117 protein-coding genes and 1 tRNA gene (1 of these 118 only partly in view) are annotated in these 110,044 nt (G+C 63.1%); 72 read left to right on the top strand and 46 right to left on the bottom strand.

Annotated elements, in window-relative coordinates:
- Nucleotides 1–368 carry the 5' portion of a YqaA family protein gene (locus tag SKA58_RS10255; protein WP_009822354.1) on the bottom strand. It extends 268 nt beyond the left edge of the window, so only the first 368 of its 636 coding nucleotides appear in the window; the start codon lies at nt 366–368; its stop codon lies off the left edge, out of view.
- 159 nt (nt 369–527) lie between these two features.
- Between SKA58_RS10255 and SKA58_RS10250 the strand changes: the two genes are divergently transcribed.
- Together SKA58_RS10250 and SKA58_RS10245 are read left to right on the top strand one after the other, a co-directional pair.
- Nucleotides 528–1,283, top strand: coding sequence for a hypothetical protein (locus SKA58_RS10250; RefSeq protein WP_009822353.1), 756 nt, complete (start codon nt 528–530; stop codon nt 1,281–1,283).
- A gap of 80 nt (nt 1,284–1,363) precedes the next feature.
- Nucleotides 1,364–1,957 carry a DJ-1/PfpI family protein gene (locus SKA58_RS10245; protein ID WP_009822352.1) on the top strand — a complete coding sequence of 198 codons (594 nt, stop codon included), beginning with the start codon at nt 1,364–1,366 and terminating at the stop codon, nt 1,955–1,957.
- 103 nt (nt 1,958–2,060) lie between these two features.
- Here SKA58_RS10245 and SKA58_RS10240 read toward each other — a convergent pair whose 3' ends face one another.
- Both SKA58_RS10240 and SKA58_RS10235 read right to left on the bottom strand, forming a co-directional pair.
- Complete coding sequence (locus SKA58_RS10240) at nt 2,061–3,227, bottom strand: pyridoxal phosphate-dependent aminotransferase (protein ID WP_009822351.1); 1,167 nt, start codon at nt 3,225–3,227, stop codon at nt 2,061–2,063.
- A 118-nt stretch (nt 3,228–3,345) separates the two neighbouring features.
- Complete coding sequence (locus SKA58_RS10235; protein ID WP_037542963.1) at nt 3,346–4,506, bottom strand: pyridoxal phosphate-dependent aminotransferase; 1,161 nt, start codon at nt 4,504–4,506, stop codon at nt 3,346–3,348.
- A 169-nt stretch (nt 4,507–4,675) separates the two neighbouring features.
- Here SKA58_RS10235 and ptsP point away from each other — a divergent pair, with 169 nt between their 5' ends.
- From ptsP to ftsH, 6 genes are all read left to right on the top strand, one after another.
- Nucleotides 4,676–6,952, top strand: coding sequence for a phosphoenolpyruvate--protein phosphotransferase (ptsP, locus tag SKA58_RS10230; RefSeq protein WP_009822349.1), 2,277 nt, complete (start codon nt 4,676–4,678; stop codon nt 6,950–6,952).
- Between the two features lie 73 nt (nt 6,953–7,025).
- Entirely contained in the window at nt 7,026–7,877 is an 852-nt protein-coding gene (locus tag SKA58_RS10225; protein ID WP_009822348.1) for a helix-turn-helix domain-containing protein, read from the top strand.
- Nucleotides 7,878–8,035: 158 nt separating this feature from the next.
- On the top strand, nt 8,036–8,968 hold the full coding sequence (locus SKA58_RS10220; protein ID WP_009822347.1) for a hypothetical protein: 933 nt from the start codon (nt 8,036–8,038) through the stop codon (nt 8,966–8,968).
- A complete protein-coding gene (gene tilS / locus SKA58_RS10215; protein ID WP_009822346.1) occupies nt 8,959–9,903 on the top strand; it encodes a tRNA lysidine(34) synthetase TilS in 945 nt (314 codons plus the stop codon). Before SKA58_RS10220 ends, tilS begins: the two co-directional genes overlap by 10 nt.
- Nucleotides 9,904–10,028: 125 nt before the next feature.
- The gene (locus SKA58_RS10210; protein ID WP_009822345.1) at nt 10,029–10,220 is read left to right on the top strand and encodes a hypothetical protein; all 192 of its coding nucleotides are present in this window, start codon (nt 10,029–10,031) and stop codon (nt 10,218–10,220) included.
- 100 nt (nt 10,221–10,320) lie between these two features.
- Entirely contained in the window at nt 10,321–12,270 is a 1,950-nt protein-coding gene (gene ftsH / locus SKA58_RS10205) for an ATP-dependent zinc metalloprotease FtsH (protein ID WP_037543366.1), read from the top strand.
- Between the two features lie 435 nt (nt 12,271–12,705).
- Here the strand turns inward: ftsH and grxD are convergent, their stop codons facing one another.
- From grxD to SKA58_RS10175, 6 genes are all read right to left on the bottom strand, one after another.
- Nucleotides 12,706–13,038, bottom strand: coding sequence for a Grx4 family monothiol glutaredoxin (grxD, locus tag SKA58_RS10200; RefSeq protein ID WP_009822343.1), 333 nt, complete (start codon nt 13,036–13,038; stop codon nt 12,706–12,708).
- A 55-nt stretch (nt 13,039–13,093) separates the two neighbouring features.
- Nucleotides 13,094–13,327: a BolA family protein gene (locus SKA58_RS10195; RefSeq protein WP_009822342.1), complete on the bottom strand. Its 234-nt coding sequence runs from the start codon at nt 13,325–13,327 to the stop codon at nt 13,094–13,096.
- A 14-nt stretch (nt 13,328–13,341) separates the two neighbouring features.
- Nucleotides 13,342–13,665 (bottom strand): DUF1476 domain-containing protein, encoded by a 324-nt coding sequence (locus tag SKA58_RS10190; RefSeq protein ID WP_009822341.1) that lies wholly within the window; start codon nt 13,663–13,665, stop codon nt 13,342–13,344.
- Between the two features lie 57 nt (nt 13,666–13,722).
- On the bottom strand, nt 13,723–14,328 hold the full coding sequence (leuD, locus tag SKA58_RS10185) for a 3-isopropylmalate dehydratase small subunit (protein ID WP_009822340.1): 606 nt from the start codon (nt 14,326–14,328) through the stop codon (nt 13,723–13,725).
- A gap of 109 nt (nt 14,329–14,437) precedes the next feature.
- Complete coding sequence (leuC, locus tag SKA58_RS10180) at nt 14,438–15,889, bottom strand: 3-isopropylmalate dehydratase large subunit (RefSeq protein ID WP_009822338.1); 1,452 nt, start codon at nt 15,887–15,889, stop codon at nt 14,438–14,440.
- A 99-nt stretch (nt 15,890–15,988) separates the two neighbouring features.
- Nucleotides 15,989–16,675, bottom strand: coding sequence for a glutathione S-transferase family protein (locus SKA58_RS10175; RefSeq protein ID WP_009822337.1), 687 nt, complete (start codon nt 16,673–16,675; stop codon nt 15,989–15,991).
- 203 nt (nt 16,676–16,878) lie between these two features.
- Between SKA58_RS10175 and SKA58_RS10170 the strand changes: the two genes are divergently transcribed.
- Nucleotides 16,879–18,693: a DUF885 domain-containing protein gene (locus tag SKA58_RS10170; RefSeq protein ID WP_009822336.1), complete on the top strand. Its 1,815-nt coding sequence runs from the start codon at nt 16,879–16,881 to the stop codon at nt 18,691–18,693.
- A gap of 105 nt (nt 18,694–18,798) precedes the next feature.
- Here the strand turns inward: SKA58_RS10170 and rnhA are convergent, their stop codons facing one another.
- From rnhA to ispH, 3 genes are read right to left on the bottom strand one after another with little or no spacing between them, the layout of a single operon-like run.
- A complete protein-coding gene (gene rnhA, locus SKA58_RS10165) occupies nt 18,799–19,245 on the bottom strand; it encodes a ribonuclease HI (RefSeq protein WP_009822335.1) in 447 nt (148 codons plus the stop codon).
- Complete coding sequence (gene thrB, locus SKA58_RS10160; protein WP_009822334.1) at nt 19,242–20,225, bottom strand: homoserine kinase; 984 nt, start codon at nt 20,223–20,225, stop codon at nt 19,242–19,244. Before thrB ends, rnhA begins: the two co-directional genes overlap by 4 nt.
- A 55-nt stretch (nt 20,226–20,280) precedes the next feature.
- Nucleotides 20,281–21,240 (bottom strand): 4-hydroxy-3-methylbut-2-enyl diphosphate reductase, encoded by a 960-nt coding sequence (gene ispH, locus SKA58_RS10155; RefSeq protein ID WP_009822333.1) that lies wholly within the window; start codon nt 21,238–21,240, stop codon nt 20,281–20,283.
- Between the two features lie 164 nt (nt 21,241–21,404).
- Between ispH and SKA58_RS10150 the strand changes: the two genes are divergently transcribed.
- The 4 genes from SKA58_RS10150 to nagZ all read left to right on the top strand — a co-directional run bounded on the left by SKA58_RS10150 (nt 21,405) and on the right by nagZ (nt 25,699).
- Nucleotides 21,405–22,013, top strand: coding sequence for a hypothetical protein (locus SKA58_RS10150; protein ID WP_009822331.1), 609 nt, complete (start codon nt 21,405–21,407; stop codon nt 22,011–22,013).
- Nucleotides 22,014–22,133: 120 nt separating this feature from the next.
- Nucleotides 22,134–23,861: an arginine--tRNA ligase gene (argS, locus tag SKA58_RS10145; protein ID WP_009822330.1), complete on the top strand. Its 1,728-nt coding sequence runs from the start codon at nt 22,134–22,136 to the stop codon at nt 23,859–23,861.
- A gap of 19 nt (nt 23,862–23,880) precedes the next feature.
- Complete coding sequence (locus tag SKA58_RS10140) at nt 23,881–24,594, top strand: SPOR domain-containing protein (protein ID WP_009822329.1); 714 nt, start codon at nt 23,881–23,883, stop codon at nt 24,592–24,594.
- A gap of 91 nt (nt 24,595–24,685) precedes the next feature.
- Nucleotides 24,686–25,699 (top strand): beta-N-acetylhexosaminidase, encoded by a 1,014-nt coding sequence (gene nagZ / locus SKA58_RS10135; RefSeq protein WP_009822328.1) that lies wholly within the window; start codon nt 24,686–24,688, stop codon nt 25,697–25,699.
- Nucleotides 25,700–25,789: 90 nt separating this feature from the next.
- Here the strand turns inward: nagZ and SKA58_RS10130 are convergent, their stop codons facing one another.
- From SKA58_RS10130 to SKA58_RS10120, 3 genes are all read right to left on the bottom strand, one after another.
- Entirely contained in the window at nt 25,790–26,332 is a 543-nt protein-coding gene (locus SKA58_RS10130; protein ID WP_009822327.1) for an AAA family ATPase, read from the bottom strand.
- A gap of 326 nt (nt 26,333–26,658) precedes the next feature.
- Entirely contained in the window at nt 26,659–28,272 is a 1,614-nt protein-coding gene (locus tag SKA58_RS10125) for a bifunctional GNAT family N-acetyltransferase/carbon-nitrogen hydrolase family protein (RefSeq protein WP_009822326.1), read from the bottom strand.
- A 97-nt stretch (nt 28,273–28,369) separates the two neighbouring features.
- Nucleotides 28,370–29,593 carry an NADP-dependent isocitrate dehydrogenase gene (locus tag SKA58_RS10120; protein ID WP_009822325.1) on the bottom strand — a complete coding sequence of 408 codons (1,224 nt, stop codon included), beginning with the start codon at nt 29,591–29,593 and terminating at the stop codon, nt 28,370–28,372.
- Nucleotides 29,594–29,748: 155 nt separating this feature from the next.
- Here SKA58_RS10120 and SKA58_RS10115 point away from each other — a divergent pair, with 155 nt between their 5' ends.
- Both SKA58_RS10115 and SKA58_RS10110 read left to right on the top strand, forming a co-directional pair.
- Nucleotides 29,749–30,483: a phosphatidylserine decarboxylase gene (locus SKA58_RS10115; protein WP_009822324.1), complete on the top strand. Its 735-nt coding sequence runs from the start codon at nt 29,749–29,751 to the stop codon at nt 30,481–30,483.
- 70 nt (nt 30,484–30,553) lie between these two features.
- Nucleotides 30,554–31,279 (top strand): CDP-alcohol phosphatidyltransferase family protein, encoded by a 726-nt coding sequence (locus tag SKA58_RS10110; protein ID WP_009822323.1) that lies wholly within the window; start codon nt 30,554–30,556, stop codon nt 31,277–31,279.
- 3 nt (nt 31,280–31,282) lie between these two features.
- Here SKA58_RS10110 and SKA58_RS10105 read toward each other — a convergent pair whose 3' ends face one another.
- Nucleotides 31,283–31,516, bottom strand: coding sequence for a hypothetical protein (locus tag SKA58_RS10105; RefSeq protein ID WP_037543365.1), 234 nt, complete (start codon nt 31,514–31,516; stop codon nt 31,283–31,285).
- Nucleotides 31,517–31,770: 254 nt separating this feature from the next.
- On the opposite strand from SKA58_RS10105, the gene rpsB reads away from it, so the two are divergent.
- A complete protein-coding gene (gene rpsB / locus SKA58_RS10100; protein ID WP_009822321.1) occupies nt 31,771–32,529 on the top strand; it encodes a 30S ribosomal protein S2 in 759 nt (252 codons plus the stop codon).
- 111 nt (nt 32,530–32,640) lie between these two features.
- Nucleotides 32,641–33,567, top strand: coding sequence for a translation elongation factor Ts (tsf, locus tag SKA58_RS10095; protein ID WP_009822320.1), 927 nt, complete (start codon nt 32,641–32,643; stop codon nt 33,565–33,567).
- A gap of 54 nt (nt 33,568–33,621) precedes the next feature.
- On the opposite strand, the gene SKA58_RS10090 is transcribed toward tsf, so the two are convergent.
- Together SKA58_RS10090 and SKA58_RS10085 are read right to left on the bottom strand one after the other, a co-directional pair.
- Nucleotides 33,622–35,157, bottom strand: a complete 1,536-nt coding sequence (locus SKA58_RS10090; RefSeq protein WP_232209410.1) for a class I SAM-dependent methyltransferase — start codon at nt 35,155–35,157, stop codon at nt 33,622–33,624.
- Between the two features lie 16 nt (nt 35,158–35,173).
- Complete coding sequence (locus tag SKA58_RS10085) at nt 35,174–35,338, bottom strand: hypothetical protein (RefSeq protein WP_156784190.1); 165 nt, start codon at nt 35,336–35,338, stop codon at nt 35,174–35,176.
- A 212-nt stretch (nt 35,339–35,550) separates the two neighbouring features.
- Here SKA58_RS10085 and pyrH point away from each other — a divergent pair, with 212 nt between their 5' ends.
- The 10 genes from pyrH (at nt 35,551) to rpmE (ending at nt 44,943) form a co-directional block, all read left to right on the top strand.
- Nucleotides 35,551–36,276 (top strand): UMP kinase, encoded by a 726-nt coding sequence (pyrH, locus tag SKA58_RS10080; RefSeq protein ID WP_037542958.1) that lies wholly within the window; start codon nt 35,551–35,553, stop codon nt 36,274–36,276.
- 6 nt (nt 36,277–36,282) lie between these two features.
- Nucleotides 36,283–36,840: a ribosome recycling factor gene (gene frr, locus SKA58_RS10075; protein ID WP_009822316.1), complete on the top strand. Its 558-nt coding sequence runs from the start codon at nt 36,283–36,285 to the stop codon at nt 36,838–36,840.
- Between the two features lie 44 nt (nt 36,841–36,884).
- Nucleotides 36,885–37,664: an isoprenyl transferase gene (locus SKA58_RS10070; protein ID WP_009822315.1), complete on the top strand. Its 780-nt coding sequence runs from the start codon at nt 36,885–36,887 to the stop codon at nt 37,662–37,664.
- Nucleotides 37,665–37,667: 3 nt separating this feature from the next.
- On the top strand, nt 37,668–38,447 hold the full coding sequence (locus SKA58_RS10065; protein WP_037543362.1) for a phosphatidate cytidylyltransferase: 780 nt from the start codon (nt 37,668–37,670) through the stop codon (nt 38,445–38,447).
- Between the two features lie 5 nt (nt 38,448–38,452).
- A complete protein-coding gene (locus SKA58_RS10060) occupies nt 38,453–39,610 on the top strand; it encodes a 1-deoxy-D-xylulose-5-phosphate reductoisomerase (protein ID WP_009822313.1) in 1,158 nt (385 codons plus the stop codon).
- On the top strand, nt 39,607–40,740 hold the full coding sequence (gene rseP / locus SKA58_RS10055) for an RIP metalloprotease RseP (RefSeq protein WP_009822312.1): 1,134 nt from the start codon (nt 39,607–39,609) through the stop codon (nt 40,738–40,740). The genes SKA58_RS10060 and rseP overlap by 4 nt, the downstream gene beginning before the upstream one ends.
- A gap of 86 nt (nt 40,741–40,826) precedes the next feature.
- Entirely contained in the window at nt 40,827–43,469 is a 2,643-nt protein-coding gene (gene bamA / locus SKA58_RS10050; protein WP_009822311.1) for an outer membrane protein assembly factor BamA, read from the top strand.
- The gene (locus SKA58_RS10045; RefSeq protein WP_009822310.1) at nt 43,469–44,122 is read left to right on the top strand and encodes an OmpH family outer membrane protein; all 654 of its coding nucleotides are present in this window, start codon (nt 43,469–43,471) and stop codon (nt 44,120–44,122) included. The genes bamA and SKA58_RS10045 overlap by 1 nt, the downstream gene beginning before the upstream one ends.
- Before the next feature lie 43 nt (nt 44,123–44,165).
- Nucleotides 44,166–44,606, top strand: coding sequence for a 3-hydroxyacyl-ACP dehydratase FabZ (gene fabZ, locus SKA58_RS10040; RefSeq protein WP_228225837.1), 441 nt, complete (start codon nt 44,166–44,168; stop codon nt 44,604–44,606).
- Between the two features lie 112 nt (nt 44,607–44,718).
- Complete coding sequence (gene rpmE / locus SKA58_RS10035) at nt 44,719–44,943, top strand: 50S ribosomal protein L31 (RefSeq protein ID WP_009822308.1); 225 nt, start codon at nt 44,719–44,721, stop codon at nt 44,941–44,943.
- Between the two features lie 71 nt (nt 44,944–45,014).
- Here the strand turns inward: rpmE and SKA58_RS10030 are convergent, their stop codons facing one another.
- Nucleotides 45,015–45,911 carry a diacylglycerol/lipid kinase family protein gene (locus SKA58_RS10030; protein ID WP_009822307.1) on the bottom strand — a complete coding sequence of 299 codons (897 nt, stop codon included), beginning with the start codon at nt 45,909–45,911 and terminating at the stop codon, nt 45,015–45,017.
- A gap of 70 nt (nt 45,912–45,981) precedes the next feature.
- Between SKA58_RS10030 and SKA58_RS10025 the strand changes: the two genes are divergently transcribed.
- Both SKA58_RS10025 and SKA58_RS10020 read left to right on the top strand, forming a co-directional pair.
- Nucleotides 45,982–46,872: a metallophosphoesterase family protein gene (locus tag SKA58_RS10025; RefSeq protein WP_009822306.1), complete on the top strand. Its 891-nt coding sequence runs from the start codon at nt 45,982–45,984 to the stop codon at nt 46,870–46,872.
- Nucleotides 46,873–46,909: 37 nt separating this feature from the next.
- Nucleotides 46,910–47,689, top strand: a complete 780-nt coding sequence (locus SKA58_RS10020) for an SDR family oxidoreductase (RefSeq protein WP_037542951.1) — start codon at nt 46,910–46,912, stop codon at nt 47,687–47,689.
- Nucleotides 47,690–47,692: 3 nt separating this feature from the next.
- Here SKA58_RS10020 and SKA58_RS10015 read toward each other — a convergent pair whose 3' ends face one another.
- The gene (locus tag SKA58_RS10015) at nt 47,693–48,544 is read right to left on the bottom strand and encodes a class I SAM-dependent methyltransferase (protein WP_037542949.1); all 852 of its coding nucleotides are present in this window, start codon (nt 48,542–48,544) and stop codon (nt 47,693–47,695) included.
- 41 nt (nt 48,545–48,585) lie between these two features.
- Between SKA58_RS10015 and SKA58_RS10010 the strand changes: the two genes are divergently transcribed.
- From SKA58_RS10010 to SKA58_RS09990, 5 genes are all read left to right on the top strand, one after another.
- Entirely contained in the window at nt 48,586–49,356 is a 771-nt protein-coding gene (locus SKA58_RS10010; RefSeq protein ID WP_009822303.1) for a ComF family protein, read from the top strand.
- A 48-nt stretch (nt 49,357–49,404) separates the two neighbouring features.
- Entirely contained in the window at nt 49,405–49,662 is a 258-nt protein-coding gene (gene grxC / locus SKA58_RS10005) for a glutaredoxin 3 (protein WP_009822302.1), read from the top strand.
- 5 nt (nt 49,663–49,667) lie between these two features.
- Nucleotides 49,668–50,498 carry a carbon-nitrogen hydrolase family protein gene (locus SKA58_RS10000; protein ID WP_037543356.1) on the top strand — a complete coding sequence of 277 codons (831 nt, stop codon included), beginning with the start codon at nt 49,668–49,670 and terminating at the stop codon, nt 50,496–50,498.
- Nucleotides 50,495–50,965, top strand: a complete 471-nt coding sequence (locus SKA58_RS09995; protein ID WP_009822300.1) for a DUF1178 family protein — start codon at nt 50,495–50,497, stop codon at nt 50,963–50,965. Before SKA58_RS10000 ends, SKA58_RS09995 begins: the two co-directional genes overlap by 4 nt.
- A gap of 34 nt (nt 50,966–50,999) precedes the next feature.
- Nucleotides 51,000–51,076: transfer RNA gene (locus tag SKA58_RS09990), tRNA-Arg, on the top strand.
- 31 nt (nt 51,077–51,107) lie between these two features.
- Here the strand turns inward: SKA58_RS09990 and SKA58_RS09985 are convergent.
- Genes SKA58_RS09985 through SKA58_RS09975 form a run of 3 tightly spaced genes read right to left on the bottom strand, consistent with a single transcriptional unit; the run spans nt 51,108 to nt 53,718 of the window.
- The gene (locus tag SKA58_RS09985; RefSeq protein ID WP_009822299.1) at nt 51,108–51,548 is read right to left on the bottom strand and encodes an HIT family protein; all 441 of its coding nucleotides are present in this window, start codon (nt 51,546–51,548) and stop codon (nt 51,108–51,110) included.
- Nucleotides 51,545–52,648: a CDP-alcohol phosphatidyltransferase family protein gene (locus tag SKA58_RS09980; RefSeq protein ID WP_009822298.1), complete on the bottom strand. Its 1,104-nt coding sequence runs from the start codon at nt 52,646–52,648 to the stop codon at nt 51,545–51,547. The genes SKA58_RS09985 and SKA58_RS09980 overlap by 4 nt, the downstream gene beginning before the upstream one ends.
- Complete coding sequence (locus SKA58_RS09975; protein WP_009822297.1) at nt 52,645–53,718, bottom strand: glycosyl transferase; 1,074 nt, start codon at nt 53,716–53,718, stop codon at nt 52,645–52,647. The genes SKA58_RS09980 and SKA58_RS09975 overlap by 4 nt, the downstream gene beginning before the upstream one ends.
- 219 nt (nt 53,719–53,937) lie before the next feature.
- On the opposite strand from SKA58_RS09975, the gene SKA58_RS09970 reads away from it, so the two are divergent.
- The 11 genes from SKA58_RS09970 (at nt 53,938) to SKA58_RS09920 (ending at nt 67,798) form a co-directional block, all read left to right on the top strand.
- Nucleotides 53,938–54,726: a succinate dehydrogenase iron-sulfur subunit gene (locus tag SKA58_RS09970; RefSeq protein WP_009822296.1), complete on the top strand. Its 789-nt coding sequence runs from the start codon at nt 53,938–53,940 to the stop codon at nt 54,724–54,726.
- Between the two features lies 1 nt (nt 54,727).
- Nucleotides 54,728–55,189 carry a PaaI family thioesterase gene (locus SKA58_RS09965; protein ID WP_037542947.1) on the top strand — a complete coding sequence of 154 codons (462 nt, stop codon included), beginning with the start codon at nt 54,728–54,730 and terminating at the stop codon, nt 55,187–55,189.
- Nucleotides 55,186–56,298, top strand: coding sequence for a cell division protein ZapE (gene zapE / locus SKA58_RS09960; RefSeq protein WP_009822294.1), 1,113 nt, complete (start codon nt 55,186–55,188; stop codon nt 56,296–56,298). The genes SKA58_RS09965 and zapE overlap by 4 nt, the downstream gene beginning before the upstream one ends.
- Before the next feature lie 316 nt (nt 56,299–56,614).
- Nucleotides 56,615–57,577, top strand: a complete 963-nt coding sequence (mdh, locus tag SKA58_RS09955; RefSeq protein WP_009822293.1) for a malate dehydrogenase — start codon at nt 56,615–56,617, stop codon at nt 57,575–57,577.
- 94 nt (nt 57,578–57,671) lie between these two features.
- Nucleotides 57,672–58,556 carry a succinate--CoA ligase subunit alpha gene (gene sucD / locus SKA58_RS09950; RefSeq protein WP_009822292.1) on the top strand — a complete coding sequence of 295 codons (885 nt, stop codon included), beginning with the start codon at nt 57,672–57,674 and terminating at the stop codon, nt 58,554–58,556.
- Between the two features lie 91 nt (nt 58,557–58,647).
- Entirely contained in the window at nt 58,648–61,443 is a 2,796-nt protein-coding gene (locus SKA58_RS09945; RefSeq protein ID WP_009822291.1) for a 2-oxoglutarate dehydrogenase E1 component, read from the top strand.
- 9 nt (nt 61,444–61,452) lie between these two features.
- Nucleotides 61,453–62,709, top strand: a complete 1,257-nt coding sequence (gene odhB / locus SKA58_RS09940; protein ID WP_009822290.1) for a 2-oxoglutarate dehydrogenase complex dihydrolipoyllysine-residue succinyltransferase — start codon at nt 61,453–61,455, stop codon at nt 62,707–62,709.
- Nucleotides 62,710–62,848: 139 nt separating this feature from the next.
- Nucleotides 62,849–64,249 carry a dihydrolipoyl dehydrogenase gene (gene lpdA / locus SKA58_RS09935; RefSeq protein WP_009822289.1) on the top strand — a complete coding sequence of 467 codons (1,401 nt, stop codon included), beginning with the start codon at nt 62,849–62,851 and terminating at the stop codon, nt 64,247–64,249.
- A gap of 199 nt (nt 64,250–64,448) precedes the next feature.
- Complete coding sequence (gene guaB, locus SKA58_RS09930; RefSeq protein ID WP_009822288.1) at nt 64,449–65,906, top strand: IMP dehydrogenase; 1,458 nt, start codon at nt 64,449–64,451, stop codon at nt 65,904–65,906.
- A gap of 105 nt (nt 65,907–66,011) precedes the next feature.
- Nucleotides 66,012–67,187: an RsmB/NOP family class I SAM-dependent RNA methyltransferase gene (locus tag SKA58_RS09925; protein WP_009822287.1), complete on the top strand. Its 1,176-nt coding sequence runs from the start codon at nt 66,012–66,014 to the stop codon at nt 67,185–67,187.
- A gap of 92 nt (nt 67,188–67,279) precedes the next feature.
- Nucleotides 67,280–67,798, top strand: coding sequence for a tetratricopeptide repeat protein (locus SKA58_RS09920; RefSeq protein ID WP_037543353.1), 519 nt, complete (start codon nt 67,280–67,282; stop codon nt 67,796–67,798).
- A gap of 7 nt (nt 67,799–67,805) precedes the next feature.
- Here the strand turns inward: SKA58_RS09920 and hemW are convergent, their stop codons facing one another.
- Nucleotides 67,806–68,987 carry a radical SAM family heme chaperone HemW gene (gene hemW / locus SKA58_RS09915; RefSeq protein ID WP_009822285.1) on the bottom strand — a complete coding sequence of 394 codons (1,182 nt, stop codon included), beginning with the start codon at nt 68,985–68,987 and terminating at the stop codon, nt 67,806–67,808.
- Here hemW and SKA58_RS20505 point away from each other — a divergent pair.
- Together SKA58_RS20505 and SKA58_RS09910 are read left to right on the top strand one after the other, a co-directional pair.
- Nucleotides 68,974–69,108, top strand: a complete 135-nt coding sequence (locus tag SKA58_RS20505) for a hypothetical protein (RefSeq protein WP_266100841.1) — start codon at nt 68,974–68,976, stop codon at nt 69,106–69,108. The two genes, hemW and SKA58_RS20505, sit on opposite strands and share 14 nt — an antisense overlap.
- Nucleotides 69,109–69,130: 22 nt before the next feature.
- Nucleotides 69,131–69,937: a hypothetical protein gene (locus SKA58_RS09910; RefSeq protein WP_009822284.1), complete on the top strand. Its 807-nt coding sequence runs from the start codon at nt 69,131–69,133 to the stop codon at nt 69,935–69,937.
- A gap of 4 nt (nt 69,938–69,941) precedes the next feature.
- Here SKA58_RS09910 and rdgB read toward each other — a convergent pair whose 3' ends face one another.
- The gene (gene rdgB / locus SKA58_RS09905) at nt 69,942–70,571 is read right to left on the bottom strand and encodes an RdgB/HAM1 family non-canonical purine NTP pyrophosphatase (protein WP_009822283.1); all 630 of its coding nucleotides are present in this window, start codon (nt 70,569–70,571) and stop codon (nt 69,942–69,944) included.
- A 91-nt stretch (nt 70,572–70,662) separates the two neighbouring features.
- On the bottom strand, nt 70,663–71,379 hold the full coding sequence (gene rph, locus SKA58_RS09900) for a ribonuclease PH (protein WP_009822282.1): 717 nt from the start codon (nt 71,377–71,379) through the stop codon (nt 70,663–70,665).
- Between the two features lie 146 nt (nt 71,380–71,525).
- Here rph and SKA58_RS09895 point away from each other — a divergent pair, with 146 nt between their 5' ends.
- Genes SKA58_RS09895 through grpE form a run of 3 tightly spaced genes read left to right on the top strand, consistent with a single transcriptional unit; the run spans nt 71,526 to nt 73,670 of the window.
- Nucleotides 71,526–72,035, top strand: a complete 510-nt coding sequence (locus SKA58_RS09895; protein WP_009822281.1) for a DUF6438 domain-containing protein — start codon at nt 71,526–71,528, stop codon at nt 72,033–72,035.
- Between the two features lie 40 nt (nt 72,036–72,075).
- Nucleotides 72,076–73,119: a heat-inducible transcriptional repressor HrcA gene (gene hrcA / locus SKA58_RS09890; protein WP_009822280.1), complete on the top strand. Its 1,044-nt coding sequence runs from the start codon at nt 72,076–72,078 to the stop codon at nt 73,117–73,119.
- Nucleotides 73,116–73,670: a nucleotide exchange factor GrpE gene (gene grpE, locus SKA58_RS09885; protein WP_009822279.1), complete on the top strand. Its 555-nt coding sequence runs from the start codon at nt 73,116–73,118 to the stop codon at nt 73,668–73,670. Before hrcA ends, grpE begins: the two co-directional genes overlap by 4 nt.
- A 51-nt stretch (nt 73,671–73,721) precedes the next feature.
- Here grpE and SKA58_RS09880 read toward each other — a convergent pair whose 3' ends face one another.
- The gene (locus tag SKA58_RS09880; protein WP_009822278.1) at nt 73,722–74,984 is read right to left on the bottom strand and encodes an HD-GYP domain-containing protein; all 1,263 of its coding nucleotides are present in this window, start codon (nt 74,982–74,984) and stop codon (nt 73,722–73,724) included.
- 128 nt (nt 74,985–75,112) lie between these two features.
- On the opposite strand from SKA58_RS09880, the gene SKA58_RS09875 reads away from it, so the two are divergent.
- Nucleotides 75,113–75,754: a PadR family transcriptional regulator gene (locus SKA58_RS09875; RefSeq protein ID WP_009822277.1), complete on the top strand. Its 642-nt coding sequence runs from the start codon at nt 75,113–75,115 to the stop codon at nt 75,752–75,754.
- 3 nt (nt 75,755–75,757) lie between these two features.
- A complete protein-coding gene (locus SKA58_RS09870) occupies nt 75,758–76,036 on the top strand; it encodes a DUF2218 domain-containing protein (protein WP_009822276.1) in 279 nt (92 codons plus the stop codon).
- 30 nt (nt 76,037–76,066) lie between these two features.
- Here the strand turns inward: SKA58_RS09870 and ruvC are convergent, their stop codons facing one another.
- From ruvC to SKA58_RS09850, 4 genes are all read right to left on the bottom strand, one after another.
- A complete protein-coding gene (ruvC, locus tag SKA58_RS09865; protein WP_009822275.1) occupies nt 76,067–76,558 on the bottom strand; it encodes a crossover junction endodeoxyribonuclease RuvC in 492 nt (163 codons plus the stop codon).
- A 40-nt stretch (nt 76,559–76,598) separates the two neighbouring features.
- The gene (locus tag SKA58_RS09860; RefSeq protein WP_009822274.1) at nt 76,599–77,342 is read right to left on the bottom strand and encodes a YebC/PmpR family DNA-binding transcriptional regulator; all 744 of its coding nucleotides are present in this window, start codon (nt 77,340–77,342) and stop codon (nt 76,599–76,601) included.
- A 111-nt stretch (nt 77,343–77,453) separates the two neighbouring features.
- Nucleotides 77,454–77,696, bottom strand: a complete 243-nt coding sequence (locus SKA58_RS09855) for a DUF2312 domain-containing protein (protein WP_009822273.1) — start codon at nt 77,694–77,696, stop codon at nt 77,454–77,456.
- A gap of 56 nt (nt 77,697–77,752) precedes the next feature.
- Nucleotides 77,753–78,052, bottom strand: a complete 300-nt coding sequence (locus SKA58_RS09850) for a DUF1244 domain-containing protein (protein WP_009822272.1) — start codon at nt 78,050–78,052, stop codon at nt 77,753–77,755.
- A 117-nt stretch (nt 78,053–78,169) separates the two neighbouring features.
- On the opposite strand from SKA58_RS09850, the gene pyk reads away from it, so the two are divergent.
- A complete protein-coding gene (pyk, locus tag SKA58_RS09845) occupies nt 78,170–79,636 on the top strand; it encodes a pyruvate kinase (protein WP_083784888.1) in 1,467 nt (488 codons plus the stop codon).
- A gap of 140 nt (nt 79,637–79,776) precedes the next feature.
- Here pyk and ykgO read toward each other — a convergent pair whose 3' ends face one another.
- A complete protein-coding gene (ykgO, locus tag SKA58_RS09840; RefSeq protein ID WP_004210176.1) occupies nt 79,777–79,902 on the bottom strand; it encodes a type B 50S ribosomal protein L36 in 126 nt (41 codons plus the stop codon).
- 201 nt (nt 79,903–80,103) lie between these two features.
- On the opposite strand from ykgO, the gene SKA58_RS09835 reads away from it, so the two are divergent.
- On the top strand, nt 80,104–80,697 hold the full coding sequence (locus SKA58_RS09835) for a hypothetical protein (protein WP_009822270.1): 594 nt from the start codon (nt 80,104–80,106) through the stop codon (nt 80,695–80,697).
- On the top strand, nt 80,694–81,824 hold the full coding sequence (locus tag SKA58_RS09830) for a M14 family metallopeptidase (protein WP_009822269.1): 1,131 nt from the start codon (nt 80,694–80,696) through the stop codon (nt 81,822–81,824). The genes SKA58_RS09835 and SKA58_RS09830 overlap by 4 nt, the downstream gene beginning before the upstream one ends.
- A gap of 18 nt (nt 81,825–81,842) precedes the next feature.
- On the opposite strand, the gene SKA58_RS09825 is transcribed toward SKA58_RS09830, so the two are convergent.
- Genes SKA58_RS09825 through SKA58_RS09815 form a run of 3 tightly spaced genes read right to left on the bottom strand, consistent with a single transcriptional unit; the run spans nt 81,843 to nt 84,952 of the window.
- Entirely contained in the window at nt 81,843–82,559 is a 717-nt protein-coding gene (locus tag SKA58_RS09825) for a dienelactone hydrolase family protein (protein WP_009822268.1), read from the bottom strand.
- Between the two features lie 17 nt (nt 82,560–82,576).
- Nucleotides 82,577–83,578, bottom strand: coding sequence for a 50S ribosomal protein L11 methyltransferase (locus SKA58_RS09820; RefSeq protein ID WP_009822267.1), 1,002 nt, complete (start codon nt 83,576–83,578; stop codon nt 82,577–82,579).
- A gap of 39 nt (nt 83,579–83,617) precedes the next feature.
- Complete coding sequence (locus tag SKA58_RS09815) at nt 83,618–84,952, bottom strand: methyl-accepting chemotaxis protein (RefSeq protein WP_009822266.1); 1,335 nt, start codon at nt 84,950–84,952, stop codon at nt 83,618–83,620.
- Between the two features lie 186 nt (nt 84,953–85,138).
- Between SKA58_RS09815 and sdhC the strand changes: the two genes are divergently transcribed.
- The 4 genes from sdhC (at nt 85,139) to SKA58_RS09790 (ending at nt 88,396) form a co-directional block, all read left to right on the top strand.
- Nucleotides 85,139–85,537: a succinate dehydrogenase, cytochrome b556 subunit gene (gene sdhC, locus SKA58_RS09805; RefSeq protein WP_037542946.1), complete on the top strand. Its 399-nt coding sequence runs from the start codon at nt 85,139–85,141 to the stop codon at nt 85,535–85,537.
- Entirely contained in the window at nt 85,537–85,926 is a 390-nt protein-coding gene (gene sdhD, locus SKA58_RS09800) for a succinate dehydrogenase, hydrophobic membrane anchor protein (protein ID WP_009822263.1), read from the top strand. Before sdhC ends, sdhD begins: the two co-directional genes overlap by 1 nt.
- A complete protein-coding gene (gene sdhA, locus SKA58_RS09795) occupies nt 85,926–87,728 on the top strand; it encodes a succinate dehydrogenase flavoprotein subunit (RefSeq protein ID WP_009822262.1) in 1,803 nt (600 codons plus the stop codon). Before sdhD ends, sdhA begins: the two co-directional genes overlap by 1 nt.
- Before the next feature lie 176 nt (nt 87,729–87,904).
- Entirely contained in the window at nt 87,905–88,396 is a 492-nt protein-coding gene (locus SKA58_RS09790) for a nucleoside deaminase (protein ID WP_037543344.1), read from the top strand.
- A gap of 440 nt (nt 88,397–88,836) precedes the next feature.
- Here the strand turns inward: SKA58_RS09790 and SKA58_RS20340 are convergent, their stop codons facing one another.
- From SKA58_RS20340 to SKA58_RS09775, 3 genes are all read right to left on the bottom strand, one after another.
- Complete coding sequence (locus SKA58_RS20340; RefSeq protein WP_232209409.1) at nt 88,837–89,253, bottom strand: hypothetical protein; 417 nt, start codon at nt 89,251–89,253, stop codon at nt 88,837–88,839.
- Nucleotides 89,254–89,487: 234 nt separating this feature from the next.
- Nucleotides 89,488–89,952, bottom strand: coding sequence for a hypothetical protein (locus tag SKA58_RS09780; RefSeq protein ID WP_009822259.1), 465 nt, complete (start codon nt 89,950–89,952; stop codon nt 89,488–89,490).
- On the bottom strand, nt 89,949–90,419 hold the full coding sequence (locus SKA58_RS09775) for a copper chaperone PCu(A)C (RefSeq protein WP_009822258.1): 471 nt from the start codon (nt 90,417–90,419) through the stop codon (nt 89,949–89,951). The genes SKA58_RS09780 and SKA58_RS09775 overlap by 4 nt, the downstream gene beginning before the upstream one ends.
- Before the next feature lie 176 nt (nt 90,420–90,595).
- Between SKA58_RS09775 and dnaK the strand changes: the two genes are divergently transcribed.
- Both dnaK and dnaJ read left to right on the top strand, forming a co-directional pair.
- Nucleotides 90,596–92,494 carry a molecular chaperone DnaK gene (gene dnaK, locus SKA58_RS09770; protein ID WP_009822257.1) on the top strand — a complete coding sequence of 633 codons (1,899 nt, stop codon included), beginning with the start codon at nt 90,596–90,598 and terminating at the stop codon, nt 92,492–92,494.
- A 60-nt stretch (nt 92,495–92,554) separates the two neighbouring features.
- Nucleotides 92,555–93,691 carry a molecular chaperone DnaJ gene (dnaJ, locus tag SKA58_RS09765; protein WP_009822255.1) on the top strand — a complete coding sequence of 379 codons (1,137 nt, stop codon included), beginning with the start codon at nt 92,555–92,557 and terminating at the stop codon, nt 93,689–93,691.
- A gap of 103 nt (nt 93,692–93,794) precedes the next feature.
- On the opposite strand, the gene SKA58_RS09760 is transcribed toward dnaJ, so the two are convergent.
- On the bottom strand, nt 93,795–94,898 hold the full coding sequence (locus tag SKA58_RS09760) for an amino acid permease (protein ID WP_009822254.1): 1,104 nt from the start codon (nt 94,896–94,898) through the stop codon (nt 93,795–93,797).
- Between the two features lie 24 nt (nt 94,899–94,922).
- Nucleotides 94,923–95,096: a hypothetical protein gene (locus SKA58_RS20560; RefSeq protein ID WP_371388955.1), complete on the bottom strand. Its 174-nt coding sequence runs from the start codon at nt 95,094–95,096 to the stop codon at nt 94,923–94,925.
- A gap of 107 nt (nt 95,097–95,203) precedes the next feature.
- On the opposite strand from SKA58_RS20560, the gene SKA58_RS09755 reads away from it, so the two are divergent.
- Nucleotides 95,204–95,635: a cupin domain-containing protein gene (locus tag SKA58_RS09755; RefSeq protein WP_156784224.1), complete on the top strand. Its 432-nt coding sequence runs from the start codon at nt 95,204–95,206 to the stop codon at nt 95,633–95,635.
- 59 nt (nt 95,636–95,694) lie between these two features.
- On the opposite strand, the gene ahpF is transcribed toward SKA58_RS09755, so the two are convergent.
- The 3 genes from ahpF to SKA58_RS09740 form a co-directional block, all read right to left on the bottom strand.
- Nucleotides 95,695–97,278 (bottom strand): alkyl hydroperoxide reductase subunit F, encoded by a 1,584-nt coding sequence (gene ahpF / locus SKA58_RS09750; protein WP_009822251.1) that lies wholly within the window; start codon nt 97,276–97,278, stop codon nt 95,695–95,697.
- A gap of 184 nt (nt 97,279–97,462) precedes the next feature.
- Nucleotides 97,463–98,026, bottom strand: a complete 564-nt coding sequence (ahpC, locus tag SKA58_RS09745) for an alkyl hydroperoxide reductase subunit C (RefSeq protein ID WP_009822250.1) — start codon at nt 98,024–98,026, stop codon at nt 97,463–97,465.
- Nucleotides 98,027–98,133: 107 nt separating this feature from the next.
- A complete protein-coding gene (locus SKA58_RS09740; protein WP_037542936.1) occupies nt 98,134–98,790 on the bottom strand; it encodes a TetR family transcriptional regulator C-terminal domain-containing protein in 657 nt (218 codons plus the stop codon).
- A gap of 119 nt (nt 98,791–98,909) precedes the next feature.
- Between SKA58_RS09740 and SKA58_RS09735 the strand changes: the two genes are divergently transcribed.
- The 4 genes from SKA58_RS09735 (at nt 98,910) to mltG (ending at nt 102,317) form a co-directional block, all read left to right on the top strand.
- Nucleotides 98,910–99,386 carry a hypothetical protein gene (locus SKA58_RS09735; RefSeq protein WP_156784188.1) on the top strand — a complete coding sequence of 159 codons (477 nt, stop codon included), beginning with the start codon at nt 98,910–98,912 and terminating at the stop codon, nt 99,384–99,386.
- Nucleotides 99,387–99,591: 205 nt separating this feature from the next.
- Nucleotides 99,592–99,825: an acyl carrier protein gene (locus SKA58_RS09730; protein ID WP_007689016.1), complete on the top strand. Its 234-nt coding sequence runs from the start codon at nt 99,592–99,594 to the stop codon at nt 99,823–99,825.
- A 177-nt stretch (nt 99,826–100,002) separates the two neighbouring features.
- Nucleotides 100,003–101,262: a beta-ketoacyl-ACP synthase II gene (gene fabF / locus SKA58_RS09725; RefSeq protein ID WP_037542930.1), complete on the top strand. Its 1,260-nt coding sequence runs from the start codon at nt 100,003–100,005 to the stop codon at nt 101,260–101,262.
- 56 nt (nt 101,263–101,318) lie between these two features.
- Nucleotides 101,319–102,317: an endolytic transglycosylase MltG gene (gene mltG / locus SKA58_RS09720; RefSeq protein WP_037542927.1), complete on the top strand. Its 999-nt coding sequence runs from the start codon at nt 101,319–101,321 to the stop codon at nt 102,315–102,317.
- 22 nt (nt 102,318–102,339) lie between these two features.
- Here the strand turns inward: mltG and SKA58_RS09715 are convergent, their stop codons facing one another.
- Nucleotides 102,340–102,762, bottom strand: coding sequence for a hypothetical protein (locus tag SKA58_RS09715; protein ID WP_037542924.1), 423 nt, complete (start codon nt 102,760–102,762; stop codon nt 102,340–102,342).
- A 110-nt stretch (nt 102,763–102,872) separates the two neighbouring features.
- On the opposite strand from SKA58_RS09715, the gene SKA58_RS09710 reads away from it, so the two are divergent.
- The 3 genes from SKA58_RS09710 (at nt 102,873) to SKA58_RS20060 (ending at nt 104,229) form a co-directional block, all read left to right on the top strand.
- Nucleotides 102,873–103,412: a peroxiredoxin gene (locus SKA58_RS09710; RefSeq protein WP_009822243.1), complete on the top strand. Its 540-nt coding sequence runs from the start codon at nt 102,873–102,875 to the stop codon at nt 103,410–103,412.
- Between the two features lie 8 nt (nt 103,413–103,420).
- On the top strand, nt 103,421–103,924 hold the full coding sequence (locus SKA58_RS09705; protein WP_232209408.1) for a 2'-5' RNA ligase family protein: 504 nt from the start codon (nt 103,421–103,423) through the stop codon (nt 103,922–103,924).
- Between the two features lie 155 nt (nt 103,925–104,079).
- Nucleotides 104,080–104,229, top strand: coding sequence for a hypothetical protein (locus SKA58_RS20060; RefSeq protein WP_009822241.1), 150 nt, complete (start codon nt 104,080–104,082; stop codon nt 104,227–104,229).
- 66 nt (nt 104,230–104,295) lie between these two features.
- On the opposite strand, the gene SKA58_RS09700 is transcribed toward SKA58_RS20060, so the two are convergent.
- Complete coding sequence (locus SKA58_RS09700; protein ID WP_009822240.1) at nt 104,296–106,098, bottom strand: acyl-CoA dehydrogenase C-terminal domain-containing protein; 1,803 nt, start codon at nt 106,096–106,098, stop codon at nt 104,296–104,298.
- Nucleotides 106,099–106,136: 38 nt separating this feature from the next.
- On the bottom strand, nt 106,137–106,547 hold the full coding sequence (locus tag SKA58_RS09695) for a MerR family transcriptional regulator (protein WP_009822239.1): 411 nt from the start codon (nt 106,545–106,547) through the stop codon (nt 106,137–106,139).
- A gap of 121 nt (nt 106,548–106,668) precedes the next feature.
- Here SKA58_RS09695 and SKA58_RS09690 point away from each other — a divergent pair, with 121 nt between their 5' ends.
- From SKA58_RS09690 to SKA58_RS09680, 3 genes are all read left to right on the top strand, one after another.
- A complete protein-coding gene (locus tag SKA58_RS09690; RefSeq protein ID WP_009822238.1) occupies nt 106,669–107,079 on the top strand; it encodes a DUF2946 family protein in 411 nt (136 codons plus the stop codon).
- Nucleotides 107,080–107,179: 100 nt separating this feature from the next.
- Entirely contained in the window at nt 107,180–109,219 is a 2,040-nt protein-coding gene (locus SKA58_RS09685) for a TonB-dependent receptor family protein (RefSeq protein WP_037543339.1), read from the top strand.
- A partial coding sequence (locus SKA58_RS09680; protein WP_009822236.1) for a PepSY-associated TM helix domain-containing protein occupies nt 109,219–110,044 on the top strand: 826 nt, incomplete at its 3' end. The genes SKA58_RS09685 and SKA58_RS09680, both read left to right, overlap by 1 nt.

The following is a 110,044-nucleotide window of genomic DNA, read 5'->3' as shown; positions in this document are numbered from 1 at the left end:
ATCAGCTTGAAGGGGATGGGCGTCGCGCCCTTGATCAGGATGATCTCCGCGCCATAGTCCCGCAAATAGCAGGCTGCGACCGGAAATTTTTCCGCCAGGCCCAGGGCGTTAAGAATCTGGGTGCCGATCGCTTCGTAGAGGAAATAGCCGATCGCATAGCCGAACAGCCCGCCCAGCACCGACGCGATGGTGCAGATCAGCCCGAACCGGATCGCGCGTTCCGGCCGGGCCAGGCACATGAGGCCGAGCAAAGGGTGCGGCGGGATAGGGAAAAAGCTGGATTCCATGAAGCTCACGGCGAAGAGCCAGCGTTCGGCATGGCGGTGCGCGGCTTTCGCCAGCGTCCATTGATAGAGCCTGTTGAGCATCGCGGGCCACCTAGCCGAGAAGCCGGCGCGCTGCCAGTGGTTTCGCCAGCTTCGTCATGTTGTGTAACCGACTGGTCGGCCGTGACGTCAGACGGCGTTGACGCCGCCGCGCCGTCTGGGCAAGACCGGCTTCCCTTGTCGTCTGTTTGGTCCGCACGCTTGAATATCTCTTCGATTCCCTGGGACAAGGTGCGGCAACGGGCGGGCGGCGTGACGTTCGCGCTGGTGCTCAATCTGCTGCTGTTGCTGGCGCTCTTCACCCTCTCGCCGTCTTTTCAGCCGCCCAAGATGGACCCGCGCCTGCCGGTCACTTTCGAAACGGAAGCAGGCCCAAAAGCTGCCAAGGAAGAAGCAAAAGCGGAAAAGGCGGAACGGAAGGAAAAAAGCAAGGCAGAGCCGCAGAAGGTGGAGGACCCCGTCGTTCGACCGCCGGTCAAGGTCGAAAAGCCGGCCGAGCAGCCACCATCCCCTTTTCCGTTCCTGACGCTCAATCGCGAGCAGATGGCGTCGGCCGACATTGGCAAGATGCCTTCGCGTGCGCCGGGCGAAGGCGCGGCAGGACAGGGAGACAGCGCGGCCGTCGCCGGGCCGGGCGAAGGTCCTGGCGGGGTTCAACTGTTCGAGGCGGAATGGTATCGGCGGCCGACCCATGCGGAATTGTCGCCCTATCTGCCCAATGATGCGCCGGCCAATGGCTGGGGGCTGGTGGCGTGCAAGACCATCGACCATTATCATGTGGAAAATTGCCAGGTGATGGGGGAATCTCCGATGGGGTCGGGCTTTGGTCGTGCCGTGCGGCTGGCCGCCTGGCAATTTCTTGTCCTGCCGCCGCGCGTCAACGGCAAGGTGATGGTGGGCAGCTGGGTGCGCATCCGCATCGACTATAGCCGGCGCACCGCGCCCTCCGGCGGCTAGGGGCCATTGCTGCCGGGGCGGCCCGCGCGCTCATATCGTCTCGGGGTCTAGACCCCCCGTCAAGAACGGGAGGCAAATTCATGCAAATAGCGATCCTGACTTTTGATGGGTTCAACGAACTGGACAGTTTCGTCGCGTTGTCGCTGTTGAACCGCGTGCATGGCTGGCGCGCGACCATCTGTGCGCCGAACGCCACGGTCACGTCGATGGGCGGCGTTACGGTGACGGCCGGAGCGAGGCTGAACGAACTGCCGGATATGGATGCCATCGTTGTAGGAAGCGGCGTGCGGACGCGCCAGATCGCGGCGGATATGGAGTTGATGGCGCGGCTGCAGCTTGACGCTGCCCGGCAATTGATCGGTGCGCAATGTTCCGGCGCGCTGCTTCTGGCGGCGCTTGGCCTGCTGGGCGATGGGCCGGTCTGCACTGACGTCACGACCCGTCCATGGATAGAGGCCGGTGGCGCGAGCGTGATAGATGCGCCCTTTCACGCCTCCGCCAATGTCGCCACGGCGGGTGGATGCATGGCGGCCTATTATCTTACCGCCTGGATGATCGCGCACGGGGCGGGGGAGGCGCAGGCGCGGTCGGTGATCGATTATGTGGCGCCGGTGGGCGAGAAAGAGGCGACGGTTGAGCGCGTGATGGGCGTGGTGTCGCCCTTCCTGGCTTGATTTGACGCCACTAGGAGATTGAAAGGGTCGCCTTGGGCGTCCCCGTCATCAAAAGGGCGTCCGGCAAGCCAGACGCCCTTCGCTTTGGGATCAGAATATCAGGTCAAGCGGTGTAGACCTTTTCCACAGCGGCGCGGAACTTCGCCATGTCTTCGGCCGAACCCACGGTGACGCGCGAGACGGTGGGCCAGATGGGCCAGTTGCGACCGATCTGCACCTTTTCGGGCGTGGCGAGCATCGCAGCCTGCATGTCCTTGGCGGGCTTTTTCCAGTCCATCATGAACATGTTGGCCTGGCTGCCCGTCTGCACATCAATGCCCTTCTTGGTCAGCCACGCGATGGTTTCTTCGCGGTTGGCGATCATTTCCTCGCGGCGGGCCTTGATCAGCGCGGCTTCGGGGTAGACCGCATTGCCGCACGCCATGGCGGTGATGGACAGGCCGCCCGCCGTCGGGCCGAACAGCATGATCCGCTTCTGCAATTCGGGATCAGCGAAGGTCAGGCCCAAGCGCACGCCCGCCATGCCGAATAGCTTGGAGAAGGTGCGCATGACGACCAAATCCTTGCGCCCCGCCACCAGCTTTGCCGCACTCGGCGCTTCGGAGAAATGGATATAGGCTTCGTCCACCAGCAGGACCGAATCCTTGGGCTTGTTGGCAAGCAGCCATTCGATGTCCGCGAGCGGCGTCACCGTGCCGGTCGGATTGTTGGGCGTGCAGATATAATAGAGGCCGGCATTGGGATTGGCAGCCAGCATCGCCTTGACGTCATGGCCCGCGCCCGGCGCTTGAGGCGCCTTCGCGATCGGTGCCTTGAGATAGTCGGCGGTGCGCCATGCCGATTCGAACGTGGGATCGGCAGTCACCAGCCCCTTGGTGGGCGAGCAGAAGGCGGCGACCGTGCTGACCAGCGGACCGCCCGAACCGGGCCAGAGCATCACATGGCTTTCGGGAATGCCCTCTACCGAGGCGACGGTCTTGACCAGGTCGCCGCGATAATTGTCGGGATCATACCAGTTGCCGAGCGCAGCGGCCTTCGCCGCGGCATCGACGCCCGAAGGGAAGGGGCCGGTCCAGCATTCGTTGGAGCCGATGCGCACGGCCCCGGCGACGCCACGCGCGGCCTGCTGCTGCGCCTGGGCCGCTCCGCCTAGCAGTGAACTGGCTGCGACGCCCGCTCCCACCAACGCGGCAACTTCCGCGATCTGGCGGCGCGAATAACCGCGTTCCATCAGGTCTTCCCTGGCATCCTTGTTCAGCATCATGGTCATATCGTCCGTCCCCGTTCTGCAAGAAGCACACACAGACGAAAGACGAAGCGGCGGCACATTTCCGCAATGTGCCGCCGCCTGATCATGATATTATTTTGCGCGTATGGGACGCCGCGTCTTACGCCGTCCAGACCTTGTCTACGGCCGCATTGAAAGCGTCCATTTCCTCCATCGATCCGACAGAGACGCGCGAGACATTGGGCCAGATCGGCCAGTTGCGTCCGATCTGAACCTTTTCGGCCAGGATGGCGGCCTGCATTTCCTTGGCCGGCTTGCCCCAATCGACCATGAACATGTTGGCTTGACTGCCCGGAATGACCTTGATCCCCTTGGATTTCAGGTGACTGACCGCCTTGTCACGGGCAGCGATCATTTCCGCCCGACGCGCCTTGATAAGGTCGGCCTGGGCTACGGAAACGGTGCCGGCGGCGACCGCTGTCATCGGCAGCATTGCCGTCACCTGCCCGCCATCATACCGCATCATCTTCTGCATCAATGCGGGGCTGGCGAAGGTCAGGCCGAGCCGCATGCCCGCCATCCCGAACAATTTGGAAAAGGTGCGCAAGACCAGTACGTCGTCCCGTGATGCCGCCAGCTTGGCGGCATTGGGTCCATCGAACCAGTGGATATAGGCTTCATCGACGACCAGGATCGAATCCTTGGGCTTGTTATTGGCCAGCCATTCGATGTCGGCCAGTGGCGTTACGGTGCCCGTGGGGTTGTTGGGCGAACAGATATAATAGACCCCGGCATTGGGATCGGCCGCCAGCATCGCCTTGACGTCATGGCGATAATCGCTGGTCAGCGGAACCTTCGTGACCTTGGCGCCCAGCCAGTCGCCGGTGCGCCAGATCGCTTCATAGGTCGGATCGGCCGTTACGATGCCGCGCGCGGGCGAGGCATAGGCGACTGCCACGCGGCTCAGCGGATCGGACGATCCGGGCCAGGCGGTGACATGGTCGACCGGAATACCTTCGACTGCGGACACCGCCGCGAACAATTTCTGATGCTCGCTGTCCGGTTCGTACCGATTGCCTTCATTGACCAGCTTGTACGCGGCTTCCGCCGCGACGGGGAAAGGGCCGGTCCAGCATTCATTGGCGCCAATGCGCACGGCGCCCTCGACCGGCTTGGCCGCCTGCTGTGCGGCCGCGCCGGTAACGCGCAGAGTTGCGGTCGCAGCGCCGAGCAGCGCCGCCGCCTTGGCCAGTTGGCGGCGCGAATAGCCGCGGTCGATGAGATCCTGTTCGAAATGAGTCATATCTGGTTGGGTCGCCATGGTCCTGTCTCCCTGCGGGCCGTGCGTGGAAAGGCCGTCCCTCCTTTGGACGAACCTATCGATTGTTTCCGCCATGTGAATGGCGGACTGTCTTGTTGAGACGATTTTTAGCCGTCCTTTGGATGCACGAATCTTGGCACTCTTCCGGTCAATCTGTTAGCGCTTGTCCATGCCAACGACGCCCGCCGCAGCCGCCCGCCAGATCCTTGTCCTGCTGCAGGAGGTGATGGCGTCGCGCAACAGCGCCCAGGCCAAGCTCAACAAGGTCGTGGAGATCATCGGCCAGTCGCTCTCAAGCGAGGTCTGTTCGATTTATCTGGTGCGTGAAGGCGTGCTGGAACTGTTTGCCACGCGCGGCCTGAAACAGGAAGCGGTCCATGTCACGCGGATGGCCATGGGGGAGGGGCTGGTGGGCCTCATTGCCACCAATGTCGAGACGCTGAACCTGGACGAGGCGGCGGCGCATCCCGACTTTTCCTATCGCCCTGAAACCGGGGAGGATCGCTTTCACAGCTTTGCCGGCGTGCCGATCGTCCGGCGCGAGCGGTCGATCGGCGTCTTGTGCGTGCAGCATGTGGAGCCGCGCCGGTATGAAGAAGTCGAGATCGAGGCGTTGCAGACGGTCGCAATGGTGCTTTCCGAGCTGATCGCCAATGCTGAACTGGCCGATGACGGTCCGGCCGATGCCCGCGTCGCGGAAACGGGCACCACCATCTTGCAGGGATTGCAGCTGGTGATGGGCATGGCGCGCGGCCATGCGGTGTTCCACCAACCGCGAATCCATGTCGAACATACGGTCGCGGAAGATACGGAGGCCGAACGCGCGCGGGTCATTTCCGCTTTCGCCAAGATGCGCGAGCAGATCGACCGGATGACCGGCGCGGCCGAGTTCGGAACTGAAGGCGAGCATCAGGAGGTGCTCGAAACCTACAAGATGTTCGCCTATGACGAAGGCTGGATCCGGCGCATCAACGAGGCCATCGACAGCGGCCTGACGGCCGAGGCGGCGATCGAGCGGGTTCAGCAGCGAACCCGCATGCGCATGCGGCAGATTGACGATCCGCTGTTGCAGGATCGCATGCATGACCTCGAGGATATGGCGAATCGGCTGCTCCGCATCGTGTCGGGGCAACTGGGGACCGCGGCGCAACTGGGCTTGCGTCAGGACGCCATATTGATCGCCCGCAATCTGGGCCCGGCGGAATTGCTGGAATATGACCGTCGGCGGTTGAAGGGCGTGATCCTGGAGGAAGGGTCGCTGACCGCCCATGTCACCATCGTTGCGCGCGCCATGGGCGTGCCCGTTCTGGGGCGTGTGCGGGATGTTCGCCACAAGCTGAACGAGGGCGACCTTATTCTGCTGGACGTTGCGGAGAACACGGTGCTGATCCGCCCTGGTCCCGACATGGACGAGGCGTTCGAGAACAAGCTGCATGTAACGCAGAAGCGTCGCGCGGAATTCGCCGCGATGCGCGACCTGCCGTCCGTGACCACCGATGGGCAGCGCGTCGAATTGATGGTCAATGCAGGCCTGCGCGAAGACGCGCAGGCGCTGGACCTGGTCGGAGCGGACGGCATCGGCCTGTTCCGCACCGAATTCCAGTTCCTGGTGTCCGCCACGTTGCCGCAGCGCGAAAAGCAGCAGCGGCTTTATAAGGATGTGCTGGACGCGGCGGGCGATCGTCCGGTCATTTTTCGCACGGTCGATATCGGCGGTGATAAGGCGCTGCCCTATATGCAGCGCGATGGTGACGAGGAGTTGGAGGATAACCCGGCCATGGGATGGCGCGCCTTGCGCCTTGCGCTGGATCGCGATGGCCTGATGAAGGCGCAGGCGCGCGCGTTGCTGGAGGCGAGTGCGGGGAAGGTGCTCAATATCATGTTTCCGATGGTGTCGGAGCCTTGGGAATATGAGGCGGCGCGCGATCTGGTGGAGCATCAGCGCGAATGGCTGCAAGGTCATCGGAAAAAGCTGCCGATTGCAGTCAAATATGGCGCGATGCTCGAAGTGCCGGCACTGGCCGAAGTGCTCGACCTGCTGCTGCCGCGCGTCGATTTCCTGTCGATCGGCACCAATGACCTGACCCAGTTCCTGTTTGCCGCGGACCGTGCCCACCCAAAGCTGGCGGAACGCTATGACTGGCTCAGTATCGCGATCCTGCGATTTCTGGACAGGGTCGTTCGCGCCTGCGTCGCGCATCAGGTGCCGGTCGGCGTATGCGGCGAAATGGGCGGGCGAACGCTGGAGGCGATGGCGCTGATCGGCCTTGGCATCCGGCGTCTGTCGATCACGCCGGCATCGGTTGGCCCGGTCAAGGCGATGATCCGCGCTATCGATGCCACGCAGCTGCAATCGACGATGCGTGAATGGCTTGATAGCGGCGCGCCGGACATACGCGAACGGTTGACGCAATGGGCGTCCGACCGTGACGTGGAACTGACCTGAAACGGCGGGACTGGCGTTGACAACGCCCGTCCCGCAATGAGACAAGGCCGACCATCACAGGTCGCGGAGCAACATGGCAGAAGAACCAGACATTGAACCCGGCGCGACGCCGGTGGAAGACACGCAGCCCAAGACGCCCGGCGCGAAGCTGCGCGCCGCGCGAGAGGCGCAGGGGCTGTCGCTTCAGGACGTGGCCACGCGCACGCGCATTGCATTGCGGCAACTTGAGGCGGTCGAGCGCGACGATTATGGCGCGCTGCCGGGCATTCCTTACGCAGTCGGTTTTGCCCGGGCCTATGCGCGCGCTGTCGATGTAGACGAAGTGGCCATCGCCGCTGAGGTGCGGGAAGGCGTCCACGGTTCCGATCTGGGTGCTAACCGCTACGAGGCATTTGAACCCGCCGATCCGGCGCGGGTGCCGTCGCGCACGCTGGCCTGGACGCTGGCGGCGGTCGTCCTGCTGCTCATCGGCGGTTATATCATCTGGCGCACGCAATTGTTCACGCCGCCGACCAGCGAGGATATTGCCGCCGATGCGCCGGCCCGACCCTCGGCGCCTCCGCCGGGCAGTGCCGTCGCGCCCATTCGCCAGGTGCCGCAAACCGTCGTCTTCACGGCGGTCGATGATGTCTGGTTGCGGATCGTGGACGAAGCGGGCGAGCGCCTGAAGGACGGGACGATGAAGAAGGGCGAAAGCTTCACTCTTCCTGCTGGCGCGCGCAATCCCACGATTTTGACTGGACGCCCTCAGGCCCTGAGCGTCACGGTAGGCGGAAAGCCGGTGCCGCCCCTGGGTGCTGCGGATCGCACCATTGCAGATGTCCCCGTGAACGCTGAAGCGCTGCTGGCACGCGCTGCGCCAGCCGGGCAGCAATCGGGTACGCCGGCAGGCGGGCAGGCCGTGCCGGCAGCATCTGCGAACTGACAAGACAGAAGGTCCTGCTTTACGGCAGGCAATTAGGCTTTATGGTTAAGAATGCATGCGTTCACCTCAGCGGGGAGTTGGGCGTTGCAGCTTGGAAGTCATGCGCTCACCGGCCGCAAGGATATGTCCGTGCCGGGTCGCAGCAGTCGGGGAACGTCATGCGTCACGCCTTTTTCGCGTCAACAGCCTTCATCGGAAGCGCGATGATCGCCCTTGCCTCGCCGGTCGTGGCACAGACCAGCGTCGAGGGGCGCGTGGACCGGCTGGAAAAGGAAATGCGCGCGGTGCAACGCAAGGTATTTCCTGCCGGCACGCCGATTGAGGCGGACATCACGCGGCCGGCGGCACCACAGCCTTCGCCCGGTACGCCCGCATCGTCCCCGATCGCTGATCTGACCGCGCGCGTGAGCGCGTTGGAATCGCAATTGGCTTCGATCACGGGCCAGGTGGAGGAAAACAGCTACAAGCTGCGCCAGCTCGAAGAATCCTTCACGAAATACAAGGCTGAGACCGATGCGCGCATGGCACCCGCTGCGGCGCCTCCCGCAATGACGCCAACGGCATCATCCAACGCGAGCGCTGCGCCAGCGCCCGCTGAACCAACGCCAGCCAAGCCTGCCGCCGCCAAACCCTCAGCGCCGGCTGGTGCCAGCGAGGCGCGCAAGACGGCAGTCGCGGCGATCGAGCGGCCCAATAGCGGCGACGAAGCAAATGACGCTTACACATATGGTTTTCGCTTGTGGGACGCCAAATTCTATCCGGAGGCGCAGGCGCAGTTGAAAGCCACTGTCGACAAATATGGGGACAACTCGATCGCCAGCCGCGCGCAGAATTTGCTTGGCCGCGCCTATCTGGATGACGGCAAGCCAGCGCTCGCCTCCGTTGCCTTTTACGAAAATTACCAGAAGCGCCCCCGCGGCGATCGCGCCGCAGATAGCCTGGCCTATCTGGGCGAAGCCCTCATTCAGCTGAAAAAGCCGGCGGACGCCTGCAAAGTCTATCAGGAATTGGATCAGGTCTATGGAACCAGCCTGTCATCGGGCCTGCGCACGATGATGGACAAGGGGCGCGCCCAGGCGAAGTGCAACTGACAGGCGACAGTGCCGCGTTTCAGACGCGGCTGGTCGATGCGACATCCGCGCTGGTCGGCGATGATCCGGCGATCCGCTTTGGCATAGCCGTTTCCGGCGGGCCGGACAGCATGGCTTTGCTTTGCCTCGCCGCGTCCGCCTTCCCGGGGCGCGTAGCCGCGGTGACGGTTGATCATGGCTTACGGCGGGAATCTGCTGACGAGGCAGCGTTGGTGGCGCGATGGTGTGTCGCGCATGGCATCGAGCATGTAACACTGCCCGCAGATGCGACAGTGACAGGTAATGTACAAGCGTGGGCGCGGACCACGCGCTACCGATTGATGGAGGCCTGGCGCGCGTCTCACGCCATTGACTGGATCATGACCGCCCACCACGCAGACGACCAACTCGAAACGCTGGTGATGCGCCTCAACCGGGGATCGGGTATCGGAGGACTTGCGGGGGTGCGCGCTGTTTCGGGGCGCGTGATCCGGCCGTTGCTCGGGGAACGCAAGGCCATGTTGCAGGCGTTTGTCGATCGCGAAGGCCTGCCTTATGTGCAGGACCCATCAAACCGTGACAGGCGTTTCGATCGGGCCACCCTGCGCATGGCGCTATCCGGCGCGACATGGTTGGATGCACAGGCCGCTACGCGCAGTGCGGCAGCCCTGGCGGATGCAGAGGCGGCGATCCTGTGGAGCGTCACCCAATTGGCCGATCAATATATTCGCGCGGATGGTGACGGATGGAGGCTCGTGCGCACCGACTTTCCGCGCGAATATCTTCGCCGCCTGGTCCTGCACATGCTGACGCTGGCCGGCTCGAAGCCGCCGCGCGGCGAAAGCCTCGATCGCGCCCTGCAGGCAGCGGCAACAGGGCATCAGGCCAGCCTGGGCGACTGGCTGCTGAAGGGGGGAGCCATCTGGACATTACGGCCCGCTCCTCCCCGCAATTGACGGCGCGAAAAAGGTTCCACAGGATAGCGCGCCTGCCTAACGCTTCGCCGATTTTTTCCGCAGAATGGCAGTCGGTTAACCATCGCTATGCTATCGAGCAGGCTTTCTGGCAGGACTATTCGTGCATGTTTGAATTTGCGGCCCTATCCTATGGCCTGTTGGCGAGCGTCATCCTCTCGGCTGCCCAGCGCAATCGAAATCTGGCGCGGCCCCATCCGCCGCTGCTGCTCTACATCGGATATCTGCTCTGCGGCCTGTCCGCGGGTTTAGCTTTAGCGCTCGGCTATCTCGCGCTGACCATCGCTGGGCTCGTTTGACCGTCGACTCGCCCTGGTAAATCCCATGTCGTACACGGGCGTGCGCTGTGCTTGCGCTTTTGCGGGCGTGCCCTATCTTGGCGGGTGAAAGAGAGTGATGATGAACGACGAGAAAGACCCGCAGGGCAATCCCTGGATCAAGAGCGCGATGATTTGGGCAGGCGTGATCGTTGCCCTGTTGCTGTTCGTTTCACTGTTCGACAGCCGCACCGCCACGACGGCGGGCACCGGCATCGCCTATTCCGAATTCCGATCCAAAGTGCAGGAAGGGCAGGTCAAGGACGTGGCCATCGCGCCTGACCGCATCACTGGCACATTGTCGAGCGGGCAGAAGTTCAGCACCGTTCCGGTCAATGATCCGGGCCTGCCTAAGATGCTGGACGACTTTAATGTCAAATATTCGGGGCAGGCGGAGGAACAGCCCAGCTTCTGGATGATCCTCATCTATCAGTCGCTTCCATTCCTGCTGATTCTGGGCATCGCCTTTTTTGTCCTGCGTCAGATGCAGAAAGGCGGCGGTGCTGGCGGGGCGATGGGCTTTGGCAAATCCAAGGCCAAGCTGCTGACCGAAAAGCACGGCAAGGTGACGTTCGACGACGTCGCTGGGATAGACGAGGCGCGTGAGGAACTTCAGGAGATCGTCGAGTTTCTGAAGGACCCAAGCAAATTTGCGCGTCTGGGCGGCAAGATTCCCAAGGGCGCGTTGCTGGTCGGGTCGCCGGGCACGGGCAAGACCTTGCTGGCACGCGCAATCGCTGGCGAGGCGGGCGTTCCCTTCTTCACCATTTCAGGTTCGGACTTTGTCGAAATGTTCGTGGGCGTTGGCGCCAGCCGCGTACGTGACATGTTCGAACAGGCGAAGAAGAATGCGCCGTGCATTGTCTTCATCGACGAAATCGACGCGGTCGGCCGGCATCGTGGCGCGGGCCTGGGCAACGGTAATGACGAGCGCGAGCAGACGTTGAACCAGCTGCTGGTCGAAATGGACGGCTTTGAAGCCAATGAGGGTATTATCATCGTCGCGGCCACCAACCGTCCTGATGTGCTTGACCCTGCGCTGCTGCGTCCTGGCCGTTTCGACCGTCAGGTCGTGGTGCCGCGTCCCGACATCGATGGCCGTGAAAAGATTCTCGCCGTGCACATGAAGAAGGTTCCGCTTGCCCCGGACGTCGACCCCCGCACCATCGCGCGCGGCACGCCGGGTTTCTCGGGCGCGGACTTGGCCAACCTGGTCAACGAAGCGGCGTTGATGGCTGCTCGGCGGGGCAAGCGCCTGGTCGCCATGGACGAGTTCGAGGCCGCGAAGGACAAGGTGATGATGGGCAGCGAGCGTCGCTCGATGGTCATGACCGACGACGAAAAGAAGATGACCGCCTATCATGAAGCGGGCCATGCGATCGTCGCGATGCATGAACCCGCCTCCGACCCGATTCATAAGGCGACCATCATTCCGCGTGGCCGCGCTCTGGGCATGGTCATGCGCCTGCCCGAACGTGACAGCTACAGCTATCATCGCGACAAGATGCATGCGAACATGGCCGTCGCCATGGGCGGGCGCGTGGCCGAAGAAATCATCTTCGGCTATGACAAGGTGTCATCGGGCGCTTCGGGCGATATCCAATATGCCACCAAGCTGGCCCGCGACATGGTGACCCAGTGGGGCATGTCCGACAAGCTGGGCCCGCTGCAATATGAAGAACAGCAGGGGGAAACCTTCCTCGGCTATTCGCAAAGCCAGCGCGTGCATATGTCGGACGAGACGGCCAAGCTGATCGACAAGGAAATACGCGGTTTGGTCGAGCAGGGCTACGCCCGCGCGCAGGACCTGTTGAAAGGTCATGAGGACCAGTTGCACCTTCTCGCCAATGCCATGCTGGAATATGAGACGCTGACCGGCGAAGAAATCAAAACGCTGCTCGAGCAGGGCGAGATCACGCGAGACGACGGCACCACGATCAAGCCTTCGGTCATTCCGGCGGTTGGTTCGTCCATACCCCGGATCCGCAAGCGCAAAGGTCCGTTTGGCGATCCTAAGCCTGCTGGCGCATAAGCTAATCAGCGCATGAATAATGAGGGCGCGGCCGTGAGGTCGCGCCCTTTCTTGTGCCATTTTGCCAGCGTCGTGAGAACGACGCCGCTTATCATTTGACCGCCGCTGCGCGCTGCCGGCTCTTATTCGTAAGCGTCCGGGCTGAAAGGGAGCGCAATGCAAGGAGGGAATGCACGCGCCAGCCTTGAACCGCAACGCATCATGCGGACTGCATAAAGCTTTTTGCCGGCCATCTCCTCACCGAAGAGGCGATCCGCAACCGCCACAATTAGCGGGATGAAGGCGCAGCTTCCTCTGTGCAAAGGTGCATCTTGGACTGCTCAAGAGCGGATATTGGGGCAGGCGAAAGACGCAACCACAGGTTTCGAATATGACCGGTACAAAAAAAGGCGGCCCGCGTCGCGGACCGCCTCTTTAAATATATCCCATCGCCGTTCAGTTGGCTGGAGCGACGCCCTGGTCAGTCATGAGCTGGCTAAGTTCGCCCGCTTCATACATTTCCATCATAATGTCGCTGCCGCCGACAAACTCGCCCTTCACGTACAGCTGCGGGATCGTCGGCCAATCGGAATAGGCCTTGATCCCCTGGCGGATAGCCTGATCCTGCAGCACGTCGACCGTCTCGTAGCCCACGCCCAGATGCTCCAATATGGCGATAGCGCGGCTGGAAAAACCGCATTGGGGAAAGAGCGGGGTGCCCTTCATGAACAGCACCACATCATGGCCACTTACGATCTGCGCGATCCGCTGCTGCACGGCGTCGGTCATTATAGTCATCCAATTCTTTCTGTCGCGACCCTGTTGGGCGCATTCTCACCCTGCGTTAGTTGGGAACCGCCGTCGTCAGTTGCAAGGCGTGGAGAACACCGCCCATGCGCCCGCCAAGGGCGGCATAAACCGCGCGCTGTTGCGCGACCCGGCTCATCCCACGGAAACTTTCCGACACGACGCGCGCGGCATAATGGTCGCCATCGCCTGCCAGGTCCGTAATTTCGACCTGGGCATCGGGAATCGCAGCACGAATCATCTGCGCAATATCATCAGCGGCCATGGGCATCGTCGTCGCGCCCCTTACTGTGCTTCGATGAACATACGACGGGCGATCACCGCCTGTTCTTCCAACGCCGCGCGTACGCCCGCTTCGTCTATGGTGATCCCGGCTTGCGTCATGTCGCCAAATAATTTGCGAATGACATCTTCATCGCCGGCTTCTTCAAAGTCGGCCTGGACGACGGCCTTGGCATAGGCGTCGGTTTCCTCGGGCGTCAGGCCCATCTTCGCTGCGGCCCATTCGCCAAGAAGCCGGTTGCGGCGCGCCTGGATCCGGAACTCCATCTCCTGATCATGCGCGAACATATTTTCGAACGCTTTTTCGCGATCGTCGAAGGTGGTCATGTGTTTATGCCCCGTTGGATGGCCTGTTGCGAAAATGTGATACGGACAAGCAGCGAATTACGCAACGGCCCGAGCAGGGGAGGGGGCGATCCAGGGCCGTTCCTGCGCTTGTCGCGCTTCATAGCTGTCGATATTGTCGGCCTGTCCCAATGTCAGGCCGATTTCATCCAGCCCACCGAGCAGACAATGTTTGCGGAAAGGGTCAATTTCAAAGCGAAAGCGGTCCTGAAAAGGCGTGGTGACGCTTTGCGCTTCCAGATCGATATGGATGGGATCGGTCTTTGCAACCTGCATCAGACGATCGACCGCTTCTTGCGGCAGGACGACCGTCAAAATGCCGTTCTTGAACGCGTTGCCCGAAAAAATATCAGAAAAGCTGGGCGCAATCACCACCTTAATGCCAAGGTCCGCCAACGCCCAGGCGGCATGTTCGCGACTGGACCCGCATCCGAAATTGTCGCCAGCGATCAGGATCGGGCTGCCGGCATAGTCGGGATCGTCAAAAACGTTGCCCGGTTCCTTGCGCAGCACTTCAAATGCACCTTCGCCAAGGCCGCTGCGCGAAATCGTTTTGAGCCAATGGGCGGGAATGACGATGTCGGTGTCGACATTCTTCATTCCAAACGGATAGGCCCGTCCTTCGACCGTAGTCAGTTTGTCCATCAGTTCGCCTTCTGAACCTCAGACGCCGGCGTGTCTTCGGCGCGGCCCAGCGTTGCGGCCATCGCCGCGCTGGCCAATGCGCCCATTGTCAGCAGCCAGAAAATCTTCTTCATGCGACCATCCCCTTTTCTGTCGTCATCAATTCCCGAACATCGGTCAGCCGCCCCGTGATGGCTGCGGCGGCGGCCATGGCGGGCGAAACCAGATGCGTGCGCGACCCCGGTCCCTGGCGGCCCATGAAATTGCGATTGCTGGTGGACGCGCATCTCTCGCCGGCCGGCACTTTATCAGGGTTCATGCCCAGACAGGCGGAACAGCCGGGCTCGCGCCATTCAAAGCCTGCCTCCAGGAATATGCGATCAAGCCCTTCGGCCTCCGCCTGCGCCTTGACCAGGCCCGATCCGGGCACGACCATGGCATGCTTGATGCCGGGCGCGACATGGCGGCCTTTCAGCAAAGCGGCGGCGGCGCGCAGATCCTCAATCCGGCTGTTGGTGCAACTGCCAATGAAGATATGTTCGATGGGAACGTCCTGCATACGCTGCCCGGCGGTAAGGCCCATATAATCCAGCGATTTGCGGGCCGCATCCTGCTTGCCGGCATCCTGGAAGCTGGCGGGATCGGGAACGATACCGGTGATGGCCACGACGTCTTCGGGGCTGGTGCCCCAGGTGACGGTGGGCACGATATCAGCGGCGTCGATCACAACCGTCTTGTCGAAGGAGGCGCCTTCGTCGGTGGCCAATGTTTTCCAATAGGCGACGGCGGCGTCCCAATCCGCCCCCGCAGGGGCCATCGGTCGACCTTTCAGATAGGCGAAAGTTTTGTCATCAGGCGCAAACAGGCCGGAACGCGCGCCGGCTTCGATCGACATGTTGGCGACGGTCAGCCGCCCTTCGATAGACATGTCGCGGAAAACCGAGCCGCGATATTCCATGACATGGCCCGTTCCACCCGCCGTGCCGATCGCACCGCAGATCGCCAGCGCCACATCCTTGGGCGTAACGCCGGGGGCGAGTTCGCCTTCGACCACCACTTCCATGGTCTTGGATTGCTTGAGCAGCAAGGTCTGCGTCGCCAGCACATGCTCGACCTCGCTGGTGCCGATACCAAAAGCCAAGGCACCAAGCGCGCCGTGCGAACTGGTGTGGCTGTCGCCGCAGACCAATGTGGTGCCCGGCAGGGTAAAACCCTGTTCCGGGCCGACGACATGCACGATCCCTTGTTCAGGGTCCGCGTCGCCGATCAGGCGGACGCCAAATTCCGGTGCATTGCGTTCCAGCGCGGCCAGTTGCTGCGCGCTTTGCGGATCGGCAATCGGAATACGATTGCCTGCTGCATCGCGGCGCGGCGTGGTGGGCAGATTGTGGTCGGGCACGGCCAGCGTCAGATCGGGACGACGCACCTTGCGACCGGCCAGTCGAAGCCCCTCGAACGCCTGCGGGCTTGTCACCTCATGGACGAGGTGACGATCGATATAGATGAGGCAGGTGCCATCGGGGCGTCGCTCGACGACGTGCGCGTCCCAGATTTTTTCATAAAGGGTGCGAGGCTTAACCATGATGCTTCCCCCTAGACCCCTCCCGCCAAAGGGAAAAGGGGGAATGCGACCGAATTACCCTGTTTTTGCTCAGGGAGGGGCAAGAAAGTTACGCCGCTGTCATCCATCCCGATAATCAGCGATGATCCTGCCCGCGCTGCCGATCTCCGCCTCATGGCTTTCCTCACGCCAGGTTTCGGCGAGAGCTTCCATCTCCCACTGCTTCATCGCGGGATGGCTCAGCATATGATCGACCCATCCCTGTGCTGCCGGACCGACATCAAGGCCATAGCTGCGCACCCGGAATGCGACGGGAGCGAAAAAGGCATCGATCGCGGTGAAGGCTGCGCCTGCCAGGAAAGGCCCGCCGAACCGCTCCAGCCCCTGTTCCCACAATTCGCGCACGCGGGCGATATCCCGTCCCAGTGCGGGGGAATGGATATGCGGCTCTACCCGCACACCCACATTCATCGGGCAATCGCTGCGCAGTGTGGCAAATCCGCTGTGCATTTCGGCCACCGCACATTGGGCAAAGGCGCGGGCTGCTTCGTCCGCCGGCCAGACGCCGGCGTGGCGATCGGCGAGGTAAAGTGTGATGCCAAGGGAATCCCAGACAGTCCTATCGCCATCGATCAGCGCGGGCACTTGGCCCGTGGGCGAAAAGCTGCGGAAGGCCGCGTAGTTGCTGGCGGCCGCGAACGGCTCGATCCGATCGTCGAACGACACACCCAGCGCCTGCATCAAAACCCATGGGCGCAGCGACCAACTGCTATAATTGCGATTTGCGGTGATGAGCGTGTAGGTCATGACGCGATGCTCCGGTGCATTTGTTGGGGACGGCATAGCGGATCGGCACAGCCCGATATAGCCGTAACCATTCGGACCTTAGGGCAGCGGATCATGTTTGCATGGGCTACGCCCCTAGCCAAATGCCTGATCCAACGGCACAAGGATGGCACCCCAGGCGATGCATTTGTGTCGCTTCCTCCCCAATATGGAGTTGTCCAGTCGTGAACCGACGCCAATTTCTCGCCACCAGCGGCGCCAGCGCCATTGCTGCGGCCACGCCCAATCTCTTTGCGCAAACCGGCAGCGCCGACACGCAATTTCGCGCCATGCTCGACCAGTTTTTCTATGAGCGGCTCGAATCGTCGCCGGAAAGCGCAACGCGTCTTGGCCTCGACACCGGGCCGCGCGCCGCTCTGCGTGGGCAACTGAGCGATACCAGCGCTGCTGGCGTGGCCAAGGACATGGCGCGCGTGAAGGCGCAGGCGCAACGGCTTGCCAGCGTCGATCGTTCGAAACTCAGCGACTCCAGCCAACTCGATTATGATGTTCTGTCCTATCAGTTCGATCGGACGCTGGGCGGCGAACAATTTGGCTATGGGGAAACCATGGGCCGTTACGCACCCTATATTCTTTCGCAGCTGACAGGCAGCTATCGCGAAATTCCCGATTTCCTTGATTCGCAGCATCGGGTGAAGGATGCTGCCGATGCCGACGCCTATCTGTCGCGCCTGGAGGCCTTTCCGGCCGCGATGGACGGCGAACTGGAACGGCAGAAAGCTGACGCCGCCCGTGGCGTCTTCGCACCCGACTATATTCTCGACACGACAATGAAGATGCAGGCTGCTTTGCGCGACCAGCCAGCGGCGCACACGGTGCTCGTCACATCTTTCGTCAAGAAACTCAAAGATGCAGGCCTGCCGCCAGAGCGCGCGGCGCAGGCCGAGAAGATCGTGGCGGAAAGCATCTTCCCCGCCGTCGATCGCCAGCGCGCGCTGGTTAAGGATTTGCGGGCAAAGGCGGTGCATGATGCAGGCTGCTGGCGTTTGCCCGATGGCGAGCAATTCTACGCGAACGCCGCGGAGGCGGCGACGACGACCAAGCTGACCGGCGATGAAATTCACCGCATTGGCCTCGATCAGGTTGCGCAGATCAGCAGCCGGATCGACGGCATCCTTAAAGGCGAGGGGATGACCCAGGGCAGCGTGGGCGAGCGGCTGGTGGCGCTCAACAAGCGACCTGACCAGCTTTATCCCAACACCGACCCGGGCCGTGAGGCCTTGCTGGCCCAGCTCAATCGCCAGATCATTGCCATGAGCAAGCGTCTGCCCGAAGCCTTTTCGGCCAATACGCTGCCCAAGGCACCAGTCGAGGTGCGCCGCGTGCCGGTGACGATCCAGGCGGGCGCGCCGGGCGGTTACTACCAGAACGCATCTCTCGATGGCTCACGTCCGGCCATCTACTATATCAACCTGCGTGACACGTTCGATCGGCCGAAATTCGGCCTCGCGACGCTGACCCATCATGAGGCCGTGCCGGGGCACCATCTTCAGGTATCGGTCGCGCTGGAGTCCGATGCCATTCCGCTGATCCGACGGCGCGGTGGCTATAGCGGTTACTCGGAAGGCTGGGCGCTCTATTCAGAACAGCTGGCCGACGAAATGGGCATGTATGAAGGCGATCCACTGGGTCAGGTGGGCTATCTGCAATCGCTGCTGTTCCGCGCGACCCGTCTGGTCGTCGATTCAGGCATGCATGCCAAACGCTGGAGCCGTGAAAAGGCTACGGACTTCCTGATCGCTACGACTGGCATCGCGCGCGGACGAAGCCAGGGCGAGATTGATCGATATACGGTGTGGCCGGGCCAGGCGTGCAGCTACAAAATCGGCCATACCGTCTGGAATGACCTGCGTGAGGAGGCGAAGCAGCGCCAGGGTGCCGCCTTCGACATCAAGCAGTTCCACGAAGTGCTCACGCTTGGCGCGATGCCCCTCGACATATTAAAACAGACAGTGCGCCGGCGCGCGGGCATCGCCTGACAAAGACATGACCTGATGGAGCCTTACGTCGGCAAGGCTCCGTCAGGTCATCTTTCAACGCTCCTGGGCCGCTAGGAAGGGTCGCCCACTATATCAGCGACGGAATCAGCGACGGAACGTCTCGGCGGCTGCACTGGCAAGCTGGTCGGCGCGCTCATTTTCAGGATGGCCGGCATGGCCCTTCACCCATTTCCATGTCATCTGGTGACGCGCGGCTGCCTTGACCAAGTTCTGCCAAATCTCGACATTCTTTACCGGCTTGTTGTCGGCGGTGCGCCAGCCCTTTTTCTGCCAGCCGAACACCCATTTGGTGATGCCATCCATGACATATTTGCTGTCGGTATAAAGCGTCACCGCGCACGGTTTTTTCAGCAGGTTGAGCGCCTCAAGCGCCGCCGTCATTTCCATGCGGTTGTTGGTTGTCTGCGCCTCGCCGCCGGAAATTTCCTTTTCCGTGTCGCCAAAACGCAGCACCGCACCCCATCCGCCGGGGCCGGGATTACCCTTGCACGCGCCATCGGTGAAAATCTCGACCTGGGGAAGATCGCTCATGCGCCCAGCAACTCCGCTGCGTTTGCGCCGGCATAAAAATCCAGCCGCCGCCGATAGGCGAGCGGATCCTTGCGCGTCACCAGCGCGTCGGCTGGCGTATTGATCCAGTCATAGGCGCGCGTCAGCAGAAAACGGAGCGCGGCGCCGCGACACAGGATCGGGAAGGCGGCCCGCTCGGCCGGCGTCAGGCCATGGGCTTGGTCATAACCCATGCCCAATGCTGCTGCCCGGTCGCCAAAAAAGGTTTTGCCGTCATTGCTGAAGCACCAGGCGCTGTGCGTCACCGCCAGATCATAGGCGCGAATGTCGGTGCAGCTGAAATAGAAGTCGATAAGGCCTGTCACCTGCTCTCCCAGCATCAGCACATTATCGGGGAACAGGTCGGCGTGGATCACCGACTGCGGCAGGTCTTCGGGCCAATGCGCATCCAGCCAATTCAGTTCGTCGCTGACACGCTGCGCAAGGCCGGCCTCGATCTGATCGAGATCCTTGCCACAACGCGCGGCCAGCCTATGCCAACCCTTTTTATCCAGCCGGTTGGGCCGCTCGAGCAAAAATCCCTGCGCCGCCTTGTGCAAGTCGCCCAGCGCCATGCCTGCCGCTTGGGCCTGAGCCACGGTTGGTTCGGTCACGCTGATGCCAGTCAGAAATTCGATCAGGCACGCGGGGCGCCCGGCGAGATGCTGGAGGCGGCGGCCTTCGCGGTCGGGGATGAAGCGCGGCACGCGGCAACCTCGCACGCTCAGATGGTCGAGCAGGTCCATGAAAAAGGGCAGGTCGGCTTCGTCCACGCGCTTTTCATAAAGCGTCAGAATGAACCGCTGGCCATCGCCTTGATCCGTGCTGCCCGTCGTTTCGAGCAAGTAATTGCTATTTTCGACTCCCTCGGCGATCCCCTTGGCCGACACCAGCCGCCCGGCGTCGTAGCGCGCCAGAAAGACGTCGATGTCTTCGGCAGGGACATGGGTGTAAACGGCCATGGGCGGTTAGCCTTGATAGGGAAAGCAGATAGACGCGGACAGGCGGGTTGGCGCCCTATGCATGTTCCAGACCGCGTGGCAGCTTGAAGGAAATGGTTTCCCGCGCCGTTTCGACCTGTTCCTCGGTTACGTCATAGCGGGTGGCGATGCGCTCAACCACTTCGCGCACCAAAATTTCCGGCGCGGACGCGCCGGCCGTCAATCCCAATGTGCCGATGGAATCGAGCCAGGCGAAATCGACCTCGTCTGCACGCTGGATCAGGCGTGCGGGCGTGCCTTCGCGTTCGGCGACTTCCACCAGGCGCAGCGAATTGGAACTGTTGGGCGCACCGATCACGTAAAGAGCGTCGCATCGCCCGGCGATCGCCTTGACGGCTGTCTGGCGGTTGGAGGTCGCATAGCAGATATCCTCTCCTCTTGGCGCGGCAATGGAGGGAAAGCGTTCTTGCAGCGCCGCGACGATGGCAGCCGTGTCATCCACCGACAATGTGGTCTGGGTGAGAAAGGCCAGATTGTCGGGATCGATGGGCGCGAAGCGCTCCACATCCTCGACCGTTTCGATCAACGTCATCGATCCGTCGGGCACCTGGCCAAATGTGCCGATCACTTCGGGATGGCCCTTGTGCCCGATGAACAGGATATGCCGGCCGCTTGCGACCTGCCGTTCCGCCTGGCGATGCACCTTGCTGACGAGCGGGCAGGTGGCGTCCAGATAGTCCAGGCCACGTTCCTGGGCCCTTTCCGGCACGGCCTTGGGCACGCCGTGGGCGGAAAAGACGACCGGCACGCCGTCGGGCACCTGATCCAGCTCTTCAACGAAAATCGCGCCCTTGGCCTTCAGGCTGTCCACGACATATTTGTTATGGACGATTTCATGACGGACATAGACAGGCGCGCCATATTTCTCGATCGCGCGCTCGACGATGACGATAGCGCGGTCGACCCCTGCGCAGAAACCGCGAGGAGCGGCGATCAAAAGGGTCATTGGGCGAAGAGCTTCAGGCGCGTGCGTCATGCCTGTCCGCTTAGGCGAATGGCGCGGCGGAGGAAAGGGGCGCGACGCGAAAGCGCCTTGCTTGCAGTTGCGTGGCGGGCGGCGGATGGATAAGGAAGCGCGACACTTCCGGCCCCGCCAAGGAATATCTGCCTGTGAAAACTTCTTCGATCGCCCTGACCGCCATGCTGGCGCTGGCTCTGGCAGGCTGCTCGCGGCGCGGCGAGATCGACGCGACGGGCGGCATCGTCGCTGTGCGATCAGCCTGCCCTACGGCGGCGATCCCGGCGCAGACCGGTGACATCACCGTGTTCAGCCCGGCAAATAGCACCGACGCATCGGCGATCGATGTTGTGGCGAACATCACTGACCTGCGTTCGACCTGCGCGGATGGCGACCAATTCTACACCGAAGCGACCTTTACCGTGAACGCCCGCCGCACCGATGCCGGCGGGGCGCGGCAGGTTGTCCTGCCTTATTTCTCGGCGGTGGTGCAGGGCGGTAGCGCCGTGGTTGCCAAGCGCATCGGTCAGGTGACGCTGGACTTCGCGCCGGGTCAGTATCGCGCCAGCGCGCAGGCCAAGGCCGGTTCCTATGTGAACAAGAGTGCGGCCACCCTGCCGGCGGAAATCCAACAGAAGATCACCCAGAAGCGTAAGGCCGGTGATGCCGATGCCGCGATCGACCCGTTCGCCCAGCCCGACGTCAAGGCCGCGTTGCAGCGCACCAGCTTCGAACTGCTCGTGGGTTTCAACCTGACCCAGGATCAGCTTCGATATAACGCCACGCGCTAGGAGCGAACTCAGTTTCGTTCGCCCTCAGCTTGTCGATGGGCTGTTCTTCTTGTCCAAGAAAGTGCAGGGCTTCGACAGGCTCAGCCCGAACGGGTCTTTAGCTTTTCGAGGAACTGTCCCGTGTCTCTCTACACTCGTTTCACCGCCCATCTCGACGCCGTGCTCGACGCGCTTGAGGCTGACGGCGTTCTGCCCGCCGGTCTCAATCGCAAACCTGTCACCGTCGAGCCGCCGCGCGATTCCAGCCATGGCGACCTAGCCACCAACGCCGCGATGGTGCTGGCCAAGCCGGCTGGCACGAACCCGCGCGCTCTGGCCGAAGCGATCGTGGCCAAGCTTCAGGCGCTGGATGAGGTGACAAGCGCCGCGATCGCCGGGCCTGGCTTCATCAACATGACGCTGACAGACGCGACCTGGCGTGCGGAACTGGCCGCGATCCATGCCGATGGCGCCAACTATGGTCGGTCCGCTCTGGGGCAGGGCGTCAGCGTCAATGTCGAATATGTGTCGGCCAACCCCACTGGCCCCATGCATATGGGCCATTGCCGGGGCGCGGTGGTCGGCGACGCGCTTGCGACCCTGCTCGAATATGCCGGGCACAAGGTGATCCGCGAATATTATATCAATGATGCCGGCGGTCAGGTGGACGTGCTCGCCCGGTCGGCGCATTTGCGTTACCGCGAGGCGCTGGGCGAGGATGTCGGCGCGATCCCCGAAGGGCTTTATCCCGGCGATTATCTGGTCCCGGTGGGCCAGGCGCTGGCTGCCGAATATGGCGACCGTTTCGCTGGTGCGCCCGAATCCGACTGGCTGGTGACATTCCGCACCTTCGCCGTGGCGAAGATGATGGACATGATTCGGAGTGATCTGGCGCTGCTGGGCATCCATCACGATATTTTTGCGTCGGAGGCGGAATTGCAGGCGGCGGGCAAGCCCGATGAGGCGGAAGCCTGGCTGCGCGCGCATGACCTGGTTTATGATGGCGTGCTGGAAGCGCCCAAGGGCGAATTGCCCGATGATTGGGAACCGGTGGAACTGCCGCTGTTCCGCTCGACCAAATTCGGCGACGATCAGGACCGCCCGATCAAGAAGTCGAACGGCGCATGGACCTATTTCGGTGCCGACATGGCCTATCATTTCCAGAAGGCGCAGTCGGCCGATCAACTGATCGACATTTGGGGCGCGGACCATGCCGGCACGGTCAAGCGCATCCAGGCCGCCGTGGCCGCCCTTACCGAGGGCAAGGCGCGGTTCGACGTCAAGCTCATCCAGATGGTCCGCCTGCTGCGCGACGGCGAACCGGTGAAAATGTCCAAGCGCGCGGGCAATTTCGTGACTCTGGCCGATGTTGTGCAGGAAGTGGGCAAGGATGTCGTCCGCTTCACCATGCTGACACGCAAGGCCGATGCGCAGATGGATTTCGATTTCGCCAAGGTGGTGGAGGCGTCGAAGGACAATCCGGTCTTCTACGTCCAATATGCACATGCCCGCATTTCCTCGCTCGGACGTCGCGCTGAAGAGGCTGGTATCGCGCTGCCCGCGCCTGACCTGTCCCTACTTGGGACGGCGGAGCTGAGCCTGGTCAAGCTCGCCGCGCAGTTTCCCCGCGTCGTCGAAGGCGCGGCACAAGCGCGCGAACCACATAGAATTGCCTTCTATCTCAATGATCTGGCCTCGGCATTTCATGGCTGGTGGAATATGGGCAATGACGATCCGGGCGCACGCGTCATCCGCGCCGACGATCCGGCGCTTACCTCTACGCGCCTTTCCCTGGCGCAGGGAATAGGGCAGATTATCCGCAATGGGCTGGCGCTGATGGGCGTGGCCGCGCTGACCGAAATGCAGTGATGGACGGGAAATTCTGACGATGGGCGATTATGCGCGGGGCCGACTCGATCTGGACGATGACGATCGGCTGCCCTGGCTGGAGCCGGCAATCGATGAGGAGGAGGAGCGGATTTCGCCGCTTCGCATGCTCGGGCTGATCCTGCTTGGCCTGCTGCTGATCGGCGGAGTCGTCGCGGGCATCTGGTGGGCGCAGAATCGCAATGGCGCGGGCGGCGCTGGCGAACTGATCGCCGCGCCCGAAGGCAATTACAAGATTCCCGCGAACGAGGCTGACGCCCGCAAATTTGCCGGCGAAGGCGACGCCAGTTTTGCCGCAAGCGAGGGCGTCGCGCGCGATGGGCGCATCGACCCCAGCCGCGTGCCCGAAGCGCCCATCACCGGCACTGCGCCCGCACCGGGCAATGCCAAACCTTCCGTCGCGCCCAAGGCAGGGCAGAGCGTTTCTGCGCCGGTGACTGATGAAACGTCGCAACAGGCTGCACCGGTCAAGCAGGCTAAGGCAACAGGCGGTACGATCCAGCTGGGCGCTTATGGCAGCGCATCGGGGGCCAAGGACGCCTGGGGTCGGCTGTCAAAGCGTTTCGCCTATCTGGCGCCGCTGGCGATGACCGTGGAATCGGCCGAGGTCGGTGGCGGCACCGTCTATCGGCTGCGAGCCAGCGCCGGTGCGCAGGCCGCGACAATCTGCGGTCGGTTGAAGGTGGCGGGGGAAAGCTGTCTGGTCGTCAACTGACGGGAAAGGCGTGGCCGGCGGCACCGCCGGTTATAGCCGGCCCGTCATTTGCGCTTCGACAGCGTTAGATGGTGGCGTTACAGATCCGGACATGAAACCCGTCATTTTCGGCCTGTCCGGCGAAACCCTCACCCCTGACGAACGCGCCTTCTTTGCCGAGGCTCAGCCGGCGGGATACATCCTGTTCAAACGCAATATCGTCGATCGGGCGCAGGTGCGCGCGCTCACCGACGATCTGCGATCGCTCCATGGCCGTGAGGACCTGCTCATCATGATCGATCAGGAGGGCGGGCGCGTTGCGCGGATGCAGGCCCCGGTCTGGCCCAGCTTTCCGCCCGGCGCGATCTTCGACCGGCTCTATGATGTCGCCCCGTCCAGCGCGATCGCCGCGGCCCATGCCAATGCCCATGCCATCGCACTGACGCTGGCTGAGGTCGGCATCACGGTCGACGCGCTGCCGCTGCTCGACGTGCGGCAGGACGGGGCGAGCGACATCATGGGCGACCGCACGCTGGGCGCGGAGCCGATGCGCGTCGCCGCGCTGGGGCGTGCCGTGCTGGAGGGCCTGGCGGCTGGCGGCGTGGTCGGCATCGTCAAGCATATGCCCGGTCATGGTCGCGCGCTGGTGGACAGCCATCTGGAACTCCCGGTCGTCGCCGCCGATGCGGAGCAATTGGAAAGCGACCTGGCACCCTTCCACACGCTCCGCAGCGCGCCGATGGGGATGACGGCGCATGTCGTCTATACCGCCTGGGATGCCGACCGGCCCGCCAGCCTGTCGCCCACCGTGATTAGCGGGATCATCCGGGAACGCATCGGCTTTGACGGCCTGCTGATGTCCGACGATCTCGACATGAAGGCGCTGAAAGGCTCGATTTCAGACCTCGCCACCGCCGTGGTCGCGGCCGGATGTGATCTAGCGCTCAATTGCTGGGGGCGGATGGAGGATATGGTGGGCATCGCTGATGCGCTTCCCGACATTAGCGATGTGTCACGCGCACGGTTCGACCGCGCCATGGCGAGTGTGAGCCGGGGGAGCGAACAGCCACCGCTGGAGCAATTGCTGGCGACGCGCGATCAGTTGTTGGAGCTGGTGACGGCTTGATTGGGTGAATGACGGGGAGGGGTAGGAAGTCGCTTGGCATAAAATGGGTTTGGGAGAGCAATAGCTGCCGTCCCAAAAATCATGGATATGCTATGACTGGGCAATCTGTTCGCAAATGAAGTTTGCCCGTTCCGCTACTGATGCGAGCGGCAGCATGACAAGCCTATAGCCCAAGCCGGAGTATGCATCGACCATCGCATGAAAGGTGGATTCGGCTTCCGCGAACGTCTGCTTTCGTTCAGCGTCACGTTTGAAAATCTCTGGCCAAGGCGGGGCGATGAAGACTCTGTTTGAATATCTCCGCTGCTCTGCCGCCCGAAGCGCGGTAGCCGGCACCGGCAACCTGCATAGCCGTAAGTAGCCAATAACGTCGGGGATGCCGCGATCAAAGAATACGGGACCGGGAACATTTACAGCCTCTCGATAAGACCGCATCTCCCATGCGAGCATTAATATCGCAAAAGCTTCACGATCGGCCCACGGCAAGGCAGTACCACCAATATCGACCTGATCCTGAATGATTGCTCGACCGGCTTCCGGCATACAGCCCAAGCCCCTTGCGGCCAAAGCATCAATTAGGGTCGTCTTGCCTGATCCAGGACCGCCGGTGATAACGTGAAATTGGTCAGCCATCGTCTATCTCGGCGTCTCGCATTGGATCGTGGTTCGGGAATAACCGGCTTGGGTGGCTAGCGGATGGTCCTGTTCCGCATCGGAGCGCCTATATTTAATCGCGCGAATACGCAGATATGCCGAAAAATCCCGCACGGCCTCCGCGTCTCCGTATGCACATTCCCCCTTCGGCGTAGCTTGGGCGAAGGGCTATTTCTGGTCGTCACTGCCTGTCCACGACTTCTCAGCCCGCGCAGGCTGGGATTTAAAGCGTATATCGCTTCGTCGCCCATGACCCCAGCTTTCGCCGGGGGTGACGGACCGTGCTCGACCCCGAATGCTCCGCCTCAACCACCGCCCGGTGCGTTATGACCGCCGGCCGGCACCGGTCCGCCGCTGGGCGCGTGGCCATTGTCGGGATTGCTGTCCCAGTCGATATGATAGAGGTCGAACCGACGGTCGCGCAAGTTGCGCACCGTGCCTTCCGCCCGCGCCCAGCTGAGATCGGCCAGGTTCACGTCGGCCATGGTCAGCGTCTCGACATTTTCGGTGGATTCCGCCGCGATGCCGTCCCGTGCGAAGGGCAGGTCGCAGGGCGTCAGGATCGCGCTCTGGGCATATTGGATGTCCATATTGTCGACATTGGGCAGGTTGCCGACATTGCCCGACATGACGACATAGCATTGGTTCTCGATCGCGCGGGCCTGGGCGCAATAGCGCACGCGCATGTATCCCAGCCGCGAATCGGTGCAGAAGGGGACGAAGATGATGCGCGCGCCCTGATCGACCAGTCGCCGAGCCAGTTCGGGAAATTCGCTGTCGTAACAAATGAGGACGCCGATCGGCCCGCAGTCGGTCTGGATCACGTCGAGCGAATCCCCGCCCTTGATATTCCACCAGAAGGCTTCGTTGGGGGTGGGGTGGATTTTTTCCTGCGTGTGGATCGAGCCGTCCCTTAGGGCGACATAGGCGATGTTCTGGATGTCGCCATCCTCGGCGCGCGTCGGATGCGATCCGCCGATGATGTTGATATTATATTCCAGCGCCATGCGGCCCAGTTCCTTCGTCAAGCGCGGCGTATAATTGGTGAGCTTGTCAATCGCCTCCATGGGCGAGAGCTTCTTGGTTTCGAACGACAGGAGGGGCAGGGTGAAGAGTTCCGGGAAGATGATGAAGTCCGACCGGTAATCCGCCGCAACATCGACGAAATATTCGATATTGCGGATGAACTCATCGAAATCATCGACCGCGCGCGCCTGCAACTGGCAGGTGGCGAGCCGGACGCTTTCAACGCCGCGCGGCACCCGCATTTCGGGCGCTTCGTCGGGGTCGACATAGGGGTTGCGCCACACCAGATGCGCGGCATGGCCGTCCGACTGCTTGTCTTCGGGCAGGTAATTTTCGAGGACGCCCAGCGGCTCAAACTGGTTCTTCAATTGAAAACTGATGACCTGGTCGCGCATCTTTCCCGTGACGACCTTGTCCAGATAGTCTTGCGGGCTGCCGGCGCGCCGCTTCGCTCTGGCATAGCCAGGCATGCGACCGGCAATGACGATGCCGTGCAGGTCCAGTTCCTCCGCCAGTTCCTTGCGTTCGTCATAGAGCCGCTGGCCGATGCGCAGGCCCCGCAGCTTGGGATCGACCGCCATTTCATAGCCGTAAAGCCATTCGCCGGCCGCGCTATGACGCGTGCCAAAGCCGTTTGCGGTGATTTCCTCCCAATCATGCCGGGCAAAGGCCATCGCCTTGCTGACGCGCATCGTCGCGCAATAGCCGACGACCTTGCTGTCATAGAGGGCGACGAAGCAGCCATTGGGGAAATTGTTGATCTGGCCGCGGATGGTGGCCAGCGAATAATTGGGCATGCCGGGATAGGCGCGGGCGATCAACCGCTGGATGCCCCGCACATCCGAGGGAACGGCCGCACGGACCTCCAAACGCTTCTTGCCCGTCGTCGTCACGCACTGCCTCCTTGTCGCATATGTACAAAGAAAAAGGCGGCGTCGGATGCCCGGCGCCGCCTCATTCCGTTAGCGTATTGAACCGAACGCGGTACGATCAGTTCCACTTGCCCATTTCGGTTTCCAGATTGACGCGGATCGCCTCGAAGAACTGCTCGGTGGTCATCCACGCCTGTTCCGGGCCGATGAGCAGCGCCAGATCCTTGGTCATCTTGCCGCTTTCGACGGTCTGGATGCAGACCTTTTCCAGCGTTTCGGCGAACTTCACGACATCGGGCGTGTCGTCGAACTTGCCGCGGAACTTGAGGCCGCCGGTCCAGGCGAAGATCGACGCGATCGGGTTGGTCGACGTCGCCTTGCCCTGCTGATGCTGGCGATAGTGGCGCGTGACGGTGCCGTGCGCGGCTTCGGCTTCGACCGTCTTGCCATCGGGGGAGAGCAGGACGGAGGTCATGAGGCCAAGGCTGCCAAAGCCCTGCGCCACCTGGTCCGACTGGACGTCGCCGTCGTAATTCTTGCACGCCCACACGAACTCGCCGCTCCACTTGAGCGCGGAGGCGACCATGTCGTCGATCAGGCGATGTTCGTAGACGATGCCGGCGTCCTTGAACTTCTGGTCGAAGCCTTCGGTCTCGAACACTTCCTGGAACAGATCCTTGAAGCGGCCGTCATAGGCCTTGAGGATCGTGTTCTTGGTCGACAGGTAGACCGGCCATTTGAGGTTCAGGCCATAGTTGAACGAGGCGCGCGCGAAGTCGCGGATCGAATCGTCCAGATTGTACATCGCCATGGCGACGCCCGAACCGGGGAAGTCGAACACTTCGCGGTCGATCGTCTCACCATTTTCGCCCTCGAACACCAGGCGCAGCTTGCCGGCGCCAGGCACTTTAAAATCGGTCGCGCGATATTGGTCGCCAAAGGCGTGGCGGCCAACGACGATCGGCTTGGTCCAGCCGGGGATGAGGCGCGGGACGTTTGAAATGACGATGGGCTCGCGGAAGACGACGCCGCCCAGGATGTTGCGGATCGTGCCGTTGGGCGACTTCCACATTTGCTTTAGGTTGAACTCCTCAACGCGCGCTTCGTCCGGCGTGATGGTGGCGCATTTGACGCCGACACCATATTCCTTGATCGCGTTGGCGGAATCGATCGTGATCTGGTCGTTGGTTTCGTCACGCTTCTCGACCGAGAGGTCATAATATTTGAGGTCGATGTCAAGATAGGGAAGGATCAAACGCTCGCGGATCCATTCCCAGATGATCCGGGTCATTTCGTCGCCGTCAATCTCAACGACGGGGTTTTTCACCTTGATCTTCGCCATAGCGCGTCTTCGCTTTCTTCTCTCGGGTGGAATTTGCCATCGCCCTAGGCAAAGCGGCGGCAATGTTCAACTGCGGAAGCCGCGCAGGGGGATGCGGGGAGCCATAGGCGGCATCGGTCGTTGTCAGCGCATCAGTCTCTGCCTAAGACGAGTCCATGGAAAATAACGAAATCACGATCGCCGCTGGCGGCAATGTCAAATGGCGCTGGCCATCGGTCCACCCCGAAGGCATGAAGTTCGGCCTGATCGCTGCGGCGATCACCGCAGTGCTGTTTCTGGTCGGGTGGGACATTGTCGGCTGGCTGGTGCTGATGGTGACGATCTGGGTTTTCGCCTTTTTCCGCGATCCCGTCCGCGCTGTGCCGCAGGATGAAGGGGCGATCATTGCACCGGCCGATGGCCTCGTCACCCTGATCCAGCGCGTGCCGCCGCCGCGCGAAATGGCGGGGGTAGACGGCCTTGGCGACCAACCGCTGATCCGCGTTTCGATCTTCATGAGCGTGTTTGACGTGCACATCAATCGCACGCCGATCGGCGGAACGATCAAGTCGGTCGTCTATATTTCGGGCAAGTTCCTCAACGCCGATCTCGACAAGGCGAGCGAGGATAATGAACGGCAACATATATTGGTGGAGCGGCATGACGGGCTGCGCATCGGCTTCACGCAGATTGCGGGCCTGGTCGCGCGTCGCATCGTGCCCTTCGTCAAGCCGGGAGACATGGTGGCCGCGGGCCAGCGCATCGGCCTCATTCGGTTCGGCAGCCGGGTCGATGTCTATTTGCCCGCTGGCACTGCGCCGCGCGTGATCCTGGGCCAGCGCACCGTTGCTGGCGAAACCATCCTTGGCCAGATTGGCGACGCCCGCGTCGTGCCAGGTATCCAGCAGTGACGGCGGGTCTGTCATGAGCCGCCAGCGTAGGGCCATTCCGCGCGGATTGCGTCGCGGCATCACACTGCGCATGGTGGCGCCCAATGCCGTCACGGCCATGGCGCTTTGCTTCGGGCTGACGGGGGTGCGCTACGGCATCTCCGGCGAATGGGAACGGGCCGTCCTGTCGATCCTGTTCGCTGGTGTCTTGGATGGGCTGGACGGGCGCATCGCCCGGCTGCTGCGCGGAGAGAGCCGGTTCGGCGCGGAACTGGATTCCCTGTCGGACTCGATCGCCTTCGGTGTTGCGCCAGCGTTGATCCTCTATCTCTGGTCGCTGCACGCCATGCCGAAATTCGGATGGATTTTCGCGCTGGCTCATGCCCTGTCCTGTGCGCTGCGGCTCGCCCGTTTCAACGCGAATATCGATGCGGATGAACAGCCGCACAAATCGGCAGGCTTTCTGACGGGCGTGCCCGCACCGGCCGGTGCAGGGTTGGCGTTCGTGCCACTCTATCTATGGCTGGTGACAGGTGCCGACATCTTCCGCGAGTGGTATGTGGTGGCGCCCTGGACGGCATTCACCGCCTTCCTGATGATATCGAGCATTGCGACCTATAGCTGGTCAGCCCTGCGCCTGCGCAAACGGATACGGCTCGAAGCGATCGCGGTAGCTGGTCTGCTGGCTGCGCTGCTGGTCACGGACCCTTGGCTGACCCTGCTTATATTGTGCGCAGCATATGTCGCGCTCATACCCTTTGGCGTCATATCCTATGCGCGCGTCAGGAAACAGCGGGAAGTCACTGCGTCGATTTGAATATCAAGCGGCTGAAAGAGGGTGGGCAGCTGACGAACGCATATCAGCCGCGCGCAGGCGATTCGTCACACGGGGACGATTGATGCGAATATGGTAAACCTGCGGAGTTTGCGGGATAGGCTGGAAGAGAAGGGCTGCCACCATCTTGTCATGATAGGCGGCAACCATCCATATGATGGTTCCAACCGCCATTAGGAACGCGGCAGAAAATAAGGTCGCGGCAACAAACGTGAACATGATCGTCACTTTCCGTCTTGCCATTTGCACGGCAGGTCTCACTATGACGGACTGAACAGTTATTAACCGTATTTGTTCCGTCTGTTCTTCTTATGTTCCTATTCAGGGCGCGTGTCAACCCTTGCCTTTTGTTCACGCCACGGTTAAAGGCGCGCCCATTCCACATGGGAATCACCATATCCGGTGCCGGACCGGCCTTCAGGCCGTGCGACGGTTCCCGATTCCCAGAGGTAGCAACCGGAAGGAGAAAGATTATGGCGACCCCTGTCGTCAGCATGCACCAATTGATCGAAGCTGGCGCCCATTTCGGCCACCAGACCCACCGCTGGAACCCGCGCATGAAGCCGTACATCTTCGGCGAGCGCAACGGCATCCACATCCTTGACCTGTCCCAGACCGTGCCGCTCTTCGGCCGCGCGCTCGATTTCGTGTCGGCGACCGTCGCGGCCGGCGGCAAGGTGCTGTTCGTCGGCACCAAGCGCCAGGCGCAGGATCCCATCGCGGACGCTGCGCGCAAGTCGGGGCAGCATTTCGTCAACCATCGCTGGCTGGGTGGCATGCTCACCAACTGGAAGACGATTTCGGGTTCGATCAAGCGCCTGAAGACCCTCGAGGAAAAGCTGTCGGGCGACACCCACGGCTTCACCAAGAAGGAAGTGCTCCAGATGACGCGCGAGCGCGAGAAGCTGGAACTGTCGCTGGGCGGCATCCGCGACATGAACGGCATCCCCGATGTCATGTTCGTGATCGACGCGAACAAGGAAGAGCTGGCGATCAAGGAAGCCAACACGTTGGGCATCCCGGTCGTCGCGATCCTTGATTCGAACGTCTCGCCCGACGGCATCGCCTTCCCGGTTCCGGCGAACGATGACGCCAGCCGCGCGATCCGCCTCTATTGCGAAGCCGTCGCCGCCGCCGCCACCAAGGGCAACCGTGGTGCGCAGCAGGCGTCGGGCGTCGATATCGGCGCTCTGGACGAGCCCGAAGTCGAGCAGGTTGCCGCCGAAGCCTAAGAGCGTCGCGCAACTGCAAACATGACAGGCTAGGGCGCGCTCCACCGGAACGCGCCCTAGTGTGCATCTAAATACCGCTTGTTTGAAACATCGAAACTTAGGAGCCGAAACATGGCCGAGATTACCGCTGCCGCCGTCAAGGAACTGCGCGACCGTTCGGGCGCGGGCATGATGGATTGCAAGAAGGCGCTCACCGAAGCCAATGGCGACCTGGAAGCCGCGACCGACTGGCTGCGCGCCAAGGGCCTGGCCGCCGCGCAGAAGAAGTCCAGCCGCACCGCTGCGGAAGGTCTGGTCGGCGTCGCCGTCGCCGGTACCAAGGGTGTAGCTGTCGAAGTGAACAGCGAAACCGACTTCGTCGCCAAGAATGACCAGTTCCAGGATTTCGTCCGCACCGTCGCCACGGTCGCGCTCGAAACCGGCGCTGCCGACGCTGAAGGGCTGTCCAATGCCGCCTATCCCGGCGGCGGCACCGTCAATGAAAAGCTGGTGTCGAACATCGCCACTATCGGCGAAAACCAGAATGTCCGTCGCGTCGGCCATGTCGAAGTAAGCCAGGGCGTCGTCGTCCCTTACGTCCACAACGCCGCAGCGCCGGGCCTCGGCAAGATCGGCGTGCTGGTCGCGCTGGAAGGCGATGCGCCGGCCGACGTCATGGAGCCGCTCGGCAAGCAACTGGCGATGCACATCGCCGCGGCCTTCCCGCTGGCGTTGTCGGCCGACGACATCGACCCGGCCCTGCTGGAGCGTGAACGCGCCATCGCCGCTGAAAAGGCCGCCGAAAGCGGCAAGCCCGCCGAGATCGTCGCCAAGATGGTCGATGGCGCGGTCGCCAAGTTCGCCAAGGAACAGGCGCTGCTCAGCCAGCTGTTCGTGATGGACAACAAGACCCCGGTCGCCGACGTCGTCGCCAAGGCGGCGAAGGATGCGGGCAAGTCGATCACGCTCAAGAGCTATGTTCGCTTCCAGCTGGGCGAAGGCATCGAAAAGGAAGTCAGCGACTTCGCCGCCGAAGTGGCTGCCGCTGCTGGCGTCTGATCGTCCGACCTGACCGACAAATGGAAAGGGGCGCTCGCATGAGTGCCCCTTTTTTCATGCCCGGCCCTGGGCGACCGCGCCCAGCTTGCGCCATCGCGGCAGCGTCTGGTTAAGGAAGGCGGCCGCTCTGTCCGGTGTGATGGCGGTTTGACCGTCAGCCGGCGCGCCCTGATCCCCCATAGGCTTGTCTGCGCATGTTGCAGCCAGGGACTTAGCGTCGATGCGCCCCTTCGCGGCCAGCCATGCGTCGAGCAGCCTCAGATCGTCGGCCGTCGCGACCACCGCCGATCCCAGCGAAGCGGCTGCAAGATGATCATAGCGGCGTCCCCGCGATGCTTCTTCGGCGATGAAGCGGTTGAGGCCCTGCACCGCACGGATCGGCGCAGGTGCGCTTCGCCCCACGCCCACGATCCGCGCATGCAGGAGCAGGGCCATGATCTGCAGCGCGTTTGACCTGCCTTGCTTGCGCATCGCGGGCAGCGCCAGCAACTCCCCGATCGACCGCCCGCCGGCGTCGAGGGCGGACACAATCTCTGCATAGGCGGGGGCCTGCAGGATAATCTCGCTGAAGCTGGTAGCGATGGTCAGGCTATCCCCTTCCACTGGTTTTAGCAGATATATTTTTTTCCCGTCGAGCACCACATCGCCCGCAGGGGGTGGCCATAAAGAAGAGGGACGAAAAACGTCGCGGCGAAAAGACTGGTTGATCACCAGATCCTGCACATCGATACGCAGAACGCTGCTGACCTGTTCTTCGACCGTGGCGCGCAGGAGCGGCGGCAGCGCGCCGGGGAGCAATGTTTCGGCGAGCGAGGCGGTCCCGACGAACGTCAGGCCCTCGCCCGCCACTTCCTTTGCAACCTCCGAATGCCAGAGCGGATGCCATCCTGTGTGCAGATATTCGTGGATCAAATAGTTGCTCGCTTGGCGCTTTACGGCGGCAAGCCGGCTTTTCAGGCCGGGTAGAATGCGAAAGCTGTTTGCCCCACCTGCGGCCAACCGGTCAAACAGACCAATCGATGCCTGCATGACAGCCTCGCTCGGCTGGTTGCTTTCCTCCTTCAACAGGCGGCTGATGTGACGGAACGGCATGGACCCCAGCCAGCCGGGCTGCGCATTATAGCCGATATAGACCAGGCCGCCGGATGCTGTCGCTTGGCCCAGGCAGCGGACAAGTGCCGTGCGGACTGGCGGCGTGATCCAGCTATACGCGCCGTGCAGGGAGACATAGTCAAACCGGCCAAAATCGACCGGCCACTGCTGCGCCAGTGCGACGAAGTCACCATCGCTGAATTGGATGTTCGTCAGCCCCGCCGCCCGCGCGACGGCGCGCGCATGGGCGACATGGTCGGGCAGGAAGTCGACGCCGACAAACTGGCCTTGGGGGTTGGCAGCAGCCAGCAGGCATAATCCCATGCCCTGGCCGCATCCCAATTCCAGATAGCGGAAGGGCGCTTCGCCATCTCGTCGAGCCGGCGCTGCTCCGGCCAGCATTGCCGACAGATCGAGCCAGTCCGGCGCCATTTCCGGGCAAAAGCCATATGTATAGCCAGCAGAGGCGTCATAGCCGTGAAAATCGACCGCTGACATGATCATTCATCCCTGCTCAATATCGCAGCAGGTTAGACAGAGCTTGCGCGCGGCGCGCAATGTGGAAGATGATCCAGCAATATTTCGCTACATTCGGGGCGACGAGCGCCCGATTTGGCATGAATTGGTGCAGGCCGCCTCGGCTGTTGGCAGCTAAAAAGATGATGACATCGATCAGCATCAGATTGACCCGGCGCATTGCAACAGCGCGGCGGGCGGTAGGTGCCACCAAAATGGCGCTACAAGAGGGGTTGGTTCGGGCAGTGCCAGCCAGATGTGCGCACTTTTCCGTGCCGTGGCTCCTGGGCATATAAACGCCGCTTGGCTTTGTGGCCGCTCCCGACTAAGGTCCGCGCCGCTTCCCGCCCATTCGCCAAGGATGATCTACCGCCCATGACCCTGCCTGCTTTCAAGCGTATATTGTTGAAATTGTCGGGCGAAGTGCTGATGGGGCAGGGGCAGTTCGGCATCGAGCCCGATACCGTCGCGCGCGTCGCAGGCGAGATCGCAGCAGCCAAGGATGCGGGATTTGAACTATGCGTGGTCGTCGGGGGAGGCAACATCTTTCGTGGCGTTGCCGGCGCGGCCGCTGGCTTTGACCGGGCAAGCGCCGATTATATGGGCATGCTCGCCACCGTCATGAACGCGCTTGCCGTTCAGAATGCCCTGGAAAAACTGGGCTATGACACACGCGTCCAGTCCGCCATTCCCATGGCCAGCGTGTGCGAGCCCTATATCCGGCGCAAGGCAGAGCGGCACATGGAGAAGGGCCGGATCGTAATCTTCGCCGCGGGCACCGGCAGTCCCTTCTTCACCACCGATACGACTGCGGCGCTGCGGGCGGCGGAAATGAGCTGTGATGCCCTGTTCAAGGGCACCAGCGTCGATGGTATCTATAATGCTGATCCCAAGAAGGTCGCCGATGCCACCCGCTATGACAGCATCGGTTTCGACCAGGTGCTCAATGACAATCTCAAGGTGATGGACGCCAGCGCCATCGCCCTGTGCCGCGAAAATAATATCCCCATCGTCGTCTTCAACATTCGTGAGACCGGCAATCTGGCCAAGGTTCTTGCGGGCGAAGGCGTAGCGACGATCGTGCAAAATCAGGAGCGTTGAAGACTCATGCCGCAATATGACAAAGCCGATCTGGAACGCCGCATGGCCGGTGCGGTTGAATCGCTCAAGGGCGACCTGACCGGCCTGCGCACCGGCCGGGCCAATGTGCAACTGCTCGATCCAGTGACGGTCGAAGTCTATGGCGCGCATATGCCACTCAACCAGGTCGCGACCGTGTCGGCGCCTGAGCCGCGCATGTTGTCGGTGCAGGTGTGGGACAAGAGCAATGTCGGCCCATGTGACAAGGCGATCCGCTCGGCGGGCCTGGGTCTCAATCCGATTGTCGATGGGCAGACGCTGCGTCTGCCGATCCCGGACCTGACCGAGGAACGCCGCAAGGAACTGGCCAAGCTCGCCAGCAAATATGCCGAAGGCGCGCGCGTTGCTGTGCGCAATGTCCGTCGCGACGGCATGGACAACCTGAAAGCCGATGAAAAAAAGGGCGAAATCAGCGAGGATGAGCGCAAGCGGCTGGAGACTGAGGTCCAGAAACTGACCGACTCCACCATCGCGGATATCGATTCCGTGACAAGCGCGAAGGAAAAGGAAATTCTCGGCCAGTAAGCCGGGGCTTTCCTTTCGCGGCCAACGCACGCATTGTCTTCCTGATGGCCACACACGCCCAGTCCAACCTGTCCAGCATCGCGTCAGTCGATGGCGCGCGCGCCGTCGATGGCGTGGCGGCGCCGTCTCCCGGACCCCGCCACGTCGCCATCATCATGGACGGCAACGGCCGTTGGGCGAAGAAACGGCTGCTGCCGCGCATTGCCGGTCATCGCGCCGGGGTGGAGGCGGTGCGCCGGGTAGCGCGCGCCGCGCAGGACATGGGGCTGGAGTGTCTCACACTCTACGCCTTTTCGTCGGAAAACTGGAAACGGCCGGCGAGTGAAGTTGCCGATCTGATGGGGCTGCTGCGGCATTTCATCCAGAGCGATATCGAAGAATTTCACGCAAACGGTGTGCGGCTGAAGGTAATCGGCGATTATCGCGCGCTCGACCCGTCGCTGGTGACGCTGATCGAAGGCGCGATGGCGCGGACTGCCGGCAATAGCGGCCCGGTCATCGCGATCGCACTCAACTATGGCGCGCAGGATGAGATGGTGCGCGCGGCGCAGCGCATCGCGCAAAAGGTTGCGCGCGGCGAACTTGCCGCGAGCGATATCGGCATTGCCGACATTGACAACGAACTGGACACCTGCGAACTGCCGCCGCTCGACCTGCTCATTCGCACATCAGGCGAATTGCGGCTCAGCAATTTCATGCTGTGGCAGGCGGCCTATGCCGAACTCTATTTCACTGACCTGCTCTGGCCTGATTTCGACGACCGGGCGCTGGGGCAGGCGCTGGACGCCTTTCGTATGAGGGACCGCCGCTTTGGCGGTTTGTGAATGATGGTCAGCGACCTTCGGATCCGGACCGTCGTCGGCGTCGCACTCATTGCGCTGGCGCTAGGTGCCTTGCTTGCCGGGGGGCTGCTTTTCTGGGTGCTGCTGGTCGTGGCCGGTGTGCTGATGCAAGGCGAATGGGGCGATTTGACCGGCGCGAATGTAGAGCAGCGCAAGGCCGCGATGTTTGCCGTCTCCATCCCCCTCGCTTTGTTATGTCCCCTGGCGGCGGGCATCGACTGGCCGGTGCTGATCGCCGGAGCGGCGGCATTTTTCTTCATTGCCTTCACCAGCCGCAATGTCGTTCTGGCACTTGGCGTTCCCTACATTTGTGTGCCGATCACCGCTCTGCTGTTTTTGCGCGGGCAGCAGCCCTATGCCTATGGCTTGCTGCTCGCTTTCTGGGCGCTCGGGCTGGTTTGGGCGACAGATATCGGCGCCTATTTCGCGGGGCGGTCGATCGGTGGGCCCAAGCTGGCACCCCGGATCAGCCCTTCCAAGACATGGTCGGGCTTGGCTGGTGGCGTGCTGGCGGCGCTGGTGCTGGGCTTCCTCCTCCACCGATTTGCGGGCCTGCCGATCCAGCTTGCGGCGGCGAGCGGCCTGCTGGCCGTGGCGGCGCAACTGGGTGATCTGCTGGAAAGCGCGATGAAGCGCCGGGCCGGGGTCAAGGATAGTGGCACGCTGCTTCCCGGCCATGGCGGCGTGATGGACCGGCTGGACGGGGTGGTCGCGGCCGCGCCGCTGGCGGCGCTATGCTATGCCGTACTGGCGCAGGCGGCATGAGTGGTATGAAAAGCGTTTCCATCTTTGGCGCAACTGGCTCTGTGGGCCTGTCCACGATCGACCTCGTCCGGCGAGAGCCGGATGCGTACCGGGTCGTGGCGCTGACCGCCCATAGCGATATCGATGGGTTGGCGACCCAGGCAAAGGCGACCGGCGCGCAAATCGCGGTCATCGCGCAGGACGGGCTGTACGGCGCGCTCAAGGACGCTTTGGCGGGATCTGGTATCGAAGCGGCGGCGGGGCAAGCGGCGCTCGTCGATGCGGCGCAGGCTGGCGCGGACTGGACCATGGCGGCGATCGTCGGCTGTGCGGGACTTGAGCCTACCATGTCTGCCCTGAAGTCTGGCGGTACGGTGGCGTTGGCGAACAAGGAGTCGCTGGTGTCCGCCGGCGGGTTAATGATGGCGGCGGCGCGGGAATCCGGCGCGACCCTGTTGCCCGTCGACAGTGAGCATAACGCCATTTTCCAATGCCTTGCTGGCGGTTCCATCGAGGACGTTTCAAGGATCATCCTGACCGCCAGCGGTGGCCCGTTCCGCACCCGCAGCCGGGCTGACATGGTCGGCATCACGCCTGCCCAGGCGGTGGCGCATCCCAACTGGTCGATGGGCGCCAAGATCAGCGTCGACAGCGCGACGATGATGAACAAGGGACTGGAACTCATCGAGGCCGATCATCTGTTCCCGGTGGGGCTCGACCGCATCGAGATATTGGTCCATCCGCAATCGGTCATCCACTCGATGGTCGAATATCACGATTGTTCGACTCTTGCGCAACTGGGGTCGCCCGATATGCGCATTCCCATCGCCCATGCGCTTGCCTGGCCCGCGCGGATCTCGACGCCCTGTCAGAAGCTGGACCTCGCAACCATTGGTCGGCTCGACTTTGAAGCGCCTGATCCGGATCGTTTTCCTGCGCTGCGTCTGGCGCGCGCTGCCGCGGCTGAGGGGGGGGCGACCCCCGCGATCCTCAATGCCGCGAACGAAGTGGCGGTGGCCGCTTTTCTGGCGGGGCGCATCGGCTTCCTTGATATTGCCATGATTGTGGAGGATGTGTTGGACCGCTATAGCGCGGGGCGGCCCAACACGATCGGGGACGTGCTGGCGGCCGACGCGCAGGCCCGCTTGTTTGCGGGTCAGACGATGGAAAGATTGACGGTTTGATCCAGAATCCCGGCTTCCTGCTGACAGTGCTGGCCTTTGTGGCGGTCATCGGACCGCTGGTCTTCGTCCATGAGCTTGGCCATTATCTGGTCGGCCGCTGGTTCGGAGTGAAGGCGGAGGCCTTCTCGATCGGCTTCGGTCCCGAACTCTTCGCCTGGGTGGACCGGCGCGGCACCCGCTGGCGCGTCGCGGCGTTGCCCTTGGGCGGCTATGTGCGTTTCAAGGGGGATATGAACGCGGCCAGCATGACCGACCCGGCCTGGCTGGAAATGTCGGCCGGCGATCGCGCTGAAAGCTTCCCCGCCAAGCCATTGTGGCAACGCGCGGCCATCGTTGCGGCAGGGCCGGCGATCAATTTTCTCTTCGCCATATTGATCATCGCGACCTTCGCCTTCGTCCATGGCGAAAGCCGCACGCCGGCGGTCGCGGGCATCGTCGAGCAGGGCAGCGCGGCTGATGCCGCTGGGATCAAGGTGGGTGACCGCATCCTGTCCTTCAACGGGCGGACGATGGACACCTATACCGACATGGTCATGTACACGCGGATCCGTCCGGGTGAACCGGTGGATGTCGCGATCGAGCGGAACGGGCAAAGGCTGGAGGTGCGCACCAAGATCGGCGCCGTCATGGAGGATGACGGCTTCGGCCAGAAATTCCGTGTCGGACGGCTGGGCATCGGCGCTGGCGAACCCGTGGTCGAGCGCGTCAGCCTGTTGCGCGCGCCAATCGTGGCGGTCGAGCGCACCGGACAGATCGTGCGGACCATGGTCGAAACTCTGGGTCAGATTGTAAGTGGCGGCCGATCCGTCAAGGAATTGGGAGGGCCGCTCAAGATCGCGCAGGTATCGGGGCAGGCCGCGACATTGGGGCTGGAAAGCTTCATCTTCTTCGTCGCGCTCATCTCGATTAACTTGGGGTTCATCAACCTCTTGCCAATTCCCATGCTTGATGGCGGGCATCTGCTCTTTTACGGGATCGAGGCAGTGCAGCGGCGCCCTGTCAGTCCGCAGGCGCAGGAATGGGCCTACAGGTCCGGCCTTGCGGTGCTGATGGCGATGATGCTGCTGGTGACTTTCAACGATTTGTCGTCTTTCGGGCTTTGGCAAAGCCTGTCCGGCTTGATCGGCTGACGCGCTTCGGGCAGGGAAGCGCGGCTTGGCGTCGTCTGTTGCGACGGAAACATTTTTTTGCGTTTGAGGTGGAGCGGGTGACAGCGATGAACAGCAGCATGAGGCAGCGCCCGATGGTGGCCGCCCTGTTGGCGACGACCATGATCGCGGGCCTCACGGCGGTTCCGGCGATGGCGCAGGATGCCGCCGCGTCTTTGGCTGCGCCTGCGACGACGGCCGCACCCGCCGCGCAGGGCACGATCCGGTCGATCACCGTCACCGGCACGCAGCGGCTGGAGCCGGACACGGTGCTGTCCTACACGAAGCTGCGCATCGGCCAGCCCTATAGCCAGGAAAGCCTCGATCAGGGGCTGCGCGACCTCTACGAAACCGAATTGTTCGCCGACGTCCAGATCCGCAACGACAATGGTGCGCTGACGGTCGAGGTGAAGGAAAATCCGGTCATCAACCGCATCGTGCTGGAAGGTAATAAGCGATTGAAGGACGACAAGATCCGTCCGGAAATCAAGCTCGCCCCACGCCAGATCTATACCCGGTCGAAGGTTCGCGCCGACGTTGCGCGCATCGTCGAACTCTATCGCCGCCAGGGCCGCTTCGCCGCGACCATCGAGCCAAAGATGGTCCAGCTCGACCAGAATCGCGTCGATATCGTCTTTGAAATTTCCGAAGGGCCTAAGTCCAAGGTTCGCCAGATCAACATCATCGGCAACGATAAGTTCAGCGATGGCGAACTGCGCAGCGAGATGGTGACGAAACAGTCGCGCTGGTTCCGCATCTTTTCATCTGGCACCAGCTATGATCCCGATCGTCTGGCCTATGACCAGCAGAAGCTGCGCCAATTCTACCTGACCGAAGGCTATGCCGATTTCCGTGTGATTTCGGCCGTGGCCGAACTGACGCCGGATAAGCAAGACTTCATTATCACCTATGTGGTGGAAGAAGGCGACCGCTACAAGTTCGGCGATGTGAAGGTCGAATCGGACATTCGCGACCTGTCGGGCGAAAGCCTGACCAAGCGGTTGCCGATGAAGACGGGCGACTGGTATAACGCCAAGCAGGTCGAGGACACCGTCGATACGCTCAGTGAGACGGCCGGCCTGTTCGGCTATGCCTTTGCCGACGTGCAGCCCGACTTCAACCGCAACAAGGAAGACCTGACGATGGGGATTAATTTCCGCATCGCCAACGCCCCGCGCGTCTATGTCGAACGGGTCGACATCAATGGCAACACGCTGACGCAGGACAAGGTTATCCGCCGCGAATTCCGTCTGGCCGAAGGCGACGCGTTCAACAGCTTCCTGGTCAAGCGGTCGAAGGACCGGATCAATTCACTCGGCTTCTTCCAGGAAAAGCTGGATATCGAACAAAAGCCCGGCTCCGCGCCGGACCGCATCGTGCTTGAAACCAATGTGCAGGAAAAATCGACCGGCGAACTCTCGCTCTCGGCCGGTTTCTCCTCGCTGGAGCGCTTCATCGTCGCGGCGTCGATCACCCAGCGCAATTTCCGTGGCAAGGGCCAGGAATTGCGCACGTCGGTCAATTATTCGGCCTATTCCAAGTCGATCGAAGTGGGCTTCACCGAACCCTATTTCATGGACAAGAATATCGCGCTGGGCGGCGACATCTATCGTCGGGACCTCAACAGCTTCCGCTATCTGACCAATAATGATCGCGACACGACCTACGAGCAGACCACCACGGGTTTCCAGATTCGTGCGGGCGTACCGATCACCGAATATATGTCGCTGGCGCTGCGCTACAGCCTCAACTTTGACGATGTGACGCTGGATCGGGACCAGTTCTATACCGATGGTCAGTGCGATCCGCTGCTGGCAGGCCGCTATCTGTGCGACGCGATCGGCAAACGGACGACTTCGTCGGTGGGCTATTCGCTGATCTACGACACGCGCGACAACCGCATCCGGCCGACGCGCGGCAACAATGTCGTGCTGAGCCAGGATTTCGCTGGGCTTGGCGGCGACGTCAAATATATCAAGACCCGCCTTTCCGCGTCGAAATTCTGGCCTTTGGGCGCAGGTTTCATCTTCTCGCTGTCGGGCGAGGGCGGGTATATCCACAGCCTGGAAGGCGAACGGCGGGACGCGTCTGGGCAGGAAGTGGACAAGATCCGTCTGGTCGATCGCTTCTTCCTGGGTGAGCCGCAATTCCGAGGCTTTGACATCCGTGGTGTAGGACCGCGTATCGTCAGACGTTATTATAGTGCTACCGTAGGTGACGATGGCGTCGCAACCGGTGAGCCGATCACCGGCCGTAACAACCGGACAGATGACGCGCTGGGCGGGAAAATCTACTATCTTGCCCGCGCGGAAGTTCAGATTCCGCTGGGTTCGGCCGCGCGTGAAATGGGTCTGCGCCCCTCGATCTTCATGGATGCAGGCGCGGTTGCTGGTTTGAAAGAGCCAGGCCTCATTAACGGCAATGGCCAGTTTGCCGGCTTCTGTAATGCAAGTGGTCAGACACAGGTGCGCGCGGGTGGTACCGCCGCCAATCCGGTCTGCCCGGCCAGCTTTGGCACCGACTACACTGTGAGCGGTGGCTTTGAGGAGCAATATCTCGGCGACACGCTTAAGCCGCGTCTGTCGGTGGGCTTTGGCGTCAACTGGAACTCGCCCTTCGGCCCGTTCCGCATCGACATCGCCAAGGCCCTGCTCAAGGAACCAGGGGACGACAACAAGCTCATCACCTTCAATGTGGGGACTCAATTCTGATGAAGACACTCGTTAAAGCCGCGGCGCTGGTGTTCGCGCCCATGACCGCCATTGCGCTGACTGCCGTCCCGGCCGCAGCCCAGACCAAGTCCGGCATCGCCGTCGTCGATCTGGAGGAAGCCGTTGCCAAGAGCACGGCCTTCACCACCGCGATGACCCAGATGCAGACCACCTACAAGCCGCAGCTGGACCAGATCGCTTCGCGCCGCAGCGCGATCGAAACCGATCTCAAGACCAAGAATGACGCGCTGCAGGCCGCCTATAAAGCTGCAGGTAACAAGTCGACGCCGGCGCTGGAAACCCAGTTCCAGCAGTTGCAGCAGGCCCAGCAGACCGGCCAGGCCGAATTGCAGCGCCTGACCCAGCCGGTGGCTCTGGCCCGCGCCTATGTCGAACAGCAGATCGTCGCCAAGCTGGACGACGCGCTGAAGGCCGCGACCGCCAAGACCAAGTCGGAAATCGTCTTCAAGAAGGCGGCGACCGAAAGCTTCGGCGCTGGTGCGGACATCACGCCCGCCGTCATCACCGAACTCAACGCGCTCGTGCCCAGCGTCGGCATCACCCCGCCGGCCGGCTGGCAGCCGGGCCAGGCGCAGGGCGCAGCCGCCGCGCCCGCGCCCGCGACCCCGGCGCAGGCGCCCAAGTCGCGCTGACACAAGAATGAACGGAGAGGTTGAAACGAACGCGCGTGGCCCGATGGATATCCGTCGGGTCATGGCTGCGCTGCCGCATCGTTATCCGATGCTGCTGATCGACCGCGTGGTGTCGCTGGTGCCAAACCAGTCGATCCACGCGATCAAGGCGGTGTCGGTCAACGAACCCTTTTTCCAGGGCCATTTTCCCACGCGCCCAATCATGCCGGGCGTGCTGATCGTCGAAGCGATGGCGCAGGCGGCCGGGGTGCTGGCTGTGGAATCGATGGACCTCGCCGACTCGGGCAAGCTCGTCTATTTCATGAGCATCGACGGCGCGAAATTCCGATCGCCGGTCGAACCGGGCTGCCTGCTCGACCTGCATGTCGAAGTGACGCAGAACCGGGGCGCGATCTGCAAGTTCAGCGGCAAGGCGACGATCGACGGCAAGCTGGCGTCCGAAGCCAATTTCGTCGCGATGATCACCGATCCGCCGCAGGACTGATCGCGCCTCCATCACCATGCTTGCTTTGGCGCGCCGAAACCGCTAACGGCGCGCCTTCGCTTATTTTCGCATCCGGCCGGTCGGAAACCGGCCATCAAAGGAGCATATTGCCATGAAGGCCGATACCCACCCCGATTACCACATGATCACCGTCCAGATGACCGACGGTACCACCTTCCAGACCCGCTCCACCTGGGGCAAGGAAGGCGACACGCTGGCGCTCGACATCGACCCCAAGTCGCACCCGGCCTGGACGGGCGGCAACCGCCAGCTGGACACCGGCGGCCAGGTGGCGCGCTTCAACAAGCGTTTCGGTGGTCTGACGCTGAAGAAGTAATCGGCCAACACGGCACGAACAGGAAAAAGGGCGCCGCGACGGCGCCCTTTTTTATTTGTAGGCGGTGGAGGTCACGCGTCCCGCGCGACCGCGACGTCGATCGCACCGGGCGCGATCTTCACTGTAGCAGGCGTGCGCGCCAACACTTCACCGTCGATCGAGATGCGCTGGCGCGGCTTCGTGTCGATGCGAAACGACTTGCCGTGAAATTCGCGGGTGTGCGCGTCGCGGTCGCGCAACTTGAAGAATTTGGCATACCAGTCCCAGGCCAGGCGCGGCTTGCTGCGGCCGACCACGGCCTGGATGACGATTTCACCGGTATCGACGTCGGCATGATCGGACAGTTCGACGCCGCCATGATAGGGGCCGTTCAGCACGCGCACTTCGGTCGACCACATGCGATGCTCCTGCGTCCCATCGTCGATCGTCAAGCGGAAGGCGCGAAAGCCGACCGAGCATTTTGCGGCCCAGGCCAGATAGCCGATCCGGCCTAGATAGCGTTTGAGCTTATGCGGCACCGTGCGGCCAATCATGGGCGACAGGCCAAGGGAGGCGGCATTGACGAAATAATCGCCCTCCACCATGCCCAGATCGACGCGCCGCCGCCGCCCGTTGGCAATGGCCCGCACCGCGCCGTCCAGATCAAGCGGTAAGCCCAGCGTTCGAGCAAAGCTGTTGGCGGTGCCGAGAGGCAGCACGCCAAACACGCAATTTTTGCCGACAAATTCATCGACGGTCCCGGACATCGATCCGTCGCCGCCGCCTACGATCACCATCGGCGCACCAGTAGCTATGGCCTGGCGCACCATTGTCGCCATTTGCTTGGGGTCTTTCACCGCATGGGCTTCAAGCAGTCGGATGCCCGCTTCTTCCAGCCTGTCCCGTGCCTGATCGAAACTGTCCTGGCCGCGCCGGCTATGGGCGTTGACGACCAATATTGCGTCCTTGGGCAAGTCCGTCGTTTCCATGCCGCAATAACTCCGTCCAGCCGATTCGGCTCCGGCTGGAAACCCTTTGCGCGCGATTCGTTACCTAGCCATGGCTCGCATCGCTCATCTGTCCGATATTCATTTCGGCGCGAACGACCCCAGGATCGTCGACGCCGCCACCGCGTGGCTGGAGGAACGTCGCCCCGACCTGGTGGTTATCAGCGGCGATTTCACGCAGCGCGCACGCGTTGGTCAGTTCCGCCAGGCTGCGGCATGGCTGGGCAAACTGCGGGCTGCGGGGCTGAAAACACTTGTCATACCCGGCAATCATGATGTGCCGCTTTATGACGTGTTGCGCCGCTTTCTTACCCCCCTGCGCCGTTATCGTCGGTATATCAGCCACGATCTGTGTCCTTTTTACGAAGATGATGAAGTGGCGATTTTTGGGATCAACACCGCCCGGTCGCTGACGATAAAGGATGGGCGGATTAACCATGACCAGATGGACATGCTTCGGCATCGCTTCGCGCACGTCCCGCGCGACAAGACCCGCATCCTGGTCACGCATCATCCGCTCTTTTCCATGCCGATCGGCAAGGGCGGCGAGTTGAGCGAGGCTGTCGGGCGGCATGACGATGCCGTGCAGGCCGCATGTGAGGCTGGTGTCCATGTCGCGCTCGCCGGCCATTTCCACCGCACCTATGCGGAATCCGCCGACAAGATGGTCGCGCACAGCGGCGGCGCGCTGGTGATCCAGGCAGGGACAGCCACTTCCACCCGCCTGCGCAATGACGAGCCGCAAAGCTTCAACTGGCTGCACGTCCGCCGCAACAATGAGATGGACTTGCAGGTCATCGTCTGGGACGGTGCCGGCTTCCGCCGCGCCAGCCATGTGGAATATGTGCGAGAAGGCGAGGAATGGACCGCGAAAGAGGTGGTGGAGCCGGTGCGGGTGGGGGCCATGACCGGCCCTGCGGGCTTGACGTCGGCTGCAAACTGACGGCTCTTCTCGCTGCATTCGGAAAATCGGAGGCGAGATGGCGCGGCTAGCGGGAAAGACATGTGTGGTAACAGGCGGTGCGCGCGGTATCGGGCGCGCAATAGTCGAGGCCTTTCATCGCGAAGGCGCTGACGTGCTGCTGACCGACATAGATGAACAGATCGGCTGCGCCAGCGCGGATGCGATCGGCTGTCGCTTCGAGCGACTGGATGTAGCGGCAGAAGCCGACTGGGACCGGCTCCTTGACGTGCGCCCGGAAATCGACGTGTTGGTCAACAATGCCGGCATCACAGGTCTGGAAGAAGCCGGGACACGGCATGATCCCGAACATGCCAGCCTGGCCGAATGGCATGCGGTGCACCGTGTGAACCTCGACGGCACTTTCCTTGGCTGCCGCTACGCCATTCGCGCAATGAAGCGCAAAGGCGAGGGGGCTATTATCAACATGTCGTCCCGGTCCGGGCTGGTCGGCATTCCCGGCGCAGCCGCCTATGCATCGTCAAAGGCGGCGATCCGCAACCATAGCAAGACCGTGGCGCTCTACTGCGCACAGCAGGGGTGGAAGATACGCTGCAATTCCGTTCATCCCGCCGCTATAATGACGCCGATCTGGGACGCAATGGTGGGCGATGGCCCGGACCGGCAAGCGCGGATGGCGGCGCTGGTCGCCGATACGCCGCTCAAACGGTTCGGCCGGGTCGACGAAGTCGCCGCGGTCGCGGTGCTGCTGGCTTCTGATGAGGCAACCTACATCACGGGCACCGAAATCGACATTGACGGCGGGCTGTTGGCCGGGTCCGCCGCATCGCCCGGCTGATTATCAGCCCGGCCTCTTGAGCGCCTGCGCCAGCGATACCGTTGCGCTGCCGCGGCGGGCCGGCTTCGCCTGGCTGGCGTCGGGCTTCCAGCCGGACAGGTAGATGAGCGCTATCTGTTCGGCGACACGGCCATCCGGATCGGCCCCCTCGGCGAAATGCGCTGCCGCCCGCATCAGCACCTCGCGGGTAAGCGCGGGCGGCCGGTGAGCCAGGACATTGGCCGCCCCCATGCCGCGCAGGTCGTGCATCAGCCGCACGATGTCGCCATAGCGGATCGTCAGCGTCTCGCCATCGGCCACCGGCATGGCGAAGCCGGCGCGGCTGAGCAGATCGCCCGCCGCGCGCACGTCCACCTGCGGATGGATATGCTGGCCCGCTCGATCTCCCTCGGCGGCAAGCAGAGCGGCTTTCAGGCGCGGCAGGCTGCCCGCGCCGGCAAAGGCCGCCAGCATCAGCCCATCGGGCCGCAGCACCCGTCGCATCAGGATCAGCGCGCCAGGCAGGTCATTGACGCTGTCCAGCGTGCCGCACGCCAGCACCAGGTCGAAACTATCGTCGGCGAAGGGCAGGGCATCCTCGTCCGCCTGCACGCCGTTCATGGCGCGAGCTGCAAGGAAGGATGGATCAACGCAAGCAACGCGTTTGCCCATAGCCTCCAGCGCGGCGCGCGCGCGACCGTCGGGGCAACCGATCACCAGCGCTTCGGGTAGGTCGCGCTGCACATCGCCCAGCCGGTCCAGCAATTCGTCCAGCATGGCCTGGTGCAGGAAATCATGGTCCGCATAAGTGGGCAGCATCCGGTCGCGCCGACGAGCGCGCAGGGCTGAATCGAAAATGTCGGGGCGGGAGTCCATGGCGGGCCTTGTGCAGAGACGGTGAAGCGGGAACAAGGCAGATGATGGCTCTTGCCCCGCTTCTCAAGTCTGCGCTGCGCCCTGCGCTTGATTATGCGCTACCGCCACGCTGTCCCGGTTGCGGCGGCATCGTGGGGGAGGATCATGCATTTTGCCTCGACTGCTGGGGCGGCATGGAATTCCTGGGTGATCCCTGCTGCGCCCGCTGCGGCATATCTTTCCCGCACGACATGGGTCAGGATGCCGAATGCGGCGCGTGCCTGGCCGATCCGCCGGCCTGGGACAGCGCGCGAGCGGTGTTGGCCTATGGCGATGTCGCGCGGACGGTGGCGCTGCGGCTCAAATATGGGCGGCGCACCGGTCTTGCCCGCCTCATCGCGCGACAGATGCTGCGCCATGCGGGACCAGCGGGGGAGGGCGATCCGCCCCTGATCGTCCCGGTGCCGCTGCATCGCTGGCGCCTGTGGCATCGCGGGTTCAACCAGTCGGCGCTGATGGCGGACCATCTGGGCAGGCTGACGGGCTGGCCGGTCGACCGGCACGGGCTGCGCCGCGTCCGGCGAACCCAGCCCTTGCGCGGCATGAACCCAGCGCAGCGGGCCAGGGCAGTGCGCGGCGCCTTCGCGCTGGCGGCTGGCCATGGCTTTGCCGGGCGGCGCGTGCTGCTGATCGATGACGTCCGCACCAGCGGCGCAACCGCGGCGGCCTGCGCGCGCATGTTGAAGCGTGGCGGCGCCACCAACGTCCGGCTGCTCTGCTGGGCGCGGGCGCTGCCCGATCGCGACGCCACCCTGTCGCGCGGACCTGATTGACAATGGCGCGCCTCCCCCCATGTTGATGGCAAAGGAGCAATATTTGTCATGGCGAAAGTGGAAATCTATACCAAGGCCTGGTGCGGCTACTGCGCGCGGGCCAAGGCGTTGCTGGGCGACAAGGGCGTGGCGTTCGACGAATATGACATCAGCATGGGCGGCCCAACGCGCGACGAAATGCTGAAACGCGCGCCGGGGCAGACGACGGTGCCGCAAATCTTCATCGACGGTCAGCATATCGGCGGCAGCGATGATCTTGCTGCGTTGAACCGCGCCGGCAAGCTGGACGCGATGCTGGGTCAGTGAGCAGTTTGCGCGCTGCCCTTTTCCAGATGACGAGCGGGATCGATCCCGCCGCCAATGCTGCCGCGATCGTCGAGATGGCGGGCCGCGCCAAGCGAGAGGGGGCGGACATGCTCTTTACCCCCGAAATGGCCGGTTATCTGGACCGTGATCGCGGGCGCGCGGCAGCAACGCTGCGCAGCGAGGCGGACGATGGCGTGCTGGCCGCCGTCCGCGAAGCGGCCGCGCGCGAAGGACTATGGATTCATCTCGGCTCGCTGCCGTTCAAGGATGAACGATCGGATGGCCGTTGGGTCAACCGTAGCCTGATGATTGACGCCAATGGCGACATCCGCGCTCGCTATGACAAGGTGCATCTGTTCGACGTCGATCTGGCCAGCGGGGAAAGCTGGCGCGAATCCTCGGTTTATGGGCCGGGCGAGCAGGCCGCTGCGGTGAAGACGCCTTGGGGGCTGATGGGTCTCTCCGTTTGCTACGACATGCGGTTTCCCGATCTCTATCGCGCGCTGACCGATGCCGGCGCGACGATCCTGCTGGCGCCCGCCGCCTTTACCGTGCCTACGGGGCAGGCGCATTGGCATGTGCTGCTGCGCGCCCGCGCGATCGAGGCAGGATGCGTCGTCATCGCGGCGGCGCAGGGGGGCGCGCATGCGGATGGACGCACCACCTATGGACACAGCCTGGTGGTCGATCCGTGGGGCGACGTGCTGCTCGACATGGGCGAAGCGGTGGGTCTGGGGCTTGCAGATATCGATTTGTCGCGCATAGAGGATGTGCGGGCGCGGGTGCCCGCGCTCGCCAATCGGCAGCCCATCTCTCAGGACGTGGCAATTTCGTGATCGTGTTCGACCTCAAATGCAGTAGTCAGGGCCATGTGTTCGAAGCCTGGTTCGGTTCCAGTGGTGATTATGAGGCGCAGCAGGCGCGCGGCCTGATCGCCTGTCCGGTGTGCGGTGACACGTCGGTAATGAAAGCCGTGATGGCGCCAGCGATCGCTGCAAAAGGGAATCAGCGCACCGCGCCCACAAAGCAGGATGTGGCGGCACCAGCAGCGAGCGGCGCGGATATGGCCAAGATGCAGGCGCTGGTCGAGGCCGTCGCGCAGGCGCAGCAGAAATTGCTCGCCGATTCCACTTGGGTCGGCCGAGACTTTGCCGACCAGGCGCGCGCCATGCATTATGGCGAACAGGATCGTGCCAGCATCCATGGCGAAGTCGCGCCCGCCGAAGCCAAGGCTCTGATCGCCGAAGGCGTTGAGGTCGCGCCCCTGCCACTTCCCGTCGTTCCGCCGCACGCGAAGAATTGACCGCAGCCTTCCCGCGCAATAGAGCCGGCACCGGGCACCCATAGCTCAGCAGGATAGAGCATCAGATTCCTAATCTGGGGGCCACTGGTTCGAATCCAGTTGGGTGCACCATTTCCAGACAACCGCAGCGATATCTCCCCGGTCAGCTGCTCATTTCGCTATCGAAATGACTTTTGACCATATCGCGCAAGCTGTCCATGTCGCTGTCCAGCTTGATCGCAGAGCCCAGGTCAGGCTGGCCCGGCCATCCCGCGTCGGCGATCGTCAGGCCTGCGGCCGTGCGGCTGCCTTCGTAGCGGGGGATGACGTGGAAATGGACGTGGGGGTCTACCATCATCAGCATCAGATAGTTGATCTTGTCATAGCCCACCGCCTTGGCCAGCGCCGTCTCGATCGCGACGGTGACGGTCTTGAGTTCGGCATGCGCTGCCGCGGGCAGGTCGCCGAATGCCGTGGCGTCGCTTCGCGCGGCGAGCACCAGTGATCCCAGCGTGGGCTGGCTCGGCCGCAACAGCACCAGCCAATGATCGAACTGCGCCACCAGCGTGGCGGGATAGCCGAATTTTTCGATCGTCGCGTTCATGCCTGTCCCTCCGCTTCGTCCATCCAGCTGACGATCGGTCGCCCCGACCGCGCCTGGCCATAGGCCTGCGCCAGTCGCACAGCATGAACGATCAGCGATATGATCGTCCACCACGCCAACGCGACAAGCCCGATGTCCGGCCGCCCGAACAGCAGGGCCACGAACAGGATCACCATATTAGGATTGCGCCGGGCCGTGATCAGGCGGAATTGGCTGTCGAACCGGCGCCAGACATGGATGTCCATCTTGAAGTCCTTGAGGAACATGCCTTCTATCAGCCGTTGCAGCACATAGCCGGCAACGACCGCTGTCATGACGAAGGCGAAGGTCGTGCCTGGCAGTTGCAGCCCCCAATAGGCGAGGCCGGTGCCCCAGAAATACCACCAGAAGGGCGGGTGGACGAGGTCGACGCCATGGTCGATCACATTGCCCCATTTGGACGAGGTTATGGTGCATCGGGCGAGTTTGCCGTCGACCGTGTCCAGCACCATGAAGATGAAGCCGGAAAGAAACCCGGTCCAGTAGAGACCTTTTGCAAAAAGAAAGGTCGCCAACAGACAGAGGCTGACGCCGATCACCGACACCATGTTGGGCGTCATGCGCAATTGCGCGGCGATCCGGGTCAGCACCAGCGCTAGTTCGGGCCAGAGATATTTGGTGAGGAGGTCGGTCACGCCCTTATATGCGCCGAAATAGCTGCGGCGCTCGATCTCGCGCCGACTGGCTGGCGTCAGTTCACGCACCATCGGCTGCTCCAGCTTGCGCAACTGGCGATTGTAGAGCCGCCGCCCGTCCGACAGGTCGATGATGTGGGGCGCGCGCAATGGATCGGCGCCCTGCGCTACCTGTCCAACGATCGGCGCCTCTCCCCAGGTGAACAGCGTTCCGGGCGCTTCCAGCGCGAGCGTCAGCAGCAGCGGATCGAAGGCGTAGGTCAGATTGAAGAGCAGTTCGTGCCCGTTCGCCAACCGGCGGCCATTCTTTGCCGCGCTTTCCGCCATGCGGCGATTGCGTTCGGCGTTGGGCATGCCCCAGATCGGAGTCGCATTCTCGCCGATCAGCCGAACCGGCCCCAAAGATGTGGACAGAAGCTGGCTCATGCGGCGCCCTTCAGAAAATCGAGGATGATGTCAGCCTGGCGATGCGAGGCGGGGATGGGGGATAGGTCGATGGAATCGCGCATGGCTGCTTCCTGTAGCGCCAGGAAGCGGGGCTGCAAGCCGGCGGCCTGGGCAAGCGCGGTCGGCAAGGCGTCGGCTGCTTCGATGATCTGCCCCAGGCGCCAATGGGCAAAATCCTCGCCCGACGCGTCGCGGCGGTCGAGATTGAGAAAGATGCAAGGGCGCGGCTCGATCAGAAACTCATAGACCTGGCTCGATACGTCACCCAGATAGACGTCGGCGCTGACCGTGTAGCTCATATCGATCGAGTGGCGACTGCCCATGTCCACGCGGATGTGCGGCGCGCTGCTGACGATCGGAGGCACGCGCTGCGCCAGTTTCGCGTGGGGGGCGATGATGACGTTCCAGTCCTCAAGCGATTCCAGCGCCGCCAGCACGGCAGGACCATGGTTGACCCAGGACGACAGTGCCGCATCAAAATGCGGATTATAGAGCAGCACCGGCTTGTCATCAGAGAAGAAGCGCCGCCTCTGCGCCTTAAGCTCGAACTTGGCATAGCCGCCGATGCGCACATTGTCCGTCGTTCCAAGGCCGCGCGCAATGAGTCGGCGTTTGTCCTTGTCGCCGCCAACCAGCGTCAGATCAAAGTCGGCGTGGCGCTTCTTGTAACCGCCTTCGCGATCGCCCGCGCCATGCTTCATATGAATCATAAGGGACGCGAAACCTGGTACATGACGAAGCCAGGCGCTGCTGATCTCGGTCGTGACGATCACGGGGAAGCGCAGGATGCGGCGGTGATTGAGCAGCAGGGTCGCAAGGCGCGAAGGTTGGTGAAACAGCGAATCCCGCCGCGACGGGGGGCGGCGAAGGCGAACTCTGGCAAGCCGCGCGTCGGGGTCGTAGCTGCCGATCAGGTCCAGCAAATGGTCGGATGGCGAGAGTACGCTGACTCGCACGTCTGGACGCCGCGCCAACTCAAGCGCCGCGGGCAGCCAGTGATACATCTGATGCGCTTCTGCGATCGCAAGAAAGGCGATGTCGGTCGGCAAACGGGCTATCCACTCAGTGACAGGGCGCACGCACCGGATGTGCGCATATGGGTCGCCCTAGCGTGGCCGGCAAAGGAAGCAAGCCGCTCCGGCATGATTTGCAAGCCCATTGCAACAAGGGTTTTGGGGAGAAACATGACCCACAACGCTGGACCTTTGCGGAATTTTTGCTATTCGGGCCGCGACCCGAGACACATTCCCGAAGAGGCTCGAAGAGCGATGGCCGAATTTGCGTTGCCCAAGAACAGCAAGATCAACGGCAAGGGCGTGACCCATAAGGCGCCCGAGGGCGCTACCAATGTCCGCAGCTTCAAAGTCTATCGCTACGATCCCGACTCCGGCCAGAATCCGCGCTACGACACGTTTGAGGTTGATCTGGACCAGTGCGGCCCGATGGTTCTCGATGCGCTGCTCAAGATCAAGAATGAATATGACCCGACGCTGACCTTCCGCCGGTCCTGCCGCGAGGGTATTTGCGGTTCCTGCTCGATGAACATGAACGGCAAGAACGGCCTCGCCTGCACCACCGCGATCGACGAATGCGCGGGCAAGCAGGTGCAGATCACTCCGTTGCCGCACATGGATGTCATCAAGGATCTGGTGCCGGACTTCACGCATTTCTACGCGCAATACAACAGCATCAAGCCGTGGCTGCAAACCGTCAGCCCGCCGCCCAGCGGCAAGGAGCGGCTCCAGTCCCCCGCCGACCGCGAAAAGCTCGATGGCCTCTATGAGTGCATCCTGTGCGCCTGCTGCTCGACCAGCTGCCCCAGCTACTGGTGGAACAGCGACAAGTTCCTCGGCCCCGCCATCCTGCTTCAGGCCTATCGCTGGCTGGCCGACAGCCGCGACGAATATACGGGCGAGCGCCTGGACGAGCTGGAAGATCCCTTCCGCCTCTATCGCTGCCACACCATCATGAACTGCGCCAATGTCTGCCCCAAGGGGCTCAGCCCGGCCAAGGCGATCGCCGAAACGAAGAAGATGATGGTCGAACGGCAGCTGTAAGTTGACGAGCGACGGTGTAGGCGGCGGTCAACCGCTAAGCGAAGGCAAATGGGCGGGTTGGGCGGCCCGGTCCGATCTGCACCCCGACACCTTTTTGCAAGCGATCGGGCGGGGTTATATGCGGGCGGACGGGCCAACGCGCGCTCGCGTCGCCCTGGAAACGCGCTCCAGTCACCGCAACCGGCTCGATACGCTGCACGGCGGATTTCTCGCGGCCTTTGCCGATCACGCCTATTTCGGCGCTCTGTGGATCATGGGGCATGAGGCGCAGATCAATGGCGTAACCATTGATCTTAGCATGCAATATCTGGGCGCAGGAAAGGTGGGGCCTGATCTGATCGCCGAAGTCGAGATATTGCGGGAAACTGGGCGTCTTTTCTTTTTGCGGATGCTGATGACACAGAATGGGGAGGCGGTGGCCGCTTCCACGGCAACTATCCGGAAGGCGCCAAAGCCGCAGTGACGACCATTCTCGCCCGCTATGACGCGCTGGTGAAGTCCGGCGAACTCCGGCCCGATGCCGATCAACGCGCCGCAGCGGAGCGGCTTGGGCGGATGCAACAGGATCTGGAAGCGACCCCGGCCCGCGGGTCGACCTTATGGAAATTGCTGCGCAAGCCGCCCGATCCGCCGCGTGGCCTCTATATGTGGGGCGGTGTCGGACGGGGCAAGTCGATGCTGATGGACCTGTTCTTCGACACGGTGCAGGTCAAACGCAAGAAGCGCGCCCATTTCCACGAGTTCATGCTCGACGTGCATGCCCGTCTCGCCGAAGCGCGCAAGTCGGAAACGGGCGACCCGATCCCGCCGGTGGTCGATTCGCTGGCGGAAGAGGCGCGGCTGCTGTGTTTTGACGAAATGGTCGTCAACAACATGGCGGATGCGGCGATCATGTCGCGCCTTTTCGCCGGACTGCTCGACAAGCGCGTGACCGTCGTCACCACGTCGAACCGTGTGCCAGACGATCTTTACAAGGACGGCCTCAACCGTCAGCTCTTCCTTCCTTTCATCGACCTTATCAAGGCGAAGCTGGATGTGATGAGCCTGAACGGTCCGACCGATTATCGGCGGGACCGGCTGGGCGATGCGCAGCTTTGGCATTGTCCAAACGGGCCGGAGGCGACCCGAGCCCTCTCCGACGCCTTTTTCCGCCTAACCGATTTCTCGGTGGAAGATCGCGCAAAGGTCCCGGCCGAGGATATCGCCGTTCAGGGCGGCCGGACCCTGCATGTGCCCAAAAGCTTGAAGGGCGTCGCTGTCTTTTCATTCAAGCGATTATGCGCAGAAGCGCGGGGCGCGCCTGATTATCTGGCGATCGCGCGCAAATATCATACGGTGATCATCGTCGGGATTCCGGTGCTCGGGCCGGAAAAGCGGAATGAAGCGGCCCGCTTTGTCACTTTGATCGACTCGCTCTACGAATATAAGGTGAAACTGCTCGCTTCGGCGGACGCGTCACCGGAACGGCTATACCCCACAGGCGACGGCGCTTTCGAATTCGAACGTACCGTCTCGCGCCTGCTGGAAATGCAGTCGGACGACTATCTGGCGTTGGGCCACGGTCCCAAATGATCCGCACGGGCCGCCGCAGTCCCAACCTCCACCTGCCGCAGCCCGGCGGAACTCTTCTTCAAATCGCAACTTCATAACCGGAACAGGGCCGGGCGCCCCCGAGGAGGAAGGGCGCCCGGCAGGGTAGCTCTGCAGGGAAGGCTCGCGGCCAGGGTAGGAGCCGACGAGCGACAGGCTGTGCGACTCCAACTAATGCAATTGCGAACTAATTGCAAAGATAATTTCTGATCGGCGGTTATCGCAGGTTGAAACCCCTGCGGGAAGGGCGTAGGCGAGCCAGCAATTCCAGTAATCATGACTTGGAGGATGACAGCTTATGGCCCGTAAGAAGATAGCGCTCATCGGCGCTGGCAATATCGGCGGTACGCTCGCCCATCTGGCGGCGCAGAAGGAACTGGGCGATATCGTCCTCTTCGACATCGCTGAAGGTATTCCCCAGGGCAAGGCGCTTGATCTGTCGCAGTGCGGCCCGGTGCAGGGCTTCGATGCAGCCATCACGGGCACCAATGATTACAAGGATATCGAAGGCGCAGACGTCATCATCGTTACCGCCGGCGTGCCCCGCAAGCCGGGCATGAGCCGCGACGACCTGCTCGGCATCAACCTCAAGGTCATGAAGGCCGTGGGTGAGGGCATCAAGCAATATGCCCCCGACGCGTTCGTCATCTGCATCACCAACCCGCTCGACGCGATGGTGTGGGCGCTGCGCGAATTTTCGGGACTACCCCATAACAAGGTCGTCGGCATGGCCGGGGTGCTCGACTCGGCGCGCTTCTCGACCTTCCTCGCTTGGGAATTTGGCGTATCGGTCCGCGACGTCACCAGCTTCGTGCTGGGCGGTCATGGCGATACGATGGTCCCCGTGGTCGAATATTCGACCGTCAAGGGCATTCCCGTTCCCGACCTCATCAAGATGGGCAAATCGACCCAGGAGCGTATCGACGCCATCGTCAAGCGCACCGCCAATGGCGGCGGCGAAGTCGTGGGTCTGCTCAAGACCGGTTCGGCCTTCTACGCGCCTGCCGCGTCGGCTATCGCCATGGCGGAAAGCTACCTTGGCGACCAGAAGCGCGTGCTGCCCTGCGCCGCTTATCTTGACGGCCAGTACGGCGTCGATGGCCTCTATGTCGGCGTGCCGGTCAAGATCGGCAAGGATGGCGTCGAGGAAGTGATTGAGATCGAACTCAACGAGCAGGCGAAGGCCGGGCTTCAGGTGTCGATCGACGCGGTCAAGGACCTGCTGACCGCGTGCAAGGGCATCGACAGCACGCTCGCCTGATCGACTGAAATTTTCCAGCCCGCCCCGGTATGTGTGCAGCCGGCGGCGGGCTGCTTTTCATAAACTGCCACGTCACAGACGAAAAGGGACACGCATGTCCATTCTGGTGAACAAGAATACCAAGGTCATCACCCAGGGTATGACCGGCGCGACCGGCACTTTCCACACCGAACAGGCGCTGGCCTATGGCACGCAGATGGTCGCGGGCGTGACCCCTGGCAAGGGTGGTACGAGCCATATCGGCCTGCCCATGTTTGACACCGTCGCGGAAGCCAAGTCGAAGACCGGTGCGGACGCCTCCGTCATCTATGTCCCGCCGCCGTTCGCTGCGGACTCGATCCTTGAGGCCATCGACGCGGAAATCCCGCTGATCGTGTGCATCACCGAAGGCATCCCGGTTCTGGACATGGTGCGCGTCAAGCGCGCGCTGTCGGGTAGCAAGTCGCGCCTCATCGGCCCCAACTGCCCCGGCGTCCTGACGCCCGACGAATGCAAGATCGGCATCATGCCCGGCAGCATCTTCAAGAAGGGCAGCGTCGGCGTCGTGTCACGCTCGGGCACGCTGACCTATGAAGCCGTGTTCCAGACCTCGAACGCGGGCCTGGGCCAGACCACGGCCGTCGGCATCGGCGGCGACCCGGTCAACGGCACCAACTTCATCGACGTGCTGGAACTGTTCCTGGCCGACGACGCGACCGAGTCGATCATCATGATCGGCGAAATCGGCGGCGACGCGGAAGAGCAGGCTGCCCAGTTCCTGATCGACGAGGCCAAGAAGGGCCGCAAGAAGCCGATGGCGGGCTTCATCGCGGGCCGCACCGCGCCTCCGGGCCGCCGCATGGGCCATGCCGGCGCGATCGTGTCGGGCGGCAAGGGCGACGCGGAAAGCAAAATCGCGGCGATGGAAGCGGCGGGCATCAAGGTCGCGGCCAGCCCGTCGGAACTTGGCTCCACGCTGGTCGAGGTCTTGAAGGGGTAAGATTACTCCTACATATGAATGCGGTCGGGCTGCACCCCGACCGCATATTCTCCCGCTTCCGCGACTGCACGCGGCGCAGATGGGATAGACGATGGGATACGAGAACCAGGATTTCGAAATCGAGCGCGGGCCGAGCTGGGCACGCGACAATTGGCCGCTGACGGATACGGACGATCTGACCGGCGCGCTGGACCCCATGCAGATGCAGGTGGCCGTCAAGGCCGCCGCCAAGGCGCAGGGCAAGGCCGTATCGGACGCTGATATCACGGCCGCCGCGGAAGACAGCATCCGTGCGATGATGCTGATCCGGACCTATCGTGTGCGTGGTCATCTGGCTGCCAATCTCGATCCGCTGGGCCTCGTTCATCGCGACCTGCCGGCGGATCTGACGCCGGAATATCACGGCCTCACCGACCTCGACAAGAAAATCTACCTCGGTGGCTCGCTCGGCCTGCAATATGCGACCGTGCGCGAGATCGTCGCCATTCTGCGCCAGAATTACTGCGGCAATGTCGGCCTTGAATATATGCACATCGCCGATGTCGAGGAGCGCCGCTTCCTTCAGGACCGGATGGAAGGCAAGGACAAGGAAATCCACTTCACGCCCGAGGGCAAGAAGGCGATCTTGGCCAAGGTCATCCAGGCCGAACAATATGAGAAGTTCCTGGGCCGCAAATATGTCGGCACCAAGCGTTTCGGCCTCGACGGCGGGGAATCGATGATCCCCGCGCTGGAAGCGGTCATCAAATATGGCGGTTCGACCGGCGTGCGCGAAATCGTGTTCGGCATGGCGCATCGCGGCCGCCTCAACGTGCTGGCCAATGTCATGGCCAAGGGCTTCCGCGTCATTTTCCACGAATTTTCGGGCGGCACCGCCAATCCCGAAGATGTCGGCGGCTCGGGCGACGTCAAATATCACCTCGGCACCTCCACCGATCGCGAGTTCGACGGGATCAAGGTGCATATGTCGCTGGTCCCCAACCCTTCGCATCTCGAAACTGTCGATCCGGTGGTGCTGGGCAAGGTCCGCGCGCAGCAGACCTTCCGCGACGATCTGGAAAAGCATGAGGCCGTGCTGCCCGTGCTGATCCATGGCGACGCGGCGTTCGCGGGGCAGGGTATCGTCTGGGAATGCCTCGGCTTTTCGGGCATTCGCGGCTATAATACCGGCGGCTGCATCCATTTCGTCGTCAACAACCAGGTCGGCTTCACCACCTCGCCGCAATTCGCGCGGTCCTCGCCCTATCCCAGCGATGTGGCCAAGGGCGTTCAGGCGCCGATCCTGCACGTCAATGGCGACGATCCCGAAGCCGTTACCTTCGCCTGCAAGCTTGCGATCGAATATCGCCAGACCTTCCATCGCGACATCGTGATCGACATGTGGTGCTATCGCCGCTTCGGTCATAATGAAGGCGACGAGCCCTCGTTCACCCAGCCGCAAATGTATGCGAAGATCCGTCAGCACCCGCCGGTCAGCGACGTCTATTCGTCGCGGCTGAAAGCCGAAGGCGTGGTCGATGATGATTTCGTGGCGCAGGCGACCGGCGAATTCGTCAACCATCTCGAAGAAGAGTTTGAGGCGGCCAAGAGCTACAAGGCGAACACCGCCGACTGGTTTGCGGGCCGCTGGTCGGGCCTGCACAAGCCAGCCGACGCCGAAACCGCGCGCCAGACGGTGGAAAGCGGGGTTAGCCAGAAGCTGTTTGACAGCCTCGGCCGCACGCTCACTACCATTCCCGAAGGGCATAATGTCCACAAGACGCTGAAGCGCGTGCTGGATGCCAAGGCGGAGATGTTCAAGTCGGGCGCGAATTTCGACTGGGCGACCGGCGAGGCGCTGGCCTTCGGCTCGCTTCTCTCGGAAGGCTATGGCGTGCGCCTGTCGGGCCAGGATTCGGGTCGCGGCACCTTCAGCCAGCGTCATGCGGTGTGGGTCGATCAGGACAGCGAACGCAAATATATTCCGCTGTCCACCGTCCCCCATGGCCGGTTCGAGGTGCTGGACAGCCCCCTCTCCGAATATGGCGTTCTGGGCTTCGAATATGGCTTCGCACTGGCCGATCCCAAGAGCCTGGTGCTCTGGGAAGCGCAGTTTGGCGATTTCGCCAATGGCGCGCAGATCATTTTCGATCAGTATATCGCGTCGTCGGAAAGCAAATGGCTGCGCGCCAACGGCCTCGTCTGCCTGCTACCGCACGGCTATGAAGGGCAGGGGCCGGAGCATAGTTCGGCGCGTCTGGAACGCTTCCTGCAACTATGCGCGGAAGGCAATATCCAGGTGGCGAACATCACCACCCCGGCGAATTACTTCCACGTTCTGCGCCGGCAGATGCTCCGCAGCTTCCGCAAGCCGCTGATCATCATGACGCCCAAGTCGCTGCTGCGGCACAAGTCGGCGGTCAGCAAGGCGGAGGACTTCCTGGGCGAAACGCACTTCAAGCGCATCCTGTCGGACCCCAACGGCGCGGCGGATCAGGACACGAAGCGGCTCGTCCTGTGCTCGGGCAAGGTCTATTATGATCTGGCCGAAGCGCGCGATGCCGCGGGCGATAGCGATACCCAGATCGTGCGGATCGAGCAGATCTATCCCTTCGCCACGGAGGCGCTGGCCAAGCGCATCGCACGGATGACCAATCTCGAAGATGTCGTCTGGTGCCAGGAAGAACCGCGCAACAATGGTGCCTGGTTCTTTGTCGAGCCCTTTGTCGAGGAAGCGCTGGCGATGGCGGGCAAGGCGCCGATGCGCGCGCGTTATGCCGGCCGCAAGGCGTCGGCCTCGCCGGCCACCGGCCTTGCCAAGCGCCATGTTGCCGAACAGGGCGCCCTCGTTGCCGATGCGCTGGGCCACAGCGTTCGTGAAGAAATCCGCCGCCAGAAGAAAGGCTGAGTCAAGCTCATGGCTACCGAAGTCAAAGTCCCCACGCTGGGCGAATCCGTTACCGAAGCAACCGTTGGCCAGTGGCTGAAGAAGCCCGGTGAGGCCGTGAAGGCGGACGAGCCGATCGTCAGCCTGGAAACCGACAAGGTCGCGGTCGATGTGCCTGCGCCCGCCGCCGGCACGATGGGCGACATCGTTGCCAAGGAAGGCGACACGGTCGAGGTGGGCGCGCTTCTCGCCTATGTGAACGAAGGCGCCGCCGCCGCTTCGTCGCCCGCGCCAGCGCCCGCCGCCAAGGCCGAAGCCGCCACCCCCGCGCCGAGTGCGTCGACACCGGCGCCCGCGCCCGCTGCTGCCGATGAGGAAGGCGAGGGCGGCAACCTGACGCTTTCGCCTGCCGTGCGCCGCCTGGTGCTGGAACATGGCCTTGACCCGAGCAAGATCAAGGGTTCGGGCAAGGATGGCCGCCTGACCAAGGATGACGTCATGGCCGCCGTCGATGCCGGAACCGCCAGGGCTGCCTCCACCGGCGCCGAGGCCGCGCCCACCGAAGCTGCGCCCGCCGCCGGCCCCAGCCGCAAGCAGGAACGCGTCAAGATGACCCGCCTGCGCCAGACGGTCGCCAAGCGTTTGAAGGAAGCGCAGAACAACGCCGCGCTGCTCACCACCTTCAACGACGTTGATATGACCAACGTTATCGAGGCGCGGACGAAGTATAAGGATCTCTTTGAAAAGAAGCATGGCGTGCGCCTGGGCTTCATGGGCTTCTTCACCAAGGCCGTGTGCATGGCGCTCAAGGATATTCCTGGCGTCAACGGTCAGATCGAGGGCGACGAGATCGTCTATAACGACTTTGCCGACATCTCGGTCGCGGTATCCGCGCCCACCGGCCTTGTCGTCCCGGTCATCCGCAATGCCGAAAGCATGAGCGTTGCGCAGATCGAAAGGACCATCGGCGACTTCGGCAAGAAGGCCAAGGAGGGCAAGCTCACCATGGAAGATATGAAGGGCGGCACCTTCACTATCTCTAATGGTGGCGTGTTCGGTTCGCTGATGTCGACGCCGATCATCAACCCGCCCCAGTCCGCGGTGCTTGGCCTCCACCGTATCGAGGACCGCCCGGTCGTTCGCGATGGCCAGGTTGTCGTCCGCCCGATGATGTATCTCGCACTGAGCTACGATCACCGCCTGATCGACGGTCGCGAAGCGGTCACGTTCCTCGTCGCTGTGAAGAATGCGATTGAGGATCCCACCCGCCTGCTGATCGACCTTTAAGGTCGGCCATTGGTCCGTTGGGGCTGCGCCTGTCGACGCCCTGTCCTTTCTGTTTTCAGAAGGACCAAAGAAGAAGTAATGCCCTTCGACAGGTTGGAGCGAGACATGCAACTCGCTCCAAGGGCGAACGGAGATTGGTATGGCAGAGTTCGATTATGACGTTCTGGTGATCGGCGCTGGGCCGGGCGGCTATGTCGCAGCGATCCGCGCAGCGCAGCTCGGCCTCAAGACCGCTTGCGCGGAAAGCCGGGAGACGCTGGGCGGCACCTGTCTCAATGTTGGCTGCATTCCGTCCAAGGCGATGCTGCACGCCTCGGAACTCTATGACGAGGCTGCCAATGGCATGCTGGCCAAGCTGGGCGTCAAGATCGATGCGATGAGTCTGGACCTTGCTACCATGCAGGGCCAGCGCACCGACGCGGTCAAGGGGCTGACCGGCGGCATCGAATTTCTGTTCAAGAAGAACAAGGTCACCTGGCTTAGGGGGCTTGCAAGCTTCACCGGCGCGAACAGCGTCGAAGTCGGTGGCGAAAAGGTGACGGCCAAGAATATCGTCATTGCCACCGGGTCTTCGGTCACGCCCTTGCCCGGCGTGACGATCGATAATGCAGGTGGCAAGATTGTCGATTCCACCGGTGCGCTCGAACTGGACAAGGTTCCCGGGCATCTGGTGGTCGTCGGCGGCGGCGTCATCGGTCTTGAGATGGGCAGCGTCTGGCGCCGCCTGGGGGCGAAGGTGACGGTCGTCGAATATCTCGATCAGATCCTGCCTGGCATGGACGGCGAAGTCCGCAAGGAAGCCAACAAGATTTTCACGAAGCAGGGCTTTGAATACAAGCTTGGCACCAAGGTCACGGGCGCGGAAGTCGCGGGCGACGGGGTCAGGCTCACGGTCGAGCCGGCCGCCGGCGGCGAAGCCGAAACGATCGAGGCCGATGTCGTGCTGGTGTCGATCGGTCGCCGGCCCAACACGGAAGGCCTTGGCCTCGACAAGATCGGGCTGGAAGTCAACCAGCGCGGTCAGATCGAGACGGATCATGACTTCGCGACCAAGGTGCCTGGCGTATGGGCGATCGGCGACGTCGTTCCGGGGCCAATGCTTGCGCACAAGGCGGAGGATGAAGGCATCGCCGTTGCCGAGAATATCGCGGGCATGACCGGCATCGTGAACCATGACCTCATTCCGTCGGTGGTTTACACCAAGCCGGAAATCGCAGGCGTGGGCCTTACCGAAGAGGCCGCCAAGGAAAAGGGCGCGGTCAAGGTCGGCAAGTTCCCGATGATGGCCAACAGCCGGGCCAAGACCAATCATGAGCCCGAAGGCTTTGTGAAGATCATCGCCGATGCGGAAACCGATAAGGTTCTGGGCGTCTGGATCATCGCGGTGCCCGCCGGCACGATGATCGCGCAGGCTGTCCAAGCCATGGAATTCGGCGCGTCGAGCGAAGACATCGCCTATACCTGCCATGCGCATCCCACGCATAGTGAAGCGATCAAGGAAGCGGCGATGGCCGTGACCGGCAAGCCCATCCACATGTGATCGGCCGGCATTCCGTCGACCAAGCGAAAAGGCCTCCATTCGGGGGCCTTTTCTATATGGGGATCAGCCCTTGATCCCGCCCTTCGCAGTGCAATAATCTGCCAAAGGGTCTGGTCGTTCGGGGGGTAAGTGGTTACATGGGCCGCCACGAATCCCCATGGGGCGCGCCCGCCGTCCCGCAGCAGAAAGTGGCTTTCACATGGACATCCGCCTTGGCCTCACCTTTGACGACGTGCTGTTGCAGCCCGCCGAATCCGATGTGTTGCCGAGCCAGGCCGATACCAGCACGCAGGTCACGCGCGGGATAAAGCTTAACATCCCGATCCTGTCGTCGGCCATGGATACGGTGACGGAAGCCGACATGGCGATCGTCATGGCGCAACTGGGCGGGATTGGCGTGTTGCACCGCAATCTGACGGTCGAGGAACAGGCCGATGCCGTCCGGGCGGTGAAGCGGTTCGAAAGCGGCATGGTCGTCAATCCCATCACCATCCTGCCGACCGCTACGCTCTCCGACGCGCAGATGCTGATGCAGCGGCACAAGATCAGCGGCATTCCGGTGGTCGAGGAATCGGGCAAGCTGGTCGGCATCCTCACCCATCGCGACGTGCGGTTCGCTGAAAATCCTGCTCAGTTGGTCAGCGAATTGATGACGAAGGATAATCTCGCTACCGTCAAGGCCGGCGTCAGCCAGGATGAGGCGCAACGGCTGCTGCACCAGCGCCGGATCGAAAAGCTGCTCGTCGTGGATGAGGCCTATCACTGCGTTGGCCTCATCACCGTCAAGGATATCGAAAAGGCCGTCACCTATCCGCAGGCCACGAAGGACGCGTCGGGCCGCCTGCGCGTCGCTGCCGCCTCCACCGTGGGTGAAACCGGTCTGGAGCGCAGCAAGGCGTTGATCGATGCGGAATGCGACCTCATCGTCATCGACACTGCGCATGGCCATAGCAAGCAAGTGTCGGCCGCGGTCGAAGCGGTCAAGAAACTGTCCAACCATGTTCAGGTGGTCGCCGGCAATGTCGCGACCGCCGAGGCGACCAGAGCGCTGATCGGCGCGGGCGCGGATTGCGTAAAGGTCGGCATCGGCCCGGGTTCCATCTGCACCACCCGCGTCGTTGCCGGCGTCGGTGTTCCACAGCTCACAGCGGTCATGGACTCGGCCGAGGAAGCCGCCAGGCATGGCGTGCCTGTCATCGCGGACGGCGGTTTGCGCACCTCAGGCGATGTCGCCAAGGCGCTGGCAGCCGGCGCTGGCTGCGTCATGGTGGGATCACTGCTGGCGGGCACGGCTGAGGCGCCGGGCGAAACCTTCCTCTATCAGGGCCGCGCCTATAAAAGCTATCGCGGCATGGGCAGCGTCGGCGCGATGGCGCGCGGCAGCGCCGACCGCTATTTCCAGGCGGATATCAAGGACCAGATGAAGCTGGTGCCCGAAGGGATTGAGGGGCAGGTGCCGTTCAAGGGGCCAGCCAAGGATGTCATTCACCAGCTCGTTGGCGGCGTGAAGGCGGCGATGGGCTATACCGGCAGCCGCACGATCAAGGATTTGCAGGAGCGCGCCCGCTTCGTGCAGATCACCAATGCGGGCCTGTCGGAAAGCCATGTCCATGACGTCACCATTACGCGCGAAGCGCCCAACTATCCGACGCGTTGATTGTCCTTCCATTCCCCTCCCTTCCAAGGGAGGGGCAGGGGGTGGGGCACGAGCAAAGTGAGCATCTCCCGACCCTTTTTGCGCACGGATAAGGTGGAGTAACGCATGACACCCTCCGCCCGCATCCAGGCTGCGATCGAGCTGCTGGACGCCATCATCGCTGCTGCGCGCGATGGCGGTCCTGCCGCCGACACTCTCATCGCCCGCTATTTCAAGGAACGGCGCTATGCCGGGTCGCGCGATCGCCGGGCTGTGCGCGATCATATCTATGATGCGATCCGTCGCGCGGCCGAGCGTCCGGACACGGGCCGGGCGGCAATGATCGGTCTGACGCAGGACCAGCCGGCGCTTGCCGCCTTGTTCGATGGGTCGCCTCACGCGCCGCTGCCGATCGAGCCGGGCGAGGCGGGGGCGCTGGCTAGGGCTGTTCCCGGCTGGCTCCAGCCATTGCTCGCTGCGCCGGTCGAGCAGGACGCGCTGCTGGGCCGCGCCCCGGTCGATCTGCGCGTCAATCGCCTCAGGGCCACGCCAGCGCAGGTCGTGCCCCTGCTGCCGGATGCCATAGCCATTTCCGGCCTTCCCGACGCACTGCGGCTGCCCGAAGGCTGGCCGGTGGAACAGCATCCGGCGTGGCAGGACGGCCTTGTCGAAGTGCAGGATGCCGGCAGCCAGTGGATCGCGGCCGCCTGCGACGCGCGATCGGGCATGACGGTCGTTGACCTGTGCGCTGGGGCGGGTGGAAAGACGCTGGCGCTGGCCGCGGCGATGGCGGGGCAGGGCAGGCTGATCGCGGCCGACACCATCCGGTCGCGTCTGGCGCGACTGGAACCGCGCGCGGAACGCGCTGGGGCGACCTTCATCGACACGCTGCTGCTGGACCAGAGCCATGAGGCGCGGGGACTTGCACACTTGCAGGAACAGGCGGACGTGGTGCTGGTGGACGCGCCCTGTTCAGGAACCGGCACATGGCGGCGCAATCCTGAGGCGCGCTGGCGCCTGACCCCCGCGCGCTTGGACCGACTGGTCGCCGAACAGGCGCGCATCCTTGATTTCGCGGCCCCGTTGGTGCGGCCCGGCGGCCTGCTGGTCTACGCCACCTGCGCGCTCGTCGATCGGGAGGGGCGTGATCAGGTTGCGGCGTTCCTTGATCGCCATGAGGGCTGGATCGCCGAACCGATCGATCTGCCGGTCGGGCGCGCGCATGGCGGCGGGCTGCTGCTGACGCCGGGGCATGATGGCAGCGACGGCTTCTACTTCGCACGGCTGCGGCGTCAGGCGTAAATCATCCCATGGACAAAGCCGTGCAAGTTCGCGACACTTGGACCTTGGACCCGAGCCTGCAATCATCGCCTGAAACATGGCTGGAGAAGATAATGCGTTTCACCCCCGCCTCGATCGCGCTTGCCGCCCTGCTGACGACTGTGTCCAGCGTCGGCTTTAGCCAACGGCCGGACAGTCAGATCAGCCCCCAGTCGGTCGAATGGCAAAAGGCCGGCGAGGCTGCGCGGAAAGCGGGTAATCTGGAGGGCGCGACCGACGCGCTGGAAAGCGCGCTGGCGGTCGATCCGCGCAATCGCGCCGCCTATGTGGCGCTCGCTGAAGTCGCGCGTGCGCAGGGGCTTCAGGGCAAGGCGATCCGCCTTTATAAGGAAGCCTTGCTGCTCGACCCGACCGATGTCGTCGCGTTGGCGGGGCAGGGCGAAGCGATGATGGAGAAAGGTGCGGTCGCCCGCGCCAAGGAGGTGCTGGCGCAGGCGCAAAAGCTCTGCAAGGCCGATTGCGCCCCTGTAGGGGACTTGGCCGCCGCCATCCAGAAGGGACCGCCCGCCGTCGCCATGACCAGCAAGGACACGGTGCCCTCGCCTGAGGCCAAGGCCACCGAACAGCCCTGACGCTGGGTCAGATCGTCACGATTTCAGGCAGGATCGCGTCCAGCAGCAACATGCCGGCCGGCGTGACCTGAATATGGCTTTCCTGCCGGTCCATCAGTCCGATCTCCATCAGTCGCGCGACCGCCAGATCATCGACCAGCTGCGAAATCGTAATGCCCGATTCTGACGCGATGCGGCGAAGGTCGACGCCTTCGCGCAGCCGCAGTCCCATCAGCAGCGCCTCGCGCGCGCGATCCTCGTCCGCCAGCGGCTCTTCGCCCTGCGCGCCATGACCGTTGCGCGCGACGGCATTCATCCAGTTTTCCGGTTTTTTGTGGCGGACCGTCGCTTGGCCTGTGCGTCGCCCATGTGCCCCCGGTCCGATGCCGGCATAATCCCCGTAGCGCCAGTAGGTAAGGTTGTGTCGGCTTTCCTGACCCGGTCGGGCGTGATTGCTGATCTCATAGGCAGGAATGCCCGCCGCAACCGTCATGGATTGCGTCAATTCATAGAGAGTCGCGCCATGATCTGGATCGGCAGGCGTCAGCTTGCCCTGCGCCACCAGCGTCGCAAAGCGCGTGCCTGGCTCGATCGTCAGCTGATAGAGCGAGAGATGCCCTGTGCCAAAGCCCAGCGCGCGCGCCAGTTCGGCCTCCCAGTCCGCCTCGCTCTGTCCCGGTCGCGCATAGATCAGGTCGAAACTCACGCGGTCGAACACGCGTTGCGCCGTTGCCAGCGCCGCCAGCCCTTCGTCGACATCATGCGCGCGCCCCAGGAAATGCAGCGCATCATTGTCGAGCGCCTGCAAACCCAGCGATACCCGGTTAACGCCCGCCGCGGCCAGATCGGCAAAGCGTGCTGCCTCCACCGAATTGGGATTGGCCTCCAGCGTGATCTCACTGTCGGGCGCAAGGCCCCATTGGCGATCCGCCGCAGCGATCAGGTCGGCGACCAGTGCGGGCGGCATCAGCGATGGTGTGCCGCCGCCAAAGAAAATCGACGTCAGCGGCCGCCCGCCGGTCAGCGCCGCCTCATGCGCCATGTCCGCCAGCAATGCGCCGCGCCAGGCATCGACATCAATGCCTTCGCGCACATGGCTGTTGAAGTCGCAATAGGGGCATTTGGACACGCAGAAGGGCCAATGGATATAGAGAGCCAAGGGCTCGGTCGTCGGGGAAGCGACAGGGGGAAGAAATATGGTGTCCGGCATTGCCGCCGCCCTTAGCTGGGAATGCCCGTCAGGGCCAGCAGGGGCCGGCACCCATTCGGTCTATCCTGGCTTTGCCACCATCGACCTGCCGATCGAACCTTACTGGCGGGGTGCGCATTGATCGCCACAAAGGAGAATCTCTCATGGTCCGATCCGCGATGCGTCCGTCCCAAATCATTCTGACCGCGATGGCGATCACCTTGGCGGGATGCAGCGCACCCGGCGATCCGCAGGCGGGAGGGGCCGATAACGCTGCATCCGGCGCTGTTGGCGCGGGAACTGTGTCGGCGGGCGGCGGCGCGCCAGCGCCTGACGCCTCGCTCGATCCGGAATCGGCTAACGCTGCTTCGTCGCCTATCACTGCGGCTGCATCGGCGGATCGCACGCCTTTATCCTGTGCGGCAGACATCGGTACGGCGGCGGCAGAGCGATTGGCAAAGACATGCCGCAATGTGTCGCCCGCCACCCGGCCGCCATGCAACGTCGCCAATAGTTGCGCCACCATGCAGGATGAAATCGCCCGCAGTTGCGCGCTGTTTGACGGAGAGGGAGAGCCGATGGCCGGCTGCGGTCCTGATCCAAAAGGCATGGAAGCGGCCGCCAATGTCGTCAAACGCTATTACGCCGCACTGAACGCCCGCGATTATGATACCGCCTGGCGGCAGTGGGGCAATGACGGTCCCCCAAACCAGTCGCTCGATCGTTTTCGGGCAGGCTTTGCCGACACCCGATCGACACAGGTGACGATCGGCCACCTGACGCCTGGAGATGCAGGCGCAGGCTCGGTCTATCAAACCATTCCCGTGAAGGTGGATGCCGTCCTGGCGGATGGCTCTCATCAGCGCTTCGCCGGCAGCTATGTTGTGCGCCGGGTCAATGATATCGACGGCTCCACCGCCGATCAGCGACGCTGGCATATCGATTCTGCGCGCCTCAAAGCCGCGCAATGACGCTTCAGAACACCGCTTTCACCAATTGAGCGAAGGCATGGGCGCGGTGGCTCATGGCGTGCTTGGCGTCGGGGTCCATTTCTCCAAAGCTGATGTCATGCCCATGGGGCTGAAACATCGGATCATAGCCAAAGCCCTTGTCTCCGCGCGGCGGCCAGACGATGGTGCCATCGACCCGACCCTCGAACGCTTCGACATGACCGTCCGGCCAGGCAAGGGCGAGGGCGCAAACGAAATGGGCATCATGGCCGGCATCTGGCCCTTTGGCCGCAATCCCGTCCCAGACCTTCTGCATCGCCAGGTTGAAGTCCTTGTCCGGGCCCGCCCAGCGCGCCGAAAAAAGCCCCGGATCGCCGCCCAGCGCCTCGACACATAGGCCGCTGTCGTCGGCCAGAGCGGGCAAGCCACTCAAGTCCGCCGCCTGCATCGCCTTCAACTCCGCATTGGCGATGAAGGTCGTGCCGGTTTCCTCCGGTTCGGGCAGGTCAAGCGCGCCGGCGGAAATCGGCTCAATGCCATAGGGGCCGAGCAGCGCCGCAATCTCGCGCACCTTGCCCGCATTATGACTGGCGATCACCAGCTTGCCTGCCTGCAATTTGCGGATCGCCTGTTCCTGTCCGAAATCGTCGCTCATAAGTTTTACTATCTCCGTTCACTTCGAGCTTGTCGAGAAGCGGTTTAAGACATTGGTTCTCGACAGGCTCGAACCGAACGTGGGAACGCGTTTACCGTCCGGTGGCCGCGTCCTGCGCTGCAAAGATCTTGGCGCAGCCGATGCGGGCAAGGCGCAGCAGGCGCAACAACTCTTCCTCGTCATAGGCTGCGCCTTCGGCCGTCGCTTGGACCTCGGCGAACTTGCCGTCGCCAGTCAGGATCAGGTTGGCGTCCGTCTCGGCGTTGCTATCCTCGGCATAGTCGAGGTCGAGCACGGGCGTGCCATTGTAGATGCCGCAGCTGATCGCCGCGACCTTCTGGATGATCGGGTCTTGCGTGAGCGCGCCCGAAGCCAGCAGCTTGTCGACCGCAATGCGCAGCGCGACCCACGAGCCGGAAATGGCCGCCGTGCGGGTCCCGCCGTCAGCCTGGATCACGTCGCAATCGACCACGATCTGCCGCTCGCCCAAGGCCTTCAAGTCGACCACGGTCCGCAGCGATCGGCCGATCAGGCGCTGAATTTCCTGGGTGCGGCCCGACTGCTTGCCCTTGGCTGCCTCGCGGCTGCCGCGCGTATGGGTGGCGCGGGGCAGCATCCCATATTCTGCCGTCACCCAGCCTGAACCCTTGCCGCGAAGGAAGGGCGGCACCTTTTCCTCCACCGACGCGGTGCACAGCACGCGGGTATCGCCGAAGCTGACGAGGCAGCTTCCCTCGGCATGAATGGTGAAGCCAGGCTCCATAGTGATGTTTCGCATCTGGTCGGGCGCGCGGCCGGAAGGACGCATAGATAATCTCCTTGCATGGATCAGGCTGGCGCGCCCAGCCGGGCCGACACCGCCGATGCGCCAGAAAGCGCACTTGCAGCGTCGCTTAGCGGTCGATGGCGCGACTTGCCAGTGTCCAGCGCGCCATTTGGACGATAAGAGGGGGCATGACGACGAAAAACATGATCGCGGCCGGCCTGATTCTGCTGGCGGGCTGCACAATGGAGAGGGAAGGGCTGGAGCCGCCAAAAGCGCCGGGCGACGTGATCCGCTTCACCGCCGGTCGCTGTTTCGGCGCGTGCCCGACCTACACGGTCCAGGTGTCGCCCGATGGCTCTGGCCTGCTGGAGCCAGAACGCAACACTTCCGTCCCCGGCGCGACCCGCTTCACCTTGTCGAGTGCCCAATATCGCCGGCTGATCACCACGCTGGCGCCGCACCGCCCGCCCACCGGCACGACGCAGCGCATCGCCCATGGCGAAAATTGCGAAACCTTCGCCACCGATCTGCCGGCCTATAAGGTTGAATGGAGCCGGCCTGGCCAGGAGTCGACGAAGCTGGAATTCCAGTCGGGCTGCATGGACGCGCGCTATGGCAAGTTAAGGGTCGCTATCGCGTCCGTGCCCAAGATTCTTGACGTCGAACGCATGCTCAACCCGCGTGCGGTAACGCCGTGACGATCTTGAGCGGCGCGATTGCCGCGCTTAGATAAGGATTATGTCGGTTATCCCGATCTCTGAATTGAATGATCGCGCGCGCGATGTTTTCCGCCTGGTGGTCGAAAGCTATCTAGGCACGGGTCTGCCCGTGGGCTCGCGCACGATCAGCAAGATGGCGTCCTTGAGCCTGTCGCCGGCCTCGATCCGCAATGTCATGCAGGATTTGGAGGAGCTGGGCCTGCTTGCTGCGCCGCATACTTCAGCCGGACGGATGCCTACCGAAACGGGTTTGCGACTGTTTGTGGATGGCATGATGCAGGCGGCTGAACCGTCTATCGAGGAACGGCGCGCGATCGAGGCCGGGATTACGGAAAACGGCCCGATTGAAGAGGCTTTGTCCGCCGCCACCGCTACATTGAGCGGCCTGTCTGCCTGCGCCGGCATCGTCATGGTGCCCAAACGCGAACCGGTGCTGCGCCAGTTCGGCTTCGTGCCGCTGAACGCGCGCCAAGCGCTGGCCGTGCTGGTCGGGCAGGATGGATCGGTCGAAAATCGCGTGCTCGACCTGCCTGATGGCGTCAGCCCGGTCATGCTCAATGAAGCGGCGAATTTCATGTCGGCGCGTTTTGTCGGCCTGACCTTGCGCGAAGCGGGCGAGGCGCTTGGCCGTGAAATGGAGGCGGATCGCGGCGCGCTCGACCGGGCCGCTCGCGATCTGGTGGAACGCGGCATCGCTACCTGGTCGCACGACGCTGATGATCGTCCGGTGCTGATCGTGCGCGGGCAGTCCCGCCTGCTCGACGAAAGCATCGCCGCCGACCTGGAACGCGCGCGCCAGTTGCTCGAACAGTTGGAGGGCAAGCAGGAAATTATGGACCTCCTGCGCGGCGCGCTGGCCGGCAGCGCGACCAAAATCTTCATCGGGTCGGAAAACAAGCTCTTTTCCCTGTCGGGTTCTTCCGTCATAGCCGCACCCTATCGTGGCGCGGATGGCCGGGTCGTCGGCGTGGTCGGCGTGATCGGCCCCACGCGCTTGAACTATGCGCGAGTGATCCCCATGGTGGACTTCACTGCACAGACGCTGTCGAGATTGATGAGATGAGCGAAGACAATCAGAATCTGGAAAAAACCGAAGTCGTCGATGCCCTGCCCGAAGATGGTGCGTCTTCTGGCAATGCCACGGCCGACCGCATCGCTGCTCTGGAAGCCGAGCTGGCGACCGCCAAGCAGGACATTCTCTATGCCCATGCTGATACGCAGAATGTGCGGCGGCGGCTGGAAAAGGAACTGGCCGACGCGCGCGCCTATGCCGCCACTGCCTTTGCCCGCGACATGCTGTCGGTGGCTGATAACCTGACCCGCGCCCTTGCGGCCATTCCTGCGGACCTGCGCGACGACGAGAAGTTCAAGGGGCTGGTCGTGGGCCTGGAAGCCACCGGGCGCGAGCTGGAAAGCGTGTTCGGTCGCAACGGCATCACCAAGCTGGAATCGGTCGGCCAACCGCTCGACCCCAACAAGCATCAGGCAATGATGGAAGTCCCGTCCTCTGATGCGGAGCCGGGCACTATTCTCGTTGAAATGCAGGCCGGTTATATGATCAAGGACCGCCTGCTGCGCCCTGCCATGGTCAGCGTCGCCAAAAAGCCTGACTGATAAGCTCGGCCTCCCCCTCCAATCGGTAGGGGGAGGCGAGCACGCGCAACGTTATCCTGCCAGTTGTCGCTTCGTCGCCCGCCCATTCAGCATGGCGTCGATGTCGCTCTGCGAAATTCCCCAATCGGCAGGGTCGACGTTCGCCAATATTGCGTCGCGCGATAATGTTTCCCCGATCATTACGATCTCATTGTCAATCCACGCCTTCTCACGCGTGGAATAGAAGGCCAGAACCTTTGGACGTGATGCGCGCCGGCCATTGTCCAGCACCACGCCAATCCGGTTCGATCGTAGCTGCACGATCAATCCGACCGGATAGGTGTCAATGCTCTGCATAAAGCTGAACAGCAAAACCGGATCAAAATGCCCGTCCCAGCTCTGCATTCGGGTGATCGCCTCTGCCGGTGTCCAGGCTTCCTTATACGCCCGGTTGGACGTCAGCGCGTCATAGACGTCGCAAATCGCCCCCATGCGGGCGGCGAGGCTGATCTCTGAGCCCGAAAGATTTTCGGGATAACCGCTTCCATCGATTTTTTCATGGTGGTGACGGCATACGTCCAGCGCCAACTCCGGCACGGCGTCGATGTCCTTCAGCAACTCAAAGCCCCGTTCGGCATGCGTGCGCACCAGGTTGAATTCGGCATCAGTCAGCCGCCCGGCCTTGTTAAGCAATGCGTCGGGAACCAGCATCTTGCCGATGTCATGCAACAACCCGGCAGTGCCCAGGTCCGCTATCGTCGCTTCGTCCAATTTTATCTGCCGGCCAAGATTGATCATCAACGCGCAGACCGCGACTGAGTGCAGATAGGTATATTCGTCCTTGGACTTCAGACGCAACACCTTGAGAAACGCCTGACGGTTCTTCTCGATCATGGTGGTTACATCCGCCACCACTGCCGTCACAGCGGCACATTGCACGGCCTTGCCTAGCCGGGCGGCATCGAAAATCTCCCGCATGACCTTCTTGGACCTGTCGGCAACGCGGCTGGCCTCGATCCGTGCCCGTTCCCGGCCATCATCCTGGCGAATGGCGCGCGCGGGCTTTACGGTGGCGGAATTGGTTGAGCGCGATGGAGTCGTGGTCACCGGAGCGATGATCCCAGACGGCTTCAAAGACGCCGGTTCGTCCACATCAAGCCCCTTCGACGTGTCGATGATCAGCCGCTCTATCCCGCTCTGAGCAATGGCGGTCATGTCATCTGCATCGACAAGCAGGAAACGTCCTCGCCAGAAGGGGTGCTTGAACCATGATCCTTCGAAACGATGGATGAACATGCCGATCCGGACCTGATCGCGGAGGATGGATTTGTACATCAGCGGCGAGTCCAACGGCCTGCGGCTGCGGGAACGGTCAGCCGCGCAACCCTTGACTCGCCGCTCCCATCTTGACGACATGCAAATTAAAGATATATCTAGACCTATCAAGATAAGGAATTGGGAATATGCATACTCTATCGACGGCCGATCGCAGTCGCACTCGTTGCAGGCGGAACCATGCCGGCGTAGCTGTCTCATTCGGTGTCGGCTTCGGCGGTCGCGAAGGCCATGCCGGTGGCTTTGGCGGCGATACATTTGGACATCATGGTCTTCGCGGCGGCGGTGGTGGACGAGGCGGCGGCGGGCGCCGGCGGGTTTTTGAAAATGATGCGCTACGGCTGGTCCTGCTTAAGCTGATCGCCGACGAACCGCGTCATGGCTACGACCTCATCCGCGCGATCGAGGCGCTATCGGGAGAGGTCTATGCGCCTAGTCCGGGGGTGGTCTATCCCACGCTCACATTGCTTTCGGAAATGGAATTGATCGTGGAGCAGCCAGGCGAAAGCAGCCGCAAGCGCTTCGCTATCACCGACGCTGGCCATGCCAAGCTCGCGGAAGAAAAGGCCGCTCTCGATCAGGCGATGGAGCGGCTCGCTCAGCTCGCCCGCAGGGCGGAGCGCGTCGACCCGGCGCCCGTCCGCCGCGCGATGCACAATCTACGCTTCGCCGTCCAGCAACGGCTTGAAAAGGAAGGGGCCGACAACCAGACCATGTTCGACGTTGCCGCCCTGATCGACGAAGCCGCCAGCAAGATCGAAAGGCTCTGACCCATGACCATTACCGCAACCGTCCCCACCACCAGCGCCAGCCGCTATCTCCAGCAATTGTGCAAACATTGGAGCCACAAGTTCGAGGTCCGGTTTGACACGGATAGGGGGGATATCGCCTTCCCAATGGGGGCGATCCATATGGAAGCCCAGCCCGATGCACTGATTGTCTCTCTGGAACCTAGTCCCGAAGCAGATGTCGGCCGCTTCAAACAGGTCGTTGCGGATCATCTCGACCGCTTCGCCTTTCGCGAAGCGCCGCTCTCTTTCGACTGGCAGTGAAGCAAAGGGGCAGCGTGCCGCCCCCATGGCTTATCCGCGCGGAATCCGCCGCGCGCTTGCCAAATGATGGGCGTGGGTGATCGCAACGGCCAAGGCGTCGGCCGCATCAGGCCCTGCAATCCTCGCCCCCGGCAGCATGCGCTGCACCATGGCATGGACCTGGTCCTTCGATGCGTTTCCGACACCGACGACGGACTTCTTGACCAGCCGCGCGGCATATTCGCCCACCTCCATGCCCGATCGCGACGCGGCGAGCAGAACCACGCCGCGCGCCTGTCCCAGCTTCAAGGTGGATTGCGGATTGACGTTGACGAACACCTCCTCGACCGCCGCGCCATCGGGGCGGTGCTCCAGGATCAGGTCGGTGAGCGCCAAGTCGATCGCCAGCAAACGTGTCGCCAGCGCCATGCCCGCGTCGGTCTTGATCTGACCATTGCCGATATGAGTCAGGCGATTGCCATCGGCCGCGATCAAGCCCCAACCGGTCGTGCCAAGGCCGGGGTCGAGACCGAGCAGGATCATGATGCAGGGGCGGGTCGGATAGGGACGGCGGCGGGGCGTCTCAGCCCAGCTTCTCCATCACGTCATCCGACACTTCATAATTGCCCCAGACGGTCTGGACATCGTCATCATCTTCCAGCGTGTCGACCAGCTTCATCAGCGTGCCGGCATTGCTCTCGTCGACCTCGACCGTAGTGGTCGGCCTCCAGGCGAGCTTGGCGCCGTCCGCCTCGCCCAGCTTGGCTTCCAGCGCCTTGGCGACTTCGTGCAGCGCGTCCATCGCGGTCCAGATTTCGTGCTCGTCCTCGTTGGAGGACACATCGTCAGCGCCTGCTTCCAGCGCCGCTTCGAATACAGCATCGGCATCGCCCGCGCTGGCCGGATAGGTGATGAGGCCGAGATGTTCGAAGCCATGGCTCACCGCGCCCGATGCGCCCAGATTGCCGCCATTTTTGGAAAAGGCGGTGCGAACGTTGGTGGCGGTGCGGTTGCGGTTGTCAGTCAGCGCCTCGACGATGATGGCAACGCCGCCCGGACCATAGCCCTCGTAGCGCACTTCCTCATAATTCTCCATGTCGCCGCCCGACGCCTTGTCAATCGCGCGCTGGATATTGTCCTTTGGCATCGACTGCGCCTTGGCGGCATTGACGGCCAGGCGCAGGCGTGGGTTCATGTCCGGGTCGGGCATGCCCATCTTGGCTGCGACGGTGATTTCCCGGCTCAGCTTGGAGAACATCGAGGACCGCTTCTTGTCCTGCGCGCCCTTGCGATGCATGATGTTCTTGAATTTGGAATGGCCGGCCACGGCCTTTCTCCCGATAATATCTATGATCCGAAGCGCGCTCTCTAACGAGCGCGCCCCGATCCTGCAATGTCGCAGGCGCTCGTGCCGGTCCGGACAGGCCCGGGGGAAAAGTTACTCCATCCCCAGCGCGGCGAGGTAGGTCTGGAGGATGGCCTCCATTTCCTGCCGGTCATGCGGCTGCATCTTCCGCAAGCGGACGATCTGGCGCATGATCTTGCCGTCATATCCATTGGCCTTTGCCTCCAGATAGACGTCCTTGATATCGTCGCCGATGCCCTTCTTTTCCTCTTCCAACCGCTCGATGCGCTCGATGAAAAGGCGTAGCTGATCGGCGGCAACATTGCCCTCGCTCATGGGGTTCTCCGTATGTGAATGTGAATCGGCCGAAAGAATCGGATTGGCGCTCGCCTCTAATGGTTGTCGGCGTTCTTCGCCACACTCTCCTGCATCTTTGCGATCTGGTCGGGCGTGGCTTCGCCCTGATGCTGCGCCTTCCACTGGGCAAAGGGCATGCCGTGGATGATCTCGCGCGCTTCATCCCGGGTCACGTCGCCATGCGCCTGCGCCACCCAGTCGGCCAGGCAGTTGCGGCAGAAGCCCGCCGCCCCCATCAGGTCGATATTCTGCACGTCGGTCCGGTGCTGCAAATGCGCCACCAGGCGTCGGAAGGCGGTTGCGGCAACCGCATCGGTGAGTATGGTGTCGGCCATCGGCGATCCTTTTCGCTGAAACTACATCATCCTGTCGTGCAGCACGGATAACCCATAACGACGCGCTGGCAAGGCCAAGGGTCAGGCCCGGCGCGATCATGACGGTCAGGAGAAGACATGACTAAGTTACCGCCTCGCTCGCGAAAGGTGCGCATTCTGGCAACCCTTGGCCCCGCGAGCGATACGCCCGAAATGATCCGGGCGCTTTTCGTCGCCGGGGCCGACGCCTTCCGCATCAATATGAGCCATGGCACGCATGAGGATCATGCCGCGCGCATTGCCTCCATCCGCGCGCTGGAAAAGGAATTCAATCGGCCGACTACGATATTAGGCGACCTTCAGGGGCCAAAGCTGCGCGTCGGCACCTTCGAAAAGGGCCTTGCCATCCTGGAAAAGGGTGCTGCCTTCGTGCTGGACCAGGACGAAACGCCTGGCGATGCCCGGCGCGTCAATCTTCCCCACCCTGAAATCTACGCGGCGCTGGTTCCGGAAACACGGCTGTTGCTCGACGATGGCAAGCTGGTCCTTCGGGTGAAGGCGGTCAGCGACGATCGTATCGACACCATCGTCGAAGTCGGCGGCACCCTTTCCAATCGCAAGGGCGTCAATGTACCGGACGTGGTCGTGCCGGTGCCCGCACTGACGGACAAGGATCGCCGTGACCTGAGCTTCGCGGTGGAGCAGGGCTGCGACTGGATCGCGCTCAGCTTCGTGCAACGACCCGAAGACCTCGCCGAAGCGCGCAAGCTGATGGGCGGTCATGGCGCGCTCATGGCGAAAATCGAAAAGCCCTCCGCCGTGCAGCGGCTGGAAGAGATTATCGAACTGGCCGATGGCGTGATGGTGGCGCGTGGCGACCTGGGCGTCGAACTGCCGCCGCAGGCCGTGCCGCCGCTTCAGAAACAGATTGTCGCCACAGCGCGCACGCTGGGACGGCCGGTGGTTGTCGCGACCCAGATGCTCGAATCAATGATCAAGTCGCCATCGCCGACCCGTGCCGAAGTGTCCGACGTCGCAACGGCGGTCTATGATGGTGCCGACGCGATCATGCTGTCGGCCGAGACGGCAGCTGGCGACTGGCCGGTCGAAGCGGTCACGATGATGGACAGCATCGCCCACAGCGTCGAGCGCGATCCGGGCTATCTGGCGCGGTTGCACTTCACGGAGACGCGGCCCGATCCAACCACCGCCGACGCCTTGGCCGAAGCGGCGAGCAGCATCGTCTCGGTCATGGGCGCCAGCGCTATCACCTGCTTCACCTCATCGGGCAGCACCGTCCGCCGGGTCGCGCGCGAGCGGCCATCGGCGTCCATCCTGGCGCTGACGCCGCGATCGGACACGGCGCGCAAGCTCGGCCTGACCTGGGGGGTCCATGCCGTTCGCACCAAGGATATCGGCAATTTCGAGGAGATGATCGGCAAGGCCCGGCGGATGGCGCTGCGTCATGGCATGTCCGAAAAGGGCGGCAAGATCGTCGTGCTGGCCGGCGTTCCCTTTGGCACGCCAGGATCGACGAACGTCCTGCATGTCGCGGCCATTCGCGGCGACGAGCTCAAGGGCCGCGACGAATCGCCATCCTTCTGATGCCTTGGGTTCCGGCGAGAGGGTCTTGCCGGAACCCAAGCGTTGCCATCGGCTTTGACAACGCGAAAAGGCGCCCGATCATCGACCGGGCGCCTTCATAATTCGTTACGCAGCTTCCAAAAGGAAGCGACGATCGTCGTTTAGCCCTGGCGAGCCTTGAAGCGACGATTGGTCTTGTTGATGACATAGGTGCGGCCGCGACGACGGATCACGCGGTTGTCCCGGTGGCGGCCCTTGAGCGACTTGAGCGAGTTGCGGATCTTCATGGCAGTCGGCCTTTGATGAATCTGGTTTCGGTCTGAATTTCGAAGCGCTGCCCCTATGGGCCGGGGCGCGCAAAGTCAAGCGCGATGCACCCATTTTTACCCCTGTTCATCGTCGATGCAGCAACTTCGTGGCTTTACGCGTTGAGAGGGGATTAGACCCGTCGCGCCGTCTATCCGGCACATGCCCGTTGGAGTGAAGTCATGTCGAAGCGTCCCCTGATTGCCGCCATTCTAGCTTTGCCGCTCGCCGCCTGTGCGACCGTTCCGCCGGTGGAAGTGACGCGCTTTCACATCGACAATCCGGCGCGATCCGGCACGATCGCCGTGGAAGAAATGCCTGGCAATCCCGATGTCAGCCTGGAGTTTCGCACCTATGCCGCGTCGGTGCAGCAGCAGTTTGCGCAGGTGGGCTTTGAACCCGTGCCAGAGGGCGCCAGCAGCGACTATGTCGCGCTCGTCAACTTTCGCCGCAGCTTCCGGCCCGGCGGCGTCGATCGCAGCGGCCGGCCAGTGAGCGTGGGTGTTGGCGGCGGCGTTGGCAGCGGTGGCTATTCCGGCCTGGGGCTGGGCGTTGGCATCAACCTGTCCGGCAAGCCCAAGGATATCGTGACGACCGAGTTGCACGTGCAATTGCGCCGGCGATCCGATTCGACGACGATCTGGGAAGGTCGCGCCTACACCGAAGGCAAGCAGGGATCGGCCGAGGCGCAACCTGCCGCCGCCGCACAGAAGCTCGCCAGTGCGTTGATCAGGGGCTATCCTGGCGAATCCGGGCGCACTATAACGGTCAAATGAGCATCAGCATTTCCAGCGCTTTCGATAGCGGCAACATTCGCGTCCTTTCCATCACCGACACGGCGTCAGGCCCGCGCGCCGAACTGGAGATCGTCACCGATCATCAGAGCGATTTTTACCAGTGGTTCCATTTCCGCCTGGCCAACGCGGCGGGGCAGGATGTGGAACTGGCCATCGTCAATGGCGCGCGGTCGGCCTATCCGGATGGCTGGCCCGGCTATTGCGCCCGCGTGAGCGAAGATCGCGAAAACTGGTTTCTTGCCGACACCAGCTATGCCGACGGCACGCTCACCATCCGCCTGACGCCCGATAGCAATGCCGTGTGGATCGCCTATTTCGCGCCCTATTCGATGGAACGCCATCATGACCTGATCGCCTGGGCGGCGGGGCAGCCGGGCGTGGTTCATCGCGAATTGGGTCTGACGCTGGACGGGCAACCGATGGACATGCTGACGCTGGGCGATGGTCCTAAGCAGCTGTGGCTCTATGCGCGCCAGCATCCGGGCGAAACCATGGCGCAGTGGTGGATGGAAGGCGCGCTGGAACGATTGTGCGACGAAGAAGACGCCGTCGCGCGCTTGTTGCGGCAGAAGGCGACGATCCATCTTGTCCCCAACATGAACCCAGACGGCAGCCGGCGCGGGCATCTGCGCACCAATGCGGCTGGCGTCAACCTCAACCGCGAATGGCACGAACCCAGCGCGGAACGAAGCCCGGAAGTGCTGATGGTGCGCGACGCCATGGATGAAAGCGGCGTCCATTTCGCGATGGACGTCCATGGCGACGAGGCTATTCCCGCCGTCTTTATCGCAGGCTTTGACGGCATTCCTTCCATCACCGAGCGTCAATCGCAGCTCTATCATCGCTATCGTGACACGCTGGCGCAGCGCACGCCCGATTTTCAGACGCGGCTGGGCTATCCGGTTGCCGGCGCGGGCAAGGCCAATCTGTCCATGTCCACCAATCAGGTGGCGGAGCGGTTCGGGGCGGTGGCCATGACGCTGGAAATGCCCTTCAAGGACAATAACGACCTGCCCGACGCCGATTATGGCTGGTCGCCGGCTCGGTCGATGCAGTTGGCCAAGGATTGCCTGGCCGTGCTGGCGGAGATGATCGACGATCTGTGACAGATGCGCGTTGGCGCGTCAGTCGAACAGCTCAGACAGGAAATTCGTCATCGCTTGGAAGCTCCGCCGGTCTGCGGCGGGGCTGTAGGCCAAGCCCTTGTCAGGCATGTTGGCCGATTCGTCAGTAAAGGCATGCCCGGTGTGGCCATAGGCATGGATTTGCCAGTCGCATCCGGCTTCCGTCAGTTCACGGGCAAGCCCCATCGTCGCCTCGGGCGGAGCGATCGGGTCGTCCCAGCCATGGCAGACGAGCAGTTTTGCGCTGATGGCGGCATAGGGGAAGGGCGGCGGATCATAGACGCCATGGAAGCTCACGCCGCCCGCAATGTCCGCGCCGCTGCGCGCCAGGTCGAGGACGCACAGGCCGCCGAAGCAGAAACCGATAGCCGCCGTCCGGTCCGCGTCCACCATGTCCAGCCCCTTTAGCACCATATGCGCCGCGTTAACCCGGTCGCGCAGCAACGCACGATCATCGCGTAACGCATTCATGTAACGAGCCGCATCGGACTCGGCCCGGGTGGTGCGCTTGCCCTGTCCGTACAGGTCGACAACCAGCAGGCTGTAGCCAAGCTCCGCCACTTTCTGCGCATAGGCGAAATCCGCGTCCTTGGCGCCGAGCACATTGGGAAAGAGCAGGACGCCAGGGCGCCGACCAGCCTTGGGATCGGCCACGACCATATGTTCGAACGGCTCCCCGTCAATCTCGTGAACAAGCGATTCGCGCGTAATGGTCATGATTGATCCCCTGATGCTTAAAGGCTGCCGAAGCCAGGCGCTTCGCCGCGCGCGCCGGCACGCAGGCGCTGCGGCCTTTTCCAGCCGATACGGGGCCGTTTGCGCAGCCGCAATGTCGGCCAGTCGCCACGGTCGCTGCGTTCAGCGAGGCGCATGCCCTGTGCGCGATAGGCCGCCAGGACAGCATCGGCCTGGCCATCGAGCAAGCCGGCAAGGACAATGGTACCGCCATCCTCGACCAAAGCGCACAAGGCTGGCGCCAATTCGATCAGCGGACCGGCCAGAATGTTGGCGATGAGCAGGTCATAGGGCGCGCGGCCGACGATCGCGGCATGGTCGGCGCCCGCTGCCGTCACCAGCGCCAATTTCCCGGCGCCGCTGCCTAGCAAGACTCCATTGGCGCGGGCATTGTCGGCGCTGATTTCCACCGCGACCGGGTCGATGTCCGACGCGATGGCGTGCGCGCGCGGCCAGAGGTTCAGCGCGGCAAAGGCAAGCAGCCCCGTGCCGGTGCCGATGTCGGCGACATTGCGGTATCGCATGCCCACGCGCCGCATCCGGTCCAGCATGGCGAGGCATCCGGCGGTGGTTTCATGCTGGCCTGTGCCAAAGGCGCGGCTGGCCTCGATCAGCAGATTGACATGCCCCGGCGCTTCCGGATCGCTGGCCAGATTGCGGACGTGGAAGCGGCCGGCGGTTACGGCCTCCAGCCCCTGCTGGCTGATCGTCACCCAATCTTCGTCGGGCAGTTGCTCGATAAGGGGTTTTGTCCCGGTGGCGCTGGGCACCAGCGTCTTGAGCAGTTTCACGGCAGCGGCGCTGGGCTTGCCTTCGAAATAGGCATCCAGCTGCCACTGATCCTCGTCGTCGGGATTGGCCTCGCTGGTCATCAAAACCGGCGGGCGGTCCATCAGGGCGAAGGCGGCGATGTCGCCGTCCAGTGCCTCGGCCTCGGCGCGGGTGCAGGGCAGGGTGACTTTCCAGCTTTGCCCGGCTGGCGCGGCGACGGCATCATTCATGCCGCCGGCCTTACTCCAGCATGCAAGGCAGGGGAAGCGTCAGGCGACCTGCCGCCCAAAGTCGGACGACGCATTGCGCAGCCCCGCCAATTTGCCCTCCACGCTCATGAAGCCGCGTTCCAGCTGGTCGATTTCCGACGCGACGATCTCCGTATCCTGGCGGATCGCGGAAATGGTGCTGGACATCGAATCAGCGGCAAGCGCGGTTTCGTCCACAGCCGCGGTTATCATCGTGACGGTCTGCGCCTGCGCGTCCATGGCGTGGCGGATGCGATCGGCGCTGGCCTGAACCTCGCCGACGGTGTCGCGGATACGCTCGTTGGTTTCGACCGACTGGCGCGTCGAATTCTGGATATCGGCGATCTTGCCGGCGATTTCGTCGGTTGCGCGCGCGGTCTGGTTGGCGAGGCTCTTGACCTCCTGCGCCACGACCGCAAAGCCGCGCCCCGCATCCCCTGCACGCGCCGCTTCGATCGTGGCGTTGAGCGCCAGCAAATTGGTCTGGCCGGCGATGTCGCGGATCAGGCCCAGGATGGATTCGATCGATTTGGCATGCTCGGACAGGGTGGCGGACATGCTGACGGCGTCGCCCGATTGCTGCGCGGCGCGTTGCGCTACGTCGGCCGCGCCCTCGACTTCGGTGCGCGCGTCTTCGATCGCGCGGATAAGGCCGGCAGAGGTGCGCGCGGCTTCACGCATCGCCAGAGCCGACTGTTCGGCGGCGGCGGCGACTTCGGACGCCTTGCCCAGCATGCCGCGGGTCGCGGCCGACGCATCCTTGGCCTGTTCGCGCAGCGATTCGCCCAGTTTCGTCGCGCCGTCGATTTCGCCCATGATGCGCTGCTCGAACAACAGACCATAGCGCTGCCGCTCGGATTTCTGCGCTTCGGCCTGATCATTGGCCAGCACATTGCTCATGACGCCCGAATCGAGCATCGCAATCTGCAACATCGCCCGTTGCAATCCGCGTGCGCGCGCCGGATCGTCGGCGCATCGTTCCCACAGCAGATCCAGGATGGTTTCGTTGGCGCTGGCGACTGCGGTGATGACCGCCCGAACTGAAACGTCATGCTTGCGCGCATGGCGCACGCAATTGGCGGCGGATCGCGCCCAGTCGCCCTGCTGAAAATGCAGCAGTTTCTGTTCGACATAATGCCGCGCCTCGGTGCGGATTCGTTCCACGACCGCGCTGCCTAATCGCTGGTCCAGCCCGGTGTCGCGCATGTAGGAGGTGAAAAAGGCCTCCGCGACCTTGGGTATGTCCGCCTCGATCAGCTGGCCGATTTCCTGCGCGGCGCGGCCCACTTGACCGCTGGCGTCGATTTCCGCCAACAGTTCGGGGTTGAGGGTAGCGGCGGATACGGTCGACGGCATGGATGAGTGCCCTTGCTGGTCTTGTGAATGGTGAACTGGCGCCATACTTAGCGGCCTTTGGTTAATCACTTCTTATGCCAGATAGCCCTGAAGTGCAGGCTTTCGCACGCTTGCGCGGCTTGCCCTTGTCGCGCTTCGCTCTTAAGGGGACGGGACTCGAGCACAAGATCAGGGACAAGGGTAGACATGGCGCGAACCTCCAGCCGGCCGCTCTCGCCGCATTTGACGATCTGGAAATGGGGCCCGCACATGGCCGTTTCCATCATGCACCGCGTGACGGGCAACGGCCTGGCCACGGTCGGCGCGCTGGGCCTGGTCTGGTGGCTAATGGCCGCCGCGATCGGCCCGGAAGCCTATGCGACCTTCGTCAGTTGCGCGACATCGCCCATTGGCTATCTGGTGATGATCGGCCTTAGCTGGTTCTTCTTCCAACATCTCTGCTCCGGATTGCGCCACTTCGTCCTCGACATGGGGGCGGGCTATGAACTGCGCACCAACAAGAGCTGGTCGATCGGCGTGTTCCTTGCCGGCGCGGCGCTGACCATCCTGTTCTGGGCATATATCTTCTTCGGAAAGGCGTTCTGATGGGCACGGGAACTGGTATCGGCCGCGTTCGCGGGCTCGGCTCCGCCAAGGAAGGCGCGCATCACTGGCTGACGCAGCGTTATACGGCGGTCGGCAATCTGCTGCTGGTGCTGTGGCTGCTGTTCAGCCTCATCAGCCTGCCGGGCCTCGATTATGACAGCGTGGTCGCCTGGATCGCCAACCCGCTGGTCGCGGTGCCGATGATGTTGATGCTGGTCAGCATCTTCCTGCACCTGCGCCTTGGCATGCAGGTGATGCTGGAGGATTATGTCCATGACAAGGGCCTCAATTTCCTCTGCATTCTGCTGCTGAACTTCTATGCCATTGGCGGCGCGGCCGCCGGCATCTTCGCGATCGCCAAGATCGCCTTCACGGGGACTGCCGAATAATGACCGAAGCCTACAAGATCATCGATCACACCTATGACACGGTCGTCGTCGGCGCGGGCGGTTCGGGCCTGCGCGCCACCATGGGCAGCGCCGAAGCGGGCCTGAAGACCGCCTGCATCACCAAGCTGTTCCCGACCCGGTCGCACACCGTCGCGGCACAGGGCGGTATCGCGGCGAGCCTCGGCAACAACAGCCCGGACCACTGGACCTGGCATATGTACGACACCGTCAAGGGGTCTGACTGGCTGGGCGACCAGGACGCGATCGAATATATGGTGCGCGAGGCGCCTGCCGCGGTCATCGAGCTGGAACATGCCGGCGTGCCGTTCAGCCGCAACGAAAATGGGACGATCTACCAGCGTCCCTTCGGCGGCCATATGCAGAATATGGGCGAAGGCCCGCCGGTGCAGCGCACCTGCGCGGCGGCCGACCGCACCGGCCATGCTATGCTCCACGCGCTCTATCAGCAGTCGCTGAAATATGACGCGGACTTCTACATCGAATATTTCGCCATCGACCTGATCATGGAAAATGGGGAATGCCGGGGCGTCATCGCCATCTGCATGGAGGATGGCTCCATCCACCGCTTCCGCGCCCATGCGGTCGTGCTGGCGACGGGCGGCTATGGCCGTGCCTATTTCTCGGCCACGTCGGCGCATAGCTGCACCGGCGATGGCGGCGGCATGGTGCTGCGCGCTGGCCTGCCGCTCCAGGATCTGGAGTTCGTGCAGTTCCACCCGACCGGCATCTATGGCGCGGGCGTGCTCATCACCGAAGGCGCGCGCGGCGAGGGCGGATACCTCACCAACAGCGAAGGCGAGCGTTTCATGGAACGCTATGCCCCGTCGGCCAAGGACCTGGCCAGCCGCGACGTCGTGTCGCGCTCCATGGCGATGGAAATGCGCGAAGGACGCGGCGTTGGCCCCAACAAGGACCATATCTTCCTGCACCTGGATCATATCGACCCCAAGGTGCTGGCCGAACGCCTGCCCGGCATCACCGAAAGCGGCAAGATTTTCGCGGGCGTCGACCTGACGCGCCAGCCGCTGCCGGTCACGCCGACGGTCCATTATAATATGGGCGGCATCCCCTGTAACTATCATGGCCAGGTGGTGACGAAGATCGGCGACGACCCCGAAGTCGTGGTGCCCGGCCTTTATGCCGTGGGCGAGGCGGCCTGCGTGTCGGTGCATGGCGCGAACCGCCTTGGCTCCAACAGCCTGATCGACCTTGTCGTCTTCGGCCGCGCGACCGGCCTGCACCTCAAGGAAACATTGAAGCCCAATGGCAGCCACAAGCCGCTGCCCAAGGATGCGGCCGATCTGGCGCTGTCGCGCCTCGACACATATCGCAATGCCAAGGGCGGGTCGCCCACCGCCGCGATCCGTCTGGAAATGCAGCACACCATGCAGAAGCATGCCGCCGTGTTCCGCGACAGCGAGTTGCTGGCCGAGGGCGTGCAGAAGATGGCGCAGGTCAACAAGCGGATGGAGGACGTGTCCGTCGCCGACCGCTCGCTGATCTGGAACACCGACCTCATCGAGACGCTGGAGCTCGACAATCTTATGTCGTCGGCGGTCTGCACGATGGTCAGCGCGGAAAACCGCAAGGAAAGCCGTGGCGCGCATGCGCATGAGGATTTCCCGAACCGCGACGACGAAAACTGGATGAAGCACACGATCAGCTGGTTCGACGGCTGGGGTGGCCAGGGCGGCAAGGTCAGCCTCGATTATCGTCCGGTCCACGATTACACGCTCACCGACGAAGCGGATTATATCAAGCCCAAGGCGCGGGTTTACTAAGGGCCGCGACGACAGGTTGAAGGACAAGGGCGGGCCGGCGGGTCCGCCCTTTTCGTTTGGGGAAGCGGTGGCCGGTTGAGCCGGGCGGCATTGCTGTCCTGCCTGAGCGGGCGGGGAACGAGCGCCGATCCCAAACGTCCATGCCGGGGATGCGCCACAAGGCGGAAGGGACCGGCATGGACGAAACGGACAGCAAATGGATGCAACGCGCGATCGACCTTGCGCGCAGCAAGGGCAGTTCGCCGCAGGACACGCCGATCGCCGCGATCATCGTGCTGGATGGGGCGGTGCTGGCGCAGGGCGTCAATGAAACCGACGAGCGGTGCGACGCGACCGCGCATGCCGAAATGATGGCGTTTCGCGCGGCGGGGCAGGTCCATGGCGACATGGATTTGCGCGGCGCGACGCTCTATTCGACACTCCAGCCGTGCGGCATGTGCACCATGGCGTCGATCTGGACCAAGATCGGCCGCATCGTCTATGGCGCGGGGCGCGACGATGTGCATGCCATGTATTTTGAGGACCGGCATCTCGACACGATGGACTTCATCGCCGACGCCTGGCGCGACGACCTGACGCTGGAGGGCGGATGCCTGAAAGACGCATGCGCGTCGCTCTATTTTGGTCCCGATGATGACGTGCCTGAGGAGCTTCAGGGCAATATCTGATCGGCGCGCCGCGTGACGGGCGCGAAGTTCACAATGTCGTCGGACGTTTTCGGCCCGAAGCGACCACAAGGCGACCATGAAGCGCCTGCGAGGCGACCACGAAGCGACACATCCAACAGGGCGCTGGCGGATGGGGTTGGCGGGCGGACGACGCTGCGGGCGCATCGACGAGGATGAACCAGAAACGGCGGGAATAGGACAGATATTTGCGGGGGGAAGGGCGGCTGAGCGTTCGCCCGGTGTCGACCATTAGCCGCGGTCAAATCCTCCCCTGCAAGGGGAGGGGGACCACGAAGTGGTGGAGGGGTGTCACCCTGTCGAGAGCGGGACACCCCTCCGTCTGGCCTACGGCCAGCCACCTCCCCTTAAAGGGGAGGATGGTCTGGAACCGATCATTTTAAGCCATTGAGGTGAGGATAAGCGCAACCCCATAGGAGGCACTACGAACCGCCTAATTCTGGCCATTGCCGCCAGTTCCATCCTTCGCTGCATAGCGACTGCGGCCCTTCGCAGAGCGGTGCCGCATCCATAATTGCCCGAACAGCTTCAACGCGATTGCACGCCGCAGTGAGCGCGACATCAAGGACCGCCTGAGGCTCTGGGTTCATCTCGCTCATGATTGCCATATAACGCCGGAGGGTGGCGTCTGAGATGACGGACTTGTTCCAAAGCGTTGATCCGTCAGAGGCGACATAAATCGGTTGCACTGTCCTTAAATGACCGATGCCATCCTTTTCCCGGCCCCAATGCTCGCGTGGGGTTGAGCAACTTGAGGCGTAATTCTCTGGCGCGCGACCGCACCCTGTCGTCACGAGGCTCAGGAATGCAGATAGGACGAAAGCCGGATAAATCCTCATCGGAGAAATAGTGCCGCTTTAGGCATCGCGCGGCAATGACAGCTTAACTAAATGTCCGTTCCGAAAACGGCACGTCCTCTTCCCATCCCTTTCCGCCCCCCTCGTGGATGCGGGAACCCGTCTCTGACGTCTGGCCATGTGCAGCGTCGGGAGATGGATCCCCGCCTGCGCGGGGATGACGGTGAAAATGCGGGGGTGACGACAGGGATGGGCGCGCGCTCCTGATCCAACCCGTCAACCAGCCTCGAACGGCAACAGGGCTTCATACGCCTCAAGCCCCGGCTTGCCGTCTATCGTCCGGCCCTGTCGAAGCAGGAAGGCGTGTTTCACGATTTCGGCCTGTTGCTCGATGCCGTAGCGCGCGAAGGGCTTGCCCGGCGCGATGGCATAGTCGTAGCGGCAGAAGGGATGGCGCATCAGCGGGAGCCACCATCTGCCCGATCGCTGCGCCTGCCAGACATGGGTCATTTCGTGGATGAAATGCGCCTGGAGAGGGAGCGGCTCGTCGCAGAAATCGGCACAGAACAGGCCGCCTTGCGGGTGGAACCAGAGGTCGCCGTCGGGCGCCATGGTGACGCGCCGGGGCTGGAGCGGCCACCAGGCGCGGTCATGGACGCGCACGCGCGCATAGTCGATCACGGCGCCGAACATAGTGCGGGCGAGCGCGACTTCGCCCGCCGTCAGCGGCCGGCTGGTCAATTGGCGCTATTGTCCGACGGGGCCGGGGTGGCGGCGGCACCCTCCGGCTTGCGGATCACGGCATCGACCAGCAGCCGGTCGCCATTATCCAGCAGGAAGGTCAGTTGCATCTTGCCCCGGCTGATCGCGGTGTCGTTGACGCCCCAGAGCATCAGATGCTTGCCGCCTGGCGCGAACGTCACCGTGCCCTTGGCGGGAATATCGACGCTGTTGATCGGCTTCATCGTCATGACGCCGTTTTCCTCGACGCTTTCGTGCATCTCCACTTTAAGCGCATAATCGGTGAGCACGCCGCGCAGCCGGGTCGCGCTGTCGCCGCCATGGGCGACGAAATAGCCGGCCGAGGGACGATCCTTGTTCGGCGACAGGCGTATCCAGGCCTGGTCGATATAGGTGGGGGCGGGGTCTCCGCAGGCGGTCAGGGCCAACGGCGCTGCCAGGGCGATGAGGGCAAGGGGACCACGCATCTCTCACTCCATGTCTGTCTTGTTTCAGGTCGGTTGCATAGCTAATCGCCCCTGCGCCTTGTGCCAAGCGAAAGCACGCCTATATCCCCCGTGCAAACCGGCCTTGCCTTGGCGCTTTCGTGAGGTATTTGGCCTTCAACCGCTGAACGCATGATTTGGGGTTAAAAGAGGAAAAAATGGCAAAAGTTATCGGGATCGACCTTGGCACGACCAACAGCTGCGTGGCTGTGATGGATGGCGGCAAGCCCAAGGTTATCGAAAATGCGGAAGGGGCGCGGACCACGCCCTCGATCGTCGCCTTCGCCAAGGATGGCGAGCGCCTGATCGGTCAGCCGGCCAAGCGCCAGGCGGTCACCAACCCGGACAACACGATTTTCGCGGTGAAGCGCCTCATCGGCCGCCGCTTCGACGATCCCATGACCAAGAAGGACATGGAACTCGTCCCCTATTCGATCGCCAAAGGCCCGAACGGCGACGCCTGGGTCAAGGCCGGCGGCCAGGACTACAGCCCGTCGCAGATCAGCGCCTTCACCCTGCAAAAGATGAAGGAAACCGCCGAAAGCTATCTGGGCGAAACGGTCACGCAGGCGGTCATCACCGTTCCTGCTTACTTCAACGACGCCCAGCGTCAGGCCACCAAGGACGCGGGCCAGATCGCCGGGCTTGAGGTGCTGCGCATCATCAACGAGCCGACTGCGGCGGCGCTTGCTTATGGCCTGGACAAGCAGGACGGCAAGACGATCGCGGTCTATGACCTTGGCGGCGGCACGTTCGACATCTCCATCCTGGAGATTGGCGACGGCGTGTTCGAAGTGAAGTCGACCAATGGCGACACCTTCCTGGGCGGCGAGGATTTCGACGCGAAGGTCGTCGAATATCTGGCTGCCGACTTCCAGAAGGCCGAAGGCATTGACCTTACCAAGGACAAGCTGGCGCTCCAGCGTTTGAAGGAAGCCGCCGAGAAGGCGAAGATCGAGCTGTCTTCGGCGCAGACGACCGAGGTCAACCTGCCCTTCATCACAGCCGACCAGAATGGGCCGAAGCATCTCGTCAAGACGGTGACGCGCGCCGATCTGGAACGCCTTGTCGCGGACCTCATCAAGCGGACGATGGAGCCGTGCAAGAAGGCGCTGGCGGACGCGGGCGTGTCGGCGAGCGAGATCAGCGAAGTCGTCCTTGTCGGCGGTATGACCCGCATGCCCAAGGTGCGCGAGGCGGTGAAGGATTTCTTCGGGAAGGAGCCGCACACCGGCGTCAACCCGGACGAAGTCGTCGCCATGGGCGCGGCGATCCAGGCGGGCGTGTTGCAGGGCGACGTCAAGGACGTGCTGCTGCTCGACGTGACGCCGCTCAGCCTTGGCATCGAGACGCTGGGTGGCGTGTTCACCCGCATGATCGACCGCAACACCACGATCCCCGCCAAGAAGTCGCAGACCTATTCGACCGCTGATGACAATCAGCAGGCCGTGACGATCCGCGTGTTCCAGGGCGAGCGTGAAATGGCGGCGGACAATAAGCTGCTGGGCCAGTTCGACCTGGTCGGCATTCCGCCCGCGCCGCGTGGTGTGCCGCAGATCGAAGTCACTTTCGACATTGACGCCAACGGCCTGGTCAATGTGTCCGCCAAGGACAAGGGCACCGGCAAGGAACAGCAGATCCGTATTCAGGCCTCGGGTGGTCTTTCGGACTCCGACATCGACCAGATGGTCAAGGATGCCGAGCGCTTCGCCGAAGAGGACAAGAAGCGTCGTGAAGCGGCGGAAGCCAAGAACAACGCTGAGAGCCTGGTTCACACGACCGAGGCGCAGCTGGCCGAGCATGGCGACAAGGTCGATGCAAGCCTGAAGGGCGAGATCGAGACCGGCATCGCCGCGACCAAGTCCGCGATCGAGAGCGGCGACGCGGAAGCCATGAAGACCAAGGCACAGGAACTCGCCACGGTTGCCATGAAGCTGGGCCAGGCCATTTACGAGAAGGAACAGGCTGCGGCTGCTTCGCCGGAGGCCGACGGGCCCAAGGCGGACGATGATGTCGTCGACGCCGAATTCTCCGAAGTGGACGACAACAAGGCGTAAGCCGTTAGACTGCACCCGCCGCGCGCGTGACACGCGGCGGCGGGTGCAGCCGGGAATGATATGACTGAAACGGACTATTATTCGCTGCTCGAGGTCGAGCGCACCGCAGACGGCGCGACCATCAAGAGCGCGTATCGCAAGCTCGCGATGAAATATCACCCGGATCGTACCGGGGGATGCACCGACAGCGAGGCCAAGTTCAAGGCCGTGTCGGAAGCCTATGAGTGCCTGAAAGACCCCCAGAAGCGGGCGGCCTATGACCGCTATGGTCATGCCGCCTATACCAATGCTCAGAACGGCGGAGGCGGCGGCGGGTTCCGTGGGCAGGCGGGCGGTTTTTCCGACCTTGGCGATATTTTCGAGACGATCTTCGGCCAGGCCGGCTTTGGCGGTGCGGGTGGCGGACGCCAGCAGCAGCGGCGCGGCGCGGACCTGCGCTACGACATGGAGATCAGCCTCGACGAAGCCTATCATGGCAAGCAGACCGACATTCAGATCGAAGTGTCGGCCGCTTGCGAAACCTGCGACGGGTCGGGCGCGCAGCCGGGCACCGGGGTCAAGACCTGCGCGACCTGCCATGGTCATGGCCAGGTGCGCGCGCAGCAGGGCTTCTTCGTGGTCGAGCGTACCTGTCCGTCCTGCCATGGCGCAGGGCAGGTGATCGAAAGCCCGTGCCGGTCGTGCCGGGGTGAGGGCCGTGTCGACAAACCCAAGTCGCTGTCGGTTTCCATCCCTGCCGGCGTGGACGAAGGCACGCGTATCCGCCTGTCGGGCGAGGGCGAAGCGGGCGCGCGGGGCGCACCGGCCGGCGACCTCTATATTTTCCTGCATGTGAAGCGCCATGCGATCTTTGAACGCGACGGCACGACTTTGTTCTGCCGCGCGCCGGTCAGCTTCACGACCGCTGCCTTGGGCGGGACAATTGAAGTGCCGGGGCTGGACGGCAGTCGGCACGAGATCAAGATCCCGGTCGGCATCCAGTCGGGCAAACAGATTCGCCAGCGCGGCGCGGGCATGCCGGTGCTCAATGGTCGCGGCCTTGGCGATCTGGTCATCCAGGTGGACGTCGAGACGCCGACGAAGCTGACCGCTAAGCAGCGCGAATTGCTCGAAGCCTTCCGCGAAACGGAAACGGGCGAGGAATGCCCGCAATCGACGGGATTTTTCTCCAAGCTCAAGGAAATGTGGGGGGATTGACGCCCTTCCCATTCCAATCCCCGTTCGGTTCGAGCGAAGTCGAGAACCAGTTGTTGAGTGCCAGCCGGTTCTCGACAGGCTCGAAGCGAACGGATTATGAAGCCTATGCCCGTTCCCGCCGCGCCCGGGCGTAGAAGGGCAGGCCCGCGAGCATCAGCAGGATGCTCGATCCGCTGGCGACGACGCCTGCACCCCATAAGGTCCAGAGCGCATAGCCCAGGCCGATGATCGCAGCCGGCATCACGAGCCGGAACCGCAGGCTGGCGAGCGCGAAGCCGACATAGAGCCACAGCGTCGCCGATGTCGCGAGCAGCGCCATCATGGTGAACAGCGCGACCAGCCCTTGCAGGCTGTTGGCGACCAGCATCAGGCTGGCGAGGATGGTGGACAGGATGAGGGCGCGGCGCGGCGTGCCGCGTGCGTCGGTGACGGCAAGCCAGCGGGGCAATTCGCCACCGCGCGCCATGGCCAGCGGGACTTCCCCCTGAAGCAACGTCCAGCCGTTGAGCGCGCCCAGGCAACTGACCACAACGAACATCGCCACAAGGCTGGCCGGACCCGGCGACCAATAATGGCTGACGAACGCGCCGAAGGGGGAGCCGGTCTGCGTCTGCGCCGCCGGCAATGTCAGCGCGATGCCGGAACAGACGATCAGGTAGATCAGCCCGGTCGCCGCCGTGCCGATCAGCGTCGCGCGCGGGATGGTGCGAGCGGGGTCGCGCACCTTGTCGGCCGCGACGCTGGCCGATTCAAAGCCGAGCAGCGCCCAGAGCGTCAGCGCGGCCGACGCGGTGATGCCCGCGCCGGTCAGGCCCTGAGGTGGGAAGGGCGCAACCTCTGCCCGGCCGCTGCCCACTATCGCCAGCAGCAGGATCAGGACGACGATGATCGGGATGAGCTTGATCGCCGTGGTCCAGATCTGCGCTACGCCGGCCGCCCGTGCGCCGGCCAGATTGATGCAGGTCATCAGCCACAGAAATCCGATCGAACAGAGCGCGCCAAGGCCCGGCCGCGCCAGCACCGGCAGCAGGCTGCTCACATTCGCGGTGGCGGCGACCGCGATGGTGACATTGGTGATGATGAGGGAAATCCAGTAGGTCCACCCGATCGCGAAACCGGCCAGCGGGCCGAACGCGCGGGCGATCATCTGCGACGGGCTGGCGTCGGGCATGGCGACGGTCAGCCGCGCGATGACGAAGGCCAGCACCAGCGACCCGGCGATGGTGAATATCTACCCCGCCACCGCGTCCCAGCCGAAAGGAGCAAGGCTGGCCGGCAGCAGGAAGACGCCCGACCCGATCATATTGCCCATCACCAGCGCGATGCAGGCGGCAAGGCCAAGCGTGCGGGCGGAGGCGCGCGATGGCGATGCGGCGTCGGGCGAGGAAAGGGGGGCGGGCTGCATGGCGCTCGCCTTTAGTGCGGCGGCATGAGGAATGCCAGACAGGTGCGCCATCCCGGCACCTGATCGTGGACATGGAGGACGGGCTGCATCAATCCGTTTTCCCCGGCATGACGTTCGCTCTTGTTCTGCTCGGCCTCGCCGGGGCCGCCGCCGTTTCGCCAATTTCCGGCCCGATCTCCAAAGCGGAGGCCGACCATTATATCTGGGGCGGCATCAATGATGGATGGCATCTGGTGCAACGGCCGGACCTGTCGATCATCGAGGAACGGCTGGCGCCCGGCGCGGCTGAGGTGCGCCATTATCATCGTGCCGCGCGTCAGTTTTTCTATGTTCTGGATGGCGCGCTGACGATGGAGATGGATGGACGGATGTATCGGCTGACCAAGGGCCAGGGCGTGGAGATCGCGCCCGGCGTGCCCCATCAGGCGCGCAATGAAGAGGACGCGCCGGTCGCGATATTGGTCGTTTCCGCTCCCAAAAGCCATGGCGACCGAGTGGATGCGCCGCTCGCGGCGTCCTCCGACGCGGTGCCGGACTAGCAAAAACGGCCGGCCCATCGCTGGACCGGCCGCCGTGCAACCCCGCTCGGGTTGTGCCGTTACGCCGCTTGCGCCTCGACCTCTTCGGTCGCGGGCAGGCGAATGAGATAGTCGAAGGCGGACAGGCCTGCGGTCGACCCCGCGCCCATCGCGATGACGATCTGCTTGTAGGGCACGGTCGTGCAGTCGCCGGCTGCGAAGATGCCGGGCTGGCTGGTTTCACCGCGCACGTCGATCTCGATTTCGCCGCGCGGGGACAAAGCGATCGCGTCCTTCAGCCATTCGGTGTTGGGGACAAGGCCGATCTGGACGAAAATGCCCTCCAGTTCGACATCATGTTCGGTGCCATGGTTGCGATCCTTGTAGGACAGGCCCGTCACCTTTTCGCCATTGCCGATGACCTGCGTGGTCATGGCCGATGTGATGATCTTCACATTGGGCAGGCTGGCGAGCTTGCGCTGGAGCACAGCGTCGGCGCGTAGCTGGCTGTCATATTCGATCAGCGTCACATGGGCGACGATTCCGGCGAGGTCGATCGCCGCCTCGACGCCGCTGTTTCCGCCGCCGATCACAGCCACGCGCTTGCCCTTGAAGAGCGGCCCGTCGCAGTGCGGGCAATAGGCGACGCCCTTGTTGCGATACTCGTCCTCGCCGGGCACGCCCATCTGGCGCCAGCGCGCGCCGGTCGACAGGATGACGGTGCGGCCTTTGAGCGACGCACCATTTTCCAGCACGACCTCATGATAGCCGCCTTCGGTCCTGGCCGGGATCAGCTTCGCGGCCTTTTGCAGGTTCATGACCTCGACGTCATAATCCTTCACATGCGCTTCCAGCGCGGAGGCGAGCTTGGGGCCTTCGGTGCGGCTGACCGAGATGAAATTCTCGATATCCATGGTGTCGAGCACCTGGCCGCCAAAGCGTTCGGCCGCGACGCCGGTGCGGATGCCCTTGCGCGCCGCGTAGATGGCGGCCGCAGCGCCGGCGGGGCCGCCGCCGACCACCAGCACTTCGAAGGGGTCCTGGCGCTTGATCTTTTCGGCAGCGCGCGCTTCTGCGCCGCTGTCGATTTTGGCGACGATCTGTTCCAGCTCCATGCGGCCCTGACCGAAGGGTTCGCCGTTGAGGAAGATGGTGGGCACGGCCATGATCTTGCGCGCGTCGACCTCTTCCTTGAACAGGCCGCCGTCAATCGCGACGTGGCTGATCCGGGGGTTGAGCACGCTCATCAGGTTGAGCGCCTGCACCACGTCGGGGCAATTCTGGCAGGAGAGCGAGAAATAGGTTTCAAAGGCATAGTCGCCGTCGAGGTCCTTCACCTGCTCGATCAGGTCCTGCGCCGCCTTTGACGGATGGCCGCCGACCTGGAGCAAGGCGAGCACCAGAGAGGTGAATTCATGCCCCATCGGGATGCCCGCAAAGGTCACGCCAATGTCCGTGCCGACACGGCGGATCATGAAGCTGGGCTTGCGCTGGGCATTGCCGGTAGCGACGGAAACATTTTCCGACAGCTCGGCAATTTCGTCCAGCAATTCCTTGAGTTCACGGGACTTCGCGCCTTCATCCAGCGACGCCACCAGCTCGATCGGCTGGGTGATGTTCGCCAGATAGCTTTTCAGCTGTCCCTTGAGATTTGCGTCCAACATATCTGTCTGGCTCCGTTGAAAGAAGGCGGGCCGCCGCTTGGGGAGAGGGAATGCGGCGGCCCGTTGCGGGGATGGTGCGACCCAAAGACCCCGGCAAAAACATCTTGTGGAATATCGTGCGAAGGCCCCGCCGGGTTCCCGCGAACGGGAAGCCGGCGGTGTTTACGCAGACGCCTGGCGCGCCTTAGATCTTGCCGACGAGGTCAAGCGACGGAGCGAGCGTTTCGGCGCCTTCTTCCCACTTGGCGGGGCAGACTTCGCCCGGATGCGCGGCCCAATATTGGAGCGCCTTGACCTTGCGCAGCAGTTCCGCGGCATTGCGGCCCACGCCTTCGGGCGTGATTTCTACGAGCTGGATCACACCCTCGGGATCAAGCACGAAGGTGCCGCGATCCGCCAGGCCAACGCCTTCGCGCAGCACGCCGAACTGATTCGACAGCTGGTGGTTCTGGTCACCGAGCATGTAATAGTTGATCTTGCCGATCGCCGGCGATGTGTCGTGCCAGGCCTTATGGCAGAAATGCGTGTCGGTCGAAACCGAATAGACCTCAACGTCCATGCCCTGGAGCGTCGGGTAGATGTCAGCCAGATCTTCCAGCTCGGTGGGGCAGACGAAGGTGAAATCGGCGGGATAGAAGAAGAATACGGCCCACTTGCCCTTCACATCGGCGTCGGTCACATCGACGAACTTGCCGTCCTTGTACGCGGTGGCCTGGAAGGGCTGCAGGGGGGTGTTGATGAGAGCCATGGGCGCTGATTACCTCGAAAAATGTGTTGCAGTTGCGAACTCCATGTAGGGATGGGGTGCCCATAAGGGAAATTGGTTTTCTTGAACGGCTTGAGTGAGAAAAGCGATCAGAGCGCGCCTGACTTATCGACTTGTTCGTCATTTGCGCCAAGCCATTGCATCATCGCGGATTCTACCATCGCCTGCGCCTCTTCCGCTGTAAAGCTGGACCGGTCGAGGCACAATTCCAACCATAGGCCGTCCACCAGTGCGGTGAGGCTGATGGCGGCGATCCGCTTTTGCGCCTGCGAAAGTTGGGGCGCGGCTTCGCCCAATAGTGTCTCCAACTGATGGCGCGTCCCGCGATAGACGTCGGCATGAACAGCGGCGATGGCGGGATCAGACGTGACCAGGCTCCAGAAGGCGATCCATGTGGCGAGCAGGTCCGGGTCCAATACCGGCGGGCGCAGATTGGCCAGCAGGCAGGCGCGGAGCCGATCGCGCGGATCATTGCCCGCCGATGCGATCGCGGCATCGAGCGCTGCCGAAACCCTGGCGCCCACATCGACATAGGTGGCGAGAATCAGTGCATCGACGCCCGGAAAATAATGGGTGAGCAGGCCGGACGACACGCCGGCCCTGGCGCAGATCGCACGGACCGACGTGCCGCCAATGCCCTTTTCCGCGAGGCAGCGGGCGGTCGCTTCGATCAACGCCTGCCGCCGCACGTCGGGCGTTTCGCGCACGAAGCGCGCTCTTGCTCTTGGTCCTGCCGGTTGCGCCATGCCGTCTCCTTCCCATATTCCCCTTTGGACCCGCCCGACGCCCCCTGGCAAGCGGTGGACGGAAGATCGCCCGGCCGGGCCACGGGTTCGACAAGGCGGGTCAAGACAAGGAGATGATCATGCGCTTTTCCTCCATACCGCAAGGCCTTGCCGGCGCGGCGCTGATGTTGCTGGCGAGCGGATGTTCCGGCGGGGCTGATCCGGACAGCGCGAACGGCAGCAACCAGGCCGCTGCGCCGGTCCCGACTATTGAGAATGTGGCCGAACCGGACGCGGTGGGCGCCGCGCCTGCGCCGACGGATCGGATGGCGACGGACGATTGGGTGGGGCGCTGGACCGGGCCGGAGGGACTGTTCCTCGACATTCAGCCATCGCCCGACGGCAAGCCGGGCCATTATGCCATCGCCAACAAGGATACGCTTGATCGGCAGGGTAACTATGACGGCGTCGCGGACGGGGCCATGATCCGCTTCGAGCGCGACGGCAAGGATTTGACGATCCGGCCGGGAACGGGCGCGGAAACGGGTTTTAAATGGCTGGCGGAGAAGGAAAATTGCCTGATCGTCGTCGCTGGGCAGGAAGGCTATTGCCGCTGATGCGGGTCGGCATGCAGGTGAGGGAGGAAGGCCGAAGCCATGCTGCGTCAGGCCATATTCACGTCTGGCCGTGCCCGACTGCCATCGCATCGCAACGAAGGGGCTTGGCGGCCTTGCCTCTTGCCTCTATCGGGGCTTGGCTCTAGGGCATTGCCTTAACGGTTGTTCACAGACCACCAACGATATTTGTCAAGAAGGACCTCTCATGAGTGAGACCGCGGATCGCGTAAAGAAAATCGTCGTCGAGCATCTGGGCGTAGAAGCCGAAAAGGTGACCGAGGATGCCAGCTTCATCGACGATCTGGGCGCAGACAGCCTTGATATCGTCGAGCTGGTGATGGCGTTCGAAGAAGAATTCGGCGTCGAAATCCCCGACGACGCTGCCGAGAAGATCGCCACCGTCAAGGATGCGATCGATTATATCGACAGCAAGCAGTAATTTGTCCGCCCGGCCCGATCCTGAGAGGGAAGGGCCGCGCTGACGAACGAGAAACGGCTCCTCCTGTCCGGATTTCCGAGGCGTGGGGAGCCTTTTCATATCTGGCGCGCCGTTCACAAGCGCGCTTTCAGTAGCTACATGGGCGGCATAAGGTCCATGAATTTTCGGAGCTAGGATATGCGTCGTGTCGTCGTAACCGGCCTTGGCATGGTGAGCCCGCTGGGCGGGAATGTCGAAACCAGCTGGAAAAACATCATCGCGTCGAAATCGGGCGCGGCCACGATCACGCGCTTCGACGCGACCGATTATAAGTGCCGCATCGCCTGCGAAGTGAAGCCGGCCGATCACGAATATGGCTATGACGCGTCGCTGGACGTCGATCACAAGATCCAGCGCCAGGTCGATCCCTTCATCGTCTTTGGCATTTCGGCGGCCAGCGAAGCGCTGCGCGACGCGGGCCTGGACAATATGACCGAAGAAGAGCGGCTGCGCGCCGGCTGCTCGATCGGGTCGGGCATCGGCGGGCTGCCGGGCATCGAAAGCGAATCGCTGGTGCTGGCCAACAAGGGGCCAAGCCGTGTGTCGCCGCATTTCGTCCACGGTCGCCTCATCAACCTCATCTCCGGCCAGGTTTCGATCAAATATGGCCTGATGGGGCCGAACCACGCGGTCGTCACCGCCTGTTCGACCGGCGCGCATTCGATCGGCGACGCCGCGCGCATGATCGCGATGGACGACGCCGACGTGATGCTGGCGGGCGGCGCGGAAAGCGCGATCTGCCCGATCGGCATTGCCGGCTTCGCCCAGGCGCGGGCGCTGTCGACCAACTTTAACGACACGCCCGAAAAGGCCAGCCGCCCCTATGACGTCAACCGCGACGGCTTCGTCATGGGCGAGGGCGCGGGCGTCGTCGTGCTGGAGGAATATGAGCGGGCCAAGGCACGCGGCGCGCATATCTACGCCGAAGTGATCGGCTATGGCCTGTCGGGCGACGCCTATCATGTCACCGCCCCGCATCCCGAAGGCAGCGGCGGCTATCGCTCGATGGAAATGGCGCTCCGGAAATCGGGGTTGTCGCTGGAAGATATCGACTATGTGAACGCGCATGGCACATCGACGCCGCTGGGCGACGAGCTGGAGCTGGGCGCGGTCAAGCGGTTGTTCGGCGACCATCTGTCGTCCATGTCGATGTCGTCGACCAAGTCGGCGATCGGCCACCTGCTGGGCGGCGCGGGCGCGGTGGAGAGCATTTTCTGCATCCTCGCCATGCGCGACCAGATCGTGCCGCCGACGCTGAACCTCGATGAGCCCAGCGAAAGCTGCAAAGGTGTCGACCTGGTCCCGCACGTCGCCAAGGAGCGCAAGGTGCGCGCGGTGCTGAACAACAGCTTCGGCTTTGGCGGCACCAATGCGTCGCTGATCATGAAGGCGGTCTAAGGCTTATCCTCCCCGGCAAGGGGAGGATGCTTTAAGTGCGGGACGGACTGAAACCCATGGCAAGACGATCCCGCCCGAGCCCCACCCGCCGCATCGGATGCGGCATCCTGCTAATTGGCCTTGCGGTGGCGGCGTTCATCGCGTTCCGCTTCGTCGCCGGTTGGAGCGAGGACGGGCCGGCGGCCAGGGAAGTCAGCATCACCGTGCCCGAAGGCGCGACCCTGTCCGATGCGGCCGTGCTGTTGAAGCAGGCGGGCGCGGTGCGATCGGCCGATGCGTTCCTGACCCGCGCCAAGGTCTTTGGCGGATCGACGCCGATCAAGGCTGGCGAGTTCGTCATCCCGGCACAGGCCAGCAACAAGGACATATTGGCGATCCTGCAGGGCGGGAAGACGCTGACCCGGCTTGTCACCATTCCCGAAGGCATGCCCTCGATCCTGGTGTATGAGCGGCTGATGGCCAACGACCAGCTGACCGGGGACATCCAGGTGCCCGAGGAAGGCAGCGTGCTGCCCGACAGCTATGCCTTCGACAAGGGCGAGCCGCGTGCCGCTGTGCTCAAACGCATGCAGGACGCGATGACGAAGCTGCTCGCCAATCTATGGGCAGAGCGCGCGCCCGATCTGGTGGTGAAGACCCCGCGCGAGGCGATCATCCTTGCCAGCATCGTCGAGAAGGAAACCGCCGTCGCCAAGGAACGGCCGATGGTCGCGGGCGTCTATGCCAACCGCCTGCGCGCGGGCATGATGCTCCAGGCCGATCCTACGATCATCTATCCGATCACGCGCGGCAAGCCGCTGGGGCGGCGAATCCGCAAGTCGGAAATCGCGGCGGTCAACGACTATAATACCTATGCCATGACCGGCCTGCCCAAGGGGCCGATCGCCAATCCCGGTCGCCTGTCGATCCTGGCGGTGCTGCACCCGGCGCAGACCAAGGCGCTGTATTTCGTGGCGGACGGGAAGGGCGGGCATATCTTTGCCGACAGCTTGCAGCAGCATAATGAGAATGTCCGCAAATGGTTCGAAATTCGCCGCGCGCGCGGCGAACTCTAGGCCATTGGCGCAAGCCGACGGGTCAGCGCAGCGCGCCCTTCGTCGCCATGGAGCGCGCATAGGCAAGTTGCACGATCGCAATCAGGATGATGACCGCGGGAAAGCCGGCCGCGACCATCAGGCCCTTTTGCGCGATCAGGTCGGTCATGCCGAGCGTATGGCCGAACTGCACCAGGACCGCGATCAGCGACACGAGGAACAGCGGCACCGCGATGGCCCGGCGCATCAGCAGCGCCACCGCGCCCGCCGTGCCGGCCGCGACCGCCACGCCATAGACGATCCACAACCATGCGGGCATGGCGGCGAAGGCGCGGGCGGTGACGGGATCGGTCCGGGCGAGGTCGGTCAGGTCCATGCCATATTGCATGACGAAGGCCATCACCCCCATCAGGTTCCAGAGCAAGAGGATGATGCCGACGATTGTCAGGGAACGGGATGTGGACATGATGCGTGTTACCCCCACTTGACCGGCATCGCTTGCGGCCGGTTCGCGCCCGAATATATACCGAAAACAGCCGTGGCGATAGCAGTCCGGCCTTAAAGGAGAATGCTCTTATGCTGGGTCGATCCATCCCTGACGTCACACTCAAGACCCGGGTCCGCGATGACAGCGTCGAAGGGCCAAATCCCTTTCGCTGGCAGGAGGTCAGCACGGGCGATCTGTTCGCGGGAAAGCGGTCCGTCGTCTTTTCGCTGCCCGGAGCGTTCACGCCGACCTGCTCGACGGAACAATGCCCGGCCTTCGAACAATCGAGCGCGGCGCTGAGGGCGGCGGGCGCGGACGATGTCTATTGCGTGTCGGTCAACGACGCCTTCGTCATGTACCAGTGGGGTAAGCAGCTGGGCATCAAGTCGGTCAAGCTGTTGCCCGACGGATCGGGCGATTTCACGCGCCGCATGGGGATGCTGGTGAAGAAGGATCATCTGGGCTTTGGCGAGCGCAGCTGGCGCTACGCGATGGTCGTCGATGACGGCAGGATCGTCGCCTGGTTCGAGGAGCCGGGCATCAACGATGCGGGCGAGGATGACGATCCCTATGGCGAGACCAGCCCGGAGCCGGTGCTGGCCTGGCTGGCGGACAATCCGCGCGCATGACGGATGGCGTGCCGGCCCCCATTATCGTCACGGCGTTGATGGGGGCGGCGGACTTCGCCTGGGCTGATGGTCTGCGCCGCGCGCATTTCCCGCCGGAGCGCAATTGGCTTGGCGCGCATATCACCTTGTTTCACCATCTGCCGCCCTCTGCCCTGGGGGAGGTTGCGGGGCGATTGAAACGCCTGGGCGCCGGACCGCGGCCCGCCGCGCGCCTGACCGACGTCATGCTGTTGGGGCGCGGGGTTGCCTATCATGTCGAAAGCCCCGAGTTGCTGGCGATGCGCGCGGAACTGGCCGACGCCTTTGCCGGGATGCTGACGCCGCAGGATCAGGCGAAGCCGCGGCTGCATATCACGATCCAGAACAAGGTGACGCCGGACGCGGCGAAGGCGCTGGCAGATCAGCTGCGCGCTGACTTTCGTCCGCGCCCGCTGGCCATCGCCGGTCTGGCCGCCTGGCACTATCGCGGCGGGCCGTGGGAAATGGCGATGAAGGCGATGTTCCGGGGGTAGGGGCAAGAGGCGGCGACCGGCCGATTGCGCCGGCGAAGGGCGGCAGGTGACTTTCCTGCAATCGCGTTCGAAATCCTTGCATTTGCGAAGAAAGGGCTGTTCGCCCACATAGGCTGGGATGCTGCAACGCAGCAAAACCATTCAGAGGGTCTGCCATGTTTTCGCTTATCGCACTCTATTTCGCCTATCGCCGCGACGTCGTCACCGCCGAACGCTATATTGCTGGCCTGACCCCCGCCGCAGCGCCGGTCGAGCAGGAAGCCAGCCCGGTCGTGCTGGACACGCCGCTGCCGCTCGCGGCCTGACCCGATACGCAAAAGGGCGGCCAAATGGGCCGCCCTTCGCTTGAATGACTGTCCGGTCGCCTAGGGTCAGGCGGCCAGGAATTGCGCCGGGTCGAGCGCCATCAGCGTATCCGCGCCGCCCTCGATCTTGCGCCGCAGTGCGCCTGCGTCGGGCATGATCCGTTCGGCAAAGAAGCGGGCCGTTACCAGCTTGGCCTCCAGGAAGCCCGCATCGCCTTCGCTTGCCGCGATCTGCGCGCTGGCCGCCTTAGCCATGCGCAGCCACATCAGGCCCGTCGCGACGATGCCCAATATGTGCATATAATGATGCGCGCCTGCGCCCGCATTATCCGGGTTCTTCATGGCGTTCTGCATCAGCCACATGGTCGCCGCGCCCAGCTGGCCGCTCGCCTTTTCGAGCGCCTCCGCGATCGGGGCGATCGATTCGTCGGACTTGGCGGCGGCGACCTCCTCGTTCACCAGCTTCAGGAACGCCTGCAAGGCGCGCCCGCCATGCATGGGTAGCTTGCGGCCCACCAGGTCCATCGCCTGAATGCCGTTGGTACCTTCGTAAATCTGGGCGATGCGGGCGTCGCGCACATATTGCTCCACGCCATTTTCCCAGATGTAGCCATGGCCGCCGAACACCTGCTGCGCCGACACCGCGACGTCAAAACCCTTGTCGGTGCCATAGCCCTTGACCACCGGGGTGAGCAGCTGGAGCAGGTCATCGGCCGCCTGCCGCTCTTCCTCGGTTTCGGCGTAGTGCGACAGGTCCACCTGCACGGCGGTCCACAGGGTCAGCGCGCGCAACCCTTCGGTCAGCGCCTTGGCCTCCATCAACATGCGGCGCACGTCGGGATGGACGAACAGCGTGTCGGCCTTTTCCTCCGGCTCCTTGGGGCCGGTGAGCGCGCGACCCTGCCGACGGTCCTGCGCATAATGAACGGCGTTCTGAAACGCGACTTCCGCCTGGCCCAAGCCCTGGAGGCCGACGCCCAGGCGCGCGGCGTTCATCATGATGAACATGGCGGCCAGGCCCTTATTTTCTTCGCCGACCATCCATCCGGTCGCGCCGTCATAGTTCATGACGCAGGTCGCATTGCCGTGAATGCCCATCTTGTGCTCGATCGACCCGCAGGAAACGGCGTTGCGATCACTCAGCGCGCCGTCGTCACCCACCATGATCTTTGGCACGACGAAGAGCGAAATGCCCTTGCTGCCTTCGGGCGCGTCGGGCGTCTTGGCCAGGACAAGGTGGATGATATTGTCGGCCAGGTCATGTTCGCCTGCCGAGATGAAGATCTTGGTGCCGGTGATGGCGTAGCTGCCATCGCCCTGCGGCACGGCCTTGGTCTTGATGAGGCCAAGGTCAGTGCCGCAATGCGGTTCCGTCAGGTTCATCGTGCCGGTCCATTCGCCCGACACCATTTTTGGGATGTAGCGATGCTGCTGTTCGCTGCTGCCCTTGGCGAGCAGCGCGGAAATCGCCCCGGTGGTGAGGCCGAAATACATTTCGAACGCTTGGTTGGCCGACGTCATATATTCGCCGAGCGCAGTCGCCACGACCATGGGCAGGCCCTGTCCGCCAAATTCCTCCGGCGCGTGCAACGTCGTCCAGCCGCCTGCGACATATTGGTCATAGGCGTCCTTGAAGCCGGCGGGCGTCGTGACGCTGCCGTCGCTATTGCGCGTGCAGCCTTCCTTGTCGCCCGAAGCGTTCAACGGGAACAGGATTTCGGCCGCGACCTTGCCGCCTTCGGTCAGGATCGCTTCCACCAGATCGGGCGAAGCGGCGGCGAAGCTGGGCAGATTGGCGTAGCGGTCAAGCCCCACGACATGATTCAGTACGAAGCGGGTGTCGCGAATGGGGGCGGCGTAGCTTGGCATGATCGTCTCCTGAAATTCTCTTATGCGGGGTAGGGGGTCTATTTCTGTTCGATAGTGGCGACGAAGGCCGCCAGTTCGGCAATGGCCGCATCGATATCGTCCTTCTGCCGGGTCAGCAGGTCGATGCGCGCGCGGCATTTGTCCACAGTGACGCGCCGCTGCGCCTCATGTTCCTCATCAGCGTCGTAGAGGTCGATCATCTCGCGGATTTCGGTCAGGCTGAAACCCACGCGCTTGCCGCGCAGAATCCACGCCAGTCGCGCCCGGTCGCGCCGTGAATAGATGCGGGTCAGGCCCTGGCGTTCAGGCGAAATCAGCCCTTCGTCTTCGTAAAAGCGCAGAGCGCGCGCGGTGACGCCAAATTCTTCCGACAGGTCGGTGATGCTGTAGCGTTCCCGTTCGCTATGATCGGGCAGTTCGATCCCGGCGATGCTGCTGCGATTATCCATGGCGATGATGTAATCCCGCTTTACGTTTACGTCAAGGTGAGTGCTATGCCTGTCCTGCATATCTCCGCTTGGGCCTTTTGCCCCAGTGACACGCCACGGCCAAGCCGCTAGGGCCAGCGTCATGACGGGGGCGATCAGACAGAGCAGAGGTGCGCGCGGTGTGCTGGCCGCGCTGGCGCTGCTCGTCCTGGCAATTCACCTGATCGCGCCGACCGGTTTCATGCCGGTACGCACCGCCCATGGCGTAGTGGTGACGCTCTGCACCGGTCAGGGGGCCGTCAATGTCGTGGTCGATCGCGGCGGCTCACCCATGGATGGCGATCATCGCCCGGATGATGGCATGGGCGGCCAACAGCATTGCCCCTTCGCCGCGTCGGTCCAGCCGGTCGTGCCGCCGCTGGCGCTGGCCGATCTGCCCTTGCCGGCGTGGAAACTCGCCTTCGGCCCGATCGCCTTTGCGCTCAAGACCGGCCTCATCGCCCGGCTGGCCGCGCCACCGCCGCCCTCATTGGGTCCACCCGCCGCTTTCTGAAAAAGACTGCAATGCCCGCACGCCCTGCGCGTCGGGATGAATGACCGATTCGGCGCCGCGTGGTGACGAAGACGTCGGCCTGTTTCAGAAAGATCCATCCATGTTTTCTCATAGTGTCGCGCGCGGCCTGCCGCTGTGCGCCCTCGTCCTTATGCTGTCCTCCCATCCGGTTCTTGCCGAGGACAGCGCCGACCAAAGCGCGATCATCGTCACCGCCAGCCCGATTGTCGAGGAAGCCGCCGCCCGCGTGCAGCGGACCCCCGGCGGCGTCGATGTCGTGTCGGCGCAAGAGTTTGACGACAAGCTCGCCGTGTCGCTGCGCGACGCGCTCAGCTTCTCGCCCGGCGTCTACACCCAGCCCCGCTTCGGGCAGGAAGTGCGCATCTCCATTCGCGGATCAGGCCTGTCGCGCGGCTATCACATGCGCGGCCTGACCCTGTTGCAGGATGGCATTCCCATCAACGCCGCCGACGACAATGGCGATTTCCAGGAACTGGACCCGCAGGTCTTCCAGCATCTGGAGGTGTATCGGGGCGGCAATGCGCTGCGGCTGGGTGGATCGACGCTGGGTGGTGCGATCAATGCCGTGACGCCGACCGGCCGCAGTGCGCCGGGCGTCGAACTGCGCATAGATGGCGGCAGTTTCGACACGCTGCGCGGCAAGATGGCCTTTGGTTATGCCGATGATCATGGCGATGCATTTATGGCGATCACCGCCGACCGGTCCGACAGCGATCGCATCCATGGCGATCGCAAGGCGTTACGCTTCAACGGCAATGTCGGTCTCAAAATCAGCGAGCGGGTGGAGACCCGTTTTTACGCAAGCGCGCAGACGATCCGGCAGAAACTGGCTGGCGCGCTCAATGAGACCGACGCCATCGCCAATCCGTCCAAGGGCAATGTCTTTGGCGATCAGGCGCGGGACATCGATTCGATCCGGTTGCAGAACCGCACGACCATCGCACTGGACGATGCTACCGTCGCCTTTGGCGTCTATTTCAATGCCAAACAGCTGTTTCATCCGATCTATCAGGTGATCGACCAGAAGTCGGAGGATCGCGGCGTCTTTGGTAGCGTGGACTTGACCGGGGACATTGGCGGCATGCCCGTCGCGTTGACGCTGGGAAGCCAGGCGCGGTTTGGCCGCACCGTCGCGCGGCAATTCGTTAATCTGAATGGAAAGTCGGGCGCCCCGACCGCCGATGCGGTGCAGAAGGCGCAGACGATCAACAGCTATGCCGAAGCGCGCATAGCCCCGCTGCCCTCCCTGTGGCTGGTGGCCGGGGGCATCTACAGCCATGGTGAGCGCAAGATCGACAACCGGATGGCCCCCGCACGCAGCGGTCAGGCCGATTTCGACAGTTTCGCGCCCAAGATCGGCCTGCTCTACGAACCATCGGATAGGATGCAGGTCTACGCCAATTACAGCCGATCGGTGGAAATGCCCGGCTTTGGCGAATTGAGCCAGGCGCCCGCGGGCGGCGCGCCCGGCTTCACGCCGGTCGGGCTGCAAAAGGCATGGACCGCCGAAATCGGCACGCGCGGCCGGGTGGGCATCGCGACGTGGGACGTCAGCGTCTATCGCGCGGACATAAAGGGTGAGATGCTGCAATATAGCGTCGTTCCCGGCCTTATTCCGGCCGCGACCTTCAATGCGGACCGCACGCGGCATCAGGGGGTCGAGGCGGGGCTGGACCTGACGCTCAGCCCCTGGGCGCGGCTGCGGCAGGTCTATCAATATAGCGACTTCCGGTTCCGCGACGACATCCAGTTCGGCGACAATCGCCTGCCGGTCATCCCACGCCATTTCTACCGCGCGGAACTGACATTGGGGACGGACCGGCTGTCGGTCAGCCCGGCGGTCGAATGGCTGCCGCAGGGGGCATGGGTGGATTATGCCAACAGCAAGCGGGTGGAGAGCTATGCGATGCTGAACCTCACCGCGCAGGCGCAAGTGCGGGACGGCGTCACCCTGTTCGTCGATGCGCGCAACCTGACAAAAGAGCGGGCGATCGGCGATATCAGCGCGCTGGTGCGCTATGTGGCGGATGATCCCGCGACCCCCGCCAACGAAGGCAGCGCCGCCTTCTATCCCATCGAGCGCCGCGCTTTCTACGCCGGCGTGCGGGCGCGCTTCTGATGGGTGAGGACGTGCGCGGCGGCGGATTTTACCGCGCCATGTGGCGCTGGCATTTCTATGCCGGCCTCATCGTGCTGCCGGTGCTGGCGCTGATGGCGGCTACGGGCGCGCTCTATCTCTACAAGCCCGAGCTCGAGGCGCTGGCCTATCCGGTCCGGCTGACGCAGCCGGGCGGTGGCGCATCCTTACCCGCGTCGCGCATAGTGGCCGCAGCGCAAGCCCGCGCCGGTGCGACAGCAACCCAGGTCATGCGCCCCGCCAGCAACAGCGAAAGCTGGCGGGTGGTGACGCCGTCTGAACAGGGCGGCACGACGACCTACTTCGTCGATCCCCGTGATGGGCGTATCCTGGGGCAGATGCGCGATGGCGGCGTGATGGAGACGGTCAAGTCGCTCCACAGCCTGACGATGACCGGTCCGGTCGGCAACCGGTTGGTCGAAGTGGTCGCCGGCTGGGCGATCATCCTGTGCGTCACGGGGCTGTATCTGCGCTGGCCCCGACGCGGCCAGCCCGCGCTGGCGCTCCGCGGTACCGCAAAGGGGCGTCTGTTCTGGCGCGACCTGCACGGGACGCTGGGCTTTGCGTCGGCGCTCGTCATCCTGTTCCTCGCCATCACCGGCATGCCCTGGACCGATGTCTGGGGCGGAGGGCTGCGCGCGGTGATCGCCGCCAACAAAGCGGGGCGGCCGCCAATGAAGGTCAATCCCTGGTCGCACGCGGCGAAACATGCGTTGCCCTGGACGCTGCGGGAGCAGGATGCGCCGATGGGGCAGGGGCATCGTGATATCGGCGTCGACGCCGTGACACAGATCGCTGCCCGGCGGG

The sequence above is a fragment of the Sphingomonas sp. SKA58 genome, assembly GCF_000153545.1.
Classification (GTDB): Bacteria; Pseudomonadota; Alphaproteobacteria; order Sphingomonadales; family Sphingomonadaceae; genus Sphingobium; species Sphingobium soli.
The sequence above is the reverse complement of the archived record's forward strand: the minus strand, read 5'-3'. Positions and strand labels throughout refer to the sequence as shown.

What these genes read in the sequence shown, in the direction of transcription:
- ahpC (WP_009822250.1), bottom strand. Translation starts at nt 98,026, where the DNA reads ATGGCTCTCATCAACACCCCCCTGCAGCCCTTCCAGGCCACCGCGTAC.
- SKA58_RS10195 (WP_009822342.1), bottom strand. Translation starts at nt 13,327, where the DNA reads ATGCCCATGGCCGCTGATGATATTGCGCAGATGATTCGTGCTGCGATT.
- SKA58_RS09850 (WP_009822272.1), bottom strand. Translation starts at nt 78,052, where the DNA reads ATGGCCGACACCATACTCACCGATGCGGTTGCCGCAACCGCCTTCCGA.
- SKA58_RS10120 (WP_009822325.1), bottom strand. Translation starts at nt 29,593, where the DNA reads ATGGCGAAGATCAAGGTGAAAAACCCCGTCGTTGAGATTGACGGCGAC.
- leuD (WP_009822340.1), bottom strand. Translation starts at nt 14,328, where the DNA reads ATGGACAAACTGACTACGGTCGAAGGACGGGCCTATCCGTTTGGAATG.
- rpsB (WP_009822321.1), top strand. Translation starts at nt 31,771, where the DNA reads ATGGCGACCCCTGTCGTCAGCATGCACCAATTGATCGAAGCTGGCGCC.
- leuC (WP_009822338.1), bottom strand. Translation starts at nt 15,889, where the DNA reads ATGGTTAAGCCTCGCACCCTTTATGAAAAAATCTGGGACGCGCACGTC.
- SKA58_RS10245 (WP_009822352.1), top strand. Translation starts at nt 1,364, where the DNA reads ATGCAAATAGCGATCCTGACTTTTGATGGGTTCAACGAACTGGACAGT.
- dnaJ (WP_009822255.1), top strand. Translation starts at nt 92,555, where the DNA reads ATGACTGAAACGGACTATTATTCGCTGCTCGAGGTCGAGCGCACCGCA.
- hemW (WP_009822285.1), bottom strand. Translation starts at nt 68,987, where the DNA reads ATGCCGGACACCATATTTCTTCCCCCTGTCGCTTCCCCGACGACCGAG.
- odhB (WP_009822290.1), top strand. Translation starts at nt 61,453, where the DNA reads ATGGCTACCGAAGTCAAAGTCCCCACGCTGGGCGAATCCGTTACCGAA.
- SKA58_RS09875 (WP_009822277.1), top strand. Translation starts at nt 75,113, where the DNA reads ATGCATACTCTATCGACGGCCGATCGCAGTCGCACTCGTTGCAGGCGG.
- ftsH (WP_037543366.1), top strand. Translation starts at nt 10,321, where the DNA reads ATGAACGACGAGAAAGACCCGCAGGGCAATCCCTGGATCAAGAGCGCG.
- thrB (WP_009822334.1), bottom strand. Translation starts at nt 20,225, where the DNA reads ATGGCCGTTTACACCCATGTCCCTGCCGAAGACATCGACGTCTTTCTG.
- SKA58_RS10130 (WP_009822327.1), bottom strand. Translation starts at nt 26,332, where the DNA reads ATGGCTGACCAATTTCACGTTATCACCGGCGGTCCTGGATCAGGCAAG.
- SKA58_RS09700 (WP_009822240.1), bottom strand. Translation starts at nt 106,098, where the DNA reads ATGCCAAGCTACGCCGCCCCCATTCGCGACACCCGCTTCGTACTGAAT.
- SKA58_RS09980 (WP_009822298.1), bottom strand. Translation starts at nt 52,648, where the DNA reads ATGAGCCAGCTTCTGTCCACATCTTTGGGGCCGGTTCGGCTGATCGGC.
- fabZ (WP_228225837.1), top strand. Translation starts at nt 44,166, where the DNA reads ATGGATATCCGTCGGGTCATGGCTGCGCTGCCGCATCGTTATCCGATG.
- SKA58_RS10030 (WP_009822307.1), bottom strand. Translation starts at nt 45,911, where the DNA reads ATGGAAACGACGGACTTGCCCAAGGACGCAATATTGGTCGTCAACGCC.
- mdh (WP_009822293.1), top strand. Translation starts at nt 56,615, where the DNA reads ATGGCCCGTAAGAAGATAGCGCTCATCGGCGCTGGCAATATCGGCGGT.
- mltG (WP_037542927.1), top strand. Translation starts at nt 101,319, where the DNA reads ATGGCAAGACGATCCCGCCCGAGCCCCACCCGCCGCATCGGATGCGGC.
- SKA58_RS09690 (WP_009822238.1), top strand. Translation starts at nt 106,669, where the DNA reads ATGACGGGGGCGATCAGACAGAGCAGAGGTGCGCGCGGTGTGCTGGCC.
- SKA58_RS10060 (WP_009822313.1), top strand. Translation starts at nt 38,453, where the DNA reads ATGAAAAGCGTTTCCATCTTTGGCGCAACTGGCTCTGTGGGCCTGTCC.
- SKA58_RS10010 (WP_009822303.1), top strand. Translation starts at nt 48,586, where the DNA reads ATGATGGCTCTTGCCCCGCTTCTCAAGTCTGCGCTGCGCCCTGCGCTT.
- SKA58_RS09830 (WP_009822269.1), top strand. Translation starts at nt 80,694, where the DNA reads ATGAGCATCAGCATTTCCAGCGCTTTCGATAGCGGCAACATTCGCGTC.
- grxD (WP_009822343.1), bottom strand. Translation starts at nt 13,038, where the DNA reads ATGACCGACGCCGTGCAGCAGCGGATCGCGCAGATCGTAAGTGGCCAT.
- SKA58_RS09790 (WP_037543344.1), top strand. Translation starts at nt 87,905, where the DNA reads ATGGACGAAACGGACAGCAAATGGATGCAACGCGCGATCGACCTTGCG.
- rnhA (WP_009822335.1), bottom strand. Translation starts at nt 19,245, where the DNA reads ATGAGCGATCTTCCCCAGGTCGAGATTTTCACCGATGGCGCGTGCAAG.
- SKA58_RS09985 (WP_009822299.1), bottom strand. Translation starts at nt 51,548, where the DNA reads ATGAACGCGACGATCGAAAAATTCGGCTATCCCGCCACGCTGGTGGCG.
- SKA58_RS09880 (WP_009822278.1), bottom strand. Translation starts at nt 74,984, where the DNA reads ATGTACAAATCCATCCTCCGCGATCAGGTCCGGATCGGCATGTTCATC.
- pyrH (WP_037542958.1), top strand. Translation starts at nt 35,551, where the DNA reads ATGACCCTGCCTGCTTTCAAGCGTATATTGTTGAAATTGTCGGGCGAA.
- SKA58_RS10105 (WP_037543365.1), bottom strand. Translation starts at nt 31,516, where the DNA reads ATGTTCACGTTTGTTGCCGCGACCTTATTTTCTGCCGCGTTCCTAATG.
- grpE (WP_009822279.1), top strand. Translation starts at nt 73,116, where the DNA reads ATGAGCGAAGACAATCAGAATCTGGAAAAAACCGAAGTCGTCGATGCC.
- SKA58_RS09945 (WP_009822291.1), top strand. Translation starts at nt 58,648, where the DNA reads ATGGGATACGAGAACCAGGATTTCGAAATCGAGCGCGGGCCGAGCTGG.
- SKA58_RS09870 (WP_009822276.1), top strand. Translation starts at nt 75,758, where the DNA reads ATGACCATTACCGCAACCGTCCCCACCACCAGCGCCAGCCGCTATCTC.
- SKA58_RS09730 (WP_007689016.1), top strand. Translation starts at nt 99,592, where the DNA reads ATGAGTGAGACCGCGGATCGCGTAAAGAAAATCGTCGTCGAGCATCTG.
- rpmE (WP_009822308.1), top strand. Translation starts at nt 44,719, where the DNA reads ATGAAGGCCGATACCCACCCCGATTACCACATGATCACCGTCCAGATG.
- SKA58_RS09825 (WP_009822268.1), bottom strand. Translation starts at nt 82,559, where the DNA reads ATGACCATTACGCGCGAATCGCTTGTTCACGAGATTGACGGGGAGCCG.
- sdhA (WP_009822262.1), top strand. Translation starts at nt 85,926, where the DNA reads ATGACCGAAGCCTACAAGATCATCGATCACACCTATGACACGGTCGTC.
- ispH (WP_009822333.1), bottom strand. Translation starts at nt 21,240, where the DNA reads ATGACGCACGCGCCTGAAGCTCTTCGCCCAATGACCCTTTTGATCGCC.
- SKA58_RS09920 (WP_037543353.1), top strand. Translation starts at nt 67,280, where the DNA reads ATGCGTTTCACCCCCGCCTCGATCGCGCTTGCCGCCCTGCTGACGACT.
- SKA58_RS10225 (WP_009822348.1), top strand. Translation starts at nt 7,026, where the DNA reads ATGGCAGAAGAACCAGACATTGAACCCGGCGCGACGCCGGTGGAAGAC.
- SKA58_RS09910 (WP_009822284.1), top strand. Translation starts at nt 69,131, where the DNA reads ATGGTCCGATCCGCGATGCGTCCGTCCCAAATCATTCTGACCGCGATG.
- SKA58_RS10110 (WP_009822323.1), top strand. Translation starts at nt 30,554, where the DNA reads ATGGTGGCGCCCAATGCCGTCACGGCCATGGCGCTTTGCTTCGGGCTG.
- SKA58_RS10090 (WP_232209410.1), bottom strand. Translation starts at nt 35,157, where the DNA reads ATGTCAGCGGTCGATTTTCACGGCTATGACGCCTCTGCTGGCTATACA.
- SKA58_RS20060 (WP_009822241.1), top strand. Translation starts at nt 104,080, where the DNA reads ATGTTTTCGCTTATCGCACTCTATTTCGCCTATCGCCGCGACGTCGTC.
- hrcA (WP_009822280.1), top strand. Translation starts at nt 72,076, where the DNA reads ATGTCGGTTATCCCGATCTCTGAATTGAATGATCGCGCGCGCGATGTT.
- SKA58_RS09685 (WP_037543339.1), top strand. Translation starts at nt 107,180, where the DNA reads ATGTTTTCTCATAGTGTCGCGCGCGGCCTGCCGCTGTGCGCCCTCGTC.
- nagZ (WP_009822328.1), top strand. Translation starts at nt 24,686, where the DNA reads ATGAAACCCGTCATTTTCGGCCTGTCCGGCGAAACCCTCACCCCTGAC.
- dnaK (WP_009822257.1), top strand. Translation starts at nt 90,596, where the DNA reads ATGGCAAAAGTTATCGGGATCGACCTTGGCACGACCAACAGCTGCGTG.
- ykgO (WP_004210176.1), bottom strand. Translation starts at nt 79,902, where the DNA reads ATGAAGATCCGCAACTCGCTCAAGTCGCTCAAGGGCCGCCACCGGGAC.
- SKA58_RS10015 (WP_037542949.1), bottom strand. Translation starts at nt 48,544, where the DNA reads ATGGACTCCCGCCCCGACATTTTCGATTCAGCCCTGCGCGCTCGTCGG.
- sdhD (WP_009822263.1), top strand. Translation starts at nt 85,537, where the DNA reads ATGGGCACGGGAACTGGTATCGGCCGCGTTCGCGGGCTCGGCTCCGCC.
- SKA58_RS10210 (WP_009822345.1), top strand. Translation starts at nt 10,029, where the DNA reads ATGTTTGAATTTGCGGCCCTATCCTATGGCCTGTTGGCGAGCGTCATC.
- SKA58_RS10070 (WP_009822315.1), top strand. Translation starts at nt 36,885, where the DNA reads ATGGCCACACACGCCCAGTCCAACCTGTCCAGCATCGCGTCAGTCGAT.
- ruvC (WP_009822275.1), bottom strand. Translation starts at nt 76,558, where the DNA reads ATGATCCTGCTCGGTCTCGACCCCGGCCTTGGCACGACCGGTTGGGGC.
- SKA58_RS10150 (WP_009822331.1), top strand. Translation starts at nt 21,405, where the DNA reads ATGCTGGCGCTGGCTCTGGCAGGCTGCTCGCGGCGCGGCGAGATCGAC.
- rdgB (WP_009822283.1), bottom strand. Translation starts at nt 70,571, where the DNA reads ATGAGCGACGATTTCGGACAGGAACAGGCGATCCGCAAATTGCAGGCA.
- SKA58_RS09740 (WP_037542936.1), bottom strand. Translation starts at nt 98,790, where the DNA reads ATGGCGCAACCGGCAGGACCAAGAGCAAGAGCGCGCTTCGTGCGCGAA.
- SKA58_RS10220 (WP_009822347.1), top strand. Translation starts at nt 8,036, where the DNA reads ATGCGTCACGCCTTTTTCGCGTCAACAGCCTTCATCGGAAGCGCGATG.
- SKA58_RS09925 (WP_009822287.1), top strand. Translation starts at nt 66,012, where the DNA reads ATGACACCCTCCGCCCGCATCCAGGCTGCGATCGAGCTGCTGGACGCC.
- SKA58_RS10020 (WP_037542951.1), top strand. Translation starts at nt 46,910, where the DNA reads ATGGCGCGGCTAGCGGGAAAGACATGTGTGGTAACAGGCGGTGCGCGC.
- SKA58_RS09835 (WP_009822270.1), top strand. Translation starts at nt 80,104, where the DNA reads ATGTCGAAGCGTCCCCTGATTGCCGCCATTCTAGCTTTGCCGCTCGCC.
- grxC (WP_009822302.1), top strand. Translation starts at nt 49,405, where the DNA reads ATGGCGAAAGTGGAAATCTATACCAAGGCCTGGTGCGGCTACTGCGCG.
- SKA58_RS20560 (WP_371388955.1), bottom strand. Translation starts at nt 95,096, where the DNA reads ATGCAGCCCGCCCCCCTTTCCTCGCCCGACGCCGCATCGCCATCGCGC.
- SKA58_RS10235 (WP_037542963.1), bottom strand. Translation starts at nt 4,506, where the DNA reads ATGGCGACCCAACCAGATATGACTCATTTCGAACAGGATCTCATCGAC.
- guaB (WP_009822288.1), top strand. Translation starts at nt 64,449, where the DNA reads ATGGACATCCGCCTTGGCCTCACCTTTGACGACGTGCTGTTGCAGCCC.
- rph (WP_009822282.1), bottom strand. Translation starts at nt 71,379, where the DNA reads ATGCGTCCTTCCGGCCGCGCGCCCGACCAGATGCGAAACATCACTATG.
- SKA58_RS09755 (WP_156784224.1), top strand. Translation starts at nt 95,204, where the DNA reads ATGACGTTCGCTCTTGTTCTGCTCGGCCTCGCCGGGGCCGCCGCCGTT.
- SKA58_RS09970 (WP_009822296.1), top strand. Translation starts at nt 53,938, where the DNA reads ATGGCCGAATTTGCGTTGCCCAAGAACAGCAAGATCAACGGCAAGGGC.
- SKA58_RS10140 (WP_009822329.1), top strand. Translation starts at nt 23,881, where the DNA reads ATGGGCGATTATGCGCGGGGCCGACTCGATCTGGACGATGACGATCGG.
- SKA58_RS10240 (WP_009822351.1), bottom strand. Translation starts at nt 3,227, where the DNA reads ATGACCATGATGCTGAACAAGGATGCCAGGGAAGACCTGATGGAACGC.
- SKA58_RS10045 (WP_009822310.1), top strand. Translation starts at nt 43,469, where the DNA reads ATGAAGACACTCGTTAAAGCCGCGGCGCTGGTGTTCGCGCCCATGACC.
- SKA58_RS09895 (WP_009822281.1), top strand. Translation starts at nt 71,526, where the DNA reads ATGACGACGAAAAACATGATCGCGGCCGGCCTGATTCTGCTGGCGGGC.
- SKA58_RS10115 (WP_009822324.1), top strand. Translation starts at nt 29,749, where the DNA reads ATGGAAAATAACGAAATCACGATCGCCGCTGGCGGCAATGTCAAATGG.
- SKA58_RS10085 (WP_156784190.1), bottom strand. Translation starts at nt 35,338, where the DNA reads ATGCTGATCGATGTCATCATCTTTTTAGCTGCCAACAGCCGAGGCGGC.
- bamA (WP_009822311.1), top strand. Translation starts at nt 40,827, where the DNA reads ATGAACAGCAGCATGAGGCAGCGCCCGATGGTGGCCGCCCTGTTGGCG.
- SKA58_RS20505 (WP_266100841.1), top strand. Translation starts at nt 68,974, where the DNA reads ATGGTGTCCGGCATTGCCGCCGCCCTTAGCTGGGAATGCCCGTCAGGG.
- sucD (WP_009822292.1), top strand. Translation starts at nt 57,672, where the DNA reads ATGTCCATTCTGGTGAACAAGAATACCAAGGTCATCACCCAGGGTATG.
- frr (WP_009822316.1), top strand. Translation starts at nt 36,283, where the DNA reads ATGCCGCAATATGACAAAGCCGATCTGGAACGCCGCATGGCCGGTGCG.
- ahpF (WP_009822251.1), bottom strand. Translation starts at nt 97,278, where the DNA reads ATGTTGGACGCAAATCTCAAGGGACAGCTGAAAAGCTATCTGGCGAAC.
- pyk (WP_083784888.1), top strand. Translation starts at nt 78,170, where the DNA reads ATGACTAAGTTACCGCCTCGCTCGCGAAAGGTGCGCATTCTGGCAACC.
- SKA58_RS09820 (WP_009822267.1), bottom strand. Translation starts at nt 83,578, where the DNA reads ATGAATGATGCCGTCGCCGCGCCAGCCGGGCAAAGCTGGAAAGTCACC.
- lpdA (WP_009822289.1), top strand. Translation starts at nt 62,849, where the DNA reads ATGGCAGAGTTCGATTATGACGTTCTGGTGATCGGCGCTGGGCCGGGC.
- SKA58_RS10025 (WP_009822306.1), top strand. Translation starts at nt 45,982, where the DNA reads ATGGCTCGCATCGCTCATCTGTCCGATATTCATTTCGGCGCGAACGAC.
- SKA58_RS09695 (WP_009822239.1), bottom strand. Translation starts at nt 106,547, where the DNA reads ATGGATAATCGCAGCAGCATCGCCGGGATCGAACTGCCCGATCATAGC.
- SKA58_RS10190 (WP_009822341.1), bottom strand. Translation starts at nt 13,665, where the DNA reads ATGACCACCTTCGACGATCGCGAAAAAGCGTTCGAAAATATGTTCGCG.
- ptsP (WP_009822349.1), top strand. Translation starts at nt 4,676, where the DNA reads ATGCCAACGACGCCCGCCGCAGCCGCCCGCCAGATCCTTGTCCTGCTG.
- SKA58_RS10065 (WP_037543362.1), top strand. Translation starts at nt 37,668, where the DNA reads ATGGTCAGCGACCTTCGGATCCGGACCGTCGTCGGCGTCGCACTCATT.
- SKA58_RS09775 (WP_009822258.1), bottom strand. Translation starts at nt 90,419, where the DNA reads ATGCGTGGTCCCCTTGCCCTCATCGCCCTGGCAGCGCCGTTGGCCCTG.
- tsf (WP_009822320.1), top strand. Translation starts at nt 32,641, where the DNA reads ATGGCCGAGATTACCGCTGCCGCCGTCAAGGAACTGCGCGACCGTTCG.
- SKA58_RS20340 (WP_232209409.1), bottom strand. Translation starts at nt 89,253, where the DNA reads ATGAGGATTTATCCGGCTTTCGTCCTATCTGCATTCCTGAGCCTCGTG.
- fabF (WP_037542930.1), top strand. Translation starts at nt 100,003, where the DNA reads ATGCGTCGTGTCGTCGTAACCGGCCTTGGCATGGTGAGCCCGCTGGGC.
- SKA58_RS09715 (WP_037542924.1), bottom strand. Translation starts at nt 102,762, where the DNA reads ATGTCCACATCCCGTTCCCTGACAATCGTCGGCATCATCCTCTTGCTC.
- SKA58_RS09710 (WP_009822243.1), top strand. Translation starts at nt 102,873, where the DNA reads ATGCTGGGTCGATCCATCCCTGACGTCACACTCAAGACCCGGGTCCGC.
- SKA58_RS09735 (WP_156784188.1), top strand. Translation starts at nt 98,910, where the DNA reads ATGCGCTTTTCCTCCATACCGCAAGGCCTTGCCGGCGCGGCGCTGATG.
- SKA58_RS10175 (WP_009822337.1), bottom strand. Translation starts at nt 16,675, where the DNA reads ATGACCTACACGCTCATCACCGCAAATCGCAATTATAGCAGTTGGTCG.
- SKA58_RS09815 (WP_009822266.1), bottom strand. Translation starts at nt 84,952, where the DNA reads ATGCCGTCGACCGTATCCGCCGCTACCCTCAACCCCGAACTGTTGGCG.
- sdhC (WP_037542946.1), top strand. Translation starts at nt 85,139, where the DNA reads ATGGCGCGAACCTCCAGCCGGCCGCTCTCGCCGCATTTGACGATCTGG.
- SKA58_RS09855 (WP_009822273.1), bottom strand. Translation starts at nt 77,696, where the DNA reads ATGAGCGAGGGCAATGTTGCCGCCGATCAGCTACGCCTTTTCATCGAG.